Genomic DNA, 112012 nt, shown 5'->3' on the forward strand with positions numbered 1-112012 from the left:
TCATCGAGTACGCCCTGTGGCGCCTGCGCAATAAGGTCGGCTACAGCCGCGTCGCGCACGGCTTCCTGCCGTCGGAGTTCACCCTGTCCGACCTGCGGGAGGCCTACGAGGCCATCCTCGGCAGGCACCTCGACCCCGCCAATTTCCGACGACAGGTGGAGGCCGCCGGAAACCTCATCCCCACCGACCGCTTCCGCACGGGCAGCCACCGGCCCGCCCGCCTCTACCGCGACAACACCGACGTCGAGCTGGCCGCGCGCGGCCCCCTCGGACCCGCAGAAACGAGCATCCGATGAGCATCACCTTCCTCCCCGCCCCCGGCGCCCGTCCGCTCGACGGCTCCGTCGATCACGCCATCCAGGACATCGTCGCCGGGCGGTCGACCGATGCCACGTGCACGACCGATCTCGCTGCCGGCCCGTGGGACTTCGACGTCCGCCCCGGCTACGGCCCAGGGTCGTCGATGGGCGACGTCATCCCCACCGGCTCCCCGCGGCAGGGCGAGCTCCCGGTCGAGTACCGCGAGGCCTCGGAGGAGGAGCTGGATGCCCGCATCCGCACGGCGAAGCAGGTGCTCGGCGACCGGGTCGTCGTGCTCGGGCACTTCTACCAGCGCGAGGAGGTCGTGCGTCACGCCGACTACGTGGGCGACTCGTTCCAGCTCGCCACGGCCGCGAAGGGCCGGCCCGATGCCGAGGCCATCGTCTTCTGCGGCGTGCACTTCATGGCCGAGACGGCCGACCTGCTGTCCGGGCCGGAGCAGGCCGTGGTCCTGCCCAACCTGGCTGCCGGATGCTCCATGGCCGACATGGCCGACATCGACCAGGTCGAGGAGTGCTGGGAACAGCTCGCCGATGCGCTCGGCCCCCTCGACGTCGTCGACGACGACGGTCTGCTGCCGGTGATCCCCGTCACGTACATGAACTCCTCCGCGGCGATCAAGGGGTTCGTCGGTCGGCACGGCGGCATCGTGTGCACGTCGTCGAATGCGCAGACCGTTCTGGAGTGGGCGTTCGCGCGGGGACGTCGCGTGCTCTTCTTCCCCGACCAGCACCTCGGACGCAACACCGCCAAGGCCATGGGAGTGCCGCTCGACCGCATGCCGATGTGGAACCCTCGGCGTGCCTGGGGCGGATCGTCGCCCGACGCGCTCGTCGACGCGCGCGTCATCCTCTGGCACGGATTCTGCTCGGTGCACCGCCGGTTCACGGTCGGGCAGATCGAGCAGGCCCGCACTGAGCACCCGGGCGTGCGCGTCATCGTGCACCCCGAGTGCCCGATGGAGGTGGTCGATGCGGCTGACGAGGCCGGATCGACCGATTACATCCGTCGGGCCATCGACGCCGCGACCGAACCCACGACGTTCGCGATCGGCACGGAGATCAACCTCGTGAAGCGGCTGGCCGCGCAGTACCCGCAGCACGAGATCTTCTGCCTCGACCCCGTGGTGTGCCCGTGCTCGACGATGTACCGCATCCACCCCGGCTACCTCGCCTGGGTGCTCGAGGAGCTGGTCGCCGGTCGCACACCGAACCGCATCACCGTGCCCGCGGACGTCGCGGACCCCGCGCGGGTGTCGCTCGAGCGCATGCTCGCTGCGAAGCCCCCGGCACCGGTCGAGCGATGAAGATCGTCGTCGCCGGCACCGGCATCGCGGGGCTCACCGCGGCGCTGCACGCGCACGAGCGCGGGTATGACGTCACGGTCGTCACGAAGGGCGCCTTCGGCGACGGATGCACGCGGTACGCGCAAGGCGGCATCGCGGGAGTCCGCGGACCGGGCGATTCCGCCGCGCAGCACGCCGCCGACACGATCGCCGCCGGTGCCGGTCTCGCCGACGCCGCTGCGGTGGACGCGCTCGTGGACGGCGCCGACGCCGCCCTCGCCGACCTCGTCGCCCGGGGCGTCGCCTTCGACCGGGATGCTGCGGGGCGGCTGCGCCGAGGCCGGGAGGCCGCTCATCGCCATGCGCGCATCGCACACGCGGGTGGCGATGCGACGGGTGCCGAGATCTCGCGCGCCCTGACCGACGCCGTCCGCCGCGCGGGCATCCGGGTCGTGGAGAACGCGATGCTCGTCGACCTCTGCGTGGATGCCGGGGCGGTACGCGGCGCCCGCTTGCTGCGCGACGGTCGGGACGACGACGTGGCCGCCGACGCCGTGGTGCTCGCGACGGGCGGTGCCGGTCGGCTCTACGCCCGCACCACGAATCCGGACGGGACCACGGGCGACGGCATCGCCGCCGCCCTGCGCGCGGGCGCCCGGGTCTCCGACCTCGAGTTCGTGCAGTTCCACCCGACGGTGCTCGCGGGCGGAGACCCGTTCCTCCTCTCGGAGGCCGTGCGCGGCGAGGGTGCGACGCTGCTCGACGCGGCCGGCCGACGGTTCTGCCTCGACGTGCATCCCGACGGCGAACTCGCCCCCCGCGACGTCGTCGCGCAGGCGATCGCCCGGCAGTGCGCACTGCAGGGGGCGCCCGTGCTGCTCGACGCGACGATGCTCGGGGCGGCGACCCTCGCCCGCCGCTTCCCGACGATCGACCGCGTCACGCGCGAGCGGGGCTTCGACTGGTCGCGCGAGCCGCTGCCCGTGACCCCGGCCGCGCACTACCTCATGGGGGGTGTCGACACAGATCTCGACGGTCGCACGTCGCTGCCCGGCCTCTTCGCCGCCGGCGAGGTCGCCCGCACCGGCGTGCACGGCGCGAACCGTCTCGCCTCCAACTCCCTCCTCGAAGGCGCCGTATTCGGGGCGCGGGTCGCGCGCGCCGTGACCGAGCCGTGGCCCGAGGCCGCGCCCCTGACGAATGCCGTCCCCGGGAACGCCGCCCCCGCTCACCCGCCGCTCCGCACCGCCGCGGCGCCTCCCGCCTTCTCCCGCGCCGCCCTGCAGGAGCTCATGAGCGCGCACGTCGGCCTGCTCCGCAGCGATGCCGGCCTCGCCCACGCCCGGTGGATGCTGCATGTCTGGTCCACCTCCCCGTTCCCGCTCGACGCCCTCGCCGACCACGAGAACGCGAACATGCTCCTGGTCGCCCAGGCGACCGCCCGCGCCGCCGCAGCGCGCACCGAGTCCGTCGGCGCCCACGTGCGCGAACCCGCCCTGATCGGAGTCTGATGCTCACCACCGCCACCATCCACCGCGTCGTGGGAGCCGCCCTCGAGGAAGACGCCCCGTGGGGCGATCTCACGAGCGAGGCGCTCATCCCCGCAGATGCCGCGGCCACCGCCGACCTCGTCGCGCGCGAGGCCGGTGTGCTGAGCGGAGGCAGCGTGTTCAGCGCCGCCTTCACCCTCACCGACCCGGGGGTCGCCGTCGACGTCCACGTCGGCGACGGCGATGAGTTCGCGCCCGGCGACGTGCTCGCCTCGGTCTCGGGGCCGGCGCGCAGCATTCTGACCGCGGAACGCGTGGCGCTCAACTTCACGCAGCGTATGAGCGGCATCGCGACCCTCACCGCGGCCTACGTGCGCGCGGTCGCCGGGTCGGGAGCGCGCATCGCGGACACGCGAAAGACGACTCCCGGCCTCCGCCCCTTCGAGCGCCACGCCGTCGTCTCCGGCGGAGGCAGCAACCACCGCTTCTCCCTCTCCGACGCCGTCATGGCGAAGGACAATCACCTCGCCGTCCTGACGCGCACCGGCGTCGACACGGCGACGGCACTGCGCGCGGCGATCGCGCGCCTGCCGCACACCGCCCACGTCGTGGTCGAGGTCGACCGCCTCGACCAGATCCCCGCCGTGCTCGACGGCGGTGCGCACACCGTGCTGCTCGACAACTTCTCGCTCGACGACCTGCGCACAGGCGTCGCCCTGATCGGCGACCGGGCGACGGTCGAGGCCTCGGGCGGCGTCGACCTCGACACCGTCGGCGCGATCGCGGCGACCGGCGTCGACGTCATCTCGGTCGGCGCACTCACCCACTCCGCCCGCGCCCTCGACCTCGGACTCGACCTGCGGATCGGCTGACGGTGCTCTACCTCGACCACGCCGCCACCTCGCCCGTGCGCCCGGAGGTGCGCGCCGCCATGGAGCCGTTCCTGACAGCGGCGTTCGGCAACCCGTCGAGCCGTCACACGGCGGGCGAGGCCGCGGCGCGCGCCCTCGACGATGCACGCCGACGGGTCGCCCGGGTGCTCGGCATGCGCGCGGGCGACGTCGTGTTCACCAGCGGCGGCACCGAGGCCAACAACCTCGCCGTCAAGGGCATCGTGCTCGCGGCCCGGGAGCGCGGCGCGCGGCACGTGGTCGTCTCGCCGATCGAACACGAATCCATCCTCGAGTCCGTCGAGTTCCTACGGCGCTTCCACGGCGTCGAGGTCGCGGTTCTGCCGGTCGATCGTCGCGGCCGCATCGCACCGCAGTCGGTGGCCGACGCGGTGCGCGACGACACCGCCCTCGTGAGCTTCGGGCACGCCAACAACGAGATCGGGAACGTTCAAGATGCCCCGGCGCTGATCGCCGCCGCCCATGCCGCCGGGACCGTTGTGCACCTCGACGCCGTGCAGTCCGCAGGCTGGTTGCCGCTCGCCGGCCTCGACGCCGACGCCGTCTCGATCGCCGGTCACAAGCTCGGGGCACCGAAAGGCATCGGCGTCCTCGCCGTGCGCGGACGCGTGCCGCTCGAGCCGTTGCTCCACGGCGGAGGACAGGAGCGCGGTCGACGCTCCGGTACCGAGAACGTCGCGGGCGCCGTGGCCCTCGCCACCGCCCTCGAACTCGCCGAGGCCGAGCGCGATGAGACGAGCGCCCGCGTCGGGGCGGCCACGGGGCGCTTCATCGATGCGGTACTCGGCGCGGTGGCCCGGGCCGAGCTCACGGGGGATCCGGTGCACCGGCTTCCTGCCACCGCGAGCTTCACCTTCGCCGGCACGAGCGGCGAGGCGGTGCTGCTCGAACTCGAGCGCCGCGGCGTGATCTCCTCGAGCGGCTCGGCGTGCGCGGCCGGCAGCGACGAGCCGTCGCCCGTGCTCGTCGCCTGCGGTATCGACCCGGCCGTCGCCCACACCTCCGTGCGCTTCACGTTCGGTCGTGAGGTGCTTCCCGACGATGCGCCCGAGAGACTCGCCGCGCTCGTCGGGGAGTCCGTGCGCGCGGTCGCCTCCTGATTCGACGCCCCGGCGACGGTCTGCGGGGAACCCGGTCCTAGAATCGCAGGGTGAGCGCCCCCGACCCCCTCGTGACGATGATCGTGCCGGGGCGCGACGTGGCGGCGTTCGCCCCGGCCGCCATCGCATCGCTGCGGGCGCAGACCGAGCCCGGATGGCGAGCGATCCTCGTGGATGACGGATCGGTCGACGCGACCTCCGACATCTTCCTGGCCGCCGCGGCCGACGACCCCCGGTTCCAGGTGGTGCGCCACGAGCGAGCAGCAGGGCTGGGCGCGGCGCGCAACGCGGGTCTCGAACGCGTCGACACGCCGCTCCTGGGGTTCCTCGACGCCGACGACGAGCTCACCCCGAACGCGCTCGCCCGCATGACCGGCACGCTGCGCGAGACGGGGAGCGACTTCGTCGCCGGCGCGTACGTGCGGTCCCGCCTGCAGGGAGACTCCTATGTCGCCGGTCGCGTGCAGCCCTGGGTGGCCGCCGCGACGGCGCCCGAGCGTCGGCGCACGACGCTGGAGGAGCATCCGGATGCCTCCGCCAACATCGTCGCGTGGTCGAAGCTCAGCCGCACCGCGTTCTGGAACGACCTGCGATTCCCCGAAGGCGTCGCCTACGAGGATCAGGTCGTCGCGCAACTCATGTACACCCGTGCGCACGCGTTCGACGTCATCCCCGACGTCGTCGTGAAGTGGCGACTGCGTGCCGACGGCACATCGATCACGCAGGGCAAGGCACGGGTGGAGGTGCTCGTCGACTACCTCGCGGCGCTGCGCGGCGGCATCGCCGTTCTCCGCGACGCCGGGGCGCACGCCGCGGTCGCCGCGCGCCTGTCGCTGATCCTGACGATGGACCTTCCGTCGTTGCACGAGATCGCCGCCGAGCATCCCGACCCCGCCTACGCGGCCGCACTCGACGCCTTCGTCGCCGACCTCCGGACGCTTCCCGAGTACGCCGACGCCCGCCCCGACCCCTCGCTCACCGCCGGTCTCGCCTGGTGATCCGGCGCGGCGCGACACCGCGCCTCACCTGCACCCGGCACCGATCCCGCCCCGCCGCCCCGCCTGTTCGGCGCAGAACCCTCGGAGACTCATGAACACCTACCTCGACAGTCTGTTCTCGCTGCAGGGGCGCACGGCGCTCGTCACGGGAGGCAGCTCCGGCATCGGCCGGGGGATCGCCACCGCGCTCGCGAGCGCCGGTGCATCCACCGTCATCCTCGCGCGCGGAGAGGATCGGGTGTCATCGACGGTCGACGAGATCCGGTCCGCCGGCGGCACCGCAACCGGGGTCGTCGGCGACCTCGGCAGCCGCTCCGGCATCCACGCGGCGGCGGAGGCCGCAGCCGCCGCCTTCGGCGAACCTGACATCGTCGTGCACTCGGCCGGCATCAACATCCGTCCGCCGATGGCGGAGATCACCGAGGAGGACTGGGACGCGACCATGACGGTGAACGCCCTGGCGCCGTTCCTGCTCGGGCGCCGCTTCGCCCCGGGCATGGCGGAGCGGGGCTACGGCCGGCTGATCCACATCAGCTCGCAGCAGGCGCACCGCGCCTTCGCCTCCAGCGGGGTCTACGGCGCATCGAAGGGAGCCGTGGAATCGCTCATGCGGTCCGAGGCGGAGGCATGGGGAGGCACCGGCGTCACCAGCAACACCCTCGTACCGGGCTTCGTGCTCACGCCCCTCAACGCCCGACTGCAGAAGGATCCGGCGGTGGTGGCGGGTCTCGCCGCCCGAACCATGATCGGTCGCAACGGCCTGCCGGAGGACTTCGCAGGCGCCGCCGTGTTCCTGGCGGGGCCCGGGTCGTCGTACGTCACGGGTCATTCGCTGTGCGTCGACGGAGGACTCTCGGCCCACTGAGTGCGCGAACGGTCACCGAACGGGACGGTCTCCCCCGTCCTCGGCGCGCGGGCCGGGGATCACACCGAGAGATGCCGTCAGCACATCCGCCGGATCCGTCGAGACGGCATCGTCGGGCGCACGGTCGGCGCGACGCTCGGGAAGCGCGGCATCCACTCCGCCGGTGACGCGCTGCTCGACCACGGCCTCGGTCACGAGCACGCGAGACGCGGCGACCTGCTGCGCCGCGAGCTCGGCGTAGAGACCTCCGCGATCGAGCAGTTCGGCGTGGGTGCCGGACTCGACGATCCGCCCCGCCTCGAGCACGTGGATGACATCGGCACCCATGACGGTCGAGAGCCGGTGCGCGATCGAGATCGTGGTGCGCCCCTTCGCCGCCTCGTCGAGCGCCTCCTGCACGACGCGCTCCGAGACGGTGTCGAGCGCCGAGGTCGCCTCGTCGAGCAGCAGCACCGGCGGATCCTTGAGCAGCACGCGGGCGATCGCGATGCGCTGCTTCTCACCGCCCGAGAGGCGGTAACCGCGCTCGCCCACGACGGTGTCGTAGCCCTTCTCGAACCCCGCGATGATGTGGTGGATGTTCGCCGCCGTGCACGCCTGCACGAGCTCGGACTCGGTCGCATCCGGCTTGGCGTACAGCAGGTTCTCGCGGATCGTCGCGTGGAAGAGGTACGTCTCCTGCGAGACGATGCCGACGTCGTCGATGATCGAGTCCTGCGCGAGCGTGCGCACGTCAGCGCCGGCGAAGAGCACGGCACCGCCCGCGGCCTCGTACAGGCGGGGAGCGAGGTAGAGCACCGTCGTCTTTCCGGCGCCCGAAGGTCCCACGAACGCGACGTGCGCGCCGGGCTCCGCGACGAACGAGACGCCGTCGAGCGTGGGCCGGGCGTCGTCCGCGGCATCCGGATACCGGAAGACGACGTCGCGGAACTCCACCCGCCCGCGCGGCCCCGGGGCGGCGTCGACCCGGATCGCGTCGGGCGCGTCCTGGATCTCCGGCACCAGGTCGAGGTACTCGAAGATGCGGGCGAAGAGCGCCGACGAGGTCTGCAGGTCGAGCGACACGCGCATCAGACCCATGAGCGGCTGCAGCAGCCGCGCCTGCACGGTCGTGAAAGCGACGACCGTGCCCGCGGTGATCGCGCCGCTGCCGCCGGCGATGAGGTAGCCGGAGACGAGGTAGATCACGGCAGGGACGCTCGCCATGATCACCTGCACCACGGCGAAGAAGCCCTGGCCGCTCATGGCCCGGCGCACCTGCAGCACGACCTGATTGCGGTTCTCGGCCTGGTAGCGCTGCGATTCGGTGCGCTGCCGGTTGAAGGCCTTCGAGAGGAGCATGCCCGAGACGCTCAGCGTCTCCTGCGTGATCGAGGTCAGCTCCGACAGCGACTCCTGCGTCTCGCCGGCGATCCGGGCGCGCACCTGCCCGACCTTGCGCTGCACCACCACCAGGAAGGGCATGAGGACGACAGCGATCAGGGTGAGGCGCCAGTCGATGAGGATCATGGCGACGAGCGAGGCGACCACGGTGACGGTGTTGCCCAGGATGCTCGTGACGGTGTTGGTGAGCACGCCGGACACCCCGCCCACGTCGTTCTGCAGGCGCGACTGGATGACGCCGGTCTTGGTGCGGGTGAAGAAGCCCAGCTCCATCGCCTGCAGGTGCTCGAACAGTCGCACGCGCAGATCGCCGGTCACGCTGTTGCCGACGGTGGAGGTCAGCCACGTCTGCACCACACCGAGTGCCGCTGAGCCGAGGAAGAGCGCGATCATGGCTCCGACGAGCCACCCGAGCAGACGGAGATCGGGGCCGCCGCCCTCCGTGGGGAACAGTGCGTCGTCGAACACCCGCTGCACGATCAGCGGCGGAATCACCGCGACGCCGGCACCGACCACCACGAGGATGCCGGTGAGGAGAATGCGCCACCGATAGGGACGGAACAGCGCGATCACGCGCCGCCCCAGGCCGTCGATGCGCGGCGCCTCCGCGTTCAGGCGCTTCTGCGCCTCTTCGTCGACTCCGCGAAAACCGCCGGGGTGCCGTCCGCCCATACTCATCCCGTCAGCGTATCCAGGCCCGGGGACACCGAGGGTCGGGAGCATCCGTCGATCGGATATCCCCGACTCGGGAATGGAATGTCGGATGCTGTGGTTACGCTGAATGGCCTGACTGGTCCTCGCGCACTCGCGCACTCTCCTCTTCTCGTGCCCTGGAGGCCGTATGTCCGCCGTCGACACCGGGTCGATCCCGACCCGAACCACCGCCGACGGAGCGATCGCCCGCTCCGACATGCGCGTCATCTGGCTGCTGCTGGTCGCCGCGTTCGTGGCGATCCTCAACGAGACCACCATGGGCATCGCGATCCCGCACCTCAATGAGGATCTGGGTATCCCGCCCGAGCTCGGCCAGTGGCTGACCAGCGCCTTCATGCTGACGATGGCCGTCGTCATCCCCACCACCGGGTTCATCCTGCAGCGCTTCACCACGCGTCAGGTGTTCATCTCGGCGATGATCTCGTTCTCGCTCGGCACGCTCGTGTCGCTCGTGGCCCCCGGCTTCGCGGTGCTGCTGGTCGGCCGCGTCATCCAGGCGGTCGGCACGGGCATCATGATGCCCCTGCTCATGACCACGATCATGAACGTCGTGCCCCCGCAGTCGCGCGGGCGCATGATGGGTCGCGTCGGCATGGTGATCTCGCTCGCCCCCGCCACCGGTCCCGTGCTGGCCGGCGCGGTGCTCGAGGTCGCCAACTGGCGCGCCCTCTTCGCGATCATCCTTCCGATCGCCCTCGTGGCCCTCGGCATGGGAGCGCGCTGGATGACGAACCTCGGCGAGACCCGCCGCATGCCCCTCGACGTGCTCTCCATCCCGCTCGCGGCGCTCGGCTTCGGCGGGGTGGTCTTCGGCATCAGCCAGTTGGGCGGCGAGGGCGCCAGCTCCGGTCCCGCCGCGGGAGCCATCGCCCTGGCCGTCGGCGTCGTCTCGCTCGCGCTCTTCGTCTGGCGTCAGCTGGTGCTGCAGCGGGCCGACGACGCGCTCCTCGACCTGCGCGTGTTCCGTTCGACGAACTTCACCCTCTCGGTGATCATCATGTCGATCCTCGCGCTGTCGATGTTCGGCACGCTCACCCTCCTCCCCCAGTATCTTCAGAACGTCGTCGGCCTCGAGTCGTTCAGCGCCGGTCTGATCCTGCTTCCCGGTTCGATCATGATGGGTCTGCTCGGCCCGGTCATGGGGCGCATCTACGACGCACGCGGTACCCGTCCGCTCCTCATTCCGGGCACGATCCTCGTGTCGGCCGCCCTGTTCTTCTACTCCACGGTGGGCGAGCAGACGCAGTGGTGGGTGCTCGTGATCGTGCAGGCCGTGATGTCGGTGGGCCTCGCCATGTCGTTCACGCCGCTGTTCTCGGCCTCGCTCGGCTCGCTGGAGCGACCGCTGTACTCGCACGGCTCCGCGGTGCTCAACACCATGCAGCAGGTGGCCGGCGCCGCGGGCGTCGCGGTTCTGCTCGTCACCTACTCGGCGATCCTGCACACGGGCGAGGCCGAGGGGCTGTCGACCGCGGTCGCGGGTGCGCCGGGTGCCCGCATGGCGTTCCTGATCGCCGCGATCATCTCTCTCGCCGCGGTGGCCCTGAGCCCGTTCGTGCGGAAGCCGGCCGAGGCGGCCGGCGGTTTCCACGGCGGTCACTGACCTCGCGGCAGCAGGCGGCGGCGCCTGTCGACTTACGGCTTCTTCGAAGCGGGCAGACGGCAGACGCCGCCGCTGCAGTATCCGGCGGACTGGTCGTCGGTGTCGCCGCGAAGAAGGTCGAGGGTACCGGGCAACGGTCGGAGCCCGCGGGGCGCCTCCGGCTCACTGGTGTGTGCCTGCTGATCGGTCATCCCTCGATCGTACGCCTGTCGCACGGCACGGGCGTCGCTCCCGCACCAGCGTCCGTGTACGCCGCGAGAGGGGGTGTCGCCGCCCGTCCCGCGGGCGTAGCGTTCGCAGTGACGCCGGGCCGCCTCCCTCGTCGCGCCCGACGCGTCGACCAAGGAGCGCACCATGATCATCACTCCCCCGGATGCGGCATCCGTCTCGGGTCGCGCCGCCGAGATGTACGCGGCCGACATCGCTGACGACGGCTTCGTCTTCGCGCATACGCAGGCGATGGCCGTCAACCCCGAGGCGTACGCGGCGTTCGAAGAGCTCGTGCACGCCGTGGTCCCCTCGATCGGAGTGCGGGTCTACGAGGCGGCGACCCTCGGTGCCGCGCGAGCGATCGGCTCGACGCACTGCCTGCTCGCGCACGCGCGACGCGCCCTCCGCGCCGGGGTGGTCGACGAGGCCGGCCTCGCGGCGTTCGCGGCGCACGACGACCGCGGGTTCGGAGCGGCCGAGCAGGCGGTGATCCTGTTCGCCGAACGCCTGTCGACGTCGCCGCGATCGATGACGGATGCGGATTCCGAGGCCCTGCGCGCCCACGGCTTCTCCGACCGCCAGATCGTCGACATCGCCCTCGCCGCGGCGGCCCGCAACCTGTTGAGCCGCACGCTGCAGTCCCTCGCCGTTCCGGTCGACGCGACGCCCGGGCTGCCCCCGGGGATCGCCGCCGCGCTGATCCGCCTCGCGGGCGAGGCCGACGGGGCGGGTGCTGAGCGCGCCGGCCAGCAAGACCCCGCCTGACCGACAGCGGATCGACAGCCATGTCCCCCTACGGTGGAGGAATGCTGAAGAGATCGATCGCCCGGGCGTTCTGGGCCGTCAGCCGCTGGACCCTGGTGGGTCAGCGCGCCGTGCCGACCCGTCCGACGATCCTCATCGGCGCCCCGCACACCTCGAATTGGGACTTCGTTCTCATGCTGGGCATCGCGTGGCGTCTCGGCATCGACGTGCACTGGCTCGGCAAGAAGAGCCTGTTCCGGGGCTGGCGCGGTCCGGTGATGCGTGCACTGGGCGGCGTGGCCGTCGACCGCGACGACCCGGGCCGCGTGGTCGCAGAGGTCGTCGGTCAGGTGCACTCCGGCGAAGTCTTCGGCCTCGTCATCACGCCGGACGGCACACGCGGCGGCAACGACTACTGGAAGTCGGGCTTCTACCGCATCTCCCGGGAGACGGGGATGCCGCTGACGCTCGGATTCGTCGATCGCACGACGATGACCACCGGTCTGGGGCCGACGATCGAGACGGCGGGCGTGCGGCCGGAGCGACGCACCGAGCCCCGTCTGCGCGACGAGGACCCGGCGTCCGACGGTCAGTCGACCTCTTCGACCTGAGTCCGCGCGTATTCGAGGTCCTCGGCCGACAGCTCCTCTCGCATACCGACGACCGCGCCGGTGATCTCGCGGATCTCCTCGCGCACGTCGTCACCGAGATGCGGCGCCTTCTCGAGCAGTTCGTGGCGCGCGTCGACCGACAGATGCGGCCACCAGTCGTGGATGGGCGGAAGGGTCATGAGAACGTCTCCTGGGGTCGGGGCGGGTCGGCTGGACAGGTGTGGCGGCGCGCATCAGACTGAGCGCATGAGTGTGGAGATGGCCGACGCGGGGCACGACGACCGCGCCGATGGACGCGACGAGACCCCGAACGAACGGGCGGATCGCAACTGGGACGAGCTGCTGCAGGAGCTGCGCGTGATGCAGACCGGAACGCAGATCCTCACCGGCTTCCTGCTGGCGGTCGCCTTCCAGCCGCGGTTCACCGACATGGACGAGCTGCAGCGCGACGTGTACGTCGTGCTCGTCGCTCTCGCCGCGATCGCGACGATCCTGGCTTTGGCTCCGGTCGGTATGCACCGCGCATTCTTCGGCCGTCGACGCAAGCCCGACCTCGTGCGCATCGCGGCGCGCATCGTGCGCATCGACCTCATCGTCATCGGCGCTCTGACGATCGGCGTCACGACGCTCATCGTCGACTTCACGGTCGACCGGACCGCCGGCTTGATCGCGCTCGTCGCGTCGCTGGTGATGGTGGTGGCGCTCTGGCTGGTGCTCCCGCACGTGACCCGTGGCGCAGCCCGGCCGGGACCTGTCCCGAAGGACTGATCCCGGCCGGGCAATCGCGCGTCGCTCCCCGTACGCACGATCATGCGGGTGCTCGTCTCAGCTCCCCGCAGGCTCCCGGTTCTCGGCGCTCACCATCCAGGCGAACTGCTCGAGGCGCTCGATGATCGCATGCAGCAGGTCGGCCGACGTCGGATCCTCCTCGTCGACCGCGTCGTGCACATCGCGCAGCGTGCCGACCGTGGCCTCGAGTCGCTCGGTGACGAGGTCGATGGTGTCGGTCGTCGAGACCTCGCCCGAGGGAAACTCGGGCAGCGTGGTGCTCGCGGCGATGGTGTCGCTGCGTCCGTCCGGCACGGCGTGCAGCGCGCGCATCCGCTCGGCGATCGTGTCGCTGAAGGTGCGGGCCTCGTCGATGATCTCGTCGAGCTGACGGTGCGTATCGCGGAAGTTGCGTCCGACGACGTTCCAATGCGCCTGCTTGCCCTGCAGCGCGAGCTCGAGCAGATCGACGAGAACGGCCTGCAGGTTGCCGGCGAGTTCGGGCGATGCCGTGAAGCCCTTCTCGGCGTTCTGGGGCCGGGTGGTCTTGGCGCCCGCCTTCGCGGCAGCACCCTTCGATCCGGTGGTCTTCGACGTGGTCTTGGTTGCCATAGTGATGTCCTCCTGACATCGACGGTAACGATGCTCCGGCCCCGGATTCGAGGGGGTTGACATGCCCACCCTCGACCCCCGAACGTGTGACCGGAAGGAGAACGATGACCCCCTCTGATACCCCCGACCGTCCCGCGATCGACATCGCGCCCCTCAGCGAGGACGACGCCGGCGAGGTGCTGACGATCCAGCGCGCAGCCTTCGTCTCGGAGGCGCAGATCTACGGCAGCGCCGACATGCCCCCGCTCACTCAGACGCTCGACGAGATGCGCGCAGAGCTGCGGATGGGCGCGGGCCTCGGTGCCCGCATCGACGGGCGCCTGGTCGGGGCGATCCGGTTCCGCGAGGACGGCGATCTGCTGCTCATCGGACGCATCGCGATCGCGCCCGACATGCAGGGCGAAGGGATCGGTCGCGCTCTGCTCGAGGCCGCCGAGGAGCGCTCCTCGGCGACGACGGCGGAGCTCTTCACCGGCAGCCTGAGCGAGGCGAACATCCGCCTGTACACCAGTTGCGGTTACGAGGAGAGCGAGCGCGTGCCCGACGGCGACGGCACCGCGCAGGTGTTCCTGAGAAAGCTGTTGGCCAGGTGAGAGGTTCCTCCGAGGCGGCGCGTCGGGGTTGCTCCCCGCGTGCCGCTTCGGAATCGTAGCCGGGACATGCCGCGACCGCGTCATGCCTCGAACGGAAGGAGAGTCTTGTGCTCACCCTCACCGACAACGCCTCCGCGATCGTCACGACCCTCGTGAGTCGCCAGAGCGAAACCCCGGATGCCGGTCTGCGCATCCACTCCACCGAGGCCCAGGGCCCGAGCGGAGAGGCACGTCTCGCCGTGCTCGTCACGAACGATCCCGAACCGCAGGACCAGGTCGTCGAGGTGTCGGGCACGCGCCTGTTCCTCGATGAGACGGCTGCGGCCGCGCTCGACGACAAGGTGCTCGACGCCGGCGTCGACGACGCGGGGGCTGTGTCCTTCGCCGTCTCGGCTCAGGTCGCCTGACGCGGATTTCCGGATGCCGCGGCCCGTCTCGGGTCGCGGCATCCGTGCGTTCGGGTGGGGATCAGTCCCAGTCGAGGTAGTCCTCGATGGCCCACGACGTGGCGCCCATGTGGGTGAACGGGAAGAGGTAGCCCCCGCCGTCGACGCGTACGACGCTGACCCGGTCGGGCGCGGCCTCCTGCAGCCGCTCGCCGTTCTCGACGGGGGCGATGGGATCTTCCGTGCCCTGCACGACGAGCACCGGCAGGCCTTCCGCGAGCGGCGCGGGGGCCTCCCAGGCCGCCGCCTGGAGGGCATCGACCTCGGCATCGCGCGACGGGGCGGGCAACGCGGCGAGCGCCTCGGCCGAGGGGCCGGTCTCGTCGACGCCGAGCAGCAGCACGCCGTTGACACGGTCGTGATGGTCGAGCGCGACGACGCGCGCCACGGCCCCACCGAAGGCGTGTCCGCCGACCCAGGCGTCCGAGATCGAGAGGTGGCTCATCACGTCGACCACGTCCTGAGCGAGGTCGTGCATCGTCACCGCCTGGTCGGACGGGCGGCGCGAGCCGACGCTGACCACGCGGAAGTCCTCCTCCGACACCGAGTGCGAGAGCAGCTCGAGGTAGGTGACGTTCAGACCGTGGCCGGCGATGAGGATGAGAGCGGGTCCGTCACCTTCCACGGTGTAGGGGATCGCGCGTCCGTCGGGCTCGAAAGTCTGAATGTCAGCCATGGTTCGGCAGTCTCCTTGAGGTGAGGTGGGCCTCACCCAGCGTACCCAACCGTGCGAGGGGAGCCCTCCGAACCGGACCGTCCCCATCCATGCGCCACGCGTGCGAGGACACCGACGAGCTCACGAGAGACCACCTCGAGCTGGCTGCGGCTGCCGATGATCGGCCGTGGATACGGGGATGCCGGGTCCGGTACTTCTCGTCCCGACGCGAGCCGGATGTCGCGCGCAACGCTGTGAAGCAGTTCGGCGTCGCCAGCCGCGCTCTCGCCGTCGAATACCGTTAGGCGGCACTCCAGTGCGTTGAGGCCGCGCCCGAGCTGCACCGCCAGACTGCACCGAGTCCCCGAGTCCGAGACCACGTCCACGGTGAAGGAGCGGTGCCGGCCGCGCGGGAACGTCGAGCCGTTGCGGGCCGTGGCTCCCGCGGCTCGAAAGGCGTCGAGGAACTCCTCCACTGCGAGGGGCGCGTACCCTCCTGCGCCGCTCGCAAGCGAGTCCGTCGCGTACCCGCCGCTCGCCTCGGCGGACCATTCGCGGTGCGCATCGCACCACCGGTACCAGTCGTCGGCGAAATCGGTCCGAGCGAGTTCCGTGGCCAGCGGCGACAGGCGGGGGGGACGGCATAGGCCATCCTGCCCGAGACTCCGCCTTCTCGTCGCGACCTCGCGATGTCGATGACGCGATCCTGCGCCCTACTCGCGCGGGGCGCGGTCACGGGGTGGCAGGGGCCTGCTCAGAGCGTCGTGAGGTCTCCGTTGTCGTCCTGATGGACGAGCACCATGAAGTCGACGACGAGCTGCGCGACCCGACCCTCGGCATCCGTTCCCCAGTACACGGGGTAGCTGCCGTCGCCGTACCCGGAGTCGACGGCGATGCCGGCGTCGTCGTCACCGAGCGGAAGCTCGGCGGCTGCCGGCCTCTGCGCGGCCGCGAACTCGTCGAAGACCGATGACTTCGCGCGTCGCGACATCTCGGCGTAGGCGGGGTAGTCGACGATGCACACGCATCCGGCGTCCACCCCGATCACGTGACCGCTTCCGGGAATGGAGGCCGGATGCCACGCGACCGGCTCGACGTCGGAGAAGAGCACGCGTACCGCGGCGTTGCGCCCGAAGCTGACGACGCGCTCGACCGCGTACGCTCCAGGCGGCACGGTCCGGGCGAGTGGCCACGCGCTGTTGTTGTCGTACCCGAAGTCGACCACCGAGAGGACGCCCGAACGGGTGCGGAGGGTGCCGACCCGCTCGACTCGGGCTTCCGAACTCTCGCCGTGTCGTGGGTGCACGACGGCACGTTCGATGAACATCCTCCGCTCGTCGAGCCGTGCCTGGGCCTCGGGCATCTCGGCGAAAGGTGCATCCGGTGCGCAGTCCTCGATCCTCTCCGCGGCGGCGCTCTGGTCGAGGTACGGTTCCGTCGGGTCGCCATGGTGCGAGGCGATCGCGGCGATCCGCCACTCCCCCACCTGCTCGCGCAGGGCGTACTCGTGGAACGTCTCCAGCGGCGAACTCGATCGCGTCAGGACGTACACGGTATCGCCGACCATCTCGGATCGGACGAGCGTCTCGACGTCAGGACCGTATTTCGCCGGACGACTGAACGACGTCGCGAGGTCGGAGGCGGAGGTGTCGACGAAGTGCGCTCGGGTCGTCTCCGTCATCAGGGAGCGCCACAGCTCGAACGCCTTTCCCGGGTGGTTCGGGTCGCGCTCCTCGAACGCCGGTGCGGCGATCCGCCACTGCGCATCGAACTCGACCATGAAATCCCGCACCCGCTGTTCGGCCGCGCGCAATGCCTCTGGTTCCGACATGGCGCCCACCTTATCCGGCGGCGTGCCCCGCGACGCGCCTCTCTGCGTCACTCCTCGGTCTCTTCGTCGATGTAGGCGGTGCCGCGCAGTTCGCATCCCAGTGTCGCCAACCCCGCCAGCAGCTCGGCCGCCATCACGAACCCGCCCTGCTCGCTGTCCGAAGTTCCCGACCACCACATGACGAGTTTCGCGTCACGACGCAGCTCGGCGATGGCATCCGCTCGTGGCAGCAACCGCTCGACGAGCGCCTCAACGGTGCGCACGGCGCCCTCGATCCTGCCCGTGCCGCGCTCGCGTGTCGAGAGCACCGCGCGTCGTCAGACGAGAACGAGGGCGGCGGCCGCGGCGAGCGCACCGACGACGATCACCGCCAGTGCCGGGCCGATGAGCACCTCCACCGCACTGATCGAACCGGGAACGCGCCGACGCGCCTGAGCCGCGCTCAGCGCTTCCTCGATCACGATGATCGGCACGCCACGCGAGCGCAGCGCAGCCACGACCTGATCGTCGGGCGCCGAGAACGCATCGATCACGCCGGATTCCCCTCGGAGCACGACGCGACGCACGAGCGGCCCGGAGATCCTCGAGGGCAGGATGAGGCCGGCGAGGACCACGACCTCGCGGACAGCAGCGACGTCGACGACCCGTCGGCCGAAGACGCGCCGGATCAGGAGCCCGTCACCGCCGACGCGCGCCTCCACGAACCGCGGGAAGAACAACAGCGCAGAGACGAGCAGCACCGCCGCCACGACCGTCAGCGCAACAGGGAGGCCGCTCGCCGGAGCGAATCCACCGGCAACGTGCCAGGCGATTCCCGCCCAGGTCGCGCAGACGACCGTCGCGCACAGCGTGCTGGCGAGGAAGACGCGAGCCGCGGTGATCGACATCGTGTCCCTCCGGGCGACGCGACGAGCCCATCGTCAGTTGTTGAAGCGGAACTCCACGACGTCGCCATCCTGCATGACGTAGTCCTTGCCCTCGAGGCGCGCCTTGCCTTTCGCACGGGCCTCGACCACCGAACCGGTGGCGACGAGGTCGTCGAACGAGACGATCTCGGCCTTGATGAAGCCCTTCTCGAAGTCGGTGTGGATGACGCCGGCGGCCTGCGGCGCCTTGGCGCCCTTCGGGATGGTCCAGGCGCGTGCTTCCTTCGGCCCGGCCGTGAGGTAGGTCTGCAGGCCGAGGGTGTCGAAGCCGATGCGGGCGAGCTGGTCGAGGCCCGACTCGTCCTGGCCGGTCGCGGCGAGCAACTCGGCGGCATCCTCCGGGTCGAGGTCGATGAGCTCCGACTCGATCTTCGCGTCGAGGAAGATCGCCTGCGCCGGCGCGACGAGGGCCGCGAGCTCGGCCTTGCGCGCGTCGTCGGTGAGCACGGCCTCGTCGACGTTGAAGACGAAGATCACGGGCTTCACGGTGAGCAGTCCCAGCTCGCGGATCGGCGAGAGGTCGAGGCCGCTCGTCGAGAGCAGCACCCCGCGCTCGAGCGCATCCTTCGCGGCGTTCGCGGCTTCGAGCACCGACGGATCGATCTTCTTGCCGCGCACCTCCTTCTCGTAGCGCGAGATCGCCTTCTCGACGGTCTGGAGGTCGGCGAGCATGAGCTCAGCGTTGATGGTCTCCATGTCGGATGCCGGGTTCACGGCCCCGTCGACGTGCACGACGTCGTCATCGGCGAAGCCGCGAACGACCTGCGCGATCGCGTCGGCCTCGCGGATGTTCGCGAGGAACTGATTGCCGAGGCCCTCGCCCTCGCTCGCGCCGCGCACGATACCGGCGATGTCGACGAACGACACGGTCGCCGGGAGGATGCGCTCGCTGCCGAAGATCTCGGCCAGCTTGTCGAGCCGCGAGTCGGGGAGGCTCACGACGCCGACGTTGGGCTCGATCGTCGCGAACGGGTAGTTCGCCGCGAGCACGTCGTTCTTGGTCAGAGCGTTGAAGAGGGTGGACTTGCCGACGTTGGGCAGGCCGACGATGCCGATAGTGAGAGCCACGGGGGTCGAGTCTACCGGGCGGGCGGGGCCGCGATCCCCGGGGCCGCATCCCCGATCGATCCGGATGCGATGTCGATCGGCACGGCGCGGAGACTCGGCTGCCCGCAGCAGCCGTCTCTGCAGACATCGACGTCGCCCTCACCGGTGAGCGCCGAGACCGGAACGGCACAGCAGCCGTCGCCTTTCCACGCCTCGACACCCTCTCGGATCGCGAACGCGGCGATCACCAGCGCGGCCACCGAATCCGCCCACGCCCAGCCGAACAGGCTGTTGAGGAGCAGACCGACGAGCAGAGCCGCCGAGAGATACGTGCAGATGAGCGTCTGCTTCGAATCGGCGACCGCGGAGGCTGAGCCGAGCTCACGGCCGGTGCGGCGCTCGAACCAGCTGAGGAAGGGCATCACGAGAAGACTCAGTGCGGCGATCGCGATCCCGACCGGTGAGTGCGCAGGATCACGGACACCCCATAGGGAGAGCACGGCATCCACACCCACATACGTGGCCAGAGCGAAGAACGACACGGCGATCACGCGCAGAGCGACCTTCTCGCGCTTCTCCGGCTTCGGGGATGCGAATTGCCACGCGACCGCCGCCGCCGAGAGCACCTCGACGATCGAGTCCAATCCGAACCCGATGAGCGCCGCGGATGATGCGACGCCGCCCGCGATGAGAGCGACGGCCGCCTCGATGACGTTCCAGACGATCGTGATCGCAACCACGATCCGGATGCGGCGGCGCAGCACGTCACGACGCTCGGGCGCGAGCATGACCGCGGTCACCGGGACTCCCCTGCGTCGCAGCAGCCGTCGACCGAGCACGCCGGATCAGCACACGGCGCGCTCTCGTCGACGGCCAACGTCACCGAGACGAGCGCGGAGAGCGCCGCCGACAGATGCGGGTCTGCAATCTCGTAGCGGGTCTGCCGCCCCTCGGGCTCGGCGACGACGATGCCGCAATCGCGTAGACAGGCCAAGTGGTTCGAGACGTTCGAGCGCGTCAGTTCGAGTCCCCGCGACAGTACCGCCGGGTAGCTGGGACCATCCACCAGCGTGAGGAGAATCCGCGAACGGGTCGGGTCGGCCATCGCTCGTCCGAGCCTGGTCATGACGTCGACACGGGAAGCAATGGTCAGCATCCGATGACTATACAGTGCATGCTGACCCTTTTGAATCTCATGCGCAGTTTCGGACCGTGCGATGCCCCCTGAAGCGGCGCGCCGCCACGTGGGAGTGACCGCTTCAGGTGAGAGTGGGAACGTGCCCCTGGACTTCACCGCGATCGATTTCGAGACCGCGAACTCCAGCCCCGCCTCCGCCTGCGCGGTGGGTCTGGTCCGCGTCCGCGACGGAGTGGTCGTGGCGACGGCGGGGTGGCTGATCCAGCCTCCGCCCGGTCACGACGAGTTCCAGGAATGGAACGTGCGCATCCACGGGATCCGCCCCGAGCACGTGCGAACGGCGGCCCGCTGGGTCGATCAGTTCGAGCGTCTGTGCGCATTCGCGGGTGCCGACGTGCTCGTGGCGCACAACGCCGGATTCGACCTCAACGTGCTGCGTCGTGCCGCCGAGGCGACCGGCGGCGTCTGCCCGCCGTACCAGTCGCTGTGCAGCCTGCAGGTGGCCCGCAAGACCTACCAGCTCGATTCCTACCGTCTGCCGAAGGCCGCGGAGGCCGCCGGGTTCGAGGAGTTCGCGCATCATGATGCGCTCGCCGATGCGCGTGCGTGCGCGCAGATCGTGATCGACTCCGCCCGTCGCGCCGGCGCGTCGGATGTGCACACCCTCGCCGAGGTGCTCGGTCTGCGTCTCGGCGGACGCGTCGCCCCAGCGGCGACGGTCGCCCCGGTCGTGGCCGAGTTGTCGGTGGCCTGATCCTCCCCGCGGGTCTCCCCCGAATGTCGGAGGCCCCGGCCATCATGGCCCCATGGATGCTCCGCTGATCGTTCTCCTCCTGCTCGCCGCGCTCTGCGCGGGTGGCGCCGTCGGCTGGGCACTGCGCGCGGGACGGGGTGCGGCCGCGCTGGCGCGCGCCGAAGCCGAACTCGAAGCCGTGCGGGACGACCGGGATCGCCAGTACGACCTCTATCGCGACGCCGTCGAGCACGCGCGCATCGAGCAGCGGGCCGATGCGCAGCGCGTGCAGCAGCAGAACGCGGTGCTCACTGCTCTCGCGCCGGTGCGTGAGAGCCTGCAGCAGATGCAGCAGAAGGTCTCGGCCATCGAACAGGAGCGCCACGCGCAGTTCGGCTCGCTGGCCGAACAGCTGCGTCGCGCGCAGGAGTCCGACGAGGCGCTGCGGGCCACGACCGAGTCCCTCGCCGGCGCGCTGCGTTCGACGGCCACCCGCGGAGTCTGGGGAGAGACGCAGCTGCGGCGCGTCGTCGAGGCGGCCGGGCTCACACGCCACGTCGACTTCGACCTGCAGACCACGATCTCGTCCGACCGCGGTCAGGGTCGCCCCGACATGGTGATCCGGCTCGCCGGTGGCGCGTCCATCGCCGTCGACGCCAAGGTGCCGCTCGACGCGTACCTCGAGGCCTCGGCGCTGCCCGCGGGAGACGCGCACGAGGCGCAGCGCCGCGGACACATGCAGAAGCATGTGAAGGCGCTTCGCGCCCACATCGACGCGCTCGCCAAGAAGGCCTACTGGTCGGGGCTCGACGCGAGTCCCGAGTTCGTGATCTGCTTCCTTCCGAGCGAGTCGCTCCTCGCCGCGGCCATCGATGAAGACCCGACGCTGCTCGACTACGCGTTCGGTCGACGGGTGGCCCTCGCCTCCCCCGTCAATCTCTGGGCGGTCCTCAAGACGGTCGCCTACACGTGGACGCAGCAAGAGGTGTCGACCGAAGCCCGCGCCCTCCTCGCCCTCGGCACCCAGCTGTACGACCGCCTCGGGACGCTGGCGGGGCACGCCGACGATCTGCGACGCGCCCTGGAGCGCACGGTCGACAGCTACAACCGCTTCGCGGGTTCGCTCGAGAGCCGCGTGCTCGTCACGGCCCGCCAGTTCCCTGGTATCGACGCCTCGACGCTCGACGCGGCACCGCAGCGCATCACCGCTCCCTCGCGTCGCTTCACCGCCGAGGAGCTGGTCGACGGCACGCTCGATACGGAGCAGGAGATCCGGGCGGAATTGGGCGACGTGCGCGTCCGGCTGCACGACGGCACGAACTCGTCCGCCGACGACCGCGAGCGTGAGGACGCGGACGAACCGCAACGTCGGAGCGTCGAGGAAGCGTGACCTTCAGGCGGCGCCGGAAGTCAGACGACGCAGGACGGGTGACGCCGAGAATACGACGACGTAGGACGGGGCGACGCCGAGAATACGACGACGCGGCATCGGGGGCGACGCGGGACCGGGGTGACGACGGGATCCGCGCGATGCGGAAACCGGGCGACGCAGGACCGGGCGACGCGGGAACCGGGCGAAGCGGGATCGGGGCGACGCCGCCGTCAGGCGACGCCGGGAACGCCGCTGAGGAGCAGGATCACGAGACCGCTGGTGGCGAGGAACGCACCGATCATCCACCAGGGGCTCAGCTCGTGCCCCTCGGGACGCCGCTTGCGCAGCAGCACGTCGGCACGACGGGCGGGATCGACCACGGGCTGAGTCGATGCGACCGCCGGCGTCGATGCCGCGATGCTCGCCTCGGCCTCGGCGGCGCTCACCCGAAGGATGCGTCCGGTGTTCGTGGTGACGATCTTCGTCGGTACTGCTTTCGAGCTGCTCGTCTGCGACGCGGTCATGTGTTCGCCCTCCTCTGCCTGCGGTGCCCATCGGCTCCGTCATCGGCGACAAACCCAGTGACAAGTCTGACACGCTCCGCGAGGAAACGCAGGATCACCGCCGCCGGACGGATACCGGGACGGTAACGATCCGAGACGACTCACACCGGCGGCGTCGACTCAGCGCGAACGCCTCACAGCCACTTCGAGACGAGGTGCTCCGACGCGATGCGTCGCAGCGTGCCCGAGGCACCGCGCAGCACGACGCTCTCGGTGTACACGTATCCCCGCTCCCGTCGCACCCCCGCGACGAGCTGCCCGTCCGTGACGCCCGTGGCGACGAAGATCGTGTTCTTGCCCTTCACGAGGTCGTCGGCCTCGTACACCCGGTCCATGTCGAGACCCGCGTCGATCCCGCGCTGGCGCTCGTCGTCGTCCCGCGGCCAGAGGCGCCCCTGGATGTGACCGCCGAGCGCCTTGATCGCGCAGGCCGTCACGATGCCCTCCGGGCTCCCCCCGATCCCCACGCACATGTCGGTGCGCGCGTCGTGGCGAGCGGCGTTGATACCGCCCGCGACGTCGCCGTCGCTCATGAGACGCGTGCCGGCACCGGCGTCACGGATTTCCTGGATGAGCTGCTCGTGACGCGGACGATTCAGCACCGAGACCACGATCTCGTCGACGGGCTTCTCGAGGGCACCCGCGAGGCGACGGATGTTCTCGCCGATGGGAAGGCGGATGTCGACGACGCCGACGCCCGCGGGGCCGGTGACGAGTTTGTCCATGTAGAACACGCTCGACGCGTCGAGCATGCTGCCGCGGTCCGAGACGGCGATCACCGACAGCGCGTTCTGACGGCCGGCGGCCGTCAGCGACGTGCCGTCGATCGGGTCGACGGCGATGTCGCACTCCGGACCCCGGCCCGTTCCGACGACCTCGCCGTTGAACAGCATCGGGGCGTTGTCCTTCTCGCCCTCGCCGATCACCACGCGCCCCTGGAAGTCGACCGTGCCGAGGAAGGCCCGCATCGCATCGACGGCGGCGCCGTCGGCCGCCTCCTTTGCCCCGCGACCGATGAACGGCACGGCGCGGATCGCGGCGGCCTCAGTGGCCCTCACCAGCTCCATCGCGAGGTTGCGGTCGGGACGCAGCGGGCTCAGATCAGCAGTCAGACTCACCATGGGGTCAGCCTATCCAGCGACCCGGCGCAGAACGCGGCGTTTCACCCTCCGGACGAGCGAAGGAATCGCGTTTCTTAACGATCGGGTAGGACGATCGTGCGCGAAGCGCCTCCGCGCACCGGGCATCCGCCGCCGCGCCCGGCTAGAGTGACAGCTGTCCCAGGCTTCATCTACCGCAGGAGATCTCATGCCCGTCGCCACCCCGGACCAGTACGCCGAAATGCTCGACCGCGCGAAGGCGGGCGGCTTCGCGTACCCGGCCTTCAACGTCTCGAGCTCGCAGACCATCAACGCGGTGCTCCAGGGACTAACCGAGGCAGGCTCCGACGGCATCATCCAGGTCACCACCGGCGGCGCCGACTACTTCGCCGGCCACACGGTCAAGGGCCGTGCCACCGGCGCACTCGCCTTCGCGCGCTATGCCACCGAGGTCGCCAAGAACTACCCGGTCACCGTGGCCCTGCACACCGACCACTGCCCCAAGGACGCCCTCGCCGGCTTCGTCGAGCCGCTGATCGCCGCGTCCGAAGAAGAGGTCAAGGCCGGTCGCAACCCCATCTTCCAGTCGCACATGTGGGACGGCTCTGCGGTGCCGCTCGCCGAGAACATCGAGATCGCGAAGGACCTGCTCCCCCGCATGAAGGCGATCAACGCGATCCTCGAGGTCGAGATCGGCGTCGTCGGCGGCGAGGAGGACGGTGTGCAGCACGAGGGCTCGAACGAGGCCCTCTACACGACCTTCGCCGACGTCGACCAGGCCGTGCAGGCGCTCGGCCTCGGCGAGCAGGGCCGCTACATCGCAGCCCTCACCTTCGGCAACGTGCACGGCGTCTACAAGCCCGGCGGCGTGAAGCTGCGCCCCGAGCTGCTGGGCGAGATCCAGGCCGAGGTGCAGGCGAAGTACAACACCGCCGCGAAGCCGCTCGACCTCGTCTTCCACGGCGGTTCGGGATCGACCGACGAGGAGATCGCCACGGCGGTCGCCAACGGTGTGATCAAGATGAACATCGACACCGACACGCAGTACGCGTACACGCGGGCGATCGCCGACTACATGTTCAAGAACTACGACGGCGTGCTCAAGGTCGACGGCGAGGTCGGCAACAAGAAGCTGTACGACCCGCGGGCCTGGGGCAAGATCGCCGAGACGGCGATGGCGGCCCGTGTCGTCGAGGCCACGCGCCAGCTGGGCTCGTACGGCCAGTCGAAGAGCTGACCGCTCCGCCAGATGCAGAAGGGCGCCTCCCTCGCGGGAGACGCCCTTCTGCGTTCTCGGAGACGGAGACGGTCAGGAGGTGGCGTCGAGGAACGCCACGAAAGCCGGATCCCCCATCATGGGAACCGCGAGGCACATCGAGACGACGGCTCCGGTGACCACGGCGCCGACGACGGGGATCCACCAGGCGATGCGGCCTCGCCGCAGCCGGCGCACGGCGAGCACGGCGGTGAGCACCCAGCCGGCGACGAGCACGACGGCGGCGATGGTGCCCCACAGACGACCCTGGGCGTAGTTCGTGAACTCCCCCTCAATGCCCAGCACCGACATCGCCTGGTTCATGACAGCGGTGAGATCGAGATAGCTGATCGCCGTCACCACGACGTTCACGAGCCCGTACGCGAGGAGGGCGATCGTGACCAGCCGATCGACGGGATGCCGTCGCGCGGGTGCTTGGTCGGCCCGGGCCCTGTCGCCGGAGGTCGGCTGGGCGGCTGCCCTGGCGCTGTTCGGGCCCGCGGGATGCGCTCCTACGGCGGGAACGGCGTCGACGACGACCTGGTCGAGGGGCGGGAGCCCGGCAGCGCGTCGCTGCTCCTCGGGGGTGGCGAGTTCGCCGTAACGCGGACGCTGATCGGTCATGCCGTCATGCTATCCGCCGCACCTTCGGCCCGTTCCCAGCGGGAGACGGGGTTCTTCTCGACCCGGCCGAGGCGGGTCGTCGGTGCTCAGGCGCCGGAGGCGCGCCCGCCGAGGGCCCGGGCGTCGCGCTGCCCCGCCGCATCCTGACGCAGCTCCTTCGGCAGCGAGAACATGAGGTCCTCCTCGGCCGTCTTGACCTCTTCGACGTCGCGGTAGCCGGCGTCGCCGATGCGCTCCAGCACCTCGCGCACGAGCACCTCGGGCACCGAGGCGCCACTGGTCACGCCGACCGTCTCGACGCCGTCGAGCCACTCCTGCTGGATCTCCTCGGCATAGTCGACGCGGTATGCGGCCTTCGCGCCGTATTCGAGCGCGACCTCGACGAGACGCACGCTGTTCGACGAGTTCGCCGACCCGACCACGATCACGAGATCCGCATCCCGAGCGACCTTCTTGATCGCGACCTGACGGTTCTGGGTGGCGTAGCAGATGTCGTCGGACGGCGGGTTGTGCAGTTCGGGGAAGCGGGTACGCAGCCTGTTGACGGTCTCCATGGTCTCGTCGACCGAGAGCGTGGTCTGCGACAGCCACACGACCTTGCTCGGATCTTTCACGACCACCGTGTCGGCTTCGTCCGGCGAGTTCACAACAGTGACGTGCTCGGGCGCCTCGCCCGCGGTGCCCTCGACCTCTTCGTGACCATCGTGCCCGATGAGCAGGATCTCGAAGTCGTCGCGGGCGAAGCGCACCGCCTCGCGGTGCACCTTGGTCACGAGGGGGCAGGTCGCGTCGATCGCGTGGAGGCCGCGGTCGGAGGCCGCGTTCACGACAGCCGGTGACACGCCGTGGGCGCTGAAGACGACGTGGGCCCCCTCGGGCACTTCGTCGACCTCGTCGACGAAGATCGCTCCCTTGTCTTCGAGCTCGGTCACGACGTGGATGTTGTGCACGATCTGCTTGCGCACGTACACCGGGGCGCCGTAGCGCTCGAGCGCCTTCTCGACGGCCACGACGGCGCGGTCCACACCCGCGCAGTATCCGCGCGGCGCGGCCAGCAGCACGCGCTTGGGTCCGGCCACCGGGTTATCCTGAAGCCGCCCTGCCGCCGCGCGTACTCGCGGAAGGCGGGGAACGGGGAGATGAACGGCAGTCGAGGTCACCCTTCGATTCTACCGGCGTCCACCCTGGGAAGGCCGGGAATGGGCTTCCGAACGACGACCAGGGAACGAGGGCGCATGACGGTCTTCCAGGCCACGACCGCGGCGGGCGAGACGCCGCCGGCGGACGCCGTCGCCCCGCGCGACTCGACGGCGGATGCCCCGACCTCCGTCGCCCGTCTCAACGCCACCATCCGCGACTTCGTCGCGCGCTGGAACACCGTATGGGTGGAGGGCGAGATCACATCGTGGAACGTGCGGGCGGGCAACGTCTTCGCCCGGCTGAAGGACGTACAGTCCGACGCGCAGATCTCCCTCCGCATCTGGTCGAGCGTGCGAGGTCGCATCCCCGCCGATCTCGGCATCGGCGACCACGTCGTGGCCGCTGTCAAGGCCGACTACTTCGTCAAGTCCGGCGACTTCAGCTTCGCCGTCTCCTTCATGAAGCACGTCGGGCTCGGCGACCAGCTCGAACGGCTCGAGAAGCTCCGCATGCAGCTGCGGCGCGAGGGACTGTTCGATGCCGCGCGCAAGAAGCGCCTGCCCTTCCTCCCCCATGTGATCGGACTCATCACGGGCGAGCGCTCGGACGCCGAGAAGGACGTGCACCGCAACGCCGAGCTGCGCTGGCCGCAGGTGCGCTTCCGTACCGAGTACGCGGCGGTGCAGGGCGACCGGTGCGTGCCCGAGACGCTGGCCGCGCTCGCACGCCTCGACGCCGACCCGGAGGTCGACGTCATCGTCATCGCGCGCGGCGGCGGCGACCCGCAGACCCTGCTCGGCTTCAGCGACGAGCGTCTGGTGCGCGCCGTGGCCGCGGCATCCACTCCCGTCGTGAGCGCGATCGGTCACGAGAACGACCACCCGCTGCTCGACGACGTGGCCGACCTGCGCGCCTCGACGCCCACCGACGCCGCCAAGCGCGTCGTGCCAGATGTGGGCGAACAGCGCGCCCTGATCGGCCAGCTCCGCTCGCGGGCGGTGTCGCGCCTGACGCAGCGCCTCTCGCACGACATCGCACAGCTCGAGCAGCTGCGCTCCCGCCCCGTGCTGCGGGCTCCCGATCACATCGTCGACGCCCGCACGCAGGAGCTGTGGCTGCTGCAGTCGCGCGGGCGCGACACCCTGGCCCGGCGGCTGGACGAGGCGCATCGACGAACCGGCGAGCTGCGGGCATCGCTGCGCGCCCTGTCGCCAGCGGCCACCCTCGCCCGCGGCTACGCCATCGCGCACCTCGACGGTGGAGTGATCCTGCGCGATGCGGCGGACGCCCCGGCCGGCACGGCGCTGACGATCACCGTCGACCGCGGGTCCGTCGCGGCCCACTCCGACGGCGAGGTCTCGGAGGCCGATTGAGCCCTGCGCGCGCTGCCACCGCCGCTCACCGAAGAGGAGGGCACGACGTAGGATGGAGGAGTGAGCGCGCTGAACGATACCCCTGTCGAGACGCTGTCGTTCGAGGCCGCCCGAGATGAGCTCGTGACGGTCGTCGCCGAGCTCGAGCAAGGCGCTCCGACCCTCGAGCAGTCCCTCGCACTCTGGGAGCGTGGCGAGGCCCTGGCCGCCCGCTGCGAGGAGTGGCTCCTGGGTGCGAAGCGCCGCCTCGACGCGGCCCGCGCCGCCGCCGACTCCGGGGACGCCTCGTGAGCAAGGCACCGAAGCCGGCCCCGATCGTCGCCGAACTCGGGCGCCCCGAGACCCCGGCCGAGACCGCCGCGCGCAAGGCGGCGTCGAGCAAGGCGTACCGCTCCAGCCAGACCGTCCGTGGTCTCGTCGCGGCGCTGCTCGCAACCCTCGCGATCGTGGCGGTCATCGTCTTCGCGGTGCCGCGCGGCGAGCCGGCATCCGAGAAGACCGTCGACCTGCCGGCCATCGCCGCCGACGTGGAATCGACCATGCAGAGCCCGGTGATCGTGCCCGAGCTCGGTGACTTCTGGCGCGTGAACGCCGCCGCGCTCGAGAGCGGCGCACCGGTGGTGTGGGACATCACGCTGGCACCAGACGCCCAGGACGAGCGCGGGTTCATCCGCGTCGCGCAGGCCTTCGATGCGGATGAAGGCTGGGCCCCGCAGCGCCTCGGCGGCAGTGCACCGACCGACACCACCACCATCGACGGCATCGAGTGGGACGTGTTCACACCCGGGTCAACCACCGCCGACCAGAACATCTCGTACGCGCTCGGCACCCAGGCCGGCGACGACTACGTGCTGCTGTACGGCTCGCGATCGGCCGACTCGACCGCTGAGCTCGCCGCTTCTCTCGTCCCTCAGATCCGCGAACTCTCGGAGGCCCCATGACGACCACGCTGACCCCCGCCGACGCCTGGAAGCAGATGCAGGACGGCAATCGCCGATTCGTCGCCGACGAGCCGCGTCACCCCAATCAGGACGTGGCTCGGCGCAAAGACCTGGCCGCCGCGCAGAACCCCGTCGCGACGCTCTTCGGATGCTCGGACTCGCGTCTCGCCGCCGAGATCATCTTCGACCTCGGCCTCGGCGACCTCTTCGTGGTGCGCAACGCCGGCCAGGTCATCGGCGAGTCGATCGTTGCGAGCCTGGAGTACGCGGTGGCCGTGCTGAACGTGCCGCTCATCGTCGTGCTCGCGCACGACTCGTGCGGAGCCGTGCGCGCCGCGATCGACGGCACCGCCATCGACGCCGCCCCCGTCCCGCCGCACATCTGGAAGCTGATCGCGCCGATCGTTCCCGCCGCCCGCAAGGTGCTGGCCGAGTCGGGCGGCACCACGGTCGCCGAGATCGACGCCGAACTGGTCGGGCGCGAGCACCTGCGCAACACCGTCGCCGACCTGCTGCAGTCGTCCGAGATCATCAGCAACGCCGTCGCCGAAGGCCGACTCGGCATCGTCGGCGCCAACTACCGTCTGGCCGAGGGCACGGCTGTGCCCGTCATCACCGTGGGGATCGACCCCGAAACGCAGGAGGCATCGGAATGACCGACACCGAGTACCGCATCGAGCACGACACCATGGGCGAGGTGCGCGTGCCCGTGAACGCGCTCTACGGGGCGCAGACCCAGCGCGCCGTCGAGAACTTCCCGATCTCGGGCAAGGGGCTGGAGTCGACGCAGATCGCAGCCCTCGCGCGCATCAAGAAGGCCGCGGCGCTCGCGAACAAGGAGCTCGGCACGCTCGACGGCGCCATCGCGGACGCCATCGCACAGGCCGCCGATCAGGTCGCGTCCGGCGCCCACGACGGCGAGTTCCCGGTCGACACCTACCAGACCGGCTCAGGCACCTCGTCGAACATGAACATGAACGAGGTGCTCGCGACGCTCGCGACGCGCATCCTCGGCGCGAACGTGCACCCCAACGACCACGTCAACGCCTCGCAGTCGTCGAATGACGTCTTCCCCACGTCGGTGCACATCGCCGTGACCCAGGCGCTGATCGACACCCTCATCCCCGCACTCGACCACCTCGCGGTCGCACTGGAGGCCAAGGCGGAGCTGTGGAAGGACGCCGTCAAGTCGGGTCGCACGCACCTCATGGATGCCACGCCCGTCACCCTCGGCCAGGAGTTCGGCGGCTACGCCCGCCAGATGCGCCTCGGCATCGAGCGCGTGCAGTCGGCTCTCCCCCGCGTCGCCGAGGTGCCGCTGGGCGGAACCGCCACCGGCACCGGCATCAACACCCCGCTCGGCTTCCCGCAGAAGGTCATCGCGCTCCTCGCGGCCGAGACCGAGCTGCCGATCACCGAGGCGAAGGACCACTTCGAGGCTCAGGCCAACCGCGACGGCCTCGTCGAGGCATCCGGAGCGCTCCGCACGATCGCGGTCTCGCTCACCAAGATCAACAACGACCTGCGGTGGATGGGCTCCGGTCCCAACACCGGTCTCGGCGAGCTGCACATCCCCGACCTGCAGCCGGGATCGTCGATCATGCCCGGCAAGGTGAACCCGGTCGTCCCCGAGGCCGTGCTCATGGTGTGCGCGCGCGTCATCGGCAACGACGCGACGGTCGCGTGGGCCGGAGCATCCGGTTCGTTCGAGCTGAACGTCGCCATCCCGGTGATGGGCACCGCCCTGCTCGAGTCGATCCGCCTGCTCTCGAACGCGTCGCGCGTGCTCGCCGACAAGACCATCGACGGCCTGCAGGCCAACCTCGATCGCGCGGCCGCGTTCGCGGGCATGAGCCCCTCGATCGTCACGCCGCTGAACAAGCTGATCGGCTACGAGGCGGCCGCGAAGATCGCCAAGCACGCCGTCGCGAAGGGCATCACGGTGCGTGACGCGGTGATCGACCTGGGCTACGTCGAGCGGGGCGACCTGACGCTCGAGCAGCTCGACGAGAAGCTCGACCTGCTCTCGATGACTCACCCGGGCTGAGCCCGAACCACCCAACTCCCGTCGCACTTTCTGTCGCCTGGCACGGTTCCAAGCGACAGAAAGTGCGACGGGAGTGTTCGTGGAGAAGGGCTAGCTGAGTTCGCCGCCCTCGAGCAGCTCGGTCACCAGCGCGGCGATCGCGGAGCGCTCGGAGCGCGTCAGCGTCACGTGGCCGAACAGGCCGTGACCCTTGAGCGTCTCGATGACGCTCGCGATACCGTCGTGCCGGCCGACCCGCAGGTTGTCGCGCTGACCGACGTCATGCGTCAGCACGACGCGCGAGTTCTGCCCCATGCGGCTCAACACCGTCAGCAGGACGTTGCGTTCGAGCGACTGCGCCTCGTCGACGATCACGAAGGCGTCATGCAGCGAGCGCCCGCGGATGTGCGTCAGCGGCAGCACCTCCAGCAGACCGCGCTCGACGACCTCCTCCATGACGTTGCCCGAGACGACCGAACCCAGGGTGTCGAAGACCGCCTGCCCCCACGGCCCCATCTTCTCGCCCTGGTCGCCGGGCAGGTACCCGAGCTCCTGCCCGCCCACCGCGAAAAGCGGGCGGAACACGATGATCTTCTTCTGCTGCTGCCGCTCGAGCACGGCCTCGAGACCCGCGCACAATGCGAGCGCCGACTTGCCCGTGCCTGCGCGACCGCCGAGCGACACGATGCCGACATCGGGATCGGTGAGCAGGTCGATCGCGATGCGCTGCTCGGCCGAGCGACCGTGCAGACCGAACACGTCGCGGTCACCGCGCACCAGGCGGTACTCGCCGTCGCCGGTGACCCTGCCCAGAGCCGACCCGCGCTCGGAGTGGATGATGAGGCCCGTGTTCACCGGGAGGCCGCGCGCCTCCTCGCTGATGCCGACCTCGCTCTCGTACAGGTCGCTCATGTCGTCGCCCGAGAGGTCGAGCACGGCGATGCCGTTCCAGCCCGAGTCGACGGCCTGCTCCGCCAGGTACTCCTCGGCGCGCAGGCCCAGCGAGGCCGCCTTCACGCGCATCGGCAGGTCCTTCGAGACGATCGTCACGTCCTGGCCGTCCTGCGCCAGGTGCATGGCGACCGAGAGGATGCGGCTGTCGTTGTCGCTGAGCCGGATGCCTGCCGGCAGCACCGACATGTCGGTGTTCGCCAGCTCCACCCGGAGGGTGCCGCCCTCCCCCACCTGTACGGGGAAGTCGAGGCGCCCGTGCTCGACGCGCAGGTCGTCGAGGTGGCGGAGCGCCTGACGCGCGAAGTAGCCGATCTCCGGGTCGTGGCGCTTGCCCTCGAGCTCGGTGATGACGACGACCGGGAGCACGACCGAATGCTCCGCGAATCGGAAGAACGCCTGCGGATCGCTCAGCAGCACGGACGTGTCGAGCACGTAGGTGCGGAGATCCTGCGCGGGATCTGCTGAACTGGCTCGCCTCGTCGTCTGACGGGTGGACTGCTGGTGCGCTGTACGTGTGGTCACGACCCACTCCCGACCCGGGGAATCCCGGCTATGCGAACGAGTCGACCAGGGGGTCACGAGTCGTGTGCCTGTGGCCGACCCGATCGGGCGCCATGCCCGATGAGATGAAGGTACGACTCCCCACCGACATCCGGCCCGTTCGACACGCCAGCGTTTCGTGACGAATCGATGAACGCGGCGTTGCCTCGCCGTGTCAGCGACCGAAGCGGCGGTCGCGGTCGGCGTAGTCGCGGACCGCACGGAGGAAGTCGACCTCGCGCAGGTCGGGGCCGAGGGCCTCGACGAAGTAGAACTCGCTGTGGGCGCTCTGCCACAGCAGGAAGTCGCTGAGACGCTGTTCGCCGCTCGTGCGGATCACGAGATCCGGATCGGGCTGCCCGCCGGTGTACAGGTGCTCGCCGATCATCTCGGGCGTGAGGTGGGCGGCCAGATCCTCCATGGTCCCCCCGGACGCCTCGTGCTTCACCAGGATGCTCCGCACGGCGTCGACGATCTCGTTGCGCCCGCCGTAGGCGACGGCGAGGTTCACGTGCAGGCCCGTGTGGTCGCGGGTGCGCTCCTCGGCGTCGGAGAGGACGCGGGCCAGCTCGGGCGGCAGAAGGTCGGCCCTGCCCACGTGCTTCACACGCCAGTTGCCCTCGCGCGAGAGCCCGTCGGCGAGGTCGGCGATGATCTCGATCAGGTCGGCGAGCTCCGCCGCGTCGCGTTTGCGCAGGTTGTCGCTGGAGAGCAGGTACAGCGACACGACGCCCACTCCGAGCTCATCGCACCACCCGAGGAACTCGCGCATCTTGACGGCACCCGCCCGGTGCCCGTGGGCCGCGGTGGCGAAGCCGAGCTGACGCGCCCACCGGCGATTGCCGTCGATCATCATGGCGATGTGGTGCGGCACGGACGCCGGGTCGAGACGACGGCGCAGCCGGTTGCTGTAGAGCCGGTAGAGCGGCCCTCGCCCCTGGTTCTCCCGTGACATCACCGTCCTACGCTACCCTGTCGGCCGCGGGAGCGAGAGGAGGGGGCGCCGGGGATATGTACGGCCAGGGGAATGCCCCGGCGCTTAGAGTGAGCGGGTGAGCACTCCCGAAGACTCCGCCCCCGATCTGCCCCAGCTGCCGCTGCTCGAGGCGGCAGCCGTCGACGCCGCCGTCGAGGTGAGGCCGACCTGGCGCGGATGGATCCACGCGGGCACATTCCCGGTCGCGATCGCCGCCGGGATCGTGCTGATCGTGCTGGCCCAGGGCGCCCCGGCGAAATGGGCGTCGGCCGTGTTCATGGCGAGCTCGCTCCTGCTGTTCGGCAATTCCGCGGTCTACCACCGCTTCGACTGGAGCCCCCGGGTCAAGGTCGTGCTCAAGCGCATCGACCACGCGAACATCCTGCTCCTCATCGCCGGCACCTACACCCCGATCGCCACGCTGGCCCTTCCCCCCGAGAAAGGCGTGCTGTTGCTCTGCCTGGTGTGGGGCGGGGCGATCCTCGGCATCCTCTTCCGGGTGTTCTGGATCCATGCCCCCCGGTGGCTCTATGTCGCCCTCTACCTGCTGTTGGGCTGGGCCGCGGTCATGTACCTCGGCGACCTGCTGCAGGCGAGCGTCGCCATGATGGTGCTGGTCATCGTCGGCGGTCTGCTCTACACCGGAGGGGCGATCGTCTACGCGCTCAAGCGTCCCAACCCGTGGCCGGGGCACTTCGGCTTCCACGAGATCTTCCACGTGTGCACGGTGCTGGCGTTCCTGTGCCACTGGGCGGCGTGCCTGCTCATCGCGCTCGAGCCGCTCTCACCGTCGCTCGGCATCCCCGGCTGACCCCTGCAACCGCGAAGCGGTCTCTGCGCCGCGGTTCAGCGGGTGCGCGGGTCGTCGTCGCGCGGGTCGTCGTCGCCCTCGTCGGCGACCGGCAGATCGGCGTCGGTCTCGGTGGCCCGGTCGGCGGCCCTTGCGGCCTCTTCGGCGTCGAGCTCGTCGCGCACTTCTTCGCGATAGCGCACGCGGCGGATGCGGCGGTTCATGTCCCAGATCAGGAGGATCACGGCGATCAGCACCACCACGATGGCGGCGAATCCCACGAAGCCGGGGGTGACGGCCTCCGGGTCGACGGTCATCGAGGGGGTCGGCATCGGGGTCGCGGAGAGAGCGAACATGAATCGGCCTTTCGTACGCAGGTCGCATAACCTGGTATCACCAGCCTAACGATCGGAAGACCCGCACCGTGACGACCCCCGAGCAGCTCGCCGACCGCTACGGCCGCACCCGCACGCGGAGGACGCCGTGGATCATCGCCGCGGCCGTCGCCCTCGTGCTCGTCGCCGTCTACGCGTGGGGCATCGTGGCGCAGTCGATGAACTCCGTCGACGCCGACGATCTGGGCTTCACGCTCGTCGACGAGCACAGCGTCGACGTGCGGTTCCAGCTCACCGGCGTGCAGGGGAAGGACGTCGTCTGCGTCGTGGAGGCCCTCGACGAGGAGTTCGGCGTCGTGGGCTGGAAGGTCGTCGAACTGCCGGCGGGCGAGGGGCACACCCAGGCGCACGCGACCAGGGTGCCGACCGTCGGCGAGGCCACGACAGGTTTGGTCAACAGCTGCTGGGTCGCCTAGACTCGACCCCGACAGACGACGCCCTGGCAGAGTGCCGGGGCGTCTTGGCATATCCCCGCCGCGTGCGGCCGATACCGAACGAAGGAGCTTCGTCATGTCCACGGATGCTCAGGTCCCCTTCCTCACGCAGGAGGCGTACGACCGGCTGGTCGCCGAGCTCGAGCACCTCTCCACGACGGGTCGCGACGAGATCGCGAAGCGCATCGAAGCCGCCCGCGAAGAGGGAGACCTCAAGGAGAACGGCGGCTACCACGCCGCGAAGGACGAGCAGGGCAAGCAGGAGGCGCGCATCCGCACGCTCGAGAACCTGCTGAAGACCGCGAAGGTCGGCGAGGCCCCCGCGAGCCGCGGCGTCGTCGAGCCCGGAACGGTCGTGACCGCCATCGTCGCCGGCGGCGAGGAGGTCTTCCTGCTCGGCAGCCGTGAGATCGCGGTGGGCAGCGACCTCGACGTCTACAGCGAGGCCAGCCCGCTCGGTACGGCGATCCTCGGCCTGAAGGTGGGCGAGAAGGCCTCGTACGAGGCGCCCAACGGCCGCTCGATCTCGGTCGAGATCGTCAAGGTCGAGACCTACACCGGCTGACGTCGCCCCGACGACAGCGCCCCTCCACCGTCCGGCGGAGGGGCGCTGTCGCGTGCACGGCTCAGTCGGCGACCACGATGGGGCTGAACCCTTCGCGGCGCAGCGTGTCGAGAGTGAGCGCGGAGTGCTCGGGGCCCCGTGTCTCGACGCTGAGTTCGAGGATGACGTCGCTGATCTGCAGACCGTGCCCGTGGCGCGTGTGCATCGCCTCGATGACGTTCGCCCCCGCCTCGGCGATGAGCTCCGACACCCGAGCGAGCTGCCCGGGGCGGTCGGGCAGCGGGATGCGCACCGTGAGGTAGCGCCCGGACGCGGCGAGGCCGTGCGAGACGACGCGCTGCAGGAGCAGGGGGTCGATGTTGCCGCCGGACAGCACGGCCATGGTGGTGCCCGTCGCCCGGACCTTGCCCGCCAGGATCGCCGCGACCCCGGCCGCGCCGGCCGGTTCGACGACGACCTTCGCCTGCTCGAGCAGGATGAGCATGGCGCGCGCCAGGTCGTCGTCCGACACGGTCACCACCTCGTCGACGAGGTCCTTGATGATGTCGAACGGGATCGCGCCGGGGCGGGCCACGAGGATGCCGTCGGCGATGGTCGGCCGTGTCTCGATGTCGACCGGGCTTCCCGCGACGAGCGACGGCGGCACGGCGGCGGCGTTCTCGGCCTGCACCCCGACGATCCGCACGTCGCGGCCGAGCTCGGCGGCGCGGGCCTTGACGGCGGCGGCGACGCCGGCGATCAGCCCTCCCCCGCCGATGCTCAACACGATGGTTTCGACATCGGGGGCGTCGTCGAGCAGTTCGAGCCCCAAAGTGCCCTGACCGATCACGACGTCGCGATGGTCGAACGGCGGGATGAGCACCGCTCCCGTGCGCTCCGAGAACTCGGCGGCGAGACGCAGCGAGGTGGCCACCGTCTCGCCCTCGAGCACGACCTCGGCGCCGTAGCCGCGGGTCGCCAGGAGCTTGGGCACCGGCACACCGAGGGGCATGAAGATGGTCGCCGGGATGCCGAGCGACTGCGCGGCGAGCGCGACGCCCTGCGCGTGGTTCCCGGCGGAGGCTGCAACGACCCCTCGCGCACGCTCGGAGGCGCTGAGCTTCGACAGGCGATACGCGGCGCCGCGGATCTTGAACGATCCGGTGCGCTGCAGGTTCTCCATCTTCAGCAGCACCGGTACGCCCAGGATGTCGGAGAGCGCCCGGGAGGGCAGCGTCGGCGTGTGGGAGATCACCTCAGCCAGACTCTGAGCAGCGTGCTCGAACTCGGTCAGACTGGGGACTGCGGTCATCGATTCCTCCGTCGGGGCTGGCGCGGTACGGTGCTCCAGATCAGGTCGGCGTCCGGTGGCGCGCCGGTGCGCCAGGAACCCGAGCTGATGGTCACGGCCACGACGTTCACGAACGCCGCGAGAGGCACGGCGAACAGCGCGCCGGGGATGCCGCCGATCATCGATCCGCCGGCCACGACGAGCACGACCGCGAGCGGATGCACCTTGACCGCGGAGCCCATGAGGATCGGCTGCAGCACGTGCCCCTCGAGCTGCTGCACGCCGAGCACGACAGCGAGCATGGCCAGCGCGATCCACGGGCCGTTGTAGACCAGGGCGAGCAGCACGGCGATCGCACCGGTGACCACGGCGCCGACGATCGGCACGAACGAGCCGAGGAAGACCAGCACCGCGACGGGGAGGGCGAGCGGTACGCCGAGCAGAGCCGCGCCGACGCCGATGCCCACGGCGTCGATCGCTGCGACGAGCAGCTGGGTGCGCGCGTAGTTCACGATCGTCGCCCAGCCGTTGCGGGCCGCGCCGTCGGCCGCCGGGCGGGCCGCCTTCGGGAAGAGGCGGAGAGTCCATCGCCAGATCCCGGCGCCGTCGGCCAAGAGGCAGATGAGGATGAAGAGCGACAGCACGGCTCCGGTGACGACGTGCGCCGCCGTCGTGCCGACCGCGAGCGCGCCGTTGAGCACGAGCTGCGCCTGCTCGTTGACGAGCGCGAAGCCCTGGTCGATGTAGCCCTGGATCTGCGCCTCGGACAGGTGCAGCGGGCCGTCGAGGAGGAACTGGCGGAACTGCTCGACGGCCGCCCCGGTGCGCTCCTGCACGTCGGGAAGCTGCGCGCGGATCTGCCAGACGACGAGCCAGAGCAGCGTGGTGACGATCGCGATCGTGCCGAGGATCGAAACGGCGACGGCGAGCCAGCGGGGCACGCGGTGGCGGATCATCCACCCGAACGCGGGCCAGAGCAGCGCGGTGATGAGGATGCCGACGAGCAGCGGGATGACGAGCAGCTTGAGCTCGATCACGACCCAGATGAATCCGGCCACCACGGCGGCGATCAGAAGCAGACGCCAGGCGTATCCGGCCGTCACGCGGAGCGGCAGGGGGATGCGGTCATCGGCCTCGGTCGTCACCGTGCGATCGGTGCTCACCGGGCGCGGACGGAGCAGATCCCTCCACCGCGGTCGCTGATCGTCGCTCATCGCCCAAGTCTACGGCGCGCCCGTATGCCCCCATGCGCATCTTTCCGCGGACGGCGATGTCTGAGACCCCCGCTACGCTGGCCCCCGTGACCGAGACGTACAGCGCCGCGCAGGCGCGCCGCATGGCCCTCGCGGCACAGGGCTTCACCCGTGCACGACCCGCTGCGGTCGCGCCCCGCCACGTGCACCGGGTGATGGATCGCCTCGGCGTGCTGCAGATCGACTCGGTCAACGTCTTCGCTCGATCGCACTACATGCCGCTGTTCTCGCGGCTCGGCGCCTACGACCCCGCACTCCTCGAGCGGATGTTCCACGCCCGCACGACGCGCTACATCGAATACCTCGCCCACGAGGCGACATTCGTCCCGGTCGAGGACTGGCCCCTCTGGCGGTTCCGCATGGACGACTACCGACGCCGGTGGGAGAAACCCGACTCCTGGGCGACGCAGAACCGGCGCACGCTCGACTGGGTGCGCGACGAGCTGTCCGCCCGCGGCCCGCTGCGCCCCGTCGATCTCCGCGACGACGCGCCTCGGGAACGCGGCACGTGGTGGGACTGGGACGACGCGAAACTCGCGCTCGAGCACCTCTGGCGCACCGGCGATGTCGCGATCAGCGGACGCCGCGGGTTCGAGCGCATCTACGCCCTCGCCGAGCAGGTGATCCCTGCACCCCTGCACGACCGGGCGGTGCCCCGGCAGGAGGCGATCCGCGAGCTGATCCGTCGCGCGGCTCGCTCCTCGGGCATCGCGACTGCCGCCGACCTCGCCGACTACTACCGCATCCGCGATCGGCCGACGATCACCGCGGCGCTCGCGGACCTGGTCGACGCCGGCGAGATCGTGCCCGCGCGCGTGCGCGGCTGGGAGCGCGGGGGCCGTCCGCTCGCCGCGTGGCGTCACCGCGACGCCGTCCTGCCGAGATCCGTGCGCACGGCCGCCCTGCTGACGCCGTTCGACCCCGTGGTGTGGTTCCGCGACCGCGCGCTGCGCGCGTTCGACCTCGACTACCGGATCGAGATCTACGTGCCCGCGCACAAGCGCCGCTACGGCTACTACTCGCTTCCCGTGCTCGTCGGTGATCGCATCGTGGCCAGAGTCGACCTGCGGGCGGATCGCGCCTCGTCGACCCTGCAGGTGCAGTCAGCGTGGTGGGAGCCGCAGGGGCGCCGTGACGACGCCGAGAGCATCGCGGTCGAACTCGTCCGTGCCGCCACCTGGCAGGGGCTCGAGCACGTCTCGGTCTCGGGGTGGGGCGACGCTTCCGACGCCGTGCGCGGTGCCCTGGGAGCCGACGGGCGCGCGGTGCTGCGGCACGTGCATCCCCGCGAGCTGACCGGCTGACACGACGGGGGCGCGGCCGGACGGCCGCGTCAGAACTGGACGCGCGGGGGCTCGGAGATGGCGCCGCTGTCGGCGACTTCGAAGAACTCGCGCTCGGTGAACCCGAGGCCCTTCGCGAAGAGGTTGTTGGGGAACACCTTGATCTTGGTGTTCAGCTCGCGCACACCGCCGTTGTAGAACCGGCGGGCGGCCTGAATCTTGTCTTCGGTGTCGACCAGCGACTGCTGCAGCTGGAGGAAGTTCGTCGACGCCTGCAGCTGCGGGTACGCCTCCGCGACCGCGAACAGGCTCCGCAGGGCCTGCTGCAGGTGCCCTTCGGCGATTCCGGCCGCACCGGGGCCGCCCGCAGAGAGCGTCTCGGCCCGCGCCCGGGTGACGTTCTCGAACACCGCCTTCTCGTGCGACGCGTATCCCTTGACCGTCTCGATGAGATTCGGGATGAGGTCGGCCCGCCGCTTCAGCTGGACCGTGATGCCGCTCCATGCCTCATCGACGCGGACGTTCAACTGCACGAGGGAGTTGTAGGTCGCCCACAGGTAGATCCCGACAAGCAGGATCACACCGACGATGATCAGTACCGGCACGAGCCATTCCATCAGAGGCCCACCCTTCCTCGTGTTTGTCTCATCCTATCCACCGCTCCTGCACGCCGACTGGGCGTGCGGGACGGCCTCGCCGCGGCCGCGTTCACGCGCCGAGCACGCGATCGAGATACGCGTTGCGGAACATCCGCGATGGGTCGAACCTCTCGCGCACCCCGAGGAAATCGTCGAACCGGGGGTACGCGTCGCGCAGCTCGGCCGCACCCAGGGTGTGCAGCTTGCCCCAATGAGGCCTGCCGCCGTGCGCCCGCATGATGCGCTCGACAGCCCCGAAGTACTCGGTCGGGTCGGCGCGCCAGTACCGATGCACCGCGATGTACCCGGTGTCGCGGCCGTGCGCGGTCGAGAGCCAGCGGTCGTCGGCGGCCGTGAAGCGCACCTCGATCGGGAACTCGATGCGCCACCGACGACGTCGGATCAGGTCCTGCACCTCGCGGAACGCCGGCACGACCTCGCCGGCCGGCAGCGCGTACTCCATCTCGCGGAAGCGCACGGTGCGCCGCTGCGTGAGCACCCGATGCGAGAGGTCGGTGTACGCGCGGTCACCCGTGAGCTTCACGGCGAGGCGGCTGAACGGCGGGGTGACGGCCGGGGCGACCCGTCCCGCCGCGCAGACCGCCCGGTAGACCCCGTTCGACAGCAGCGATTCGTCGATCCACCGCCCCACGGTCGGCAGCGGCGAGCGGGGGGCGGATTCCGGCAGGCGGGTCTGCCGCTTGGTGAGGGCGACCTCGGTGTGCGGGAACCAGTAGAACTCGAAGTGGTCGGAGTCGGACGCCCGATCGTCGAGCGTGTCGAGCACCTCATCGAGCGGGAGGGGCTCGTCGACGGCATCGAGCACGAAGGCGGGAACGCACTGCAGGGTGACGTCGACCAGGATGCCGAGCGCGCCGAGCCCAAGGGCCACCGCCGGAAGGAGCTCGGCGTCGTGCTGCTCGTCGATCCGCACCATCTCCCCGGTCGCGGTCACGAGAGTCACGCCCACCACCTGCGTCGCGAGGCCCCCGAACCGCGCGCCCGTGCCGTGGGTGCCGGTGGAGATCGCGCCGGCGATGGACTGGCGGTCGATGTCGCCGAGGTTCTCCATCGCGAGGCCGTACGGGGCGAGCAGAGCGGGGATGCGATGCAGCCGGGTGCCGGCCAGCAGCGTCACGCGCCCGCTGCCGGCGTCGGCGTCGACCACCCCCTGCAGGTCGTCGAGTTCGAGGAGCACGCCGGGCGCGATCGCGATGCCGGTGAAACTGTGTCCGGCGCCCACCGCCTTCAGCGGCAGTCCCTGCGCCGCGGCCGCCTGCACGGCGCGCTGCACGCCTTCGCGCGTGCGCGGTCGCTCGACGCGCAACGGACGCACGGACGCCGATCGTGCCCAGTTCTGCCAGGTTCCCCCGATACGCGTCACAGGAACCCCTTCCCCTCGCCGCGGTACGTCGGCAGCTCGTCGATGACCTCGTCGCCGGAGACGACGTGGTACCGGTCGATGCGTTCGGCGGGCTCCCCGCTCTTCGCGTGCCGGAACCAGACGCGGTCTCCCACCCCCACGCGCGCGGCATTCGGGCCCTGCAACGGCGTCTGCACCTCCCCCGCGGCTTCCCGCGGCAGCGTGCGCAGGCCGTCCGGCCAGACCGGCCGGGGCTGACGTGACGCGACGGCGGGCCCGGACGCGATCCACCCGCCACCGAGCACCGTCACGATGTCGGCAGCCGGGCGCCGCACCACGTCGAAGGCGAACGCGGCCGCCGGCGCCGGTCGGAATGACCGGTATCCGTCGAAGAGGTGCCCGCCGAGCAGTCCGCTGCCGGCGCTCGCCTCGGTCAGCGACTCGTCGGTGGCGGTGAACTCGAGCGACCCGGTTCCGCCGCCGTTCAGGAACTCGAGCGGTGCCACGGCCGTGACCGCCGCCACGACGAGGGCACGCCGTTCGCGGAGCTCCTTGCGTGATCGCGCCTGCACGAGGCGGATGAGCGGAGCATCGGCGCCCGCGGCGTCGCCCTGCCCGGCGATCTGCGCGTCGTACATCTGGAGGCCGACGAGCCGGAACCCCGGGCGCGAGACCACATCGCGCGCGAATGCGGCGACCTCGCCCGCCGTGAAGAGCGCGGAGCGGCGCACCCCGATGTGGCCGAGGAGGGCCGAGCGCCACGAGGCGTCGACATCGATCGCGACCCGGATCTCGGGGCGCTGACCGGGGCCGGCGACGCTGTCGATGAGGTCGAGGTGGACGGGGTCGTCGACCATGAGCGTGATGCGTCGTGCCGCACGATCGTCGGAGACCAGGTCGGCGAGCGCCGCGCGATCGACGGTCGGGTAGCCGAGCACGATGTCGTCGTGGGTCTCGGCGAGCCACAGCGCCTCTCGCAGCGTGAACGCCAGGATGCCGCGGTAGCCGGGGAGCGCGAGCACCGCATCGAGCACTCCCCGCACGCGCACCGACTTCGAGGCCACCCGGATGGGCAGGCCGCCCGCACGCACCAGCAGGTCGAGGGCGTTGTGCCGCAGCGCCTCGCGGTCGATCACCCCGACGGGGGCCGGCAGGTCGCCCGTCGCAGCCGACAGCCGCGACCAGTACCGCGCAGGGTCATCCCACTCGGGGGCGACGGCCGCCGCGCGCGGGCTCAGATCGGCTGTGAGGTCGAGCACTCCCCCACCCTACGGCGTCCGACACCCGGGGTCACGGGTGCCGACACCCGATCGCACGTGTCGGGCTCCATTAGGCTGGCCCGGCGGCCCCCGTAGCCCAATGGCAGAGGCAGGCGACTTAAAATCGCTTCAGTCTGGGTTCGAGTCCCAGCGGGGGCACTCCACCGCCCACCTCCGCCGCACCGGAACGGTGCCGAGGCGATCAGCGACCGAAGAGATCGCGGATGTCGGGGAGACCGAGGTCGCCCAGCTTCTCACCCCATCCGCTCGCCGTCTCCCCGAGACCGCTCACCGCGTCACCCGCGGAGCCGAGCACGCCCTCCGCGGATCCCGCGATGCCCTCGACGTCGAACCCGCCCGCCAGCGCCTCCAGGTCGATCCCCTCGGCCAGAGCCGTGAAGTCGACGCCCATGCCGGCCGCTTGCTCGAGAAGCGTCCCTCCGACGGTGCTGAGCACGGCACCGCCGGCCACGGCTCCGAGCACCCCCAGGGCGGCTCCCCCGGCGAGCCCTGCCGCGCTCCCGCGCCCCGAGCGCACCCGCGAGAGCAGCTCGCGCATACGGCCCGGGGCGGCGGCCTCCGCGCGCCCGGCCGACCGCGCCAGGTGCGCCGGGGAGGCTGAGACCGGCCGCTCGTGCGGGGGCAGCTCGGCGCGCATCCGCTCCTCGACCTGGGTGCGCTGGGCGGGCGTCAGCCGCTCGAAGGCCTCTCGGTGGATCTGCTCCACCTGATGCGGCTCCGCCGTGCGCAGAAGGTAGTCGTAGCGGGCGATCGCCGCGCGGTCGGCGTCCGTGCCGGCGGCGCTCCCTCCCGCCGCCCCACGGCGCGGGGCCTGGCCGACCCCAGCGGCGGGCGGCGGCGTGTACGGGTCGTGCGGGCGTGCGCCCGGAGCGGGTGAGGGCGAGCGATGCTCGGCGGTCCGCGATCCGGCGGGGCGTCGATCGCGGTCCGAGCCGTCGAGGTCGAGGGCCTGAGCGGCCATGCCGAGGAGGCGGGTGAGCTTTCCCATGGTGGTCGTTCCTTCGTGTCGTTCACGACGACCGGGATCCGTCACGGGTGCGAGGGGGCCACAGTCGTCCGCGAATGCGGGCGCCAGGTCTCCTCCACCCTTGCGGGCCGATGGGCCGGGACACCGGAGGTGTCCGTCATGACGACGCCATCGCAGACGGGAGTACTCCCCTTGCACCACCGACGCTATCGAGCGCATCTATGAATCGCCTGCGCGCGCATCCGCACCTCCCCGCCGCGGTGCCGGAAGACGGCGAACGCCCCCGGCTCCGGAGAGGCGGGGGCGTTCGACGAACCGATTACTTCGCGGCGGCGGGCTCGGCGGACTTCTCTGCCGGAGCATCCGACTTCTTCGCCGGAGCGGACTTCGCCGGGTCCTTCGCGGCCGGGGCCGCAGCGGGCGATGCGTCGACGGCCGGACGCGGACGCGCCGCGAATTCCTCGAAGACGTAGCGCGGGTTCTGCACCGTCTGCAGGTTGACGAGGTCGCGACCCAGCCACAGGTTGTTCCACCAGCCCCACAGCACGCGCCACTTGCGCTCCCACGTCGGCATGGCCAGACCGTGGTAGCCGCGGTGGGCGAGCCACGCGATGAAGCCCTTGAGCGCGATCTTTCCCGACTGGAAGACGCCGTTGTAGAGACCGAGGCCGGCGACCGCACCGAGGTTCTTGTGGAAGTAGTCGCGCGGCTCCTCGCCGCGGAGGACGGCCACGAGGTTCTTCGCGAGCAGCTTCGCCTGACGCACGGCGTGCTGGGCGTTCGGCACGCAGTAGCCGCCCACGCCACCCCCCGAGAGGTCGGGGACGGCCGAGACGTCGCCGGCCGCCCAGGCGCCCTCGACGATGTTCTCCGCCGTACCGACGCGCAGGTCGGCACGGGTCTGGATGCGGCCGCGCTCCTCGACCGGCAGGTCGCCGCCGCGGACGACGGTCGGGTTCGCCATGACGCCGGCGGTCCAGACGATGAGGTCGGTCGGGATGACCTCGCCCGTCGAGAGCTCGACGTTGCCGTCGATCGCTCCGGTGAGCTGCGTCTCGAGGTGCACGTTCGCTCCGCGCTTGGCCAGGTCCTTCAGCACCCACTCGCTCGTCGGCAGCGACACCTCGGGCATGATGCGGCCCATCGCCTCGATGAGGTGGAAGTGCGTGTCGTCGAACGTCAGCGTCGGGTACTTCGACACCAGCGAGGAGGCGAGCGAGCGCAGCTCGGCGAACACCTCGATGCCGGCGAAGCCGCCGCCGACCACGACGACTGTGAGGAGACGGTCGCGGGCGGGGCCGGCGGGGAGCGTGGCCGCCTTGTCGAAGTTCGACATGAGGCGGTCGCGGATCGCGACGGCCTCCTCGATCGTCTTGAGACCGATCGCGTTGTCGGCGATGCCCGGGATCGGGAACGTGCGCGAGACGGCGCCGGCGGTGACGACGATCTGGTCGTACGCGAACTCGTACGCGTCGCCGGACGGCGGGGTGATCGTCGCGACCTTGCGCGCGTGGTCGATGTTCGTGACCTTCGCGGGGATGATGTTCGTGCGCTTCAGGTGCCGGCGGTGGGCGACCACCGAGTGGCGGGCCTCGATCGAGCCGGCGGCCACCTCCGGAAGGAAGGGCTGGTACGTCATGTAGGGCAGCGGGTCGACCATCGTGACCTCGGCCTCGCCCTTACGCAGGTGCTTCTCGAGCTTCCACGCGGTGTAGAAGCCTGCATAGCCTCCACCGACGATCAGAATCTTGGGCACAGTGCTGTTCTGAGGCACAGGGGGAAACTCCTCGGGAGTCAGGAATGTGGCGTACGTCGAACGCGCGCCGATCGGATGCGCCGGGCAGCTGCGGTGACGCCAAGCGCTACCAGGATACCAGGGACCGTGAGGGCGACGAGCGGCAGGGTACCGTAGCGCAGTGAATCGGCGCTGGGAAGCAGCGGGGAACCGGCCTCGGTCGGCGCATCCGCGTCCGGGAGCGGCGGCACCTCGACGGGCGCAGCTGTCGGCTCGGGCTCCGGCTGCCCCGGGTCTGCGCGACGGTACAGACGCACCCACTCCTCGAGGTCGCCCATCGGGTTCTCGGCCACCGGAAGCAGGTTCGCCGAGACCGCGGCCTGCGCATCGATGAGTCCGTAACCGTAGAGCGGATCGGGCGTGCGCTCCACCCCCGGCACCGGGATGGCGGTCTTGATGATGCGATTGATGACGTCGTTCGCCGTGATGTCGGGGTGGGCGGAGCGGATGAGCGCGGCGATGCCCGCGACGATGGGGGCCGCCCCGCTCGTGCCGCTCCACGAGGCGAGCTTTCCGTCGGCCGAGATCCCGAGCAGCCCCTCACTGGGGGCCGAGATGCCGATCGTGATGCCCTGGGTCGAGGCTTCGACGCTCGCGGTACCGGTCTGGTCGACACCGCCGACGGTCAGCACGCCGGGAATCGTCGCGGGGGCGCCGATGATGCTCGTGCCGCTGCCCCGGTTGCCCGCGGCGACGACCACGACGACATCGTGCTCGAAGGCGTAGAGGAACGCGTCGTCCCAACTCGGATCCCAGTCGAGGGTGTTCGTGGTGAACGAGAGATTGATGACGTCGGCGCCGTGGTCGACGGCCCACCGCATGGCCTCGGCGACCTGCTCGGTGAACGGCACGGCTGCGGCGGCTCCGAAGCCCACCGAGATCGAGAGCAGATCGGCCTCCGGGGCGACACCGATCATGCCGGTGCCGTCGGCGGCGCCGCGCCCCGCGGCGAGCGAGGCCACCCACGATCCGTGATTGCCGTCGACCGCGCCCAGCGGGGTGCGACCGTCGGGCGACCCGGCCCCCGACACGTCGGTGCCGCCCACGACGGCGTCGCCGAAGGTCTGCGGCACGTCGCCGATGCCGGTGTCGATGATCGCGATGCGCACGCCCTCGCCGCGAGTGGTCTGCCAGGCCTCGCGCACGCGGGCGCCGTCGAGCCAGTACTCCGACGCGCGCACCGGGTCGCTGGGATCGTCGGGCACGGGACCCGTGCTCGGATCGGGTGCCGGCGTCGCGGTCGCCCCCATCAGCAGCACGGACACTGCGACCACCGCGATGGCGGCGGCGCTGCGCAGCGTCCGGCGGCGGGTCACGCCGACGGACCCGTCTCCCCGCGCAGAGCGGCACCGGGGTCGTCGCAGCGGCACACGTCGGGCGACCACGTCGAGCGGGCCAGGGCCTCGTCACCGATCGGGTTGACACCCGGGCCGGCGGCCAGGGCATGCCCGGCGAGGGCGTGCAGGCACTTGACGCGGGTCGGCATGCCTCCGGCCGAGATGCCGTCGATCTCGTCGACCGCGCCGAACTGCCCACGGTCGGCGAGGTAGGCCTCGTGCGCCGCGCGGTAGGCGAGGGCGACATCCTCGTCGGCGAGCATCGCAGCGAGCTCGGGCATGACGTGCGTGGCCTCGAGCGTGGACATCGCGGCGGTCGCGGCGGGATGCGTCAGGTAGTAGAAGGTCGGGAACGGCGTGCCGTCCGGCAGGCGCGGAGTCGTCGAGATCACGGTCGGGTTTCCGCAGGCGCATCGGGCGGCGATGCCGACGACGCCGCGGACGGGGCGTCCGAGCTGCGTGGAGACGACGGCGAGCTCGGCGTCGGTGGGTGCGGGGAACGGCGGGGTGGTCACCCATCCAGCGTAATGGGAGGGCGCTGCGAGGACGCGTCGAGCGTGCGGTCAGGGAGCGACTGCGGCCGTGTCGCTGAGGCCGCTCGAGACCAGGGTGCGCAGCAGTTGCGGCATCCAGTCGGCCGCGCGCTCCTCGAGCGTGTCGCTGACCGGCTCCTGCTCGCGCGGGAGGGCCACGGGGTCGAGGTCGTCGTCGACGAGGTAGACGACCTCGCCGGGTTTGACGTAGTAGAGCCGCTCGCGGGCCTGCGTGGTGATGTACGCCGGATCCTGCCAGCGATCGCGCTCGCGTTCGAGCTCGTCGATACGATCCTCACCCACCTGCACGGACGCCTCGAGGGCGGCGATCTTCTGCCGCTGATCGATGAACGTGCCGATCGTCGGCACGAGGACCCAGGCACCGAGCACGACGAGCGACAGCATGATGACCGAGAATGCCGACAGCCGGATGCCGGAGGCCCATTCGCGCACATCGACACGGGGCTGCGTCCGCGCGCCCCGCGCCGCGCGCGGCGGCCGCGTCGGACGAGCCGCCGGGGTCGTCTTCGCGGTGCCCGCAGACGCCGAAGGAGGAGCCGGTCGTCGTACCACGGCTCCTCCTTCGTCGATGTCTCTGCGCGGGTATCAGCCCTGGTAGCGCGGGAACGCGGAGCGCCCGGCGAAGACCGCCGCGTCGCCCAGCTCCTCTTCGATGCGCAGAAGCTGATTGTACTTCGCGACGCGCTCGCTGCGCGCAGGCGCACCCGCCTTGATCTGGCCGGCGTTCGTCGCGACGACGAGGTCGGCGATCGTGGTGTCCTCGGTCTCGCCCGAGCGGTGCGACAGCATGGCGGTGTAACCCGAGCGCTGCGCGAGGCTGACCGCGTCGAACGTCTCGGTGAGCGTGCCGATCTGGTTGACCTTCACCAGCAGCGAGTTCGCGACGCCGCGACGGATGCCGTCGGCCAGACGGGCGGGGTTCGTGACGAACAGGTCGTCGCCGACGAGCTGCACCTTCGAGCCGAGCGCCTCGGTGAGGTGCTTCCAGTTGTCCCAGTCGTCCTCGGCGAGGGCATCCTCGATCGTGACGATCGGGAAGTCGTTCACCAGGCCGACGTAGTACTCGGTGAGCGCCTCGGCGTCCCAGTCCTTGTTGTCGAGGCGGTAGACGCCGTCGTTGAAGAACTCGGTCGCCGCGACGTCGAGGCCGAGGGCGATGTCGCGGCCCGGGGTGAATCCGGCCTTCTCGATCGCCTTGACGAGGAAGTCGAGACCCTCGCGGTTGCTGGGCAGGTCGGGGGCGAAGCCGCCCTCGTCGCCGAGGCCCGTGGCGTAGCCGGCGGCCTTCAGCTCGCTGCGCAGCACGTGGTAGGTCTCGACACCCCAGCGCAGCGACTCGGAGTACGACTCGGCACCGATCGGCGCGAGGAAGAACTCCTGCATGTCGATGCCGTTGTCGGCGTGCTCGCCGCCGTTGATGACGTTGAACAGCGGGACGGGCAGCACGTGCGCGTTCGGTCCGCCGAGGTAGCGGAAGAGCGGCAGGTCGGCGGAGTCGGCCGCCGCCTTCGCGACCGCCAGGCTCACGCCGAGGATGGCGTTGGCGCCGACGCGCTTCTTGTTCTCGGTGCCGTCGACCTCGACGAGGATCTCGTCGACGATGCGCTGCTCGCTCGCCTCGACGCCCTCGAGCGCCGGACCCAGCTCGTCGATGACGGCCTCGACGGCCTTGAGCACGCCCTTGCCGCCGTAACGGGCCTTGTCGCCGTCGCGGAGCTCGTACGCCTCGAACGCACCCGTGGACGCCCCGGACGGGACGGCCGCGCGCTGCACGATTCCGTCGTCGAGGAGGACCTCCACCTCGACGGTCGGGTTTCCGCGCGAGTCGAGAATCTCGCGTGCGCCTACAGCCTCGATCAGTGCCACTGATGTGCTCCTTGCTCAGGGTGAAAAGTGTGTGGAGCGTCGTCGATCCGTCGCCCAGTCTAGCCCGCCGCTCTCCCGCCGCCAGGGGCGGCGCGACGCCGCGACCCCGACGCGACCGGCCTCAGACGACGAGGGCGACGGCGATCCCGTCCCACCCCTTCGCACCGACCGTCTGCAGGGCGGTGGCGTCGAAGCGCGAGTCCTCGCCGAGCATCCGCAGACCTTCGCGGGTGCCGACGACCTTGGGATCGGTCGAGTCGTCGCGCACGATCTCGCCGTCGCGGCCGATGTTGTCGACGACCACGACGGTGCCGGGATGCCCGAGCCGCGCCGCCCAGTCGAGGTAGACGGTGTTCGACTCCTTGTCGGCGTCGATGAACACGAGGTCGAACCCGCCCACCAGCGTCGGCAGCACATCGGCGCCGCGTCCGATGCGGATGTCGACGCGCTCTCCCACGCCTGCGGCGTCGATGCTCGACCGGGCCACCGCGGCGTTGTCGGCCTCGGCCTCGATCGTGACGACCCGCCCCTCGGGGCCGACCGCGCGCGCGAGCCAGATGGTCGAGTAGCCGCCGAGCGTGCCGATCTCGAGCACTCGCCGCGCGCCGCTCATGCGCACGAGCAGGTTCAGCAGCTTGCCGCCCACCGGCGCGACCTCGATCTCGGGGAGTCCCGCACGGCGCTGTGCATCGAGAGCGCTCTCGAGGTCGGGGTCGGCGCCCACGAGCGTGTCGGCGAGGTAGGCGTCGGCGGCGGACCAGGCGGAGGGTGTCGATTCCATCTGCTCAGCCAAGCCGCCGCCGCGCGCCGCCGTCAAGAGGGTCGACGACGCCCCGTCGACCGGTCCACCGCGACCGCGAGCGCGGCCGCCGCGGTCTCGGCGTCGTCGACCGTGACGACGAAGCGCCGGCCGCCGACCCGCGTCACTTCGAGCGCCTCGCCCGCGCGGAGCACGACCCCCGACCGGCCGCCCGCGGCGTACCGCATGCCCCACCCGCCGAACTCCGCGAACGGGTCGACGTCGATGCGGCGCACCGACGCGATGTCCGAGGCGGGGATGTCGACGCGCGGCCATCCGGCGGCGGATCGCACCCGCAGTCCCCCGGGGCCGACGCGCACGCGGAACGACGTGGTGAGCAGGAGAGTGGCGAGCACGAGCACCACGCAGGCGGCCATGGTGACGACGGCGACGACCGAGACGCCACTCGCGGCCATGACCGCGGCGAGCGCGGTCACCACCAGGGCCGATCCGCCGAGGACGGCCAGTCCCGCTCGGGCGATCGTCGCGCGGCCGATCCACACCACGCGTTCGGAATCGCTGGTCGGCAGCGGCGTCGCGTCGGCCGGGCGAGTCCCGTCGCTGCGGGGGGCGCGGGGCTGCAGGAACCAGCCGACGACCGCGCCGACGACGAGGAGTGCGAGGCCGAGGATCGTCGCCCCGCCGATGCCCGGGGCGTCGGCCGCATCGCTCAGCCCTCGCTGCGACCCGACCATCGCGAGCGTGGTGGTGACGATCAGTGCCGCGAGGCCGAGGTTCGTCGCGCCCAGGGCGCGAGACGTCGACGACCATTCCGCGGCCCAGCCGTTCGCCGGTGGAGCCGTACGGCTGCTGGCCGGGAGGCGGTGCGCGAACCACGCGAGCGCGGCGAACGCGACGATCATCGCGGCGATGCCGGCGAGGATCGCGAGCGGCGTCCACCGTGGTCCGAATCCGTCCGGCGTCTCTCCGCTCCAGTGGATGGCGGAGGGTTCGGGCAGCTCGGGCAGCCAGAGCGCGACGATCACCATGGCCACCGCGATCGCGGCGAGCGGGATCACGAGTCCGATCCAGACGAAGGCGATGCGGGCTCGGCGGACGGCAGGGGTCATGGTGTCATCTCCTTGACGAGGGCGGCGAGGGTGGCGGGGGTGACGCCGAGGGCGTCGGCGCGGGCGACGAGCGCCCGGATGTCATGCGCAAGGTCGCTGAGCGGACCGGCGGAGGCCGAGACGACCGCTCCGCGACCCCGACGCAGATCGATCAGGCCCTCATCGCGCAGGCGCTGGTAGGCGTGCAGCACGGTGTGCAGATTGATGTCGAGGGTTTCGGCGACCTCTCGCGCCGACGGGAGCCGATCGCCGGGGGCGAGAGCGCCCGAGACGATGTCGGTGCGGACCGACGCGGCGACCTGTTCGAACAGCGGCGTGCCGCTCGCCATGTCTATGCGGATCAGCATGGGACCTCCTTGTTGCAGTAATTCTATGTCAAATAGAACAAGTGGAACAAATCGCGCGCGATGTCGGCACGCGCTACCGAACGTTCACCCGCCGGTGCGACGATGGTCGGATGCCGCTCGCCCGCCGTCTGCGTCTCGCCGATGCCGTCTCCATCGGCCTCGGCTCGATGATCGGGGCCGGTGTCTTCTCGGTCTGGGGTCCCGCGCTCGATGTCGCCGGGAGCGGACTGCTGATCGCGCTCGCGATCGCCGCCCTCGTCGCCTACTGCAACGCCACCGCGTCAGCGCAGCTGGCCGCGGTGCACCCCGTGGCGGGCGGCACCTACGCCTACGCCCGGGCGGAGATCGGGCCGTGGTGGGGCTTCGTGGCCGGCTGGGGCTTCGTGATCGGCAAGATCGCCAGCTGCGCGGCCATGGCGATGACCTTCGCCGCCTACGCCACCCCGGACGGATGGACGACTCCCGTCGCCGTCGCCGCGGTGGTCGCCCTCGTCACCGTCAACTGCTTCGGAATCACCCGCACGGCGCTCGTCACCCGCATCCTGGTGACGGTCTCGTTGCTGGGCCTCGCGGCGGTCGTGGCGGTCGGCCTCGGCGGAGCCCCGTCGTCGTCGCCTCTTCCCCTTCCCGACGCCACCGCCTACGGCGTGCTGCAGGGCGCCGGGCTGCTGTTCTTCGCCTTCGCCGGCTACGCCCGCATCGCCACGATGGGCGAGGAGGTCGTCGACCCGGCCCGCACGATCCCTCGCGCGATCGCGCTGGCTCTCGGCGGGGCCGTCGCCGTGTACGCCGCGGTCGCCGTCACCGTGCTCCTCGTTCTCGGAGCGGATGCCGTGGGCAGCTCTGCACCTCTGGCCGACGTGGTGGCGGCGGTCGGGTGGGAACCGCTGACACCTCTCGTGCGGATCGCAGCCGCGACGGCGTCGCTCGGTGCCCTGCTCGCCCTGCTCACCGGCATCGGCCGCACGACGCTGGCGATGGCGCGCGGACGCGACCTGCCCGATCTCCTCGCCCGCGTCGACGAGCGGTGGCAGGTGCCTCGTCGCGCCGAGATTGTGATCGGAGCGGTCGTCATCGCGATCGTGCTCGTCGCCGACCTGCGGGACGCGATCGGATTCTCGTCGTTCGGGGTGCTCATCTACTACCTCGTCGCGAACGCCGCGGCGTTCCGGCAGACCGGACCTGCCCGACGGTACCCCCGCGCGCTCCAGGTGGTCGGCGCTCTCGGCTGCCTCGTGCTGGTGAACACCCTCCCCGTGCTCGCGTCTCTCGTCGGCACGGGCGTGCTGCTCGTCGGCGTCGGCTACCGGCTCGTGCTGCTGCGATCGCGACGCGGTCGCGCCCCCGTCTCGGGCTGAGCGTCGGACCGCGCGCTCGTACCGGCGGCAGCGGCGCAGACGGCCGGCAGCAGCGCCTCGGCGGTGCGGCGATAGCCGAGCGCGCTGGGGTGGAACCGGTCGAGGCTGAACATGCGGTCGGGCTCGTCGGAGAACATCGGACCCACCGTGCGTCGAAGGTCGACGGGCACCGCACCCGCCTCGATCGCCGCGATGCGCTGCGCATCGGCGAGGCGGCGAGAGAGTCCCGCGACGATCCGCCGCAGCGGCTGGGGCACGGGCCGGAGCGCGCCCAGGTCGGGGCAAGTGCCGACCACCACCTCCGCGCCGCGCGAACGGAGCTCGCGGATCGCAGAAGCGAGATGCCGCACCGAGGTGGTCACCGGCAGCCGATGCGTGACGTCGTTCCCGCCCACGACGATCACCGCGACGTGCGGGCGGTACTCCCGGGGCAGGTGCCGCAGCTGCGCATCGAGGTCGGGCGACTCCGATCCGACCACCGCGACCGTGCGCAGGCGCACCGGGCGCCCGGTGCGCAGCGCCGCCCCCTTGGCGATCCGCCCGCCCAGAGTCTCCTTGCGGCGCGCCGCCCCGAGCCCCGCGGCGAGCGAGTCGCCGAGCAGCACGAGGTCGACCGGATCTCCGCCCTGCGATCGACGCCAGACGCGGTCGGCGTCGATCGACTGCTCCCCCAGCGGTTTACCGATGCGCCGACGGGCGATCGCCGCCTGACGCGCGAGCAGCGCCCGGAGCGCCCACACGGCGGCGGCCCCGGCCACCGGGATGCCGACGAGGAGCGAGATCCGCGAGCCACGCATACCTCGATTCGAGCGGTCCGACGTGAACGCGACGTGAACGTGCGCCGCGGGGCGGCACGTCGTCGCGCATCGCAGGACGCGTCGACTCAGGACAGCGGCTTGCGCTCCAGCTCGGTGACGCCGGCCGAGACGGTCGCGAACGACGTGAACCCGTCGGCGGCCGCACGCTCGAGCAGCGCCTTGAGGTTCTTGGTGCGCCGTTCGAGTCGCACCCGCGCGCCGGTCGCGATGAGAGCGGTCTTGTGCGCGAGCAACTCGACCACGGGCACATCGGCATCGTGCACGAGGACGACCGCCTCGGCGGCCTCGTCGTCGCCGGCGGTGACGAGGTCGACCAGGCGTTCGAAGCCGAGCGAGAAGCCGACCGCCGGCACCTGCTGACCGAGGAACCGACCGATCATGCCGTCGTACCGCCCGCCGCCACCCAGCGAATAGCCGACCGACGGGTGCGCGAGCTCGAAGATGGTGCCGGTGTAGTAGCCCATGCCGCGCACGAGGAATGGGTCGAACACGAGCGGCACGACCTCGCTGCCGCGGCCCACCGCGACGGCGACGCCGATGCCGACGAGGTGCGCCACGATGTCGTCCGGTGCGCCGTCCGGCAGGGCCGAACGCACCTGCTCCTCTCCGAACGGCACCCTGTCGGCGGACGCCTCGCGACGCAGGAACGCCTCGAAGGCGTCGACCGCGGTCGGCGTCGCGGACCGGTCGCGCAGCTCGGCCGCAACCCCGTCTGCGCCGATCTTGTCGAGCTTGTCGATCGTGATGAGCACGCCGGGGCGCTCCTCGTCCGAGAAACCGAAGCTGCCGAGCATCCAGTCCAGCACCCGGCGGTCGTTGATCCGCACCGAGGCGTCTTCGAGTCCGAGCGCGTCGACCGCATCGAGCGAGGCGACGAGCAGTTCGGCCTCGGCGCGAGACGAGTCGTCGCCCATGATGTCGATGTCGCACTGCACGAACTGCCGGTAGCGCCCCTTCTGCGGACGCTCGGCGCGCCAGACCGCGCCGATCTGGATCGCGCGGAAGACCGTCGGCAGCTGCGCCCGATTGCTCGCGTAGAAGCGGGCCAAGGGCACCGTCAGGTCGTAGCGCAGACCGAGGTCGGACAGCGCGGCCGGGTCGTCGGCGGCCTCGCGGATGGCGTCGGCGTCGAGCCCGCGGCGCAGCACGTTGTACGCCAGCTTCTCGTTGTCGCCGCCGATCCCGGCATGCAGGCGCGCGTACTCCTCGAGCACCGGCGTCTCGATCTCATCGAAGCCGTGCGCGCGATAGCGCTCGCGGATGACGGAGAGCACGCGCTCGCGGCGGGCCTTGTCGGCGGGGAGGATGTCGCGCATTCCGCGCGGCGGGTTCACGGTAGCCACCCCTCCATCTTTCCAGGTCGTCCGGGCGGCTCCGCGCAGGTCATCCCTCGGCGGAGCGTACCTCCGCCTCGAGCAGCCGGAGTCGCTCGCGGAGCGCGCGCTCCGCGTCCCACCCCTCCGCGCGGGCACGGCCGACCAGGGCGAGAAGGGCGTCGCCGAGCTCCTCCTCGGTCGTCGGCCCGACCGCGGCCGGGGTCTCGACCCCGACCCCGGCGGCGCGCCCGGCGACCTTCTGCGCCAGGGCGAGAGCGGGCATGCCGCGCGGGATGCCGTCGAGCGCACTCGTGCGCGTGCGCTTCTCCGCCGCCTTCGCGGCGTTCCAGTGCACGAGCACCTCCTCGGGCGTGGCAGCGATCTCGCCCGCGAACACATGCGGATGCCGTCGCACCATTTTCTCGGTGAGGGTCGCCGCGACGTCGTCGATGTCGAAGGGATCATCGGGGTCCTGCGCGGCGATCGCGGCGTGGAACAGCACCTGCCAGAGCAGGTCGCCCAGCTCCTCGCGCAGGTCGGCTCGCGCTCCCGCCTCGACGGCGTCGATCACCTCATGAGACTCCTCGATGAGGTACGGCACGAGGTCGCGATGGGTGATGCGCTGCGACCACACGCAGCGATCCCGCACCTGACGCATCGTCTCGGCGGCGGCGCGCAGCGGATCGGCGATCGCGCGGGGATCGGCCTCGGCAGGTGCGGGCGACATCTGCGGCTCGAGGTGCTCGGGAGGGATGCTCATGAGGACTCCTCGGAGGGGGAACGGCGGAGGGCGGGGTCGGCTACGGATCCTGCACGTCGTCGGTACGCGCGTGCACGTGACGACACCACGACACCCGCGACCACGAGCGAGATGAGCGAGCCCACGAGCACGCCGAGGATGGCCTGGTCGCGCAGGGCGGGGGTGTCGCCGAACGCGAGGTTGGCCAGCAGCAGCGAGACGGTGAACCCGATGCCGCCGAGGGCTCCGGCCGCCAGCAGGTCGGCGAAGGGCATCGCGGGGGCGGTGCCCCGGGGTCGGATGCGCAGGGCGAGCCACCCGAAGAGGGAGATGCCGATGATCTTGCCCACCGGCAGCGCGACCACGATGCCCCAGAAAGCCGGCGAGAGCGCGGTCGGCGAGACGGCGGGGATCACGACGAACGCGGCTACGAACGCGAACAGCGGAAGGATGCCGCCGTTCACCACCGGCTCGAGCGCGTGCCGCGACCGCTCGGCGGGCGTCGGCGCCATCACGAGCCCCAGGACGACACCGGCGATCGTGGCGTGAATGCCGGACAGGGCGACGAGCCCCCAGCACACCGCACCGACGACGATCATGGCGACGGCGATCGCGACGTGGCCGCGGGCGCCCAGGCGTCGCGAGAGGAACCAGAACAGAGCGACCGCGACGACGGCGCCGGCGAGCATCCCCCACTGCAGATCGCCGGCGAAGAGCACGGCGATGAAGACGATGCCGATGATGTCGTCGAGGATCGCGAGAGCGAGCAGGAAGACGCGCACGGCCGAGGGGAGCCCCCGCCCGAACATGGCGAGCACGCCGAGGGCGAAGGCGATGTCGGTGGCCGTCGGGATCGGCCACCCCGCGGCCGTCTCCCCTCGACCGGCGATCAGCAGGTACACGACGATCGGCACGAGAACGCCGCCCGCCGCGGCGATCGCCGGTTGCACGGCCTTGCGGAACGAATCGAGCTCACCGTGCGTGAGCTCATGGCGCAGCTCGATCGCGACGACGAAGAAGAACACGGCGAGCAGGCCATCCGACACCCAGTGCTCGACGGAGAGATCGAGCCCCGTGCCCGGGACCGCCAGGTGCACGTCGAGGACGGCGGCGATCGCGTCATGGGTCGGCAGGTTCGCCAGCAGCAGCCCGAGGCCGGCGGCGACGAGCAGCAGCACCGCCGGGAACTGCTGGCCGCGGAGGGGGTTCGTCGAGATGCGCATCGCTCTCATGGTAGGCGCGGGGTCGCCGTCGGGGTCGCATACCGTCATGCGTTCGGAGCACCCCTTCCGGGCGGGATACTCTCGACGGGTGACTCCCGAAAGCGCCTTCATCGAGCCCACGAACACCGAAGCCATCCGCGTCATCGGACGCTTCGAGGCGGGTCAGGGCATACCCGACGCGATGCGGTCGGACGTGCGCATGCTCGGGGCGCTGCTCGGTCAGGTTCTGCGCGAAGCCGGCGGCGACGACCTGTTCGACGACGTCGAGCGCCTGCGTCTGGCGACGATCCAGGCGTACGAGGATTCGACCTCCGACGCGTTCGCCCGCGCCACCGCGATCGCCGAGTCGTTCACCATCGCACGCGCCGACGAGGTCGCCCGCGCGTTCACCTGCTACTTCCACCTGGTGAACCTCGCCGAGGAGCACCAGCGCGTGCGAGTGCTGCGCGAGCGCGCCGGCCAGCCCGGCCGGGAGGACGCCGCCGACACGGTCGCGAGCGCCTACGCGCGCCTGCGCGGCGAGGTCGGCGACGACGAGGCCCTCCGTCGGCTTCAGGGCCTGCGGTTCCATCCGGTCTTCACCGCGCACCCCACAGAGGCCCGCCGGCGCGCCGTCTCATCGAGCATCCGCCGCCTGTCCGACCTGTTGACGCAGCACGATGTCGCGAGCGCCGACGGCGCCGAGCAGCGACGCGCCCGTCGTCGCATGCTCGAAGAGATCGACACGCTGTGGCGCACCGCTCCGCTGCGTGCCGAGAAGCCGTCGCCGACCGACGAGGTGCGCACCGTGATGGGCATCTTCGACGAGACCCTCTTCACCACCGTGCCGCACGTGTACCGCCGCATCGACGATGCCCTGCGCGGTGAGGAATCGGGGGCCAGCGCCCCGGTCGTGCCCGCATTCGTGCGCGTCGGCTCCTGGGTGGGCGGCGACCGCGACGGCAACCCTTTCGTCACCGCCGCCGTCACCCGCGAGGCCTCCCAGATCGCCGCCGACCATGTGCTGCGCGGTCTGGAGCGGGCCCTCGACCGCATCGGCCGCACCCTGACCCTCGACGCCGACAGCACCCCGCCGAGCGTCGAGGTGCGCGCGCTCTGGGATGCGTTCGCGAGTTCCGACCCGCACGTCGCGTCGGAGCTGGCCACCCGCTCCCCCGACGAACCGCACCGCCGCGTGCTTCTGCTGCTCGCGCATCGCGTCGCCGCGACCCGCCGGGGCGACGAGCAGGGCTACGCGCGCCCCGAGGACCTGCTCGCCGACCTTCGGGCCGTGCAGGAATCGCTGCGTGCCGCCGGCGCCCGCCGGCACGCCTTCGGCGGGGTGCAGCACCTCATCTGGCAGGTCGAGACGTACGGCTTCCACCTCACCGAGCTCGAGGTGCGCCAGCACTCGCAGGTGCACGCGAAGGCGCTCGCCGAGCTCGAAGCCGGCGTCCCCCTCAGCGCGCAGACCGAGGAGGTACTCGAGGTCTTCCGCGCCGTCGCCGACATCCAGCGCGACCGGGGGCTGCGGGCTGCGGGCCGCTACGTCGTCTCTTTCACGCAGTCGGCGACCGACCTCGCCAACGTGCACGCTCTCGCCCGGCACGCGCTCGGCGACGACGCCCCCGTGCTCGACGTCGTGCCGCTGTTCGAGACGTTCGCCGACCTGCAGGCCGCCCCGGGCATCCTCGCCGAGGTCGTGACGTTCCCCGAGTTCCGGGCTCGCATGGCCGCGACCGGCAACCGCCTCGAGGTCATGCTCGGCTACTCCGACTCGTCGAAGGACGTCGGCCCGGTCGCCGCGAACCTCGCGCTGTACGAGGCGCAGGAGAAGATCGCGCAGTGGGCGAAGGACGCCGGCATCGAGCTGACGCTCTTCCACGGCCGCGGCGGCGCGCTCGGTCGTGGCGGCGGACCGGCGAACTCCGCGATCCTCGCCCAGCCGCCGCACTCGGTCGACGGCCGCTTCAAGCTCACCGAGCAGGGCGAGGTCATCTTCGCCCGATACGGCGAGCCCGCGATCGCGATGCGCCACATCGACCAGGTGGCGGCCGCGACCCTGCTCGCGTCGTCGCCCACGGTCGAGGAGCGCACGAGCAGCGCCGCCCGCCGATACGCCGAGGTCGCCGCGGTCATGGACCGCGCGTCGCGCGACCGCTTCTTCTCGCTCGTGAAGGCCGACGGGTTCGCGCCGTGGTTCGCGACGGTCACGCCGATGGAGGAGATCGGCCTCCTCGCCCTCGGGTCGCGCCCCGCGCGTCGTGGGCTGTCGGTCGAGTCGCTCGAAGATCTGCGGGCCATCCCGTGGGTGTTCGCCTGGACCCAGGCCCGCATCAACCTCGCCGGATGGTTCGGCCTCGGAACCGCCCTCGACGCGGTCGGTGACGAGGCGCTGCTCATCGAGGCGTACCGCGAGTGGCCGCTGCTGCGCACGATGATCGACAACGTCGCCATGAGCCTCGCGAAGACCGACGAGCGCATCGCCCGCGAATACCTGGCGCTCGGCGACCGCGACGACCTCGCCGCGCTCGTGCTCGACGAACTCGTCCTCACCCGCGAATGGGTCGTGCGCCTCACCGGCGGCGAGGGCCTGCTCGAGAACAAGCCCGTGCTGCAGCGCGCCGTGCAGCTGCGCAGCCCGTACGTCGACGCCCTCTCGCTGCTGCAGCTCCGGGCGCTCCGCGCACTCCGTGCGGGCGACGCGCAGGCGACGGGATCGGGCGCCGACGCCGAGCAGCAGCGCCTGCTGCTGCTGTCGGTCAGCGGCGTCGCCGCCGGCCTGCAGAACACCGGGTGAGCGCGTCAAGGACCGGCACCGACCGGGTTCGCCGCCCGTCCCGGGCGACGCGAACCCGGCCGCTAGAGTGAGATCTTCCGCCTGATCCGGCGCAGCCTCACGCGACACGATCGCCGCACCACAGTCCCCCACCCAGAGAGTTCCCCGCGTGACCGCAACGTCCTCCGCATCCTTCCACCCCCTCGACGCCGCCGTGCAGCCGGTCTTCGACACCGTGCTCTCCCGCAGCCCGCACGAGCCCGAGTTCCACCAGGCCGTGCACGAGGTGCTCCACTCCATCGCTCCGGTGCTCGACGCCCACCCCGAGTACGTCGACGGAGGCATCCTCGAGCGGCTCGTCGAGCCGGAGCGTCAGATCCTCTTCCGCGTGCCGTGGGTCGACGACGCCGGGAAGCTGCACGTCAACCGCGGCTACCGCATCCAGTTCTCGTCGGTCCTCGGACCGTACAAGGGCGGACTGCGTTTCCACCCGTCGGTGAACCTCTCGATCATCAAGTTCCTGGGGTTCGAGCAGATCTTCAAGAACGCCCTCACCGGCCAGGGCATCGGCGGCGGCAAGGGCGGATCGGACTTCGACCCGCACGGCCGCTCGAACGCCGAGGTGATGCGGTTCTGCCAGTCGTTCATGAACGAGCTGTACCGCCACCTCGGCGAGCACACCGACGTGCCCGCGGGTGACATCGGCGTGGGCGGCCGCGAGATCGGCTACCTGTTCGGCCAGTACCGCAAGGTCACCAACCGTCACGAGTCCGGCATGTTCACCGGCAAGGGAACGGGCTGGGGTGGCGCCGAAGTGCGCACCGAGGCCACCGGGTACGGCGCGGTCTTCTTCGCGCAGGAGATGCTGGCGGTCAAGAACGACTCGTTCGACGGCAAGCGCGTCGGCATCTCGGGCTCGGGCAACGTCGCCATCTACGCAATCCAGAAGGCCACGCAGCTGGGCGCGCGGCCCGTGACAGCCTCCGACTCGTCGGGGTACGTCGTCGACGACGCGGGGATCGACGTCGACCTGCTGCGCCAGATCAAGGAGGTCGAGCGCGGCCGCATCGTCGAGTACGCCAACCGGCGTCCGGGCGCACGCTTCGTCGAGGGCGGCCGCGTGTGGGAGGTGCCGGTCGACATCGCCGTGCCCTCCGCGACGCAGAACGAGGTGACCCTCGCCGATGCCGAGGCCCTCATCGCGAACGGTGTGCGTGCCGTGTCGGAGGGCGCGAACATGCCCTGCGTGCCCGAGGCGGTCGAGGCCTTCCAGAAGGCGGGAGTGCTGTTCGCCCCCGGTAAGGCCGCGAACGCCGGCGGCGTCGCGACCTCGGCGCTCGAGATGAGCCAGAACGCGTCCCGCCAGCGATGGACTTTCGGCGACAGCGAGAACAAGCTGCGCGAGATCATGGGCGACATCCACCGCGCGTCGTTCGACGCGGCTGATCGCTACGGCGTCGCCGGAGACTACGTCGCGGGCGCGAACATCGCGGGCTTCGAGCGCGTCGCCGCGGCCATGCTGGCCCAGGGCGTCATCTGACCGCTGCGGGCCGAGCGGGGCTCCGAACATCGGATGCCCCGCGCCACTGCACATACGAAGGCCGCCTCCCGATCCGGGGAGGCGGCCTTCGGCTTTCTGAGCGCGGCTTCCGACCGATGGAGGCAATCGCGACGTTCACCGAGCGGATGAAGCCGAGTAAGCAGCAAGGTACTCCGACCCGAGTCGCAACCGCGCGTAGCCGTCAATCGTCTCGAGCGCGGCCAGCACGGCATCTCGCGTCCCGCACAACGTCAGTTTCCGACCAAGGACTCTCGACACCGTCGCATCACCGCCCAGTTCGATATGAAAACCCCAGTTTCCGCGCCCATAATCGTCGTAAGATCCGCGGATTGCGAATGCGTCGTACAGCACGAAACCGAGCTCGAATTCCGACTTCTTGCGCACCTGCGTCGCTGCAGGAAGGTGAGCGTCGATCAGATCGAGGACGTCGTCCGCAGTCAGGTCATCGTGTGGCATCGTCACTCCTTGGCACCATCGCCCAAGTTACCGTTCACCTCATCACGGGAGGTGAAGCAGTTGCCCAGCTTTCCGACCGCGGACTCCGTCAGTTCGTTGCTGCCCGGGAGATTGGAGAGGACCGAACGGCGCAGACGCCACGAGGGGCGTCCTCCGTCACTGGAGGACGCCCCTCGTCCGTCACCGAGTCCGCGAGCGCGGCTCCGGGAGTCTCAGTCCTTCGCCTGCGCCGTCCGGCGCAACCACCCGATCACCAGCGTCGCGAGGAACAGCACAATCCCCAGCACGGCGAGCCAGAGGAGGCCCTTGACCACGAAGCCGAAGACGGCGAGGCCGGCCCAGACGATGAGCAGGATGATGAGGAGGATCCACATGTCCCTCAGCATCCCCCGCTTCCGTCCGACCCGCACCCGGGTTGACGGCATCCGATCCGCCCGCTACCGCGACGGGCGGATGCCGCTCACTCCGCGGCGACCGGGACGGGCTCCGGGAAGATCGCGGTGAAGAGCTGCTCGACCCAGGCCAGCAGCTCGGCGTCGGGCAGAGGCTCCAGCCCCACGCCGACCGCTGCAGGGACCGTCGGCATCGGCACGACGAGCGCCTCTCCCCCGGCCACGAGCTTCGCCTTCGGGTAGAGGCGCTGCAGCCGCACCTTGATGGAGTCCTCGAGCCGCGCCGGGGCGATCCGCAGGTTCGACCCCATGACCACGACGTCGGCAAGCCCCGCGCGGGCCGCGCGACGGCGCAAGCGCGCGATCGCGATGAGCCCCTCCACCTCTTCGGGCGGCGTGCCGTAACGGTCGGTCAGCTCGTCGATGACGAGGTCGATCGCCTCGTCCTTCGCGGTCGCGACCGAGGCCGCCGACAGCTTCTGATAGGCCTCGAGGCGCAGCCGCTCACTGTCGATGTAGTGCTCGGGGATGCGCGCGTCGAGCGGCAGCTCGAGCCGCAGCTCCTGGCCCGCGTCGACCTCCTCTCCGCGGAACGTCGCGACGGCCTCGCCGATCATGCGCAGATAGAGGTCGAACCCCACGCCCGCGATGTGACCGGCCTGCTCGCCGCCGAGCAGGTTGCCGGCGCCGCGCAGCTCGAGGTCTTTCAGGGCGACCTGCATGCCCGACCCCAGGTCGTTGTTCACGGCGATGGTCTGCAGGCGATCCGCGGCCGTCTCGCTGAGCGGCTTGAGGTCGTCGTAGAGGAAGTAGGCGTAGGCCCGCTCGCGCCCGCGACCCACACGACCACGCAGCTGGTGCAGCTGACTGAGGCCGTACTTGTCGGCACGGTCGATGATGATCGTGTTCGCGTTCGAGATGTCGAGGCCCGTCTCGATGATCGTGGTCGACACGAGCACGTCGAACTTTCGCTCCCAGAAGTCGTCGACGACCTGCTCCAGCGCGTGCTCGCCCATCTGGCCGTGCGCGACGGCGATCCGAGCTTCGGGCACCAGCTCGGCGAGCTGCGCGGCGACGCGCTGAATGGACTGCACCCGGTTGTGCACGAAGAACACCTGGCCCTCGCGCAGGATCTCGCGGCGGATCGCGGCGGCGATCTGCTTGTCGCTCCGCGGTCCGACGAACGACAGGATCGGGTGCCGGTCCTCGGGCGGGGTCGCCAGGGTCGACATCTCGCGGATGCCGGTGACCGCCATCTCCAGCGTGCGCGGGATGGGAGTGGCGCTCATGGCGAGGATGTCGACGTTCGTCTTGAGCTTCTTCAGCGCATCCTTGTGCTCGACGCCGAAGCGCTGCTCCTCGTCGATGATGAGCAGACCGAGGTCTTTGAACATCACCTGGTCGGTGAGGATGCGGTGCGTGCCGATGACCATGTCGACGGTGCCGTCGAGGAGGCCCTGCAGCGTGAGCTTCGCCTCCTTGTCGGTCTGGAAGCGCGAGAGCGGTCGCACCTTCACGGGGAACCCGGCGAAGCGCTCGGTGAACGTCTCGAGGTGCTGCTTGACGAGCAGGGTGGTCGGCACGAGCATCGCGACCTGCTTGCCGTCCTGAATGGCCTTGAAGGCGGCGCGCACGGCCACCTCGGTCTTGCCGAAGCCCACATCGCCGGACAGCAGCCGATCCATGGGGATGGGCCGCTCCATGTCGGCCTTGATCTCGTCGATCGTCTGCAGCTGGTCGGCGGTCTCGGCGAACGGGAACGCCTCCTCCAGCTCGCGCTGCCACGGGGTGTCGGGTCCGAACGCGTGACCCTTGGCACTCATGCGGGCCGAGTACAGCTTGACGAGTTCGACGGCGATGTCGCGCACGGCCTTGCGCGCCTTGCCCTTCGCCTGCGCCCAGTCGCTGCCGCCCATCTTCGACAGCGTCGGCCCCTCGCCGCCGACGTACTTCGACAGCAGGTCAAGCTGGTCGGTGGGCACGAACAGCTTGTCGCCGGGGTATCCGCGCTTCGACGGCGCGTACTCGAGCACGAGGTAGTCGCGGGTCGACTTCGTGGCGTTGCGACCGCCGGTCGACACCTCGCGCTTCGTCATCTCGACGAACCGCCCGATGCCGTGCGTGTTGTGCACGACGAAGTCGCCGGGCTTGAGCTGCAGCGGATCGACGACGTTCTTGCGCCGCGACGCGAGCTTCTTGACCACGCGCTGGTCGCCGCCGATCGTGCGCCCGTAGAACTCGTTGTCGGTGAGCACGGCGAGCTTCGCCTCGGCGATCTGGAACCCGGCCTCGACCGATCCGGTCACGAGGGTGGCGACACCCGGCTCGGGGGCGTCGTTGAGTTCGGGCAGCACCCTCGCGGCGATGCCGCGGTCGGCGAGCACATCGCGCGCACGGTCGACGAGGCCGGAGCCCGCCGCCAGCACGACGACGCGCCAGCCCTCCGACACCCGCTGGCCGACGAACGAGATGGCGCCGTCGACGTTGCCGTGGAACGACGGGATGACAGCCGCGTCGAGGTTGGCGGCCTCGGTGTCATCCTCTCCGAGGCCGGCGCCGAACGGGCTCAGCCGCCACCACACGCCGCCGCGGTCGCGCACGACCTCGCGCAGCCGGGCGATCGTCAGGAAGTCGCCCGCGCCGAGATCGATCGGGGCGGATGCCCCCGACGTCGCGGCGCTCCACGCCGCGTCGAGGAACTCCCGGTTCGTCTCGCCGAGCGTGATGGCGCGGGCGCTCGATCGCTCGGGGTCGACGACGGCCGTGGCACTGCCCGCGGGAAGGTACTCCGCAAGCGTGACGAGCGGCCCGGAGACCGCCGGCAGCAGCGACTCCATACCCTCGACGGGGATGCCCTCTGCCATCTTCTCGAGCATCCCGGCGATCGCCGGGAACTGGCCGATGAGGGCCCGCGCACGGTCGCGCACCGCGTCGGTGAGCAGCAGCTCACGGCTCGGCGGCAGGTCGACAGACGGGATGTCGCCGGGCAGCGAGCGCTGATCGGCGACCGAGAAAGCCCGGATCTGATCGACCTCGTCGCCGAAGAACTCGACGCGGAACGGGTGATCGGAGGTGGGCGGGAAGACGTCGAGGATGCCGCCGCGCACCGCGAACTCGCCGCGGCGCGACACCATGTCGACGCGCGAATAGGCACGTTCGACGAGCAGGGCGGCGACGGTGTCGAGCTCGTGTCCTCGGCCTCCGACGGTCAGCTCGAGCGGATCGATCTCGCCGAGATTGCCGGCGATCGGCTGCAGCGCGGCCCGCACCGACGCGACGACGACCAGCGGATGCTCGCCCTCCCACTCGCGGATGCGGCGGAGGGTCTGCAGCCGCACGCCGACCGTGTCGGGGCTCGGGCTCAGCCGCTCGTGGGGCAACGTCTCCCACGCGGGGAAGGTGAGCACCTCGGCGTCGGGGATGTAGGCCTGGAGCGCCTGACCGAGACTCTCGGCCCGGCGTCCCGTGGGGACGACCGCGAGGAGGGCGCGCGGATGCCCCGCGGCATGCCTCTTCTCGAGGAGGCCCGCGAGCGTCGGGGCGTCGAGCCCGTCGACCATGCCCAGATCGGCGTCGGTGTGCGCCCAGCCGAGCGCATCGCGGTACAGAGACGCCTCTTCCAAGGCGCGCAGAATCCCCGGAACAGTCACCGGACAAGCCTACTTCCCCCCTCCGACACCGGCTCCGCGCCCCGTCATCCGGTGCGGGATCGAAATGGCACGCCCGCAGGCCGTTTCCCGTGCGATTTCGATCCCGCAGCCGGTGGGGCCGCGCGGGGCCGACGGCTCGCACACCACGTGGATCGCGCACGCCGGAGAGGAGCTGGTCGCATCGATCGGACTGCACCACATCACCGAGCATCCGGCGGGCGGTCATGCCGAGCTGGGCTTCTGGGTCGCCGACCCCGCCCGCGGCCGAGGCTACGTCGTGGAGGCGCCGCGCGAAGTCATCGACTGGGGGTTCACCGAGCGGGGACTCGCGCGACTAACCTGGCGCGCCGTGGTCGGCAACGTCGCGTCCGCTCGGGCCGCCCGCGCACTCGGGTTCCGCTACGAGGGGCTGATGCGGCAGGGATTGACCAGCCCTCGCGGGCGCGACGACGGGTGGGTGGCCGGTCTGCTGGCCTCCGATGACCGGGCGCCCGCGGCGTGGCCCGTTCTCTGACGCTCCCGCGGGTGACGGCGTCGGATGCGGGTGGCAGGATGTTCGCATGCCCGAGATGCCGGAGGTGCAGGGGCTCGTCGACTTCCTCGGCGAGCGCGCGGTCGGACGCACGATCGTCCGAACGACCGTCGCGGCGATCGCCGCGCTGAAGACGTACGACCCGCCGAACACGGCGCTGCACGGCGCCGAGATCACGTCCGCGACGCGCCGGGGAAAGTTCGTCGTGCTCTCGTGCGGTGCCGAGCTGCATCTCGTGTTCCACCTGGCGAAGGCGGGCTGGCTGCGCTGGTACGAGACGCTCCCCGCGACGATCATCAAGCCGGGCAAGACCCCGATCGCGCTGCGGGTCGCGCTCGACGACGACAGCGGCTTCGACCTCACCGAGGCGGGGTCGAAGAAGTCGCTCGCCGTGTACGTGGTGCGCGATCCCGACGAGGTGCCCGGCATTGCCCGGCTGGGCCCCGACCCGCTCGACGACGCCTTCACGCGCGCGACGTTCGGCGGCCTGCTCGCCGGCAAACGCACCCAGATCAAGGGCCTGCTGCGCGATCAGGCCGTCATCGCGGGGATCGGCAACGCATACTCCGACGAGATCCTGCACGCCGCGCGCATGTCGCCGTACGCGATCGCCGCGACGCTCGACGACGACGAGGTGGACCGCCTGTTCGCCGCGATGCAGACCACCCTGCGCGAGGCCGTGGCCGCGGCATCGGGAAAACCGCCGGCCGATCTGAAAGACGCCAAGCGCCGCGGCATGCAGGTGCACGCCCGCCGCGGCGAGACGTGCCCGGTCTGCGGCGACACCGTGCGCAGCGTGTTCTTCGCCGATCGCTCGCTCGAGTACTGCGCGACCTGCCAGACCGGCGGCAAGGTGCTCGCCGACCGCCGGCTGTCCCGCCTGCTGAAGTAGCGACGCTCAGCGGCCGGGCGGAGCGGCGACCGATGCGCGTTCGACGTAGCGCGTGCGCAGGGTGTGCACCTGCGGCGCCGGGGACTCGCCGTCGATCGCCGCGAACAGCACGTCGGCGGCGCGCGTGCCGAGAGCGAGCGTGGGCTGCTCGATCATCGTCAGCGGCGGCTCCATCACCGCAGCCCACGAGCTGTCGTCGAAGCCGATCAGCGAGATGTCGTCGGCGACGCGCAGCCCCGCCGAGCGCAGGGCCCGCAGCGACCCGGTGACCGCGTCGTTCTCGGTGCAGAACAGCGCGGTGGGCGGGTGCTCGAGGGCCAGCATGCGGGTGACCTCGGCCTCGGCGTTCTCCTCGGTCTTGCGCCCCACCATCACGAGGTCGGCGTCGAAGAGGAGCCCCGCGTCGTCGAGGGCGTCGAGGTACCCCTGCAGGCGCTGCGCATCGGTCCACAGGTTGCGGGCCGCGACGTCGGTGAGTTCCCGGCGACGCTGCGGCCGCTCTTCCAGAGGCGGCCCCCACACGAAACCGATCCGGCGGTGGCCGGCAGCGACCAGCTTCGCGACCGCGTCTCGCGCCGCCGCGCGGTTGTCGATCACGACCGTGTCGAGCAGCAGCCCCGTCACCGCGCGGTCGACGAGCACGACCGGGATGCCGCGGTCGCGGGCCTGCTGGATGTGCGCCGCCGAGCCGACGTCGAGCGCGGCCGAGGCCACGACGATGCCGTCGACGCGCTTGTCGATGAGGACGTCGGTCGCCGCGATCTCCTCAGCGAGATCCTCGTGCGTGCTGAGCACGAGCGTCTCGAAGCCCCGGGCGCGGGACGCGTCGGAGATGCCGCGCACCACCCCGCCGAAGAACGGGTTGGCGATGTCGGCGACGATCACCCCCAGCGTCTGCGTGACGCCCGTCGACATACTGCGGGCCAGGGCGTTGGCCCGATATCCGAGCCGCTCGGCGGCGGCGAGCACCCTCTCGCGCAGTTCGGGGCTGACGTAGCCGTAACCGCCGAGCGTGCGGGCCGCGGTCGAGCGACCGACCCCGGCGGCCGCCGCGACCTCGGAGATGGTCGGGGGGACGGAGTGTTCGGATGCCATCGCCCTCGACCCTCTCCTCATCACGGATTCACCACATGTTAGCGGGGGCGACTTCCCCCGCCGGGCGTCCACGCCCGAAGGCCCCTTCGACGAAGCACTGCTCGCGGGCGGACGCGGCCCCCGCATGCAGCGCGGAGCGGAGGGCGTCTTCGGAGGCGGGAGCATCCCGCCGCCATCCCGACGCATGGAGCGCGACGAGGAACCCGGCGAGGAACGCGTCGCCGCATCCCATGGTGTCGACGAGCGCATCGTCGGCGACGCGCTCGGCCGGGGCCAGGCATCGCACGGTGCCGTCGGTGACCAGCGCCGAGTCGGTGCCGCGGGTGGCGACGGCCAGCCCCGCGCCGCGTGCGATCGCGTCGTCGAGCAGGGCGAACGCGTCGGCGTCCGTCATCCCCGAACACGAGAACAGCACGAGATCGGCGAAGGGCGCCACCCGGTCCAGATAGGCGCCGTCGCGGAACTCGTCCTCGCTCGACGCGTCGAAGCTCACCAGCACCCCGAGCGACCGCAGCCGCGGGAGCTCGTCCTCCGTGCGGGAGTAGACGCTGGTGTGCACGACGTCGAACGACGCCGCATAGGTGTCGCGCCCGTCGGCGAGATCGATCGGATGCTCGACGGTCACCCCTCCCCCGTTCCAGCCGAGGAACACGCGGTCGCCGTCGATCACACGGAGCGACGACACCCCCGACCCCCCGCCGCGCACCACGCAACGGGGAGTCGGGACGCCGGCGTCCTCGATCGATGCGCGCAGGAACGCGCCGAGCTCGTCGTCGCCGAACACGCCGAGGTACTCGGCGTGCGCGCCGAGACGACGGGCGTAGACGGCCACGTTCACCGCGTTCCCACCCGGATACTCGATCCGCCGGTCGAGGAAGCGGTCGACGATGTTGTCGCCGAAGCCCAGCACACGCATCACGGGATCCTTCTCGTCTCAGTAGTCCATGACGCGGTAGTAGCGACGCAGGTCGAGCGAGTGGTCGCGCACGCGCTCGAGGTGCTTGCTCACCCGCCCCATCACCGTGTCGAGCACGATCGGTGCGATGAGGGCGCGGTTCTCGGGGCTGAAGCCCTCGAGCGCGTACTCGCGGGTGTCGAAGACCGACACGTCCTCCGAGATGCGCTCGGCGAACGCCTGCGCGCGGTCGGTGAGGGGGCGCGTGCGGTCCTCGCCCTGGAAGATGATGACCGCGGTGTCCTTCTCGAGCAGCTCGAGCGAGCCGTGGAAGAACTCGGCGCTGTGCACGCGGGTCGTCCGCAGCCACTGCATCTCCTCGAGGATGCACATCGAGTACAGGTACGTGAACGACCAGAGCGGTCCACCCCCGATGAGGAAGTAGTAGTCGGTGTCCTTGTGCGCGTCGGCGAACGCCGCGGCCGCGGGCTCGGCCTGCTCGGCGGCGGCGACGAGCGCGTCGGGAAGGTGCACGAGTTCGTCGGCGAGGGAGGGGTAGCCGTCGAATTCGCCGCGTGTGTGCAGCAGGCGTCCGATCAGCAGCAGCAGCTGCATGTCGAACGGCCAGGTCTTCGGCTCGGAGGTCAGCGAGTGGTGGGCGCCGGTCGCGATGGGCGAGTCGGCGTGCCCGGTGAAGGAGATCGTCGTGGCGCCGGCCGCGGTGACGTACTCCATCGCGCGGATCACGTCTTCCGTCGTGCCCGTGACCGACGTGAACACGGCGGCGGTGCGCTCGCCCAGCAGGGCGTCGCCGGCGACGACGAGTTCGGCGGCGATCGCCGAGCGCACCGGCAGGGTGGAGCGTTCGCGCGCCATCAGCTCGTAGGGCCACATCTGGCTGTACGTGCCCCCGGCGCCGACCAGGAGCACGTTGTCGATCCCCTTCGCGAGCAGCTGATCGACCAGCTCCTCGATCTGCGGTCGCAACGCCACCGCGCTCGCGATCTGCGTGCGGAAGGCGTCCTCGTCGAACTTGAGCATCATCGATCCTTTCGTGCGGGCGTCATTGCACCCACGGAATGTGGTACCGGTATCAGGTAGGCGACATGCTGACACATCCGGGAACCTCCGGTCAACCACCGCGAAATCAGGCCGCACGACACGGCGCGAAGATTTTCTGAGGGAGCACTGGTACCGGTACCAGCTTTTCGCTACACTCGCTCGACAAGGCACGCACCGACATTCCAACGGCGGATCGGTGTCCGCGGCACCGCGGACCGCACCGCCCTGCAGAGAGGCAGACCATGCGCACCACACGCCCCCTCCCGATCGCCGCCGCCGCGGTCGCAGCATCCGCCGTGCTGCTCGCGGGCTGCGCCGGAGGTTCCCCCGCCCCGGCGGCGGACATCACCGCCGACCCCGTCTACGCGGGCAAGCTGTCGATCCTCACGAAGTTCGGCGGAGAGCCCCTCCAGGCCTACTTCGAGGAGATCGCCGCCGCGTACGAGGAGGAGCACCCCGACGTCGAGGTCGAACTCATCCAGGAGACCGATCAGTCGGTCAAGGACAAGACCAAGACCCTCACCGCGTCCGGCGCCCTCCCCGACATCTACTTCACGTGGACCGGCGACTGGGCGCAGAACTTCATCGACGGCGGACTCGCGGCCGACCTCAGCGAGGTGATCGCGCCCGGCACCGAGTGGGGCGACCGCTTCGGCGAGGCATCGCTCTCGGCGTTCCAGAGCGACGGCAAGTACTACGGCATCCCGCTCTACAACAACGGCAAGTTCATGGGCTACAGCAAGAGCGCCTTCGCGGCCGCCGGCATCGAGGTTCCCACCACCTTCGACGAGCTCATCGCGTCGTGCGAGCCCCTCCGGGCCGCCGGGTACGAGCCCATCGCCTTCGGCAACAAGGACGGGTGGCCGGCGCTGCACTACCTGCAGCAGCTGTTCGCGTACAACGTGCCCTCCGACGTGCTTAAGGCCGACTTCGACCCCGAGACCGCCGAGTGGACCGACCCGGGCTACGTCGAGTCGCTCGAACAGCTGCAGACGCTGGTGAACGACTGCACCGACACCGGCAACGGCACCAACGGGGTGCTCTACACCACGGCGCAGGAGGCGCTGGCCGGCGGCCGTGCGGCGATGTACTACCAAGAGGTGCTCGAGTTCGACACCGTGACGGTCGAGGGAGCGACGCTGACCACCGACGACTTCGGCATCTTCCCGCTGCCCGTCCCCGACGGCGCCGCGGGCGACCCCGAGGGCATCGAAGGCGCCCCGGAGGGCTACCTGATCAACGCGCGCTCGCCCCAGGCGGCCCTCGCGGTCGACTTCATGAAGTTCGCCACCGAGCCCGCGCACGCCGAGATGCTCTCGGCCCTCCCCTACGGACAGCCCAGCGCGGTCGTCGGCGCCGTGACCGAGCAGACGTCGAGCCGCGCCGTGTTCGAGGGCATCACCCAGGTGAACGAGGCGTCCCAGCTCGTCGGCTGGCTCGACACCGTCACCGCGCCAGAGGTCGCCGACGCGTGGCTCGCCGGCGGCGAGGCCGTCATCAGCGGCAGCACCAGCCCCGAGGAAGTGCTCGAGAGTGTCCGAGCAGCGAACGACTCCGCTCGCTGAGGCGCCGTCGGGGGCGGGCCTGCGCCTGCCCCCGACGGTCACCGAGGCCATCATCGCGCCGGGACGCGGCCGGCGCCCGGCCGGACGCGCCGTGCGGGGACGCGCCGCGCGCCTGGCATCGCTCGCCTGGGTGGTGCCCGCCGTCGTCGTGCTCGGCGTGTTCGTCTACCTGCCGCTCATGCAGAACCTCGCGTTCTCGACGCAGGAATGGGACATCTACTCCGGCACCTCGGAGTTCGTCGGGTTGGAGAACTACGAGAAGCTCTTCGGCGACCCGGTGTTCTGGTCGGCACTCGGCAACAACCTGCTCTACGCCGTGCTCTCGATCGTCTTCCAGGTGTGCGGAGCCCTCGTGCTCGCGGCCATGATCGAGAGCCTCCGCAGCACCCGCTGGCGCAAGGCGCTCCGCGCCATCTACTTCGTGCCGTCGGCGATCTCGCTCACGGTTGCCGGCCTGCTGTTCTACTTCATCTACGAGCCGAACCTCGGCATGCTCAACCACCTGCTGTCGGCGATCGGACTGGATGCCCTCGTGCAGCCGTGGCTCGGGCAGGAATCGACGGCCATGGTCGCGATCATCGCGATGAGCCAGTGGCAGGGCTTCGGCTACTCGACGCTGCTGTTCGCCGTCGCCATCCAGCGCGTGCCCGGCGAACTGTACGAGGCGGCAGCGCTGGACGGCATCGGTCCGGTCCGCCGGTTTTTCCACGTCACCGTGCCGCTCGTGCGCGAGATGACGGGGCTCATGATCATCGTCACCGTCTCGGGTGCCTTCCAGGTCTTCAACGAGGTCATGGTCATGACGAGCGGCGGCCCGAACAACTCGACCCAGGTGCTGTCGACGTGGCTGTACCGCAGCGGGTTCGTGCGCAACGACTTCGGGTACGCCGCCGCGATCGCCACCGTGATCTTCGTCGTGACCCTCGTCATCGCCGTCGCACAGCTCTGGTACACCCGACGCAAGAAGGTGGAGTTCTGATGAGTCGCACCGGGTTCCTCGCGGTCATCGGCCGCGTCTTCCTCTGGTCGTTCCTACTCGCGCTCGTGGTGGTGGTCGCCTACCCGCTGCTGTGGATGGTCATGAACGGCTTCAAGACCAACGCCGAGCTGTTCGGCAACCCGTTCGCGCTGCCCCTCCAGCTCGACTGGGAGAACTACGCCGACGCCTGGAACCGTGGCGTCAGCGACTACCTCATGGCGAGCGTGCTGGTGACGGTCACCTCGACGATCGCGACGGTGTTCATCAGCGCCTGGGCGGCGTTCGGCCTCACCCGGGTGCGGATGCCCTTCGGCCGCACCGCGTCGTTCGTCATCCTCGGCGGGCTCATGCTCGCCCCGGCGGTCGCACTCGTACCGCTCGTGCGCATGTTCCAGGCGATGGGGCTGTACAACACGTTCTGGGCGCTGCTGATCCTGTACACGGCCTTCCGCATCCCGTTCACGACCTTCCTCATCCGCGCGTACATGGTCGATCTGCCTCGCGAGGTCGACGAGGCGGCCGAGATGGACGGCGCGAGCCGATGGACGACGTTCTGGCGCATCACCCTGCCCATGTGCAAGCCGATCATCATCTCCACCGTCATCCTGCACGTGCTCTTCGCCTGGAACGAGTACCTGTTCGCGATGGTGTTCACCAGTGGCACCGGCGTGCAGACGCTGCCCGTCGGGCTCACCAGCCTCATGAGCAAGCACGGCACCGACTACCCGGTGGTGTTCGCCGGGATGGTGATGGCCGCGCTGCCCGTGATCGTGCTGTTCTTCGCGAGCCAGCGGTACTTCATCAAGGGCCTGTCGGAGGGGATCGGCAAGTGACGGCCCCGCTGATCGACCGGATCTGCGGGTCGAACTTCTCGTATCAGCACCACGCGCTCGACCGGTGCCTCGACGACATGGCCGAGCTCGGTCGCACGCGAATCGAGCTGTGGGGCGTCGCCCCGCACGCGCACGTGCCGCGGATGAGCGATGCGGATGCCCGGAGCATCCGCATCGCGGCGGCCGCCCGGGGTCTCGACGTCGCGTGCTTCACCCCCGAGCAGGTGGCATACCCCGTGAACATCGCAGCCGCCGATGACGATCTGCGTGCGCAGAGCATCGACACGTTCCGTCGAGCTGCGCAGCTGGCCGTCGAACTCGGCGCCCCGATGCTGTTCCTCACCTCCGGGCGCGGCCGCGAGGACGAGCCGAGGGACGACGCGTGGCGGCGTGCGGCGGATGCCCTCGGCGAAATCACCGCGTACGCCGCGTCGCTCGGACTCTCCTGCGTGCTCGAGCCCCTGCAGCGGGTGGAGTCGAACCTGGTCACGCGTGCGGTCGACGCCGCGCGGATGCTCGACGAGGTGTCGGCGGCGAACCTCGGCGTCGCCCTCGACACGGTGGCCGCCGCCGCGGCGGGCGACTCGATCGACGACTACTTCGCGCACCTCGGCGAGCGCGTACGGCACGTGCACCTCATCGACGGCTCGCCCACCGGGCACCTGCGTGGGGAGACGGCGACCTGCCGTTGGGTGAGATCGTGGGCTCGCTCGGCGCTCACGGGTACGAGGGCCTCGCCACGGTCGAGCTGTTCGGCGACGGCCACTACGCCCTCGACCCCCGCCGGCCGCTCGAACGCTCGCTGCGCGCGATCTCGGCGGCGAGCGCGCTCACCGTCGACGCGGAATGAAATCCGGCCGGACGCGTTGACTACACTCAGAACATCAACGTGCTCCGGGGTCGGTGGGAATCCGAACCGGCGGTGACAGTCCGCGAGCGCCGAGGGAGACCTCGGGGCCGATCCGGTGGAATTCCGGGACCGACGGTGATGCGGGAGAAATCCCGCTAGTCCGGAAGGGAGGCAGCACGGGACGCGTCCGCGCGCGCCTTCCTGCACCCCGGAGCCTCACAGGAGGACGACGGATGCCAGTGAACGAGACCGAGCAGCGGGCCATGCGCCGCGCGCTCGACCTCGCCGGACGAGGACCCCGGGGCGTGAACCCGCAGGTGGGCGCCGTCATCCTCTCCCCTGCGGGCGAGGTGATCGCCGAGGGCTGGCACCACGGAGCCGGTACGCCGCACGCGGAGGTCGACGCGCTGTCCACACTCGCCCCCGGCGCGGCGCGAGGCGCCACCGCCGTGGTGACCCTCGAACCCTGCAACCACACGGGTCGCACCGGCCCGTGCGCCGTCGCGCTCATCGAGGCGGGCGTCGCCCGCGTGGTCTACGCCCTCGACGACCCGGGCGCGGTGTCGGGCGGCGGCGCCGATCGGCTGCGCGCCGCCGGTGTCGAGGTCGAGTCCGGCGAGCAGGCCGCGGCCGCGCACGAGCTCATCGCGGGTTGGCTCACCGCGCAGCGACTCGGTCGCCCCCACGTCACGGTGAAGTGGGCGCAGAGCCTCGACGGCCGTGCGGCGGCCGACGACGGGTCGAGCAGGTGGATCACCGGCCCCGACGCCCGCGCCGACGTGCACCGCCGCCGCGCAGCATCCGACGCCATCGTCGTGGGCACCGGCACCGTGCTCGCCGACGACCCCGCCCTCACCGCCCGCGACGGCGATGCGCTCCACCCCCGCCAGCCCGTGCCGGTGGTGATCGGGACGACCGAGACCCCCGCGGACGCGGCGGTGCGACGGCATCCGCATCCGCCGTTGTTCTACGCCACGCACGACCTCGACGCGGTGCTCGCCGACTTGCACTCCCGGGGCATCCAGAGCGTGTTCGTCGAGGGCGGCCCGACCCTCGCGAGTGCGTTCATCGCGGCGGGCCTCGCCGACCGGGTGCTCGCCTACATCGCCCCCGTGCTGCTCGGCGGCCGCCGCCTCTCTCTCGGCGACATCGGCGTCGGCAGCATGACCGACGCCCGCCGCCTGACGATCGACGAATGGATGCCGCTCGGCGCCGACCTGCTCGCGATCGCACACCCCTCCGCCCCCATCGAAGGAGCCGACTGATGTTCACCGGAATCATCGAGGAGATCGGCGAGATCACCGCCATCGCGCCCGCGGGCGACGGGTGGCGTCTCACCGTGCGCGCCCCGAAGGCCGCCGCCGACGCCGTGCACGGCGAGTCGATCGCCGTGTCGGGCGTGTGCCTCACCGTGGTGGGCTCCACCCCCGACACGTTCGACGCCGATGTGATGAAGCAGACCCTCGACGTCGCCGCGCTCGGCACCGCGACCGTGGGCACCCGCGTCAACATCGAGAAGGCGATGCCGGTCGGCGCGCGACTCGGCGGCCACATCGTGCAAGGTCATGTGGACGGTGTCGGCGAGGTGCGCGAGGTGCGTCCCGGCGCCCAGTGGAGCGTGCTGCGCATCTCCCTCCCCGCCGATCTCGCGCCCCTCGTCGTCGACAAGGGGTCGATCTCGGTCGACGGCACCTCGCTGACGGTGAGCGCGGTGAGCGACCCGGCAGACGCCGCCCCCTGGTTCGAGGTGTCGCTCATCCCCGAGACCCTCGCCGCCACGACCCTCGGCGCACGCGCGGTCGGCGACCGTGTGAACCTCGAGACCGACATCCTCGCCCGTCACGTCGAGCGCCTGCTCGCCTTCCGGGCCGCACCGGAAGGAGGCTCGCGATGAGCCTTTCCACGATCGCCGACGCCCTCGACGCCCTGCGCGCGGGCCGCCCCGTGCTCGTCGCCGATGACGAGAACCGCGAGAACGAGGGCGACGTAATCCTCTCGGCCGAACTTGCCACCCCCGAGTGGGTGGCGTGGACCGTGCGGTGGTCGTCGGGGTTCATCTGCGCACCCATGCCCGCCGACCTCGCCGACGGCCTCAACCTCCCGCCGATGGTGGCGGCCAACGAAGACGCCCGCTCGACCGCATACACCGTGAGCGTCGACGCCGCCGAGGGCGTCACGACGGGCATCAGCGCACACGACCGCGCGCACACCCTCAACGTCCTGGCCGACCCCTCGTCGACGCCCACCAGCATCATCCGCCCCGGCCACGTCCTACCGCTGCGCGCGGTCGACGGCGGAGTGCGCGAGCGCAACGGACACACCGAGGCCGCCGTCGACCTGATGCGCCTCGCCGGCCTGCAGCCCGTCGGCGCGATCGCCGAGGTCGTCGCCGAAGACGGCAGCATGATGCGCATGCCCGGCTTGCTCGAACTCGGGGCGCGCGACGGGGTGCCCGTCATCACCATCGAGCAGCTCATCGACCACCTGAACCAGGTCGACCCGCGGGGCGACGCAGGTCCGGTGCGCAACCGTCGCGTGAGCCTCCGCGCCGACGCGACCGTGCCCACGTCGCACGGCACCTTCCGGTTCCTCGCCTACAAGGACCGCGTCTCGGGCACCGACCACATCGCGGTCGTCGCGGGAGAGCCCGGCGAGACCGCGCTCGTGCGCGTGCACTCCGAGTGCCTCACCGGCGAGGCCTTCGGGTCGCTCAAGTGCGAGTGCGGGCCGCAGCTCGACGCCGCACTGCAGGCGATCGAGAAGGACGGCGGCATCGTCATCTACATGCGCGGACACGAGGGCCGCGGTATCGGCCTCATCAACAAGCTGCGGGCGTACAGCCTGCAGGAGGAGGGCCTCGACACGGTCGACGCCAACCTCGCGCTGGGTCTACCCGCCGACGCCCGCGAATACGCCGCCGCAGCCGGCATCTTGTCGGATCTGGGCGTGTCGAAGGTGCGCCTGCTGACCAACAACGTCGACAAGGTGAACCAGTTGCGGGCGCTCGGCCTCGACGTCGTCGAGCAGGTGCCCCTGATCGTCGGCGTCGGCCCCAACAACCACCAGTATCTCGAGACCAAGCGTGACCGCATGGGTCACATCATCGGCGAGGACGAGCTGAAGGCCGCCCTCGCAGAAGGAAAGGACGACGCATGAGCGGCGCAGGAGCACCGAAGACCGGGAACATCGACGGCCGGGGTCTGGACGTCGTCATCGTCGCCGGCACCTGGCACGACACCATCACCGACGGTCTGATCGCCGGTGCCGTGCGCGTGCTCGACGAGGCGCAGGCATCGCACCGCCTGGTGCGCGTGCCCGGGTCGTTCGAGCTCGCCGTCGCCGCCCAGACGGCCTTCGCGGGCGGGGCGGATGCCGTGGTCGCGCTCGGCGTGATCATCCGCGGGGGCACCCCGCACTTCGAGTACGTGTCGGCCGCGACGACCGACGGCCTCACGCGCGTGTCGCTCGACGCAGGCAAGCCCGTCGGATTCGGCGTGCTCACCCTCGACGACGAGCAGCAGGGCCTCGACCGCGCGGGGCTTGCGGGTTCGAAGGAGGACAAGGGGGCCGAGGCGGCCGATGCGGCGCTGCGCACGGCGCGCGTGATCGCCGATCTGCGCGGCTGAGGCGAGCCTTCCCTCACTGGCGACCGTGCCGGGCCGACTCGTAGCGTGAGGGTCATGGAGACCCTGCGCCACGTCGTCGTGTTCGTCCACCTGATCGGCTTCGCCGTGCTCTTTGGCGCGTGGGCGGTGCAGGCCTTCGGCGGGAAGCGCGAATTCACGCGCCTCATGACGATCGGCATGACCATCGCCGCGGTCGCCGGGCTGGCGCTGGCCGCCCCGTGGGGTGTCTCGTACGAGCTGAACTACGTCAAGATCGGCGTGAAGCTCGTGATCCTGCTCGTGATCGGCGCGCTGCTCGGTATCGGCGGGGCGCGCCAGAAGCGCGGAGCATCCGTCCCCGACGCCATGTTCTGGCTCGTCGGGCTGCTCACCGCCGCGAACGCGGCGATCGCGGTCATCTGGCGCTGACCCTCCGACCACACGCCGGCCTCTTCGTACGCCCTCACCGGTAATGCGCGTCCAGGGAACTCCCAGGAAGGCGTAGACTCCCGCGGGTGCCCTGGTATACCAGGGCGGCTATCGAAGGAGCCCCATGAGTACCACCACAGCGCCGGCGAATCCGCGCTCGCGTGTCATCACCGCGAGCCTGGTCGGCACGACGATCGAGTTCTACGACTTCTACGCGTACGCCACGGCGGCCGTGCTCGTGTTCCCGATCCTGTTCTTCCCGACGGGCAACGACACCACCTCCCTCCTCGCCTCGTTCGGCGTGTTCGGGGCCGCCATGGTCGCCCGTCCGATCGGCGCGATCGTCTTCGGCCACTTCGGCGACAAGTACGGCCGCAAGGCGACCCTCGTCGCGTCGCTGCTGACGATGGGCATCGCGACATTCCTCATCGGCGTGCTGCCGACCTATCAGCAGATCAACTGGTGGGCCGCGCTGCTGCTGCTCGTGATGCGTCTCGCCCAGGGCTTCGCGCTCGGCGGCGAGTGGTCCGGCGCCGCGCTCGTCGCGACCGAGAACGCGCCGAAGGGCAAGCGGGCCTGGTACGGCACCTTCCCGCAGCTCGGCGCACCGCTCGGCTTCATCATCGCCAACTTCCTCTTCCTCAGCATCAACTGGCTGCTCCCCCACCCCGAGAACCCCGCGCAGCGCTCCGAGGCGTTCCTCGAGTGGGGCTGGCGCATCCCGTTCCTCTTCTCGGCCGTCATGGTCATCATCGGCCTGTGGGTGCGCCTCAAGCTCGTCGAGTCCGACACCTTCAAAAAGGCCGAGTCGACCGGCGCGATCCGCAAGCTGCCGCTCGGCACCGTCTTCCGTCACCACTGGAAGCAGCTCATCCTCGGCACGTTCATCATGCTGGCGACGTACGTGCTGTTCTACCTGATGACGAACTTCACGCTGACCTACGGCACCAAGCCGGCGTCGCTCGAGACGGCATCCGCCGCTGCCCAGGCCGCCGCCGAGGCCGCCGGGACGGCCTTCGACCCGGCGAAGTTCGCCGCCCAGTTCTACCCGGGCCTCGGCTTCGGCTACACCGACCTCGTGCTCATGCAGATCATCGGCGTCGTCTTCTTCGGCATCTTCACGCTGCTGTCGGGCCCGATCGCCGACGCCATCGGCCGCCGCAAGCTGCTGATGTGGGTGACCGGCCTCATCATCGTGTTCGGCCTGTCGTTCAACCTCTTCCTGCTGCCGACCCTCGACCCGAAGTTCAGCGGCGCGCTGACGCAGGCGTTCCTCGTGTTCGGGTTCATGCTCATGGGTGCGACGTTCGGCCCGATGGGCGCACTGCTGCCCGAACTGTTCCCGACGAACGTGCGCTACACGGGGTCGGCGATCTCGTACAACGTCTCGTCGATCCTCGGCGCGGCCGTCGCACCGCTCATCGCGGTGTGGCTGTGGCAGCTCGGCGGCGGTGAGCCCTGGCTGGTCGGTCTCTACCTCTCGGCGATGGGAGTGCTGACCTTCATCGCGTTGCTGCTCTCGCCCGAGACGAAGGACCACGACTACGAGTCCGACCTGGGTGTCGCCGCGGCGCCCCAGCCCTGACCCCTCTCGAACAGCCGCTCCCGTCGCACTTTCTGTCGCTGCCTGCTCCGGCAGGCGACAGAAAGTGCGACGGGAGCGTTCGTGTGTGTGTGGGGGGGGAATCAGTAGGCGGCCAGGACGCGGCGGGCGGGGGCGTCGAGGGTCATCGTGCCGCCGTACGGGACGATCCACTGCGGACGCGTGTGCCCGAACGGCGGGCCCACCACCACGACCCCGTCGGGGTTGTAGCGGGCCACCTGCTCGATCACCGCATCGCGCTGCGCGTCGCGGAGGGCCTGCGCTTCGGACGGCGACGGATGCACCTCAAAATCGCTCACGGGCGGCCGCGCGACCACGACGCCCGCCACGGCCGAGAGGATGCCGCGCTCCCCCAGGCCCCGCATCCAGCGCTTCACCCAGCTCGCCGACGGCCGCTCCTCGCTGGTCTCGACGAGCAGGATCGCGCCCTGCAGGTCGGCGACGGACGGCAGCCGGTCGGCGAGCGCCAGCTGGTCGAGCACCTCGAGGCATCCGCCCCAGGTGCGGCCGGAGACGACCTTCTGCGGTCCGGCCCAGCTCCACGGCACCACGGGCGAGCGTTCCCCGTACTCCGACAGGGCCCGGGGGTCGTCCCACCGGCGTCCGACGTCCTCCGACTCGCCCGGCTCGGTGATCTCGAGCGTCGCGCGGTCGAGCAGTGCGGCGCGCAGCGATCGCAGGTGCACGTCGTCGACCGCCGGGCCCGGTCCGAGATGCACGGCGGTCGACCCGCCGTAGTACCCGGGGATGCCGAGGCCCCAGAGCCAGTTGAGGATGTTCGTGTTGTCGCTGTACCCGAGGAACGGCTTGGGGTCGGCGAGCGCGAGAGTCGGATCGAGATGCGGCACGACGAGCACCTGGTCGTCGCCGCCGATCGTCGCGACGATGGCGCGGATGCTCGGATCGGCGAACGCGGCGTTCACGTCGGCGGCGCGGTCCTCGGGCGAGGCGTCGAGGCGGCGTGTGGTCGGGAACTCCACGGGCACCAGGCCGGTGAGGTCGGAGAAGCGCCGCAATGCCTGCTCGTGCAGCGCGGGCGCGACGGCCGGGGCGGCGAATGCGGGCGAGAGCACGGCGACGCGGTCGCCGGGGCGGAGCGGAGGGGTCGACAGCATCCCTCCAGTCTGTCGCAGCACGCGCGTCAACACGTATTGACTTCCTGAGGGCTCGTCACCTAACGTTGACGATCGAGAGGAGAACGCCATGAGCATCCGCACCGCCATCGCCACCGACCCCGAGGGTGAGCCGATCGCCGAACTGCACCGCCTGACCGGGCTGCGCCGCGAGCTCGCGCGGGCCGAAGAGGCGCAGGTGCGCCGCGCGCGCCTCGCCGGGTACTCGTGGCAGGCCATCGCCGGCGCCCTCGGAGTCTCGAAGCAGGCCGCGCACCGGCGCTTCGGACGCGCCTGAACGATCACCGCCCCCCTCTGCACGAAGTACGGTCGTAGTACCCCTTTTCTCCAGAACGAGGTCTCTCATGTCTCGGACGGCGACCGAACGCCGACGCGGACGCGGCGCGCAGCACGACGGCCCGCGCGCCACCTTCCGCCAGCTCCTCCCCTTCCTCTTCGAGCACAAGCGCACCCTCGTGGTGGTGGCGGTGCTCAGCGTCTTCGGCGCCGCGACCTCGCTCGTGCAGCCGCTGCTGGTGGGCCAGGTCATCGAGGCGGTGCAGTCGGGAGGCACCCTGGGCATCCTGGTGTGGCTGCTGATCGGCTTCGTGATCGTGTCATCGGTCATCTCGGGCTTCCAGCACTACCTCCTGCAGCGCACGGGAACGGCCGTGGTGCTCTCCAGCCGACGCAAGCTGATCGCGCGCATCCTGCACCTGCCGACCTCGGAGTTCGACGCGCGCCGCACCGGCGACCTCGTGTCGCGGGTCGGCACCGACACGACGCTGCTCTACGCCGTGCTCACCCAGGGTCTCGCGGATGCCGTGGGCAGCGCGGTGCTCTTCGTCGGCGCCCTCGTCGCGATGCTCGTGATCGACCCGGTGCTGCTGCTGCTCATCGCGGTCGTGATCGGCGTCTCGGTGGTGGTCGTGGTCGCCCTCAGCGGGCGCATCCGCACCGCGTCGACCGCACAGCAGCAGAAGGTCGGCGAGCTCGCGTCCGGCGTCGAGCGCGCCGTGGGTTCGATCCGCACGATCCGCGCGTCCGGTGCGACCGAGCGTGAGACCGCCGCCGTCTCGCAGACCGCCGACGAGGCGTACGGCATCGGCGTGCGCATCGCGAAGATCTCGTCGCTCGTCGTGCCCGTCGCGGGCATCGCGCTGCAGCTGTCGCTGATCGTGGTGCTCGGGGTCGGCGGGTTCCGGGTGGCAGCCGGGGCGCTGTCGATCGCCTCGCTGATCGCGTTCATCATGTTCCTCTTCCTGCTCGTGATGCCGCTCGCGACCACCTTCGGCGCCATCACCTCCGTGAACCAGGCGCTCGGAGCCCTAGGCCGCATCCAGGAGGTGCTCGATCTGCCGACCGAGACCCAGGACGACGCCCGCATCGCCGCCGATCTCCCCCGCACCGGCGCCGACCCTGACGCCGCGGCGCTGGAGTTCCGCGACGTGCACTTCCGCTACCCCGACAACGTCGTCGCCGCACGCGAGGCGGCTGCGCGCGCGGCGCGCGAACTGCTCGAGGACGCCCACCTCGAACGGCCCGAGACGGCCGGAGGCGGCGCGGCGACCGACGGTCCCACCTCCGCCGAGGTGCTGCGCGGGGTGTCGTTCACGGTGCCGCACGGCGCGCGGGTCGCGCTGGTCGGCCCCAGCGGGGCGGGCAAGAGCACGATCCTCGCGCTCGTCGAGCGCTTCTACGACCCCACCGGCGGGTCCATCCGGGTGAACGGGCACGACGCCCGCACCTACCCGCGCGACGAACTGCGCGCGCACTTCGGCTACGTCGAGCAGGACGCCCCGACCCTCGCCGGCACCCTCGCCGACAACCTGCGGCTCGCCTCACCCTCGGCGTCCGACGCGGACTGCGAGCGCGTGCTGCGCGCGGTCAACCTCGGCGACGTGCTCGAACGCTCCCCTCTGGGACTTCAGTCACCGGTGGGCGAAGACGGGGTGATGCTCTCGGGCGGCGAGCGTCAGCGACTCGCGATCGCGCGCGCCCTGCTCACCGACGCCCCCATCCTGCTGCTCGACGAGTCGACGTCGTCGCTCGACGGCGTCAACGAGCAGCGCATGCGCGAGGCGATCGATGCCGTCTCGACCGACCGAACGCTCGTCGTGATCGCCCACCGTCTCTCGACCGTCGTCGACAGCGACCTGATCGTCGTGCTGCAGGACGGCGAGGTCGTCGGTCAGGGCACCCATGCTGAACTGGTCGAGTCGACGCCGCTGTATCGCGACCTCGCGCGTCACCAGCTGCTGGCCTGACACCCGCATCGTCGGGCGGACGTGCCGCGACGGCGGGATACCGGAGACCACTCAGCCATGGGTTCGTCTCCGACATCCCGCCGTCGCGGGTGGGGGCCCGCAGGCCCGAGACGACGACTCCCCCGAATCGACGCCTGGTCTGGTGCCGCGCGACCGCGCGACCGTGTCTCAGTTCCGCGAGAGCCGGTAGCGCAGCGAGGCGAGTTCGGTGCGCAGCGCCGCCGGCAGCCGCTCGCCGAAGGTGTCGTAGAACTCCTCGGTCAGGTCGGCCTCGGTGGCCCAGGCCGCCGGGTCGACCGAGAACAGCTCGTCGAGATCGGCCGGCGCGATGTCGAGGGCGTCGAGGTCGAGGTCATCGACCCGCGGAAGGCGGCCGATGGGGCTGTCGACGGCGGGAACCTCGCCGGCCACGCGGCGGATGATCCAGTCGATCACGCGGGCGTTCTCACCGAATCCCGGCCAGAGGAAGCGTCCGTCGTCGCCCCGGCGGAACCAGTTGACCTGGAAGATGCGCGGGGCGCGGTCGAAGCGCAGGCCGCGCCCGACCTTCAGCCAGTGCGCGAAGTAGTCGGCCATGTTGTACCCGCAGAACGGCAGCATGGCGAACGGGTCGCGACGCAGCTCGCCGACGGTTCCCTCGGCGGCAGCGGTGCGCTCGGACGAGATGTTCGAGCCGAGGAACACCCCGTGGGTCCAGTCGGTCGCCTCGACGACGAGCGGGACGTTGGTGGCGCGGCGACCGCCGAACAGGATGACGTCGAGCGGCACCGCCTCCTCCCAGTCCTCGGCGATCTGGGGGCACTGCGCCGCCGACACGGTGAAGCGCGAGTTGGGATGCGCGGCCGGACGACCGGAGTCGGGCGTCCAGGGGTTCCCCTCCCAGTCGATCAGCTCGGCGGGCGCCTGGTCGGTGAGCCCCTCCCACCACACGTCGCCGTCGGGGCGCAGCGCGACGTTCGTGAAGATCGTGTTGCCCCACAGCGTCTCGACGGCGGTGACGTTGGTCGACTCGCCCGTGCCCGGTGCTACCCCGAAGAACCCGGCCTCGGGGTTGATCGCCCACAGGCGGCCGTCGTCGCCGGGGCGGATCCAGGCGATGTCGTCGCCGAGCGTCTCGACGCGCCAGCCCGGAATGGTCGGGCGCATCATCGCCAGGTTCGTCTTGCCGCACGCCGACGGGAACGCCGCCGCCACGTGGAACGCGCGGCCCTGGGGATCGATGACGCGGATGAGCAGCATGTGCTCGGCGAGCCAGCCCTCGTCTCGAGCGATCACCGAGGCGATGCGCAGCGCGAAGCACTTCTTGGCGAGGATGGCGTTCCCGCCGTAGCCCGACCCGTACGAGAAGACCTCGAGCGTGTCGGGGAAGTGCACGATGTACTTCTCGTCGTTGCACGGCCACTGGACGTCGGGCTGCCCCGGCGCCAGCGGAGCACCGACCGAGTGCACCGTGCGCACCCACTCCGCGCCCTCTGCGATCCGGCGCGTGACGGCGTCGCCGACCCGGGTCATGATCCCGATCGAGGCCACCGCGTAGGCGCTGTCGGTGATCTGCACACCGATGTGCGAGAGGGGGCCGCCGACGGCGCCCATCGAGAAGGGCACGACGTACATGGTGCGGCCGCGCATCGAGCCGGCGAAGACCTCGCGCATCTTCTCGCGCATCTCGGCGGGCGGCGCCCAGTTGTTCGTGGGGCCGGCGTCGTCTTCACGCTCGGAGGCGATGAAGGTGCGTCCTTCGGTGCGCGCCACGTCGGCGGGGTGGGAGCGGGCGAGGTACGACCCGGGGCGCCACTCGGGGTTGAGCCGGATGAGCTTGCCCTCGTCGACGAGAGCCCGCAGCAGCCGATCGTTCTCGGCCCGCGAGCCGTCGACCCAGTGCACCGCGTCGGGCTGGGTCAGGCGGGCGACCTCGTCGACCCAGGCCACCAGGTCGGCCATCGCAGGGGTGTCGTACTGCGGCACGGCGCCGAACTCGCGGGCGGGGGCGACGGGGGCGGTGCGCGGGGTGAAGACGTCGGCGATGGCCATCTCTGCTCCTTGGTTCGGGGGCGATGAGACCATCCTCCGTGCGGATCGGGGCGAATTTCGCCCCAAACCGCCTGTAAGAAACACGTTTCTTTCGGCTATCCTCAAGGAATGGCGTCCTCCGGCATCCACCTCGCGACTCTCGGCCACCGCATCCGCCACCGTCGACAGGCACAGGGGCTGACCCTCGATGAGCTGGGCGCCCTCGTCGGCGTAGCGGGCTCGCAGCTCAGTCTCATCGAGAACGGCAAGCGGGAGCCGAAGCTCTCGCTGCTGCAGGCGATCGCCCAGGCGACGGGCACCGAGGTCACCGACCTGATCTCGGACGAGCCGCCGAACCGCCGGGCCGCCCTCGAGATCGAGCTCGATCGCGCCCAGGCCAGCCCCGTCTTCCGCCAGCTCGGCATCCCGCCCGTGCGGGTGACGAAGGGCACCAGCGACGAGACCATCGAGTCGATCCTCGGCCTGCATCGCGAACTGCAGCGTCGGGAGCGCGAGGCCATCGCGACGCCCGAGGAGGCGCGTCGCGCGAACACCGAGCTGCGCCTGCGCATGCGGGCGCAGAACAACTACCTGCCCGAGATCGAGAAGCTCGCGGAGAAGCAGCTGCGCGCCGCCGGCCATGTGCAGGGCGCGCTCAGCCACCGGACGGTGAGCATCATGGCCGAGAAGCTCGGCTTCGAACTGATCTACGTGAACGATCTGCCGCACTCGACGCGGTCGGTCACCGACCTCGAGAACGGTCGCATCTACCTTCCCCCGGCCTCGATCCCCGGCGGCCACGGCTTGCGGTCCATGGCGCTCCAGGCCATGGCGCATCGACTGCTCGGCCACACGCCGCCCACCGACTACGCCGACTTCCTGCAGCAACGACTCGAGATCAACTACTTCGGCGCGTGCTGCCTCATGCCCGAGACCGCGTCGGTCGCTTTCCTGCAGCAGGCCAAGAAGGATCGCAACCTCGCCGTCGAGGATTTCCGCGACGCCTTCGGCGTGACCCACGAGGCCGCGGGCATGCGCATGACCAATCTGCTCACCCAGCACATGGGCATGCCTCTGCACTTCCTGCGGGTCGACTCCGACGGCGCGATCATGCGGGTGTACGAGAACGACGACCTGCCCCTGCCGATGGACGTGACCGGCTCGGTGGAGGGGCAGCGGGTGTGCCGCAAGTTCCAGGCGCGCGCGGCGTTCGGTCAGCAGAACCGCACGGTGGAGCACCACCAGTACACCGACACCCCGTCGGGGACGTTCTGGTGCTCGACGCAGACCGGGTCGTCGGCCGACGGCGAGTTCTCGATCACCGTGGGCGTGCCCTTCGACGACGCGCGCTGGTGGCGCGGGCGCGAGACGACCGACCGCGCCGTGTCGACCTGTCCAGACGAGTCGTGCTGCCGGCGCCCGTCCGCCGAGCTCGCCGAGCGCTGGCACGGCAAGTCGTGGCCGAGCGCACGGGTGCACACCTACATGTTCTCGCCGCTCCCCCGGGGCGCGTTCCCCGGGGTCGACGACAACGAGGTGTACGAGTTCCTCGGGCGCCACGCGGCCGAGTAGGCCCGCCGGATCTCCGGCTCCGGAGGCCGGCCGGACCTCAGCTCAGCGCGGTGATGGCATCGCGCAGGATGCCGTCGTTCGACGCCAGCGCCGCAGAAGCCGCGGCCGCATCCGCACCGGTGGCGAGCATGAGCACGGCCAGCTTGACCGAACCGTCGGCGGCGGCGAGCGCGCGACCGGCCTCGTCGGTGCCGACGCCGGCCAGTTGCGAGACCGTGCGCACCGACCGGGCGTGCAGCTTCTCGTTCGTGGCGAGCAGATCGACCATGACACCGCGATACGTCTTGCCGAGCTTGATCATCGACAGCGTCGTGAGCATGTTGACGACGAGTTTCTGCGCGGTCCCGGACTTCAGGCGGGTCGAGCCCGAGATGAACTCCGGCCCCGTGACGACCTCGATCGCGATGTCGGCCGCGCTGCCGATGGCCGAGCGCGGGTTCGACGCGATCGCCACCGTGAGCGCCCCGACGCTGCGCGCATAGGCGAGCCCGCCCAGCACGTACGGGGTGCGGCCGGAGGCCGAGATCCCGACGACCGTGTCGGACTCGGTGAGCCCGAGCTCGCCGAGGGAGGTCGGCGCGGCATCGGCGTCGTCCTCCGCGTTCTCGACTGCCGAGCGGATGGCCGTCTCGCCGCCGGCGATGATGCCGACCACGAGCGACGGGTCGGTGCCGAACGTCGGCGGGCACTCGCTGGCGTCGAGCACGCCGATGCGCCCCGCGGTGCCGGCGCCGATGTAGATGAGGCGCCCGCCGCGGCGGAACCGCTCGGTGATGCCGTCGACGGCCGCGGCGATCGACGGAGCCTGGGCCGCGACGGCACCGGCGACGCGCGCGTCCTCGGCGTTCATGCGCGCCACCAGCTCGGGCGTGGACAGCAGATCGAGGTCGCCGCGTTCGGTGGTGGCCGCCTCGGTGTCGAGCTTCGACAGCTCCTCGATCAGGGCGGTCAGTCGGGTGTCGTCATTCGGCACGGTGCACGAACCTTTCGTGTGGGAGATCGCGACGGGAGGCGAGCAGCAGCGCCCCGTCGATGGCGTCGCCGATGCGCGGACGCGTGCGGCGTCCGACGGCGGCGAGCGCGTCGGTCAGCCGGGTGCGGAACCAGGCGTGGTCGGTGAGGCCGCCGTGGAGCACCACGTCGGGGGCGGATACCGAGGCGGCGAGCGCCGTGGCGGTCAGCAGCCGGACGGCCTCGTCGGCGATCGCGCGTGCGGCCTCGTCGCCCTGTGCCGCGGCGTCGAGGGCGAGCGGGGCGAGGGTCGCGAGGCGCCGGGCGAGCGCGTCCCCCTGCGAGAGCCAGGGGATGACATCGGATGCCTCCCCCACCGCCGTCCGGACGGCATCGGTGAGCGCCGTGGCCGGCCCGAGCCCGTCGTCGGCGCGCAGCACGGCGCGCAGCACCTCGCGTCCCAGCCACGATCCACTGCCGAGGTCTCCGAGCTCGGGCCCCCAGCCGTCGACGAGGCGCACGCCGTCGTCGTCGGTACCGAGCGCGGCGGCGCCGGTGCCCGCGATGAGCAGCACGCCCGGGGCGCCGTCGAGCGCGCCGGCGTGGGCGGTGACCACGTCGGAGGCGACGACCGCGGGCATGCCGAGGCGCCCCGCGAGAAGGTCGGCGAGTCGCTGGGCGGCGGCGGGGGCGGCCCACGCCCCCGCCGCTCCGACGCCGATGCCCGCGATTCCCGCGGCAGCGGCGGCAGGCACCTCGGCGAGCACGGTCTCGATCGCGGCCAACGCGGCGTCGACCCCGCCTGCGGCGGCGAGACCCGGTGCGCCTGTACCCTCATGTGCAGGCTGCCGCGCGGGATCCGCGACGACGAGCCGGCATCGCGTCTTGCCGAGGTCGACGGCGAAGCGGCGCGGGGAATCGGTCATAAAAATAGTCTACGACTATGACCGACTACATGAAAGAATTGTTCATCACGAGAGAGGCTCCCGCATGAGCATCCAGACGACGATCGCCGCGTCGGTCGACACGTTGCCGCCGTCACTCGCGCGCATCGCTCGCGCGGTCGCCGACACCCCCACCCAGGTCATCGACAGCACCATCACCGAGCTGGCCGCGTCGTGCGAGACCTCCGTGGCCTCGGTGGTGCGGTTCTGCCGAGCGATCGGGGTGGCCGGGTACGCCGAGCTGCGGCGGGCACTCGCTGCCGAACTCGGACGCGAGTCGGTGAACTTCGGCGCCCACAGCGGCTTCGGCGCCGAGATCGCCGCCGACGACTCCCTGCGCGACGCGGCCGGCAAGCTCGCCGCCCTCGAACGGCTCGCCATCGAGGAGACGGTGGAGCGCCTCGACTTCGACGCGCTCGCAGCCTCGGCCGAGGCGATCGAGGCGGCCGGGCGCATCCTCCTCTTCGGCATCGGCGCGAGCCGCCTCGCCGCCTCCGACCTCGGGCACAAGCTGCTCCGCATCGGGCACAACGCGATCGCCCTCGACGACGCCCACGAAGCCGCCGCCGCCGCATCGCTCCGCGTCTCCCCCACCGTCGCGATCGGATTCTCTCACTCCGGCACCACCCCCGAGGCCGTGCACTTCCTCCGCTCGGCGCGCGAGAGCGGCGCCACCACGATCGGTGTCACCGGAGCAGCCACCTCGCCCCTCGCCCGCGCCGCCGATCACGCCCTCCTCACCCACGCGCGCGAGTCGCGGTTCCGCGCCGGAGCCATGGTGAGCCGCATCGCGCAGCTCGCCCTCGTCGACTGCCTCTTCATCGGCGCCGCTCAGCTGCGCCGTGACGTCGCGGTCGACGCCCTCGAGCGCAGCGCCGCCGCGACGCGGGCACTGCGCGGCGAATGACGCCGAGGTGCCCCGCGGCTAGCCTGGTCGAGTGACCCAGACCCTGAACGCCCGCGCCGTCCTGCTCGACATGGACGGCACCCTGGTCGACTCCACCGCCGTGGTCGAACGGCTGTGGCTCGCTTGGGCCGCCCCGCACGACCTCGACCGCGACACGGTGCTGCAGACGATTCACGGGCGCCAGGGGCATCAGAGCATGTCGATCCTGCTGCCCGAGCGCGACCACGACATCAACCTCCGCGAGAACGCCCAGATGCTGGCGAACGAGAGTGCCGACGTCGACGGCGTGGTCGAGATCGCGGGAGCCGCCGGCCTGCTCGCCGCTCTCGCGCCGCACCCGCACGCGATCGTGACGTCGGCCGACGTCGCCCTCATGACGGCGCGCATGGGAGCCGCCGGCCTCACAGTGCCCGCACTCGCCATCACCGCCGAGAGCGTGTCGGCATCGAAACCCGACCCCGAGGGGTTCCTGCGCGCGGCGTCGGAACTCGGTGTCGCACCGGGCGACTGCGTCGTCTTCGAGGACTCCGCTGCCGGCATCCAGGCGGCGAAGGCCGCCGGCATGCGCGTGGTCGGGGTCGGTCCGCACGCCCCCGCCCATCAGCCCGACGTGCTCGTCGACGACCTCTCGGCCGTGGCGGTCGCCGCCACCGACGACGGTTTCACCCTGACGTTCGCCTGAGTCGTCGAGGGGCATCTGCCGCCTCTCGGGTCGGAGCGATGCGTCAGCGCAGCCGCAGGCCGTCGAGAGCGACCGCGAGCACGTCGCGCGCGAGCGCCTCGGCGTCCTCCGCACCTCCCGGCCGGTACCACTCGACCACCGAGTTCACCATGCCGAACAGCAAACGCGTGGCGACCGACGCATCGACGTCGGCGCGCACCGTGCCCTGCTCCTGCCCTTCCCGCACGAGGGCCGTGACCGCCTGGTCGAACGCGCGCCGACGGCCGAGCGCGCGTCGCTCGACCTCGCTGTTGCCGCGCACCCGCAGCAGCAGCGTCACCGCCGGCAGCTGGGCCACGAGCACCGACACCGCACCGCGCAGCACCGTCGCGAGTCGCTCGGCGGGCGGCGCGGTCCGCGCGCTCACCAGCACGCCCTCGAGACCGTCGAGCGCCTCGCCGACCGCCGTCTCGAGGATCTGCTCCTTCGACGAGAAGTGGTGGTAGATCGCGGCCTTCGACAGCCCGAGACGCGCGGCGAGCGCCGCGACCGAGGTGGCGTCGTACCCCGCGTCGTTGAACACCGCCACCGCGGCGTCGAGCAGCGAGCGCCGGTCGTACCCCGGCCGTCCGCGCCGAACCGGCTCCGCGGCCCCGGCCGGATCGGATGCTGCGCCCATCGCCCCAGTCTGGCACGCGGCCGTCGCGCGCTACCGCTCGACGTCCTCGAAGATGAGCGTCGTGCGGGTCGACCGGATCGACGGGATGGCCTGGATGTCTTCAAGCACGATGCGCCGCAGATCGCGGGCGTCCCGCGCGCGCACGAGCAGGATGACGTCGAAGTCGCCGCCGACCAGCGCCATGTGCTCGACCTCGCGGATCGCCCGCAACCGCTCCTGCACCGCCTGCCAACTCGCCTGCTCGATGGCGAGCATCACGTACGCGCTCGCGTGATGCCCGAGGGCGGCGGGGTCGGTGCGCACCGTGAACCCGGTGATGACCCCGGCATCCGAGAGGCGGCGGATGCGCGCATGCGCGCCCGCGCGCGAGATGTGTACGGCATCCGCGATCGCGGTCATCGACGCCCGCGCGTCTCGACGCAACTCGTCGAGGATGGCGTGGTCGATGTCGTCGAGCATCGTCATGGCACTCCTTCGTCCCGCCTCCGATCCTGACACTTCGAGCGCGCTGCGGGCAAGAACCCGCCAAACGTCCACGTTCTCCCTCGGATGCTTGGACGAGTGCAGGCTTGGCGCGCACACTGTGTGCATCGGGTTCGGCGAGGAAGGCGACCAGATGCACGACATGCTCCCCCGCGACGAGGCGGTGCGGCTCATCGACCAGGACGGCGTCTTCGCGCCGGACGGCGAGTACCCCCTGCCCGACGCCTCCGTGCTGCGCGAGGCGTACCGGCGCCTCGTGGCGGCGCGACGGTTCAACGACCAGGCCAGTGCGCTCGTGCGGCAGGGCCGCCTGGCGGTCTACCCCTCGTCGCACGGGCAGGAGGCCTGCCAGGTCGCGGCGGCGATGGTGCTCGACGGCGACGCCGACTGGCTGTTCCCGACCTACCGCGACGCCGTCGCGATCGTAGGCCGCGGGGTGCCGCCCGCCGAGACGCTCGTGCTGCTGCGCGGCGACTGGCACTCGGGGTACGACGTGCGCGCGCATCGGGTCGCTCCCCAGGCGACGCCGCTCGCCACTCAACTGCTGCACGCCGTCGGTCTCGCGTACGCCGCGCGCCGACGCGGCGAGGACACCGTGGTGCTCGCCCTCTGCGGCGACGGCGCGACGAGCGAGGGCGACTTCCACGAGGCGATGAACTTCGCGGCCGTGTTCCACCTGCCCGTGGTGTTCTTCGTGCAGAACAACGGCTTCGCGATCAGCGTGCCGCTCGCCCGGCAGACCGCCGCCCCGTCCCTCGCGCACAAAGCGGTCGGCTACGGCATGCCGGGGCAGCGCGTCGACGGCAACGACCCCGCGGCCGTGCTCTCGGTGCTCGGTGCCGCGGTCGCCCGCGCGCGCTCGGGTGGCGGCCCGTCGCTCGTCGAGGCGCACACGTATCGCATGCAGGCTCACACGAACGCCGACGACGACACCCGCTACCGCGAGAGGGACGAGGTGCGGGCCTGGGCCGACCTCGATCCGCTGCGACGCCTGCGTGCGTACCTCGTCACGACCGGCGAGCTCGACGCCGAAACCGAGACGCGCCTGGCCGACGAGGCCGAGGCGATGGCCGCGGCGCTGCGCGATGCCATGAACGAGGACGCCGCGGTCGACCCCGACGACCTGTTCCGCCACGTGACCGCGCACCCCTCCCCCCAGCGCGAGGAGCAGCGCGCGCTGCTGCGCGACGAACTCGCACGCGCCGCGTCGGCGACCGCGGCACCTGCCCCGGACGGAGCATCCAGATGACCATCGCCCCCGACGACGTGCGCCTCGACGGCCGGGCCGCACCCACCGAAACCCTCACCATGGCCGCGGCGCTGAACCGGGCCCTCGCCGATGCGATCGCCGACGACCCCGACGTGGTGGTGTTCGGCGAGGACGTGGGTGCGCTCGGCGGAGTGTTCCGCATCACCGACGGACTCACCGCGCGTTTCGGCGAGGACCGCTGCTTCGACACGCCCCTCGCCGAGTCGGGGATCGTCGGCACGGCGGTGGGGATGGCGATGAACGGCATGCGTCCGGTGGTCGAGATGCAGTTCGACGCCTTCGCCCTGCCCGCGTTCGAGCAGATCGTCAGCCATGTCGCGAAGATGGGCAACCGCACGCGGGGCGCGGTGCGCCTGCCGATCGTCATCCGCATCCCGTACGGCGGCGGCATCGGCGGGGTGGAGCACCACTGCGACTCGTCGGAGGCGTACTACGCCCACACCCCGGGCCTCACCGTCGTCAGCCCGTCGACGCCGCAGGACGCGTACACCATGCTGCGTGCTGCCATCGCCTCGCCCGACCCCGTCGTGTTCCTCGAGCCCAAGAAGCTGTACTGGGCGAAGGGCGAGGTCGATACCTCGGCGCCCGGCGACCTGTCGTCGGCGCGGGTCGTTCGGCCCGGCGACGACGTCACGCTGATCGCCTACGGCGCCGCCGTGAGCCTCGCCCTGGAGACGGCCGAGGCCGCCGCGGCCGAAGGACGCAGCGTGGGAGTCGTCGACGTGCGATCGCTGTCGCCCTTCGACGACGAGACCGTCATGGCCGCGGTCCGCGCGACCGGGCGGGCCGTCGTGATCGCCGAGGCCCCCGGCTATGCGAGCGTCGCCTCCGAGATCCAGTCGCGGGTGTTCGAGCGCTGCTTCGAATACCTCGAGGCTCCGGTGCGCAAAGTCACGGGCTTCGACACCCCATACGCTCCGCCCAAGCTGGAGCACTGGTACCTGCCCGACGTCGACCGCGTGCTCGACGCGATCGACACGCTGCACTGGGAGGACGAGTCATGAGCACCCTCACCGCGCGCGTCTTCGCTCTGCCCGACCTCGGCGAGGGCCTGACCGAGGCCGGTCTCGTGCAGTGGCTCGTCGCGGTCGGCGACCGAGTGGCGGTCGACCAGGCGATCGCCGAGGTCGAGACCGCGAAGAGCGTCGTGGAACTCCCGTCGCCGTTCGCCGGTGTCGTCACCGCCCTGCACGGCGAGGCGGGCGACACCCTCATCGTCGGCGCCCCCGTGCTGGAGGTGGCCGAGGAGGGTGGGGCGTTCGAGGAGCATCGCACGGAGGAGCGGGCGGGATCGGGCAACGTGCTCATCGGCTACGGCACGACCGAGCGCTCGCACGCCGGTCGACGGCGTGCGCGGCGGGGCACGGTCGGCACCGCGTCGGCCGGGCCGATCACCCCTGCCGCACCGTCTGCACCGGCTGCACCGGCTGCACCGGCCGCACCGACTGCACCGACGGCATCGGCCACGTCGGCCGCACCGGCCACCCCGGCCGCACCGGCCACCTCGCCTCCCGTCGGTCGCGCTGCCCCCGTCGCCGTGCGCTCCCCGCTCGTGCGCCGGCTCGCCCGCGACCTGGGCGTCGACGTACGCCTCATCGTCCCGACGGGACCCGATGGCGCTGTGACCCGCGCCGACGTGCTCCGTGCCGCCGTGGAGCAGGCGGTCGATGCTCCGGCCTACCCCGCATCGTCGGAGCGCCCATCGTCCGACGCCGGATCCGCCGGTGAGCGGATCGACGGCCTCGTCGTCGCACGACGCGAACCCCTCTCTCCTCTGCGCAAGGCGGCGAGCGCACGGCTCGGCCGCAGCCGCTCCGAGATCCCCGAGGCGACGGTCTGGGTCGACGTCGACGCGACGCGGCTGTGGGATCTGCGCACCGAGATCGCGGCGAGCGGCGAGCGCGCCCCGTCGCTCACCGCTCTGCTGGCACGATTCGTGCTGCTCGCGTTGGAGGAGCATCCGGTGCTGGCCTCGCGGCTGACCCCCGACGGCGCCGAACTCGTGTCGTTCGAGGGCGTGAACCTCGGCGTCGCCGTCGACACCGACCGCGGACTGATGGTGCCGGTGATCCCGCGCGCGCACACCCTCTCGGTCACCGGCCTCGACGAGGCGCTGCGCGAGGTCGCCGACACGGCGCGCTCGGGACGGGTGCCTGCGGAGCGCCTCTCGGGCTCGACCTTCACGTTCAACAACTACGGCGCGCTCGGGGTCGACGGGTCCGCCGCGATCATCAACCATCCCGATGTCGCGATCCTGGGCATCGGTCGACTCCTCGAACGCCCCTGGGTCGTCGACGGGCAGCTCGTCGCGCGCCGCATCGCGCAGCTGTCGCTCGTGTTCGACCACCGGGTGTGCGACGGCGGGTACGCGGCGAGCTTCCTGCGGCGACTGGTCGCCCTCATCGAGCAGCCCCTGCGGGCGTACGGGCGGGTGTGACATGACCGAGGCCTTCCTCGTCGGCGGCGTCCGCACCCCCATCGGTCGATACGGCGGCGCGCTCGCGAGCGTGCGACCCGACGACCTGGCCGCCCTGGTCGTGCGCGCGGCCGTCGAGCGCGCGCACGTTCCCGTCCACGCCGTCGAGGAGGTGATCCTCGGCGCCGCGAATCAGGCCGGGGAGGACAACCGCAACGTCGCCCGTATGGCCGCGCTGCTGGCGGGTCTTCCCGACGAGGTGCCCGGCATCACCGTGAACCGGTTGTGCGCCTCGGGGATGTCGGCGATCGCGATGGCGGCGCAGGCGATCCGTGCGGGAGACGCGGAGCTGATGGTGGCCGGCGGGGTCGAGTCGATGACCCGCGCGCCCTGGGTGCAGGCGAAGCCGGATCGCGCCTGGGGCAGACCCGGAGCGGCGTTCGACACCTCGATCGGGTGGCGCTTCACGAACCCCCGCCTCGCCGCCCGGGACAAGGCGACCCTGACGATGCCCGAGACCGCCGAGGAGGTCGCCCGCCGAGACGGGATCGCCCGGGAGGACGCGGATGCGTTCGCGCTCCGCAGCCAGCAACGGGCCGCGGCCGCCATCGACGCGGGCCGTTTCGACGATGAGATCGTGCCCGTGCCCACGGCGTCGGGTGAGGTGCGGGTCGACGAGGGGCCGCGTCGCGACACGAACGCCACGGCCCTCGCCGCCCTGCGACCGGTCGTGGCGGGCGGCGAGGTCGTGACCGCCGGGAACTCCAGTGCGCTGAACGACGGCGCATCCGCGGTGATCGTCGCGAGCGGCGAGGCGGTGCGCCGTTACGGTCTCACCCCTCGGGCCCGCATCGTCACCGCGACATCTGCAGCCCTCGCGCCCGAGATCATGGGGTTGGGCCCCGTGCCCGCGACGCAGCGCGCGTTGCAGCGCACGGGTCTCGACGTCTCGGCGCTCGGAGCCGTCGAGCTGAACGAAGCCTTCGCCACGCAGTCTCTCGCCAGCATGCGCCGGCTCGACCTCGACCCCGAGACGGTGAACCGCGACGGCGGAGCGATCGCGCTCGGGCATCCGCTCGGGTCCAGCGGATGCCGCATCGTCGTCACGCTGCTCGGACGCATGGAGCGCGAAGGAGCGGGTCTGGGACTCGCGACGATGTGCGTGGGCGTCGGTCAGGGCACCGCGATGATCCTGGAGCGGGTGGCATGAGCGGGCCGCTCCTCGTCGACGTCCGACCCGATCGGGTGGTCGCGACGCTGAACCGCCCCGAGAAGCGCAACGCGATCGACCTCGACACCGTCGAGGCGCTGCACGCGCTGTGCGCCGAGCTCGAGACCGAGCCCCGCACGCTCATCCTCACCGGCGCGGGCGGTCATTTCGCCGCCGGTGCCGACATCGCGCAGCTCGCCGAGCGGCGCGCCGACGACGCGCGCCGCTCGATCAACCAGGCCGCGTTCACACGGATCGCCGAGCTGCCCATGCCGGTCATCGCCGCGCTCGACGGGTACACCCTCGGCGGCGGGGCCGAGCTGGCGTACGCGGCCGACATCCGCATCGCGACCGGCTCGCTGCGCATCGGCAACCCGGAGCCCGGCCTCGGCATCATCGCCGCTGCCGGGGCGACGTGGCGGCTGCCCGCGATCGTCGGGGCGGCGCGTGCCGCCGACCTGCTGCTCACGGGGCGCACCCTCGGCGCCGAGGAGGCGCTGACCTGGGGGCTGATCTCTGCGGTCCACCCCGTCGAGCAGTTGCTGCCCGAGGCGCACGCGCTCGCCGACCGCATCGCCGCGAACGACGTGCGCGCGACCCGGCACACGAAGACCGCGCTGCGGGCACCGCGCGACGCCCATCCCCGCATCGACGACGAGCTGCAGGCCGAACTGTTCGAGAGCCCCGAGAAGGAGCGTCGCATGGCGGCCTTCCTCGCGCGTCGGGGGCGGGCATGAGCGCGCCGTCCCGCGTGGGCGTGCTCGGCGGCGGACGCATGGGAGCGGGCATCGCCCACGCCTTCCTGCTCGCGGGCTCCGACGTGACGGTCGTCGAGCGCGATGCGCAGAGCGCCGATGCCGCCGGGCGACGCGTCGACGAGAGCATCCGCCGGTCGATCGAACGCGGCACCCTGTCGCCGGACGCCGACCCGGCTGCGCGCCTGACGATCACCACCGACCTGACGCTGTTCGCCGACGCCGACCTCGTGGTCGAGGCCGTACCCGAGGACCGCGCCCTCAAGGAGGAGGCGCTGGCGCGCGTCGAGGCCGAGATCGCGACGGACGCCGTGCTCGCCACGAACACCTCGTCGATCTCGGTCGACCAGCTCGCCGCCGCGCTCGAGCATCCCGCCCGGGTGCTGGGCCTGCACTTCTTCAACCCCGTGCCCGCCTCGTCGCTGGTGGAGGTGGTGCGCGGCACGCTCACGGCGGATGCCGTGGTCGACTGCGCCGGCGAATGGGTGGCCGCCCTCGGCAAGACGCCGATCGTCGTCGCCGACTCCCCCGGGTTCGCCTCGTCGCGCCTCGGCGTCGCGCTCGGTCTGGAGGCGATCCGGATGCTCGAGGAGGGGGTGGCGTCGGCCGCCGACATCGACGCCGCGATGACCCTGGGCTACCGGCATCCGGTCGGCCCGCTGCGCACCACCGACCTCGTCGGACTCGATGTGCGGCTCGGCATCGCCGAGGAGTTGGAGCGCGAGCTCGGCGACCGCTTCGCCCCGCCCGAGCTGTTGCGCCGCCTGGTGGCCGAGGGCCGCCTCGGACGTAAGAGCGGTCGGGGTTTCTACGACTGGACCGAGGAGACGACATGACCGAGTACCTTCCGAGCTTCGTCGAGGGATCGTGGTGGACCCCCCCTCCCGGCACGCGGGGCACCGACGTGCGCGACGCCTCGACCGGCGAGGTCGTCGCGACCGTCGCGACCGACGGCCTCGATCTGGCGAGCGCCCTCGAGCACGCCCGCACCGTCGGGCAGGCGAGTCTCGCCGCCCTGACGTTCCACCAGCGCGCCGTGCTGCTCAAGAAGTTCGCGCTCGCCCTCACCGAGCGCAAGGACGAGCTGTACGCCGTCTCGGCGCGCACGGGGGCCACCCGGGCCGATTCGTGGGTCGACATCGACGGCGGCATCGGCGTGCTCTTCTCGTATTCCGGCAAGGGCCGGCGGGAGCTGCCGAACAGCACCGTGCACGTCGACGGGCCGGTCGAGCCGCTGTCGAAGGACGGTTCGTTCCTCGGCCGTCACGTGTACACCACGCTCCCCGGCGTAGCCGTGCAGATCAACGCGTTCAACTTCCCCGTCTGGGGCGCGCTCGAAAAGCTCGCCCCCGCGTTCCTCGCCGGCATGCCGACGCTCATCAAGCCCGCGACCCCGACGGGGTACCTCACAGAGGCGATGGTGCGCATCCTCGTCGAATCGGACCTCGTACCGACCGGCGCTCTGCAGCTGGTCAGCGGCAGCGTCCCCGGGCTGCTCGACGCGCTGCGCCTCGGCGACCTCGTGGGGTTCACGGGCAGTGCGTCGACCGCCGAGTCGCTGCGTCGTCACCCGGCGGTGCAGACCGGCGGCGTGCGATTCACGGCCGAGACCGACTCGATCAACGCCTCGGTGCTCGGCACCGACGCCGGGCCCGGGACGCCCGAGTTCGACGCGTACGTGCGGCAGCTCGTGACCGAGATGACCGCGAAGGCCGGGCAGAAGTGCACCGCGATCCGCCGGGCGATCGTGCCCGCCGCCGCGGCTGACGCCGTGGTCGACGCCGTGCGCGCCCGCCTCGACGCGAAGACGGTGCTCGGCGACCCGCGCGCCGAGGGCGTCACGATGGGACCGCTTGCCTCGCTCGCGCAGCGCGATGAGGTGCTGCGGCAGGTGCGGGCGCTGCAGGATGCGGGCGGACGCGTCGTGGTCGGATCGACGGAGCAGCCCGCCGTGCTCCGCGCCGACGGCACCACCGGTCGCGCCGACGACGGCGCCTTCGTGGCTCCCCTCCTGTTGCGATTCGACGACGCCGCCGCCGCAGCCGTGCACACCGTCGAGGCGTTCGGCCCCGTCGCTTCTCTGCTCACCTACGGGTCGACGGCGGAGGCCGCCGACCTCGTCTCCCGCGGCGGCGGGTCGCTTGTCACCAGCGTCGCGACCCACGATCCCGCCCAGGCCGTGGAGCTCGCGCGGCGGATCGCGCCGTACAACGGCCGGATGCTCGTGCTCGACCGAGACGACGCCCGCTCCTCGACCGGGCACGGGTCTCCGCTGCCGAACCTCGTGCACGGCGGACCGGGGCGCGCCGGGGGCGGCGAGGAGCTCGGCGGCATCCGGGCCGTGCTGCACCACATGCAGCGCACGGCGGTGCAGGGTTCGCCCGAGATGCTGACGGCCCTGACGGGGGTGTGGCACGCCGGTGCCTCGGCCCGCAGCGACGGGCCGCACCCGTTCCGCAAGTCGCTCGCCGAGCTGCGGATCGGCGACCAGGTCGAGTCCGAGACGCGCACCGTGACCCTCGACGACATCGAGACCTTCGCCCGGTTCACGGGCGACACGTTCTACGCGCACATGGACGAGGAGGCCGCCGCGGCCAACCCCTTCTTCCCCGGGCGCGTGGCGCACGGATATCTGCTGGTGTCGTGGGCGGCCGGCCTGTTCGTCGACCCGGCACCCGGTCCCGTGCTCGCCAACTACGGTCTGGAGGACCTGCGGTTCGTCACCCCGGTGTCGCCCGGCGATGAGATCCGCGTCACCCTCACGGCGAAGCGCATCACGCCCCGCGAGACCGACGAGTACGGCGAGGTGCGCTGGGACGCCGTGATCCGCAATCAGCGCGACGAGGTCGTCGCCACCTACGACGTGCTGACACTCGTCAGCAAGGCGCCGATCGTCGCTCCCGTCCTCGCGTGACGGCCGCCTGCCGTCCTCCCGCTCTCAGCCGAAGGTCAGGGGCCGCCGCAGGGTCGTGTCCTCGACCATGATGCCGATGATCGCGGCGGCCGGGTCGGCGGCGTCGCGATCGGCCCGGAAGCGCAGCAGGCGGCCGTCGCGCGTCGCGATGTCGTAGAAGTCCTCGCCCGACGCCACCACGTGGGTCGTCGTCCCTCCCGGGTAGGCGGCGCGGGCCTCGTCGACGAGCGAGCCGACGCGCACCTCTCCCGCCGCCGGCAGCGCGGCACCGTCGTGCGCCGTGCCGTCGTGGCTGTACTCGGCGCCCGCGATCACCGCCGCCACCGTCGCGCCGTCGGGCGACGGCTGCACGAACACCGTCGACACCCCGTCGTCGGCAACGGCCTTCCACGTGCCGCCCTCGAACTCCGGCTCGATGATGTCGGCCGCCGACACAGCGGCGAGCGCCTGCTTCATGTCGTCGCCGATGCGCACCGGGCCGATGCCTCCGGTCGTGATGCGCCACTCGCTCCACGGGGCCGCGGGATCGGCGGTCTGCTCCGGCTCCGGGGTCGCCGGAGGTTCGGCGGTGAGCTTCTCGATGAGCGCGGTACGGGCCTCCACGGCGCGGTCCCGCAGCAGCGCGGCCGCGGCCGCCGGGTCGAAGGTGGGCTCACCCTCGAACGGCTGAAAGGCCGTGACCAGCACGTTGCCGACCTGCGCGAAGGCCACGAGCATCCGCACGTCGTACTGCTCGTCGCCCCCGTCGACGACACCGGCCAGCGCGCGGACCCCGTCGACCTCGTCGGCCGTCGCCGTGGTGAACGTCGTCGGGCCGTCGAACTCGAACTGACCGCATTGCGCGGCGGCCGAGAGCAGCTGGTCCATGCGTCCGGCGGCCTGCTCCTCGGCGCCGAACTGCAGCACCTGCTGTGCTCCGCGCAGCGGCGCGACCGGCGTCGACCACGTCGACGTGCGCGCGGCGACGCTCCACAGCGACTGCTCGACCATCGGCGCCCAGCAGATCGCGGGGACCGGGTCGGGTCCCCCGCCGTCCGAGATCTGCTCGAGCTCGGGGAGCAGGTCGCTGGCATTGGATGCCCCGGGGAACGTCGCCGCGACCTCGTCGGCCGTGAGGGCGAAGGCGTCGAGCTCGTCGCCGACGAACAGGAGCGGCCCGGCGTAGGGCTCGGGCGTCGCGGCAGCCGACGTCGGTGCCGCGGAAGGAGACGGAGAGGGCGATGACGGCGGCGTGCAGCCCACGATCGTGAGCAGGGCAGCCAGGGTGACAGCGCTCGCGGCGACCAACGCACGACGGCGAGACATGGAATCCTCCGATCTGCGCGCGCGAGCGATCCGCGCACGCCCCCCACGAGCGACTCTAGAACGCGGAATACCGCGAGACCGGACGATCGGCGAAGTCGCAATCGGAACGATACGGAGGCGGCTCAGGGCGCGAGGGCGTCACCCACCCGCCGTCGCGTCTCGCGTCGTCGCCTCGCGCGCGCGGTCGGCCGTCGGAGCGGCCAGCGCGGCCTCGGCGCGCCGCCGACATTCCGCGCCGTCGACCGCGGCCAGCGCCCGGGCCACCCGACCCAGCGACCGCGGACCCATCGAAAGCGAGGTCACGCCGAGGCCGACGAGCACCGGGGCGAGCGCCGCGTCGGCCGCCGCCTCTCCGCACACGCCGACCGGCCGTCCCGTCGCCCGACCGGCGTCGCCGACGAGGCCGATCAGGCGCAGCACCGCGGGCTGCCAGGGGTCGGTCAGGTCGGCGAGGTCGCCGAGCATCCGGTCCGCGGCGAGGGTGTACTGGGCCAGGTCGTTCGTGCCGAGGCTCACGAAGTCGACGACCTCGCACAGCTCCCGGGCCATCAGGGCGGCAGCGGGCGTCTCGATCATGACGCCCACCCTCTCGATGCCCGCCGCGCGGGCCCGCGTCGCGAACTGCTCGGCCTCGTCGACCGTGGCCACCATCGGCGCCATGACCTCGAGGTGCGCGTGCTCGGCCGCGGCCGCGAGGGCGAGCGCACGCAACTGGTCGTCGAGCAGGGCGGGCGAACGACGGGCGATGCGCAACCCGCGCACGCCCAGCGCCGGGTTCTCCTCGTGGTCGGCGTTCGCGAACGGCAACGGCTTGTCGCTGCCGGCATCCAGCGTGCGGGCCACCACCCGCCGCCCGGCGAAGGGCGCCAGCACGCCGCGATAGGCGATGACCTGCTCCTCGATCGACGGAGCCTCACTGCGCCCGAGGAAGCAGAATTCGGTGCGGAACAGCCCGATGCCGTCGGCCCCCGCCGTGGCAGCGCCGAGCGCGTCCGCCGCGCCACCCACGTTCGCGAGCAGAGCGATCGACGTACCGTCCGAGAGCGCACCGCCGCCGCCGTAGTCAACGACGACCGCAGCCGCGCGGGCCGCCTCGATGTGTTCCACCACGGGGTCGACCTCGACCGTGCCGTGCTCGCCGTCGACGAGCACCGTCGCGCCCTCCGGGATGCGCAGAGCGCCCTCCGCCGCCACGACCGCCGGCAACCCCAGCGACCGGGCGATGATGGCGGTGTGCGAGGTGGGCCCGCCCTGCTCGGTGACGAGCGCGACGCACGCCCCGCCGCTGAGCGACGCCGTGTCGGCGGGTGAGAGATCGACGGCGACGAGCACGAAGGGCGCAGAACGATCGGGCACGCCGGGCATCTCGACGCCGGTGAGCTCGGCGACCAGCCGGTCGCGCACGTCGCGGATGTCGGCGACGCGCTCGGCCGTGCGCCCTCCGACGGCGTCGAGCGCCTGCTCGTGACCGCGCATCACGTCCCAGACGGCGCGCGCGGCCGAACGCCCCTGCGTGCGCACGATGCTCGCCGCGTCGGCCCGGAGCGCGGGATCGGATGCCATGGCGCGCGTGGCCTCGAGGATGCTGCGGGCCTCGCCCGTCGCGACCTCGGCTCGCGCGCGCAACCGCTCGGCGACGGCGGCGACGGCGCGCTCGAGCGCCTCGACCTCCGCGGCTCGGTCGGCGGGAGCCGCGGCGCCGGTGTCGTCCGGCTCGGCGACGGCGGGGACGAGGCGCACGACGGGGCCGGCAGCCGCGCCCGGGCTGACCCCGCGTCCGCGCAGCACCGTGCCCGCCGGAAGAGGATCGCGGTCGGCGTCGCCCGCGCTGTCGGGCACGTCTCGCGCCGGCGGTTCTCCCGCACCGGAGGCGGGTGGCTCGGCCGTGGCCACGCGAGCAGCAGGGCCATCGGCGGTGGAACCCGCCCTCGACCGATCCGCGGCCGGGGCATCATCGACGCCCTCGCCGAAGCCGTCGTCGAAGAGCGCGGCGATGCGGTCGAGCGCCGGCGCGGCATCCGCCCCTCGGGCGACCAGCTCGACCTCGTCGCCCTGCCGCGCGCCGAGGGCGAGCAGGCGGATGAGGCTCGACGCGGAGGCCGCAGGACCGTCCGGCAGACGCCGCAGGTCGACGGCCGCGCCCGCGGCGGCCTCGGCGATCAGCGCCGCGGGTCGCGCGTGCACCCCCTGCGGGTTGCGCACCCGCACCACGCGTCGCTCCCCGGTCGACGACCCCTCCGCCGCGCCGGCGTCGGCATCCGTCCTTGCGTCGACCTCCGCCTCGCCATCAGCAGCCGCTCCGGCACCATCGGCACCCGCACCTGCGCCACCCGTGCCCGCGGGAGCGAGCTGCCCCGACTTGGCGGCGAGCGCATCCGTCGCCTCGGCGACCACGTCCTCGAGCGCGGATCCGGCGGCGGCCGATACGACGGCGGCGAGCAGTCCCTCGACGAACGGCGCGGGCACCAGGCGCACGGCGACGTCGCTCGCCCGCAGTTCGAGGGCGAGTTCGGCGCTCAGCACGGCCGAGCCCAGGTCCATGAGCACGAGCACGCCGTCGCAGTCCGCGGCGAGCTCGTCGATCGCCGCGGACACGGCGACCGCGTCGGTTCCGAGGATGGGAGTCCCGTCCTCCTCGACACCGGCTCCGGCGGCGACCCGGACGGGCACCCGGCCCCCCGGCACCATCTGCCGAGCGAGCTCCAGGGCCGCCTCGCCCAGTCGTGCACTGTGCGAGACCGCGACGATGCCGATCATCAGCCCTCGGCGATCGCCGCGTCGAGGCTCTCGAACAGCAGCGCGGTCGAGGCCGCCCCGGGGTCGAGGTGTCCGGCGCTCCGTTCCCCGAGATAGCTCGCCCGGCCTTTGCGCGCGACGAGCGGCAGGGTCGCGTCGCGCCCGGTGGCGGCGGCCACCGCGGCGTTCTTCGCTGCTTCGGCGAGATCGCCGCCGCCGGCCAGCGCCGCATCGAACGCGTCGACCGCGGGAGACATCGCGTCCAGCAGCGTCTTGTCGCCCGCTTCGGCCTTCCCCCGGGCGACGATCCCCTCGAGCCCCGCGCGCAGCGCAGCCGCGAGGGCCGGAGCGTCGAGCTCCTGCACCGCTCCGGCTGCCATCCCCATCCGCAGGAAGAACGTGCCGTAGAGCGGGCCGCTCGCACCGCCCACCGAGCTCACGAGCGTCATTCCGACCGTCTTCAGCAGGTCGTCGGCCGCGGCGGGCGCGCTCGATCCGAGCTTCTCCGCCACCGCCGACATGCCGCGCGCCATGTTGGCCCCGTGGTCGGCATCGCCGATGGCCGAGTCGAGGTCGGTGAGCCATTCCCGCTTCTCGGCCACGGCGGCTCCGAAGCGCGTGATCCAGTCGTGCAGCCGGGCCGTGTCGAGGGTCTCCGCGGCCATCAGGCGCCCCAGCGCAGACCGGGGGTCACGACCGGCGCGTCCCATAGCCGCAGCAATTCGTCGTCGGCCTTCAACACGGTCAGCGAGCAGCCCGCCATGTCGAGCGAGGTGATGTAGTCGCCCACGAGGGTGCGGGCGATCTGCACGCCGGCCCGTTCGAGCAGCGCTGCGACCTCGCCGTACATGAGGTACAGCTCGATGAGGGGTGTCGCGCCCATACCGTTGAGCATCACGATCGCCGGGCCGGCGGCGTCGAGGTCGGCGAGGATCGGCTCGACGAGCTGGCGCGCGATCTCCGATGCCGGCGCCAGCGGCTCGCGATGGCGACCGGGTTCGCCGTGGATGCCGATGCCGATCTCCATCTGGTCGTCGGGGAGCTCGAAGGTGGGCTTGCCCGCCGCGGGCACGGTGCAGCTGGTCAGCGCCATGCCCATCGACCGCCCCTGGCCGTTGATGCGCTGGGCGAGGGCGACGACCGCCGCCAGATCCTGCCCCTCCTCGGCGGCCGCGCCGACGAGCTTCTCGAGCAGCACGGTGAGCCCGACTCCGCGGCGACCGGCGGTGTACAGGGAGTCCTGCACGGCCACGTCGTCGTCGACCACCACGGTGCCGACCTCGATGCCCTCCATGGCGGCGAGCTCCGCCGCCATCTCGAAGTTGAGCACGTCGCCGGTGTAGTTCTTCACGATGTGCAGCACGCCCGCCCCGCGGTCGACCGCCTTGGTCGCGGCCTGCACCCGGTCGGGCGTCGGCGAGGTGAACACCTCGCCCGCCACGGCGGCGTCGAGCATCCCGACTCCCACGTATCCGCCGTGCAGCGGCTCGTGGCCGGAGCCGCCGCCCGACACGATCGCGACCTTGCCCTGCGCCTTGGGTTCGGCCCGGGTGATCACGTGCGTCTCGAGGTCGACGGCCAGCTCGGGATGCGCCGCCGCGACGCCCTTGAGCGATTCGACGAGCACGTCCTCCGGGGCGTTGATCAGCTTCTTCATCCTGCGATCTCCTTCGATCTGTCGCCAGGACCGGACGAGCGCCGTCGGTCTCGACTGCTGCGAACACGGGAAAGCTCTCCGTCACTGACGAATATGCTCGGGCCGCCTCGCGATGTCAACGTGCCCGTTGTCCTCCGAGCGCCGCCGTGGCAGAATTACCTAACGATCGGTCAGTAAAGATGCGGGCCGACGGGAGGCGAACACATGACCGGAGCGACAGTCCCGACCATCGCGAACGACGGGCGCACCGACGAGGAGCACCTGTTCGAAGAGCTCCTCGCGAACGAGCAGCGCATCGAACCCCGCGACTGGATGCCCGAGGCGTACCGCAAGACGCTCATCCGGCAGATCTCGCAGCACGCGCACTCCGAGATCATCGGCATGCAGCCCGAGGGGAACTGGATCACGCGCGCGCCCAGCCTGCATCGCAAGGCCATCCTCATGGCCAAGGTGCAGGACGAGGCGGGGCACGGCCTCTATCTCTATTCGGCGGCGCAGACCCTCGGCATCACGCGCGACGAGATGACGAAGCAGCTCATCGACGGCAAGGCCAAGTACTCGTCGATCTTCAACTACCCGACCCCCACCTGGGCCGACATGGGAGCGATCGGGTGGCTCGTCGACGGCGCGGCCATCTGCAACCAGGTGCCCCTGTGCCGCGCCTCGTACGGCCCCTACGGCCGTGCGATGGTGCGCATCTGCAAGGAGGAGTCGTTTCATCAGCGCCAGGGGTTCGAGATCCTCCTCACCCTCATGCGCGGCACCGACGAGCAGCGCGCGATGGCGCAGGATGCGGTCGACCGCTGGTACTGGCCCAGCCTGGCCATGTTCGGCCCGCCCGACGACCTCTCCCCGAACTCGGCGCAGTCGATGGCGTGGAAGATCAAGCGCTTCTCGAACGACGAGCTGCGCCAGCGGTTCGTGCAGATGCTCGTGCCGCAGGCCGAGATCCTCGGGGTGACGCTGCCCGACCCCGACCTGCGCCTCGACGACAGCACCGGTCGCTACGAGATGGGCGAGATCGACTGGGATGCGTTCTTCGAGGTGCTGCGCGGCAACGGCCCGTGCAACGCCGAGCGGCTCGAACGTCGCCGCACCGCGCACGAAGACGGGGCCTGGGTGCGGGAGGCGGCCGCCGCGTACGCCCGCACACAGGCCCAGCGCGCCGAACGGGCGGTGGCGTGATGGCGGCCCCCGGCACGGATGCCCGAGAGACCTGGCCCCTCTGGGAGGTGTTCGTGCGCGCGAACCGCGGCCTCAGCCACGTGCACGTCGGATCGCTGCACGCTCCGGACGCCGAGATGGCGATCCGCAACGCGCGCGACCTGTACACGCGGCGCGGCGAGGGGGTATCGATCTGGGTGGCTCCGTCTGCGGCGATCACGACGAGCGATCCCGACGCGAAGGGCGCGTGGTTCGAGAGCCCCGCGGGCAAGAACTACCGGCACGCTGTGGCGTACACGGCGTCGGAGGGGGTGCCGCACCTGTGATGGACGACTCGCTCGACGACGTTCACGGGGCGGTCTCGGTCGCCGAACTGCACCTGTCCGACGAACTCACCGCCGCCGGCGCGCCCCCGGCCTCGGCGGACGCCGCCGAATACGCCCTGCGCCTCGGCGACGACGCCCTCATCCTCGCGCAGCAGCTCGGCGGCTGGATCTCGCGCGCCCCCGAGCTGGAGGAGGACGTCGCCCTCGCGAACATCGCGCTCGACCTGCTCGGTCACGCGCGGTCGCTGCTGCACCACGCGGGCTCGTTCGACGGGCGCAGCGAAGACGACCTCGCGTACTTCCGCGACGAGCACGAGTTCCGCTGCGCGTGGATCGTCGAGCAGCCGAACGGCGACTTCGCGCAGACCATCGCTCGGCAGTTCGTGGTCGCGACGTACATGGTCGAGCTGTATCAGGCGCTCCGCCGCAGCGACGACGCGACGCTCGCCGCGGTCGCCGAGAAGGCACGCAAAGAGGTCGACTACCACCGGGACCACGCGGTGCAGTGGGTGCTGCGGCTGGCGGGCGGAACCGTCGAGTCGCGGCGACGCATGATCCGCGCGATCGGCGACATCTGGCCGTACGTCGACGAGCTGTTCCGCGACGACGACCTGATCGAGCGACTCGAGGGCACGGCCGTGCGGCCCTCGTCGCTCCGCGCCGGGTTCGACACGGTCGTCTCTGCGGTGTTCACGGAAGCCGAGCTGTCCGTGCCGGAGGTCGCCGCCTCAGCCGCCGGAGGTCGCCGGGGCTCGCACGCCGCGCCGCTCGGGCGCATCCTCGCCGAGATGCAGGTGCTCGCGCGACGGCATCCGGGGGCGACGTGGTGACCGCGACGCAGACGACGGATGCCTGGCGGATCGCCGCCGCCGTCGCCGATCCCGAGGTTCCGGTCCTGACCATCGAGGACCTGGGTGTGCTGCGCGCGGTGGAGGTCGCGGACGGCGCCGTGCGGGTCGACATCACGCCCACGTACAGCGGATGCCCCGCGATGACCACCATCCGCGACGATATCGTGCTCGCGCTCACGGCCGCCGGCTACGAGAGCGTCGAGGTGCGTCTCGTGCTCTCCCCCGCCTGGAGCACCGACTGGATGACGGATGCGGGTCGGCAGAAGCTCAGCGCCTACGGCATCGCCCCGCCGACCGGCCGCTCGCGCGTCGGCACCGGGCCGCTGCGCCTGCCCCTCAGCGTGCGCTGCCCGCAGTGCGGGTCGCTCGACACCCGCGAGGTGTCGCGCTTCGGCTCGACCTCGTGCAAGGCGCTGTTCGAGTGCCGGACCTGCCTCGAGCCCTTCGATCACTTCAAGGTGCACTGATGCTCAGCGATGCTCCATCGCCGCGCGACGAGACCGCGGCGCGCGATGAACCGTCGCCGCGTCGGCGCGCACGCTTCCACGCGCTGCGCGTCGCCGAGGTGCGACCGCTCACCGATGATGCCGTGGAGGTGTCGTTCGCGGTCCCCGACGACCTCGCCGATGAGTTCTCCTATCTCCCCGGTCAGCACGTCGCGCTGCGCACGACGCTGGACGGCGCGGAGGTGCGCCGCTCGTACTCGCTCTGCCGGGCGCCCGAGCACCGCCGAGACGGCACGGCGACCCGGCTCAGCATCGCGGTCAAACGCGACGAGGGCGGTCTGTTCTCGACGTGGGCGCAGACGGGACTCCGCCCGGGATCGACCATCGACGTGATGAGCCCCCAGGGAACCTTCACCTCGTCACTGCCCGACGTCGACGGCCGCCACATCGTCGGCATCGCCGCGGGGTCGGGAATCACCCCGCTCATGGCGCTCGCCCAGTCGGTGCTCGCCCGCTCGGAGACCGCGCGGTTCACACTGCTGTACACGAACCGTTCGTCGTCCGACGTGATGTTCCTCGACGATCTCGCCGATCTCAAAGATCGCCACCCCACCCGTCTGACCCTGCATCACGTGCTGTCCCGCGAACAGCGCACCGCTCCCCTGCTCTCGGGGCGCATCGACGAGACCAAGCTGCGCACCATCCTCACCGCGCTCATCCCGCCCGCGCAGGTCGACGAGTGGTTCCTGTGCGGCCCCCTCGCTCTCGTCGACCTGTGCCGCGAGGTCCTCGGCGATCTGGGGGTCTCGCGCGAGCACATCCGGTTCGAGCTCTTCACGACCGGCGACGAGCCCTCGCGTGCGGCGCGCCCCGTCGAGGTGCGCGCCGGTGAGCGCACGGTACGGGTGGAGGTGACGCTCGACGGCGTCTCGTCGACCGTCGAGAGCCCGGTCGACGCGCACGAGTCGCTGCTCAATGCCGCGCTGCGCGTCCGGCCGGACGCCCCCTTCGCCTGCGCCGGCGGAGTGTGCGGCACCTGCCGCGCGCGGCTCGTGGAGGGCAGCGTGACGATGACCGAGAACTACGCGCTCCAACCCGACGAGATCGAGCGCGGGTTCGTGCTCACCTGCCAGTCCCATCCGACCAGCGACCGCGTGGTCGTCGACTACGACGTCTGAGCGGCCCGGCGAAGGAGCATCCGATGATCGACCTCACCATCGCCGACGACGTCGCGACCGTCGTCCTCGACGCCCCCGCGAAGCGCAACGCCGTCGACGAGCAGGCCCTGCGCGACCTCGACGCCGCCTACGCCGACGCGGAGGCCGCCGGGGTGCGCGCCCTCGTGCTGCGCGGAGAGGGACGCGCGTTCTGCGCGGGCCGGGACATCGCCGGGGTCGACCCGCGCGACGACGACGTCATCGGATTCCTCGGCGGGCTCGTCATGCCCTTGATGCGACGCATGGCGCGGTTCCCCGCCCCCACGTTCGCCGCGGCGCACGGCGCGTGCCTGGGCGTGGGACTCGGACTGCTGATCGCCACCGACGTGGTGTACGTCGCCGAGTCGGCGCGGATCGGCTCGCCGTTCGCCGGCCTCGGCGCGGCCCTCGACTCCGGAGGGCACGCGCTCTTCGTCGAGCGCCTCGGCGCGCACCGCGCTCTCGACCTCGTCTACACCGGTCGCATGATGAGCGGCGTCGAGGCGGTCGCCGCGGGGCTGTTCTCCCGGGTGCTCGCCGACGACGACGTCGTGCCGGCGACCTTCGACGCGGCGCGCGGCGCGGCCACGGGCGCCACGGCCGCGTTCCGCGCGAGCAAGGAGATCGTCGCGCGCATCCGCGATCAGCGTCTCGCCCTGTGGGAGGCGATGGACCTCGAGACCGCCGCCCAGGCCGCGCTGCGCGACACCGAGGACTACCGCGAGGGCTTCACGGCCTTCCAGGAGAAGCGACCGCCGCGGTTCACCGGCCGCTGAACAGGCGTCGCCCGCGGCGTTGTCAACGCTCTGCGCGATGTCGGCGACCGGTGGCATCATCGCCGCATGGACCTCTCCACGCTCGTCCACGCCGCCGAGGCGGTCGCCGCCACCGCATCGCGCCTCACCAAGATCGACGTGCTCGCAGGGCTCCTGCGCTCGGCCGACGCCGACGACGTCCCGGCGCTGGTCGGACTCCTGCTCGCTGCGCCCCGGCAGGGCAGGGTCGGCGTGGGCTGGCGCGGGATCGCCTCGCTCGACGTGGCGCACGCCGAGCAGTCGTCGCTCACGATCGCCGACGTCGACCACGCGCTCACCGACCTCGCCTCGGCTGCCGGAGCAGGGTCGAGCGGCGTGCGGGCCGAGGTGCTGCACGCCCTCGCCGCCCGTTCGACCCCCGCCGAGTGGGACTTCGTGACCCGGTCGATGCTCGGTGAACTGCGCACCGGCGCGCTCGGCGGTGTGCTTCTCGACGCGATCGCGCGCGCCGCCGACCGCGCACCCGACGCCGTGCGCCGGGCCGCGATGCTCTCGGGCGACATCGGCGAGACGGCGCGCATCGCCCTCACCGGCAGCCCCGACGATCTCGACGATGTCGGGCTGCAGGTCGGCCGCCCCGTTCTCCCGATGCTCGCCTCCACGGCGTCCTCCCCGACCGAGGCGCTGGGCACCACCGGCGAGGCATCGGTCGAGTTCAAGCTCGACGGCGCCCGCATCCAGGTGCACCGTCGCGGCGACGAGGTCGGCGTCTACACCCGCAGTCTGGCCGACATCACGCATCGGGTGCCCGAGATCGTCGACGTCGTGCGGGCGCTGCCGGCGGACGATCTCATCCTCGACGGCGAGACGCTCGCGCTCGACGAAGACGGGGGTCCTCGGCCGTTCCAGCAGACCATGTCGCGGTTCGGCGCCGATGCCGCGCGCGAACTGGCTCTGCGC

The 112012-nt window shown here is 71.3% G+C and carries 111 protein-coding genes, 1 tRNA gene and 1 riboswitch (2 of these 113 only partly in view); of the genes, 60 read left to right on the plus strand and 52 right to left on the minus strand.

Annotation, left to right across the window (positions count from 1 at the left end; all coding sequences use genetic code 11):
• From AC3A3J_RS13035 to AC3A3J_RS13065, 7 genes are all read left to right on the plus strand, one after another.
• On the plus strand, positions 1-296 hold the end of the coding sequence (locus tag AC3A3J_RS13035) for an NUDIX hydrolase (protein WP_487672676.1). The gene continues 466 nt to the left of window position 1, outside the view; only the last 296 of its 762 coding nucleotides appear in the window; its start codon lies off the left edge, out of view; its stop codon occupies positions 294-296.
• On the plus strand, positions 293-1627 hold the full coding sequence (nadA, locus tag AC3A3J_RS13040) for a quinolinate synthase NadA (protein ID WP_487672677.1): 1335 nt from the start codon (positions 293-295) through the stop codon (positions 1625-1627). The genes AC3A3J_RS13035 and nadA overlap by 4 nt, the downstream gene beginning before the upstream one ends.
• Positions 1624-3117 (plus strand): L-aspartate oxidase, encoded by a 1494-nt coding sequence (nadB, locus tag AC3A3J_RS13045; protein WP_487672678.1) that lies wholly within the window; start codon positions 1624-1626, stop codon positions 3115-3117. The genes nadA and nadB overlap by 4 nt, the downstream gene beginning before the upstream one ends.
• Entirely contained in the window at positions 3117-3968 is an 852-nt protein-coding gene (gene nadC / locus AC3A3J_RS13050; protein ID WP_487672679.1) for a carboxylating nicotinate-nucleotide diphosphorylase, read from the plus strand. The genes nadB and nadC overlap by 1 nt, the downstream gene beginning before the upstream one ends.
• Before the next feature lie 2 nt (positions 3969-3970).
• Entirely contained in the window at positions 3971-5107 is a 1137-nt protein-coding gene (locus tag AC3A3J_RS13055) for a cysteine desulfurase family protein (RefSeq protein ID WP_487672680.1), read from the plus strand.
• Between the two features lie 50 nt (positions 5108-5157).
• Entirely contained in the window at positions 5158-6105 is a 948-nt protein-coding gene (locus AC3A3J_RS13060; RefSeq protein WP_487672681.1) for a glycosyltransferase family 2 protein, read from the plus strand.
• Between the two features lie 91 nt (positions 6106-6196).
• Positions 6197-6970, plus strand: coding sequence for an SDR family NAD(P)-dependent oxidoreductase (locus AC3A3J_RS13065; protein WP_487672682.1), 774 nt, complete (start codon positions 6197-6199; stop codon positions 6968-6970).
• 12 nt (positions 6971-6982) lie between these two features.
• Here AC3A3J_RS13065 and AC3A3J_RS13070 read toward each other — a convergent pair whose 3' ends face one another.
• Positions 6983-9031: an ABC transporter ATP-binding protein gene (locus AC3A3J_RS13070; RefSeq protein ID WP_487672683.1), complete on the minus strand. Its 2049-nt coding sequence runs from the start codon at positions 9029-9031 to the stop codon at positions 6983-6985.
• Positions 9032-9194: 163 nt separating this feature from the next.
• Between AC3A3J_RS13070 and AC3A3J_RS13075 the strand changes: the two genes are divergently transcribed.
• The gene (locus AC3A3J_RS13075) at positions 9195-10670 is read left to right on the plus strand and encodes an MDR family MFS transporter (RefSeq protein ID WP_487672684.1); all 1476 of its coding nucleotides are present in this window, start codon (positions 9195-9197) and stop codon (positions 10668-10670) included.
• A gap of 32 nt (positions 10671-10702) precedes the next feature.
• On the opposite strand, the gene AC3A3J_RS13080 is transcribed toward AC3A3J_RS13075, so the two are convergent.
• Positions 10703-10861 carry a hypothetical protein gene (locus AC3A3J_RS13080; protein ID WP_487672685.1) on the minus strand — a complete coding sequence of 53 codons (159 nt, stop codon included), beginning with the start codon at positions 10859-10861 and terminating at the stop codon, positions 10703-10705.
• Between the two features lie 163 nt (positions 10862-11024).
• Here AC3A3J_RS13080 and AC3A3J_RS13085 point away from each other — a divergent pair, with 163 nt between their 5' ends.
• Both AC3A3J_RS13085 and AC3A3J_RS13090 read left to right on the plus strand, forming a co-directional pair.
• On the plus strand, positions 11025-11645 hold the full coding sequence (locus AC3A3J_RS13085) for a carboxymuconolactone decarboxylase family protein (RefSeq protein WP_487672686.1): 621 nt from the start codon (positions 11025-11027) through the stop codon (positions 11643-11645).
• A gap of 41 nt (positions 11646-11686) precedes the next feature.
• Positions 11687-12235 carry a 1-acyl-sn-glycerol-3-phosphate acyltransferase gene (locus AC3A3J_RS13090; RefSeq protein WP_487672687.1) on the plus strand — a complete coding sequence of 183 codons (549 nt, stop codon included), beginning with the start codon at positions 11687-11689 and terminating at the stop codon, positions 12233-12235.
• Here the strand turns inward: AC3A3J_RS13090 and AC3A3J_RS13095 are convergent.
• Positions 12214-12414, minus strand: a complete 201-nt coding sequence (locus tag AC3A3J_RS13095; RefSeq protein ID WP_487672688.1) for a hypothetical protein — start codon at positions 12412-12414, stop codon at positions 12214-12216. The two genes, AC3A3J_RS13090 and AC3A3J_RS13095, sit on opposite strands and share 22 nt — an antisense overlap.
• 67 nt (positions 12415-12481) lie before the next feature.
• Here AC3A3J_RS13095 and AC3A3J_RS13100 point away from each other — a divergent pair, with 67 nt between their 5' ends.
• Positions 12482-13003: a DUF6328 family protein gene (locus AC3A3J_RS13100; protein WP_487672689.1), complete on the plus strand. Its 522-nt coding sequence runs from the start codon at positions 12482-12484 to the stop codon at positions 13001-13003.
• A 57-nt stretch (positions 13004-13060) separates the two neighbouring features.
• Here AC3A3J_RS13100 and AC3A3J_RS13105 read toward each other — a convergent pair whose 3' ends face one another.
• Complete coding sequence (locus tag AC3A3J_RS13105) at positions 13061-13615, minus strand: Dps family protein (protein WP_487672690.1); 555 nt, start codon at positions 13613-13615, stop codon at positions 13061-13063.
• Positions 13616-13719: 104 nt separating this feature from the next.
• On the opposite strand from AC3A3J_RS13105, the gene AC3A3J_RS13110 reads away from it, so the two are divergent.
• Together AC3A3J_RS13110 and AC3A3J_RS13115 are read left to right on the plus strand one after the other, a co-directional pair.
• A complete protein-coding gene (locus AC3A3J_RS13110; protein ID WP_487672691.1) occupies positions 13720-14208 on the plus strand; it encodes a GNAT family N-acetyltransferase in 489 nt (162 codons plus the stop codon).
• 107 nt (positions 14209-14315) lie between these two features.
• Positions 14316-14615, plus strand: coding sequence for a Fe-S cluster assembly protein HesB (locus AC3A3J_RS13115; protein WP_314646325.1), 300 nt, complete (start codon positions 14316-14318; stop codon positions 14613-14615).
• Between the two features lie 61 nt (positions 14616-14676).
• Here AC3A3J_RS13115 and AC3A3J_RS13120 read toward each other — a convergent pair whose 3' ends face one another.
• The 7 genes from AC3A3J_RS13120 to cmtR form a co-directional block, all read right to left on the minus strand.
• Positions 14677-15330 (minus strand): alpha/beta fold hydrolase, encoded by a 654-nt coding sequence (locus tag AC3A3J_RS13120; protein ID WP_487672692.1) that lies wholly within the window; start codon positions 15328-15330, stop codon positions 14677-14679.
• 733 nt (positions 15331-16063) lie between these two features.
• The gene (locus AC3A3J_RS13125) at positions 16064-17140 is read right to left on the minus strand and encodes a DUF4241 domain-containing protein (RefSeq protein ID WP_487672693.1); all 1077 of its coding nucleotides are present in this window, start codon (positions 17138-17140) and stop codon (positions 16064-16066) included.
• Between the two features lie 47 nt (positions 17141-17187).
• Positions 17188-17448 (minus strand): hypothetical protein, encoded by a 261-nt coding sequence (locus tag AC3A3J_RS13130; RefSeq protein ID WP_487672694.1) that lies wholly within the window; start codon positions 17446-17448, stop codon positions 17188-17190.
• A 9-nt stretch (positions 17449-17457) separates the two neighbouring features.
• Positions 17458-18027, minus strand: coding sequence for a hypothetical protein (locus AC3A3J_RS13135; protein ID WP_487672695.1), 570 nt, complete (start codon positions 18025-18027; stop codon positions 17458-17460).
• Between the two features lie 33 nt (positions 18028-18060).
• Positions 18061-19134 carry a redox-regulated ATPase YchF gene (ychF, locus tag AC3A3J_RS13140; RefSeq protein ID WP_487672696.1) on the minus strand — a complete coding sequence of 358 codons (1074 nt, stop codon included), beginning with the start codon at positions 19132-19134 and terminating at the stop codon, positions 18061-18063.
• Positions 19135-19145: 11 nt separating this feature from the next.
• Complete coding sequence (locus AC3A3J_RS13145; RefSeq protein WP_487673113.1) at positions 19146-19901, minus strand: cation efflux transmembrane domain-containing protein; 756 nt, start codon at positions 19899-19901, stop codon at positions 19146-19148.
• Between the two features lie 8 nt (positions 19902-19909).
• Positions 19910-20269, minus strand: coding sequence for a Cd(II)/Pb(II)-sensing metalloregulatory transcriptional regulator CmtR (gene cmtR / locus AC3A3J_RS13150; RefSeq protein ID WP_487672697.1), 360 nt, complete (start codon positions 20267-20269; stop codon positions 19910-19912).
• A gap of 121 nt (positions 20270-20390) precedes the next feature.
• On the opposite strand from cmtR, the gene AC3A3J_RS13155 reads away from it, so the two are divergent.
• Together AC3A3J_RS13155 and AC3A3J_RS13160 are read left to right on the plus strand one after the other, a co-directional pair.
• Positions 20391-21005 carry a 3'-5' exonuclease gene (locus AC3A3J_RS13155; protein ID WP_487672698.1) on the plus strand — a complete coding sequence of 205 codons (615 nt, stop codon included), beginning with the start codon at positions 20391-20393 and terminating at the stop codon, positions 21003-21005.
• Positions 21006-21057: 52 nt separating this feature from the next.
• The gene (locus AC3A3J_RS13160) at positions 21058-22374 is read left to right on the plus strand and encodes a DNA recombination protein RmuC (protein ID WP_487672699.1); all 1317 of its coding nucleotides are present in this window, start codon (positions 21058-21060) and stop codon (positions 22372-22374) included.
• Positions 22375-22586: 212 nt separating this feature from the next.
• On the opposite strand, the gene AC3A3J_RS13165 is transcribed toward AC3A3J_RS13160, so the two are convergent.
• Both AC3A3J_RS13165 and glpX read right to left on the minus strand, forming a co-directional pair.
• Positions 22587-22880, minus strand: coding sequence for a hypothetical protein (locus AC3A3J_RS13165; RefSeq protein ID WP_487672700.1), 294 nt, complete (start codon positions 22878-22880; stop codon positions 22587-22589).
• Between the two features lie 173 nt (positions 22881-23053).
• Complete coding sequence (gene glpX, locus AC3A3J_RS13170) at positions 23054-24040, minus strand: class II fructose-bisphosphatase (protein WP_487672701.1); 987 nt, start codon at positions 24038-24040, stop codon at positions 23054-23056.
• A 187-nt stretch (positions 24041-24227) separates the two neighbouring features.
• Between glpX and fbaA the strand changes: the two genes are divergently transcribed.
• Positions 24228-25256 (plus strand): class II fructose-bisphosphate aldolase, encoded by a 1029-nt coding sequence (gene fbaA, locus AC3A3J_RS13175; protein WP_487672702.1) that lies wholly within the window; start codon positions 24228-24230, stop codon positions 25254-25256.
• Between the two features lie 72 nt (positions 25257-25328).
• On the opposite strand, the gene AC3A3J_RS13180 is transcribed toward fbaA, so the two are convergent.
• Both AC3A3J_RS13180 and AC3A3J_RS13185 read right to left on the minus strand, forming a co-directional pair.
• The gene (locus tag AC3A3J_RS13180; protein ID WP_487672703.1) at positions 25329-25898 is read right to left on the minus strand and encodes a DUF6264 family protein; all 570 of its coding nucleotides are present in this window, start codon (positions 25896-25898) and stop codon (positions 25329-25331) included.
• Between the two features lie 86 nt (positions 25899-25984).
• The gene (locus AC3A3J_RS13185; protein ID WP_487672704.1) at positions 25985-26977 is read right to left on the minus strand and encodes a 4-hydroxy-3-methylbut-2-enyl diphosphate reductase; all 993 of its coding nucleotides are present in this window, start codon (positions 26975-26977) and stop codon (positions 25985-25987) included.
• 156 nt (positions 26978-27133) lie between these two features.
• On the opposite strand from AC3A3J_RS13185, the gene xseA reads away from it, so the two are divergent.
• From xseA to AC3A3J_RS13210, 5 genes are read left to right on the plus strand one after another with little or no spacing between them, the layout of a single operon-like run.
• A complete protein-coding gene (gene xseA, locus AC3A3J_RS13190; RefSeq protein WP_487672705.1) occupies positions 27134-28411 on the plus strand; it encodes an exodeoxyribonuclease VII large subunit in 1278 nt (425 codons plus the stop codon).
• A gap of 60 nt (positions 28412-28471) precedes the next feature.
• Complete coding sequence (locus AC3A3J_RS13195) at positions 28472-28702, plus strand: exodeoxyribonuclease VII small subunit (protein ID WP_314646294.1); 231 nt, start codon at positions 28472-28474, stop codon at positions 28700-28702.
• Positions 28699-29352, plus strand: coding sequence for a DUF4245 family protein (locus AC3A3J_RS13200; RefSeq protein WP_487672706.1), 654 nt, complete (start codon positions 28699-28701; stop codon positions 29350-29352). The genes AC3A3J_RS13195 and AC3A3J_RS13200 overlap by 4 nt, the downstream gene beginning before the upstream one ends.
• Entirely contained in the window at positions 29349-30008 is a 660-nt protein-coding gene (locus AC3A3J_RS13205; protein WP_487672707.1) for a carbonic anhydrase, read from the plus strand. Before AC3A3J_RS13200 ends, AC3A3J_RS13205 begins: the two co-directional genes overlap by 4 nt.
• Positions 30005-31399: a class II fumarate hydratase gene (locus AC3A3J_RS13210; protein WP_487672708.1), complete on the plus strand. Its 1395-nt coding sequence runs from the start codon at positions 30005-30007 to the stop codon at positions 31397-31399. The genes AC3A3J_RS13205 and AC3A3J_RS13210 overlap by 4 nt, the downstream gene beginning before the upstream one ends.
• 90 nt (positions 31400-31489) lie before the next feature.
• Here the strand turns inward: AC3A3J_RS13210 and phoH2 are convergent, their stop codons facing one another.
• Together phoH2 and AC3A3J_RS13220 are read right to left on the minus strand one after the other, a co-directional pair.
• Positions 31490-32854, minus strand: coding sequence for an RNA 5'-3' helicase PhoH2 (gene phoH2, locus AC3A3J_RS13215; protein ID WP_400190051.1), 1365 nt, complete (start codon positions 32852-32854; stop codon positions 31490-31492).
• Positions 32855-33047: 193 nt separating this feature from the next.
• Positions 33048-33827, minus strand: a complete 780-nt coding sequence (locus AC3A3J_RS13220; protein ID WP_487673114.1) for an isoprenyl transferase — start codon at positions 33825-33827, stop codon at positions 33048-33050.
• Between the two features lie 97 nt (positions 33828-33924).
• Here AC3A3J_RS13220 and trhA point away from each other — a divergent pair, with 97 nt between their 5' ends.
• Positions 33925-34659, plus strand: a complete 735-nt coding sequence (gene trhA, locus AC3A3J_RS13225; protein WP_487672709.1) for a PAQR family membrane homeostasis protein TrhA — start codon at positions 33925-33927, stop codon at positions 34657-34659.
• Positions 34660-34694: 35 nt separating this feature from the next.
• Here the strand turns inward: trhA and AC3A3J_RS13230 are convergent, their stop codons facing one another.
• The gene (locus tag AC3A3J_RS13230; protein WP_487672710.1) at positions 34695-34994 is read right to left on the minus strand and encodes a hypothetical protein; all 300 of its coding nucleotides are present in this window, start codon (positions 34992-34994) and stop codon (positions 34695-34697) included.
• Between the two features lie 68 nt (positions 34995-35062).
• Between AC3A3J_RS13230 and AC3A3J_RS13235 the strand changes: the two genes are divergently transcribed.
• Positions 35063-35449 (plus strand): DUF4307 domain-containing protein, encoded by a 387-nt coding sequence (locus AC3A3J_RS13235; protein WP_487672711.1) that lies wholly within the window; start codon positions 35063-35065, stop codon positions 35447-35449.
• Between the two features lie 94 nt (positions 35450-35543).
• The gene (gene greA, locus AC3A3J_RS13240; RefSeq protein WP_487672712.1) at positions 35544-36032 is read left to right on the plus strand and encodes a transcription elongation factor GreA; all 489 of its coding nucleotides are present in this window, start codon (positions 35544-35546) and stop codon (positions 36030-36032) included.
• A gap of 61 nt (positions 36033-36093) precedes the next feature.
• Here greA and ilvA read toward each other — a convergent pair whose 3' ends face one another.
• Together ilvA and AC3A3J_RS13250 are read right to left on the minus strand one after the other, a co-directional pair.
• The gene (gene ilvA / locus AC3A3J_RS13245; RefSeq protein WP_487672713.1) at positions 36094-37323 is read right to left on the minus strand and encodes a threonine ammonia-lyase; all 1230 of its coding nucleotides are present in this window, start codon (positions 37321-37323) and stop codon (positions 36094-36096) included.
• On the minus strand, positions 37320-38516 hold the full coding sequence (locus AC3A3J_RS13250) for an AI-2E family transporter (protein ID WP_487672714.1): 1197 nt from the start codon (positions 38514-38516) through the stop codon (positions 37320-37322). Before AC3A3J_RS13250 ends, ilvA begins: the two co-directional genes overlap by 4 nt.
• An 86-nt stretch (positions 38517-38602) precedes the next feature.
• On the opposite strand from AC3A3J_RS13250, the gene AC3A3J_RS13255 reads away from it, so the two are divergent.
• Positions 38603-39859 (plus strand): winged helix-turn-helix domain-containing protein, encoded by a 1257-nt coding sequence (locus AC3A3J_RS13255; protein ID WP_487672715.1) that lies wholly within the window; start codon positions 38603-38605, stop codon positions 39857-39859.
• 29 nt (positions 39860-39888) lie between these two features.
• Here the strand turns inward: AC3A3J_RS13255 and AC3A3J_RS13260 are convergent, their stop codons facing one another.
• From AC3A3J_RS13260 to AC3A3J_RS13270, 3 genes are all read right to left on the minus strand, one after another.
• Positions 39889-40455, minus strand: a complete 567-nt coding sequence (locus AC3A3J_RS13260; RefSeq protein ID WP_487672716.1) for a LemA family protein — start codon at positions 40453-40455, stop codon at positions 39889-39891.
• Between the two features lie 91 nt (positions 40456-40546).
• Positions 40547-41860 (minus strand): D-arabinono-1,4-lactone oxidase, encoded by a 1314-nt coding sequence (locus tag AC3A3J_RS13265; protein ID WP_487672717.1) that lies wholly within the window; start codon positions 41858-41860, stop codon positions 40547-40549.
• Positions 41857-43098 carry a type III PLP-dependent enzyme domain-containing protein gene (locus AC3A3J_RS13270; RefSeq protein WP_487672718.1) on the minus strand — a complete coding sequence of 414 codons (1242 nt, stop codon included), beginning with the start codon at positions 43096-43098 and terminating at the stop codon, positions 41857-41859. Before AC3A3J_RS13270 ends, AC3A3J_RS13265 begins: the two co-directional genes overlap by 4 nt.
• A gap of 86 nt (positions 43099-43184) precedes the next feature.
• Between AC3A3J_RS13270 and AC3A3J_RS13275 the strand changes: the two genes are divergently transcribed.
• Positions 43185-43257 (plus strand) — tRNA-Leu (locus AC3A3J_RS13275).
• Positions 43258-43300: 43 nt separating this feature from the next.
• On the opposite strand, the gene AC3A3J_RS13280 is transcribed toward AC3A3J_RS13275, so the two are convergent.
• From AC3A3J_RS13280 to AC3A3J_RS13320, 9 genes are all read right to left on the minus strand, one after another.
• Entirely contained in the window at positions 43301-44107 is an 807-nt protein-coding gene (locus tag AC3A3J_RS13280) for a cation-transporting ATPase (protein ID WP_487672719.1), read from the minus strand.
• Positions 44108-44405: 298 nt separating this feature from the next.
• On the minus strand, positions 44406-45842 hold the full coding sequence (locus AC3A3J_RS13285; RefSeq protein ID WP_487672720.1) for an NAD(P)/FAD-dependent oxidoreductase: 1437 nt from the start codon (positions 45840-45842) through the stop codon (positions 44406-44408).
• Positions 45843-45880: 38 nt separating this feature from the next.
• Positions 45881-47197, minus strand: a complete 1317-nt coding sequence (locus tag AC3A3J_RS13290; RefSeq protein WP_487672721.1) for a S8 family serine peptidase — start codon at positions 47195-47197, stop codon at positions 45881-45883.
• Positions 47194-47733, minus strand: a complete 540-nt coding sequence (locus AC3A3J_RS13295) for a DUF501 domain-containing protein (RefSeq protein WP_487672722.1) — start codon at positions 47731-47733, stop codon at positions 47194-47196. The genes AC3A3J_RS13290 and AC3A3J_RS13295 overlap by 4 nt, the downstream gene beginning before the upstream one ends.
• Before the next feature lie 48 nt (positions 47734-47781).
• Complete coding sequence (locus tag AC3A3J_RS13300) at positions 47782-48204, minus strand: FtsB family cell division protein (RefSeq protein ID WP_314646253.1); 423 nt, start codon at positions 48202-48204, stop codon at positions 47782-47784.
• Between the two features lie 153 nt (positions 48205-48357).
• Positions 48358-49638: a phosphopyruvate hydratase gene (gene eno / locus AC3A3J_RS13305; RefSeq protein WP_487672723.1), complete on the minus strand. Its 1281-nt coding sequence runs from the start codon at positions 49636-49638 to the stop codon at positions 48358-48360.
• Positions 49639-49759: 121 nt separating this feature from the next.
• A complete protein-coding gene (locus AC3A3J_RS13310; RefSeq protein ID WP_487672724.1) occupies positions 49760-50419 on the minus strand; it encodes an O-methyltransferase in 660 nt (219 codons plus the stop codon).
• Between the two features lie 32 nt (positions 50420-50451).
• Positions 50452-51507 carry a DUF1648 domain-containing protein gene (locus tag AC3A3J_RS13315; protein ID WP_487672725.1) on the minus strand — a complete coding sequence of 352 codons (1056 nt, stop codon included), beginning with the start codon at positions 51505-51507 and terminating at the stop codon, positions 50452-50454.
• A complete protein-coding gene (locus tag AC3A3J_RS13320) occupies positions 51504-51854 on the minus strand; it encodes a GntR family transcriptional regulator (protein ID WP_487672726.1) in 351 nt (116 codons plus the stop codon). Before AC3A3J_RS13320 ends, AC3A3J_RS13315 begins: the two co-directional genes overlap by 4 nt.
• A 110-nt stretch (positions 51855-51964) precedes the next feature.
• On the opposite strand from AC3A3J_RS13320, the gene AC3A3J_RS13325 reads away from it, so the two are divergent.
• Positions 51965-53212, plus strand: coding sequence for an APC family permease (locus AC3A3J_RS13325; RefSeq protein ID WP_487672727.1), 1248 nt, complete (start codon positions 51965-51967; stop codon positions 53210-53212).
• On the opposite strand, the gene AC3A3J_RS13330 is transcribed toward AC3A3J_RS13325, so the two are convergent.
• The 4 genes from AC3A3J_RS13330 to nhaA form a co-directional block, all read right to left on the minus strand.
• Positions 53158-54009: an SGNH/GDSL hydrolase family protein gene (locus AC3A3J_RS13330; RefSeq protein WP_487672728.1), complete on the minus strand. Its 852-nt coding sequence runs from the start codon at positions 54007-54009 to the stop codon at positions 53158-53160. The two genes, AC3A3J_RS13325 and AC3A3J_RS13330, sit on opposite strands and share 55 nt — an antisense overlap.
• Positions 54010-54095: 86 nt before the next feature.
• The gene (locus tag AC3A3J_RS13335) at positions 54096-55346 is read right to left on the minus strand and encodes a histidine--tRNA ligase (RefSeq protein ID WP_487673115.1); all 1251 of its coding nucleotides are present in this window, start codon (positions 55344-55346) and stop codon (positions 54096-54098) included.
• 67 nt (positions 55347-55413) lie between these two features.
• Positions 55414-56106, minus strand: coding sequence for a nucleoside triphosphate pyrophosphohydrolase (locus AC3A3J_RS13340; RefSeq protein WP_487672729.1), 693 nt, complete (start codon positions 56104-56106; stop codon positions 55414-55416).
• Positions 56103-57308 carry a Na+/H+ antiporter NhaA gene (gene nhaA / locus AC3A3J_RS13345; protein ID WP_487672730.1) on the minus strand — a complete coding sequence of 402 codons (1206 nt, stop codon included), beginning with the start codon at positions 57306-57308 and terminating at the stop codon, positions 56103-56105. Before nhaA ends, AC3A3J_RS13340 begins: the two co-directional genes overlap by 4 nt.
• A gap of 88 nt (positions 57309-57396) precedes the next feature.
• Between nhaA and AC3A3J_RS13350 the strand changes: the two genes are divergently transcribed.
• Together AC3A3J_RS13350 and gdhA are read left to right on the plus strand one after the other, a co-directional pair.
• Positions 57397-60087 carry a phosphoenolpyruvate carboxylase gene (locus AC3A3J_RS13350; protein ID WP_487672731.1) on the plus strand — a complete coding sequence of 897 codons (2691 nt, stop codon included), beginning with the start codon at positions 57397-57399 and terminating at the stop codon, positions 60085-60087.
• 148 nt (positions 60088-60235) lie between these two features.
• A complete protein-coding gene (gene gdhA, locus AC3A3J_RS13355) occupies positions 60236-61606 on the plus strand; it encodes an NADP-specific glutamate dehydrogenase (protein ID WP_487672732.1) in 1371 nt (456 codons plus the stop codon).
• A 135-nt stretch (positions 61607-61741) separates the two neighbouring features.
• Here the strand turns inward: gdhA and AC3A3J_RS13360 are convergent, their stop codons facing one another.
• From AC3A3J_RS13360 to mfd, 3 genes are all read right to left on the minus strand, one after another.
• Positions 61742-62083 carry a hypothetical protein gene (locus AC3A3J_RS13360; RefSeq protein ID WP_487672733.1) on the minus strand — a complete coding sequence of 114 codons (342 nt, stop codon included), beginning with the start codon at positions 62081-62083 and terminating at the stop codon, positions 61742-61744.
• A gap of 212 nt (positions 62084-62295) precedes the next feature.
• Positions 62296-62457, minus strand: a complete 162-nt coding sequence (locus AC3A3J_RS13365) for a hypothetical protein (protein ID WP_487672734.1) — start codon at positions 62455-62457, stop codon at positions 62296-62298.
• An 86-nt stretch (positions 62458-62543) separates the two neighbouring features.
• Positions 62544-66125 carry a transcription-repair coupling factor gene (gene mfd / locus AC3A3J_RS13370; RefSeq protein WP_487672735.1) on the minus strand — a complete coding sequence of 1194 codons (3582 nt, stop codon included), beginning with the start codon at positions 66123-66125 and terminating at the stop codon, positions 62544-62546.
• A 64-nt stretch (positions 66126-66189) separates the two neighbouring features.
• On the opposite strand from mfd, the gene AC3A3J_RS13375 reads away from it, so the two are divergent.
• The gene (locus AC3A3J_RS13375; RefSeq protein WP_487672736.1) at positions 66190-66639 is read left to right on the plus strand and encodes a GNAT family N-acetyltransferase; all 450 of its coding nucleotides are present in this window, start codon (positions 66190-66192) and stop codon (positions 66637-66639) included.
• 46 nt (positions 66640-66685) lie between these two features.
• Complete coding sequence (locus tag AC3A3J_RS13380; protein WP_487672737.1) at positions 66686-67549, plus strand: Fpg/Nei family DNA glycosylase; 864 nt, start codon at positions 66686-66688, stop codon at positions 67547-67549.
• 6 nt (positions 67550-67555) lie between these two features.
• On the opposite strand, the gene AC3A3J_RS13385 is transcribed toward AC3A3J_RS13380, so the two are convergent.
• Genes AC3A3J_RS13385 through AC3A3J_RS13395 form a run of 3 tightly spaced genes read right to left on the minus strand, consistent with a single transcriptional unit; the run spans position 67556 to position 70583 of the window.
• On the minus strand, positions 67556-68644 hold the full coding sequence (locus AC3A3J_RS13385) for a LacI family DNA-binding transcriptional regulator (protein WP_487672738.1): 1089 nt from the start codon (positions 68642-68644) through the stop codon (positions 67556-67558).
• A 28-nt stretch (positions 68645-68672) separates the two neighbouring features.
• Positions 68673-69560: a PfkB family carbohydrate kinase gene (locus tag AC3A3J_RS13390; protein ID WP_487673116.1), complete on the minus strand. Its 888-nt coding sequence runs from the start codon at positions 69558-69560 to the stop codon at positions 68673-68675.
• Between the two features lie 18 nt (positions 69561-69578).
• Complete coding sequence (locus AC3A3J_RS13395; protein ID WP_487672739.1) at positions 69579-70583, minus strand: SIS domain-containing protein; 1005 nt, start codon at positions 70581-70583, stop codon at positions 69579-69581.
• A 260-nt stretch (positions 70584-70843) separates the two neighbouring features.
• On the opposite strand from AC3A3J_RS13395, the gene AC3A3J_RS13400 reads away from it, so the two are divergent.
• From AC3A3J_RS13400 to AC3A3J_RS13445, 10 genes are all read left to right on the plus strand, one after another.
• The gene (locus AC3A3J_RS13400) at positions 70844-72166 is read left to right on the plus strand and encodes an ABC transporter substrate-binding protein (RefSeq protein WP_487672740.1); all 1323 of its coding nucleotides are present in this window, start codon (positions 70844-70846) and stop codon (positions 72164-72166) included.
• Positions 72135-73145: a carbohydrate ABC transporter permease gene (locus AC3A3J_RS13405; RefSeq protein ID WP_487672741.1), complete on the plus strand. Its 1011-nt coding sequence runs from the start codon at positions 72135-72137 to the stop codon at positions 73143-73145. Before AC3A3J_RS13400 ends, AC3A3J_RS13405 begins: the two co-directional genes overlap by 32 nt.
• Positions 73145-73978: a carbohydrate ABC transporter permease gene (locus AC3A3J_RS13410; RefSeq protein WP_314646220.1), complete on the plus strand. Its 834-nt coding sequence runs from the start codon at positions 73145-73147 to the stop codon at positions 73976-73978. Before AC3A3J_RS13405 ends, AC3A3J_RS13410 begins: the two co-directional genes overlap by 1 nt.
• The gene (locus tag AC3A3J_RS13415; protein ID WP_487672742.1) at positions 73975-74904 is read left to right on the plus strand and encodes a TIM barrel protein; all 930 of its coding nucleotides are present in this window, start codon (positions 73975-73977) and stop codon (positions 74902-74904) included. The genes AC3A3J_RS13410 and AC3A3J_RS13415 overlap by 4 nt, the downstream gene beginning before the upstream one ends.
• A riboswitch (FMN riboswitch) is annotated at positions 74865-75009 on the plus strand. (Overlaps the previous gene by 40 nt.)
• Positions 75010-75061: 52 nt before the next feature.
• Entirely contained in the window at positions 75062-76093 is a 1032-nt protein-coding gene (gene ribD, locus AC3A3J_RS13420; protein WP_487672743.1) for a bifunctional diaminohydroxyphosphoribosylaminopyrimidine deaminase/5-amino-6-(5-phosphoribosylamino)uracil reductase RibD, read from the plus strand.
• Positions 76093-76722 (plus strand): riboflavin synthase, encoded by a 630-nt coding sequence (locus tag AC3A3J_RS13425; RefSeq protein ID WP_487672744.1) that lies wholly within the window; start codon positions 76093-76095, stop codon positions 76720-76722. Before ribD ends, AC3A3J_RS13425 begins: the two co-directional genes overlap by 1 nt.
• Positions 76719-77984, plus strand: coding sequence for a GTP cyclohydrolase II (gene ribA / locus AC3A3J_RS13430; RefSeq protein ID WP_487672745.1), 1266 nt, complete (start codon positions 76719-76721; stop codon positions 77982-77984). The genes AC3A3J_RS13425 and ribA overlap by 4 nt, the downstream gene beginning before the upstream one ends.
• The gene (ribH, locus tag AC3A3J_RS13435; RefSeq protein WP_487672746.1) at positions 77981-78454 is read left to right on the plus strand and encodes a 6,7-dimethyl-8-ribityllumazine synthase; all 474 of its coding nucleotides are present in this window, start codon (positions 77981-77983) and stop codon (positions 78452-78454) included. The genes ribA and ribH overlap by 4 nt, the downstream gene beginning before the upstream one ends.
• 54 nt (positions 78455-78508) lie before the next feature.
• Positions 78509-78862 carry a Fe-S protein gene (locus AC3A3J_RS13440; protein WP_487672747.1) on the plus strand — a complete coding sequence of 118 codons (354 nt, stop codon included), beginning with the start codon at positions 78509-78511 and terminating at the stop codon, positions 78860-78862.
• Between the two features lie 124 nt (positions 78863-78986).
• Positions 78987-80447 (plus strand): MFS transporter, encoded by a 1461-nt coding sequence (locus AC3A3J_RS13445; protein ID WP_487672748.1) that lies wholly within the window; start codon positions 78987-78989, stop codon positions 80445-80447.
• A gap of 101 nt (positions 80448-80548) precedes the next feature.
• Here AC3A3J_RS13445 and AC3A3J_RS13450 read toward each other — a convergent pair whose 3' ends face one another.
• Positions 80549-81580, minus strand: a complete 1032-nt coding sequence (locus AC3A3J_RS13450) for a S66 family peptidase (protein WP_487672749.1) — start codon at positions 81578-81580, stop codon at positions 80549-80551.
• Between the two features lie 88 nt (positions 81581-81668).
• On the opposite strand from AC3A3J_RS13450, the gene AC3A3J_RS13455 reads away from it, so the two are divergent.
• Both AC3A3J_RS13455 and AC3A3J_RS13460 read left to right on the plus strand, forming a co-directional pair.
• Positions 81669-81875, plus strand: coding sequence for an AsnC family protein (locus tag AC3A3J_RS13455; protein WP_487672750.1), 207 nt, complete (start codon positions 81669-81671; stop codon positions 81873-81875).
• Between the two features lie 67 nt (positions 81876-81942).
• Entirely contained in the window at positions 81943-83844 is a 1902-nt protein-coding gene (locus AC3A3J_RS13460) for an ABC transporter ATP-binding protein (protein WP_487672751.1), read from the plus strand.
• A gap of 168 nt (positions 83845-84012) precedes the next feature.
• Here AC3A3J_RS13460 and AC3A3J_RS13465 read toward each other — a convergent pair whose 3' ends face one another.
• Positions 84013-85875: a phosphoenolpyruvate carboxykinase (GTP) gene (locus AC3A3J_RS13465; protein ID WP_487672752.1), complete on the minus strand. Its 1863-nt coding sequence runs from the start codon at positions 85873-85875 to the stop codon at positions 84013-84015.
• 108 nt (positions 85876-85983) lie between these two features.
• Between AC3A3J_RS13465 and AC3A3J_RS13470 the strand changes: the two genes are divergently transcribed.
• Entirely contained in the window at positions 85984-87426 is a 1443-nt protein-coding gene (locus AC3A3J_RS13470) for a helix-turn-helix domain-containing protein (RefSeq protein ID WP_487672753.1), read from the plus strand.
• 37 nt (positions 87427-87463) lie between these two features.
• On the opposite strand, the gene murQ is transcribed toward AC3A3J_RS13470, so the two are convergent.
• Both murQ and AC3A3J_RS13480 read right to left on the minus strand, forming a co-directional pair.
• Complete coding sequence (murQ, locus tag AC3A3J_RS13475) at positions 87464-88399, minus strand: N-acetylmuramic acid 6-phosphate etherase (RefSeq protein ID WP_487672754.1); 936 nt, start codon at positions 88397-88399, stop codon at positions 87464-87466.
• Positions 88389-89303 (minus strand): N-acetylglucosamine kinase, encoded by a 915-nt coding sequence (locus AC3A3J_RS13480; protein WP_487672755.1) that lies wholly within the window; start codon positions 89301-89303, stop codon positions 88389-88391. The genes murQ and AC3A3J_RS13480 overlap by 11 nt, the downstream gene beginning before the upstream one ends.
• 64 nt (positions 89304-89367) lie before the next feature.
• On the opposite strand from AC3A3J_RS13480, the gene AC3A3J_RS13485 reads away from it, so the two are divergent.
• Positions 89368-90228: a MurR/RpiR family transcriptional regulator gene (locus tag AC3A3J_RS13485; RefSeq protein ID WP_487672756.1), complete on the plus strand. Its 861-nt coding sequence runs from the start codon at positions 89368-89370 to the stop codon at positions 90226-90228.
• A 31-nt stretch (positions 90229-90259) separates the two neighbouring features.
• The gene (locus tag AC3A3J_RS13490; RefSeq protein ID WP_487672757.1) at positions 90260-90910 is read left to right on the plus strand and encodes an HAD-IA family hydrolase; all 651 of its coding nucleotides are present in this window, start codon (positions 90260-90262) and stop codon (positions 90908-90910) included.
• Between the two features lie 43 nt (positions 90911-90953).
• On the opposite strand, the gene AC3A3J_RS13495 is transcribed toward AC3A3J_RS13490, so the two are convergent.
• Positions 90954-91568 carry a TetR/AcrR family transcriptional regulator gene (locus AC3A3J_RS13495; protein WP_487672758.1) on the minus strand — a complete coding sequence of 205 codons (615 nt, stop codon included), beginning with the start codon at positions 91566-91568 and terminating at the stop codon, positions 90954-90956.
• A 30-nt stretch (positions 91569-91598) separates the two neighbouring features.
• Positions 91599-92033, minus strand: a complete 435-nt coding sequence (locus tag AC3A3J_RS13500; RefSeq protein WP_487672759.1) for an Lrp/AsnC family transcriptional regulator — start codon at positions 92031-92033, stop codon at positions 91599-91601.
• Between the two features lie 151 nt (positions 92034-92184).
• On the opposite strand from AC3A3J_RS13500, the gene AC3A3J_RS13505 reads away from it, so the two are divergent.
• The 7 genes from AC3A3J_RS13505 to paaZ are packed head-to-tail and all read left to right on the plus strand — an operon-like array spanning position 92185 to position 100616.
• Entirely contained in the window at positions 92185-93300 is a 1116-nt protein-coding gene (locus AC3A3J_RS13505) for a thiamine pyrophosphate-dependent dehydrogenase E1 component subunit alpha (RefSeq protein WP_487672760.1), read from the plus strand.
• On the plus strand, positions 93297-94325 hold the full coding sequence (locus AC3A3J_RS13510) for an alpha-ketoacid dehydrogenase subunit beta (protein ID WP_487672761.1): 1029 nt from the start codon (positions 93297-93299) through the stop codon (positions 94323-94325). The genes AC3A3J_RS13505 and AC3A3J_RS13510 overlap by 4 nt, the downstream gene beginning before the upstream one ends.
• Complete coding sequence (locus AC3A3J_RS13515) at positions 94322-95758, plus strand: dihydrolipoamide acetyltransferase family protein (protein ID WP_487672762.1); 1437 nt, start codon at positions 94322-94324, stop codon at positions 95756-95758. The genes AC3A3J_RS13510 and AC3A3J_RS13515 overlap by 4 nt, the downstream gene beginning before the upstream one ends.
• A 1-nt stretch (position 95759) precedes the next feature.
• Positions 95760-96947: a thiolase family protein gene (locus tag AC3A3J_RS13520; protein WP_487672763.1), complete on the plus strand. Its 1188-nt coding sequence runs from the start codon at positions 95760-95762 to the stop codon at positions 96945-96947.
• The gene (locus tag AC3A3J_RS13525; RefSeq protein ID WP_487672764.1) at positions 96944-97684 is read left to right on the plus strand and encodes an enoyl-CoA hydratase/isomerase family protein; all 741 of its coding nucleotides are present in this window, start codon (positions 96944-96946) and stop codon (positions 97682-97684) included. The genes AC3A3J_RS13520 and AC3A3J_RS13525 overlap by 4 nt, the downstream gene beginning before the upstream one ends.
• A complete protein-coding gene (locus AC3A3J_RS13530; protein WP_487672765.1) occupies positions 97681-98538 on the plus strand; it encodes a 3-hydroxyacyl-CoA dehydrogenase family protein in 858 nt (285 codons plus the stop codon). The genes AC3A3J_RS13525 and AC3A3J_RS13530 overlap by 4 nt, the downstream gene beginning before the upstream one ends.
• Positions 98535-100616: a phenylacetic acid degradation bifunctional protein PaaZ gene (gene paaZ / locus AC3A3J_RS13535; protein ID WP_487672766.1), complete on the plus strand. Its 2082-nt coding sequence runs from the start codon at positions 98535-98537 to the stop codon at positions 100614-100616. Before AC3A3J_RS13530 ends, paaZ begins: the two co-directional genes overlap by 4 nt.
• A 24-nt stretch (positions 100617-100640) precedes the next feature.
• Here the strand turns inward: paaZ and AC3A3J_RS13540 are convergent, their stop codons facing one another.
• From AC3A3J_RS13540 to dhaK, 4 genes are all read right to left on the minus strand, one after another.
• Positions 100641-101921 carry a hypothetical protein gene (locus AC3A3J_RS13540; RefSeq protein ID WP_487672767.1) on the minus strand — a complete coding sequence of 427 codons (1281 nt, stop codon included), beginning with the start codon at positions 101919-101921 and terminating at the stop codon, positions 100641-100643.
• Positions 101922-102059: 138 nt separating this feature from the next.
• The gene (gene ptsP, locus AC3A3J_RS13545) at positions 102060-104678 is read right to left on the minus strand and encodes a phosphoenolpyruvate--protein phosphotransferase (protein WP_487672768.1); all 2619 of its coding nucleotides are present in this window, start codon (positions 104676-104678) and stop codon (positions 102060-102062) included.
• The gene (gene dhaL / locus AC3A3J_RS13550) at positions 104678-105322 is read right to left on the minus strand and encodes a dihydroxyacetone kinase subunit DhaL (RefSeq protein ID WP_487672769.1); all 645 of its coding nucleotides are present in this window, start codon (positions 105320-105322) and stop codon (positions 104678-104680) included. The genes ptsP and dhaL overlap by 1 nt, the downstream gene beginning before the upstream one ends.
• Complete coding sequence (gene dhaK, locus AC3A3J_RS13555; protein ID WP_487672770.1) at positions 105322-106314, minus strand: dihydroxyacetone kinase subunit DhaK; 993 nt, start codon at positions 106312-106314, stop codon at positions 105322-105324. Before dhaK ends, dhaL begins: the two co-directional genes overlap by 1 nt.
• 204 nt (positions 106315-106518) lie before the next feature.
• On the opposite strand from dhaK, the gene paaA reads away from it, so the two are divergent.
• The 7 genes from paaA to AC3A3J_RS13590 form a co-directional block, all read left to right on the plus strand.
• On the plus strand, positions 106519-107499 hold the full coding sequence (gene paaA, locus AC3A3J_RS13560) for a 1,2-phenylacetyl-CoA epoxidase subunit PaaA (protein ID WP_487672771.1): 981 nt from the start codon (positions 106519-106521) through the stop codon (positions 107497-107499).
• Positions 107499-107804, plus strand: coding sequence for a 1,2-phenylacetyl-CoA epoxidase subunit PaaB (gene paaB / locus AC3A3J_RS13565; protein WP_487673117.1), 306 nt, complete (start codon positions 107499-107501; stop codon positions 107802-107804). The genes paaA and paaB overlap by 1 nt, the downstream gene beginning before the upstream one ends.
• On the plus strand, positions 107804-108634 hold the full coding sequence (paaC, locus tag AC3A3J_RS13570) for a 1,2-phenylacetyl-CoA epoxidase subunit PaaC (protein WP_487673118.1): 831 nt from the start codon (positions 107804-107806) through the stop codon (positions 108632-108634). The genes paaB and paaC overlap by 1 nt, the downstream gene beginning before the upstream one ends.
• On the plus strand, positions 108628-109122 hold the full coding sequence (gene paaD / locus AC3A3J_RS13575) for a 1,2-phenylacetyl-CoA epoxidase subunit PaaD (RefSeq protein ID WP_487672772.1): 495 nt from the start codon (positions 108628-108630) through the stop codon (positions 109120-109122). The genes paaC and paaD overlap by 7 nt, the downstream gene beginning before the upstream one ends.
• On the plus strand, positions 109122-110279 hold the full coding sequence (paaE, locus tag AC3A3J_RS13580; protein ID WP_487672773.1) for a 1,2-phenylacetyl-CoA epoxidase subunit PaaE: 1158 nt from the start codon (positions 109122-109124) through the stop codon (positions 110277-110279). The genes paaD and paaE overlap by 1 nt, the downstream gene beginning before the upstream one ends.
• Before the next feature lie 23 nt (positions 110280-110302).
• Positions 110303-111073 (plus strand): enoyl-CoA hydratase/isomerase family protein, encoded by a 771-nt coding sequence (locus AC3A3J_RS13585; protein WP_487672774.1) that lies wholly within the window; start codon positions 110303-110305, stop codon positions 111071-111073.
• A gap of 66 nt (positions 111074-111139) precedes the next feature.
• Positions 111140-112012, plus strand: partial view of an ATP-dependent DNA ligase gene (locus AC3A3J_RS13590; protein ID WP_487672775.1) — the 5' portion only. Its footprint extends 651 nt past the window's final position; 873 of the gene's 1524 nt are visible here — the first part of the coding sequence; its start codon is at positions 111140-111142; the stop codon falls past the right edge of the window.

It is taken from the genome of Microbacterium sp. Soil_N32, assembly GCF_057655505.1.

Bases quoted from the DNA above. Each gene is read 5' to 3' on its own strand.
- AC3A3J_RS13500 (WP_487672759.1), bottom strand. From the start codon at position 92,033: ATGACGATGCTCGACGACATCGACCACGCCATCCTCGACGAGTTGCGT.
- xseA (WP_487672705.1), top strand. From the start codon at position 27,134: ATGACGGTCTTCCAGGCCACGACCGCGGCGGGCGAGACGCCGCCGGCG.
- nadA (WP_487672677.1), top strand. From the start codon at position 293: ATGAGCATCACCTTCCTCCCCGCCCCCGGCGCCCGTCCGCTCGACGGC.
- AC3A3J_RS13485 (WP_487672756.1), top strand. From the start codon at position 89,368: ATGAGCATCCAGACGACGATCGCCGCGTCGGTCGACACGTTGCCGCCG.
- AC3A3J_RS13410 (WP_314646220.1), top strand. From the start codon at position 73,145: ATGAGTCGCACCGGGTTCCTCGCGGTCATCGGCCGCGTCTTCCTCTGG.
- AC3A3J_RS13220 (WP_487673114.1), bottom strand. From the start codon at position 33,827: ATGTCACGGGAGAACCAGGGGCGAGGGCCGCTCTACCGGCTCTACAGC.
- AC3A3J_RS13125 (WP_487672693.1), bottom strand. From the start codon at position 17,140: ATGTCGGAACCAGAGGCATTGCGCGCGGCCGAACAGCGGGTGCGGGAT.
- AC3A3J_RS13090 (WP_487672687.1), top strand. From the start codon at position 11,687: ATGCTGAAGAGATCGATCGCCCGGGCGTTCTGGGCCGTCAGCCGCTGG.
- AC3A3J_RS13450 (WP_487672749.1), bottom strand. From the start codon at position 81,580: ATGCTGTCGACCCCTCCGCTCCGCCCCGGCGACCGCGTCGCCGTGCTC.
- AC3A3J_RS13250 (WP_487672714.1), bottom strand. From the start codon at position 38,516: ATGAGCGACGATCAGCGACCGCGGTGGAGGGATCTGCTCCGTCCGCGC.
- AC3A3J_RS13230 (WP_487672710.1), bottom strand. From the start codon at position 34,994: ATGTTCGCTCTCTCCGCGACCCCGATGCCGACCCCCTCGATGACCGTC.
- AC3A3J_RS13310 (WP_487672724.1), bottom strand. From the start codon at position 50,419: ATGGAATCGACACCCTCCGCCTGGTCCGCCGCCGACGCCTACCTCGCC.
- nhaA (WP_487672730.1), bottom strand. From the start codon at position 57,308: ATGCGCATCTCGACGAACCCCCTCCGCGGCCAGCAGTTCCCGGCGGTG.
- AC3A3J_RS13510 (WP_487672761.1), top strand. From the start codon at position 93,297: ATGACCATCGCCCCCGACGACGTGCGCCTCGACGGCCGGGCCGCACCC.
- AC3A3J_RS13075 (WP_487672684.1), top strand. From the start codon at position 9,195: ATGTCCGCCGTCGACACCGGGTCGATCCCGACCCGAACCACCGCCGAC.
- fbaA (WP_487672702.1), top strand. From the start codon at position 24,228: ATGCCCGTCGCCACCCCGGACCAGTACGCCGAAATGCTCGACCGCGCG.
- AC3A3J_RS13380 (WP_487672737.1), top strand. From the start codon at position 66,686: ATGCCCGAGATGCCGGAGGTGCAGGGGCTCGTCGACTTCCTCGGCGAG.
- AC3A3J_RS13145 (WP_487673113.1), bottom strand. From the start codon at position 19,901: ATGCTCGCGCCCGAGCGTCGTGACGTGCTGCGCCGCCGCATCCGGATC.
- nadB (WP_487672678.1), top strand. From the start codon at position 1,624: ATGAAGATCGTCGTCGCCGGCACCGGCATCGCGGGGCTCACCGCGGCG.
- AC3A3J_RS13470 (WP_487672753.1), top strand. From the start codon at position 85,984: ATGGCGTCCTCCGGCATCCACCTCGCGACTCTCGGCCACCGCATCCGC.
- AC3A3J_RS13440 (WP_487672747.1), top strand. From the start codon at position 78,509: ATGGAGACCCTGCGCCACGTCGTCGTGTTCGTCCACCTGATCGGCTTC.
- ribH (WP_487672746.1), top strand. From the start codon at position 77,981: ATGAGCGGCGCAGGAGCACCGAAGACCGGGAACATCGACGGCCGGGGT.
- AC3A3J_RS13395 (WP_487672739.1), bottom strand. From the start codon at position 70,583: ATGATGCTCAAGTTCGACGAGGACGCCTTCCGCACGCAGATCGCGAGC.
- AC3A3J_RS13070 (WP_487672683.1), bottom strand. From the start codon at position 9,031: ATGAGTATGGGCGGACGGCACCCCGGCGGTTTTCGCGGAGTCGACGAA.
- AC3A3J_RS13165 (WP_487672700.1), bottom strand. From the start codon at position 22,880: ATGACCGCGTCGCAGACGAGCAGCTCGAAAGCAGTACCGACGAAGATC.
- AC3A3J_RS13315 (WP_487672725.1), bottom strand. From the start codon at position 51,507: ATGACCCCTGCCGTCCGCCGAGCCCGCATCGCCTTCGTCTGGATCGGA.
- AC3A3J_RS13105 (WP_487672690.1), bottom strand. From the start codon at position 13,615: ATGGCAACCAAGACCACGTCGAAGACCACCGGATCGAAGGGTGCTGCC.
- AC3A3J_RS13495 (WP_487672758.1), bottom strand. From the start codon at position 91,568: ATGGGCGCAGCATCCGATCCGGCCGGGGCCGCGGAGCCGGTTCGGCGC.
- AC3A3J_RS13525 (WP_487672764.1), top strand. From the start codon at position 96,944: ATGAGCGGGCCGCTCCTCGTCGACGTCCGACCCGATCGGGTGGTCGCG.
- AC3A3J_RS13515 (WP_487672762.1), top strand. From the start codon at position 94,322: ATGAGCACCCTCACCGCGCGCGTCTTCGCTCTGCCCGACCTCGGCGAG.
- ribD (WP_487672743.1), top strand. From the start codon at position 75,062: ATGCCAGTGAACGAGACCGAGCAGCGGGCCATGCGCCGCGCGCTCGAC.
- AC3A3J_RS13445 (WP_487672748.1), top strand. From the start codon at position 78,987: ATGAGTACCACCACAGCGCCGGCGAATCCGCGCTCGCGTGTCATCACC.
- dhaK (WP_487672770.1), bottom strand. From the start codon at position 106,314: ATGAAGAAGCTGATCAACGCCCCGGAGGACGTGCTCGTCGAATCGCTC.
- AC3A3J_RS13425 (WP_487672744.1), top strand. From the start codon at position 76,093: ATGTTCACCGGAATCATCGAGGAGATCGGCGAGATCACCGCCATCGCG.
- AC3A3J_RS13325 (WP_487672727.1), top strand. From the start codon at position 51,965: ATGCCGCTCGCCCGCCGTCTGCGTCTCGCCGATGCCGTCTCCATCGGC.
- AC3A3J_RS13085 (WP_487672686.1), top strand. From the start codon at position 11,025: ATGATCATCACTCCCCCGGATGCGGCATCCGTCTCGGGTCGCGCCGCC.
- ribA (WP_487672745.1), top strand. From the start codon at position 76,719: ATGAGCCTTTCCACGATCGCCGACGCCCTCGACGCCCTGCGCGCGGGC.
- AC3A3J_RS13540 (WP_487672767.1), bottom strand. From the start codon at position 101,921: ATGTCTCGCCGTCGTGCGTTGGTCGCCGCGAGCGCTGTCACCCTGGCT.
- AC3A3J_RS13505 (WP_487672760.1), top strand. From the start codon at position 92,185: ATGCACGACATGCTCCCCCGCGACGAGGCGGTGCGGCTCATCGACCAG.
- AC3A3J_RS13280 (WP_487672719.1), bottom strand. From the start codon at position 44,107: ATGGGAAAGCTCACCCGCCTCCTCGGCATGGCCGCTCAGGCCCTCGAC.
- AC3A3J_RS13585 (WP_487672774.1), top strand. From the start codon at position 110,303: ATGATCGACCTCACCATCGCCGACGACGTCGCGACCGTCGTCCTCGAC.
- AC3A3J_RS13100 (WP_487672689.1), top strand. From the start codon at position 12,482: ATGAGTGTGGAGATGGCCGACGCGGGGCACGACGACCGCGCCGATGGA.
- AC3A3J_RS13530 (WP_487672765.1), top strand. From the start codon at position 97,681: ATGAGCGCGCCGTCCCGCGTGGGCGTGCTCGGCGGCGGACGCATGGGA.
- AC3A3J_RS13520 (WP_487672763.1), top strand. From the start codon at position 95,760: ATGACCGAGGCCTTCCTCGTCGGCGGCGTCCGCACCCCCATCGGTCGA.
- glpX (WP_487672701.1), bottom strand. From the start codon at position 24,040: ATGGTGAGTCTGACTGCTGATCTGAGCCCGCTGCGTCCCGACCGCAAC.
- AC3A3J_RS13160 (WP_487672699.1), top strand. From the start codon at position 21,058: ATGGATGCTCCGCTGATCGTTCTCCTCCTGCTCGCCGCGCTCTGCGCG.
- AC3A3J_RS13065 (WP_487672682.1), top strand. From the start codon at position 6,197: ATGAACACCTACCTCGACAGTCTGTTCTCGCTGCAGGGGCGCACGGCG.
- paaE (WP_487672773.1), top strand. From the start codon at position 109,122: ATGCTCAGCGATGCTCCATCGCCGCGCGACGAGACCGCGGCGCGCGAT.
- AC3A3J_RS13375 (WP_487672736.1), top strand. From the start codon at position 66,190: ATGGCACGCCCGCAGGCCGTTTCCCGTGCGATTTCGATCCCGCAGCCG.
- AC3A3J_RS13210 (WP_487672708.1), top strand. From the start codon at position 30,005: ATGACCGACACCGAGTACCGCATCGAGCACGACACCATGGGCGAGGTG.
- AC3A3J_RS13260 (WP_487672716.1), bottom strand. From the start codon at position 40,455: ATGGAATGGCTCGTGCCGGTACTGATCATCGTCGGTGTGATCCTGCTT.
- AC3A3J_RS13335 (WP_487673115.1), bottom strand. From the start codon at position 55,346: ATGCGCGACATCCTCCCCGCCGACAAGGCCCGCCGCGAGCGCGTGCTC.
- AC3A3J_RS13385 (WP_487672738.1), bottom strand. From the start codon at position 68,644: ATGGCATCCGAACACTCCGTCCCCCCGACCATCTCCGAGGTCGCGGCG.
- AC3A3J_RS13180 (WP_487672703.1), bottom strand. From the start codon at position 25,898: ATGACCGATCAGCGTCCGCGTTACGGCGAACTCGCCACCCCCGAGGAG.
- AC3A3J_RS13135 (WP_487672695.1), bottom strand. From the start codon at position 18,027: ATGTCGATCACCGCGGCTCGCGTCTTCCTCGCCAGCACGCTGTGCGCG.
- AC3A3J_RS13365 (WP_487672734.1), bottom strand. From the start codon at position 62,457: ATGTGGATCCTCCTCATCATCCTGCTCATCGTCTGGGCCGGCCTCGCC.
- paaC (WP_487673118.1), top strand. From the start codon at position 107,804: ATGGACGACTCGCTCGACGACGTTCACGGGGCGGTCTCGGTCGCCGAA.
- AC3A3J_RS13465 (WP_487672752.1), bottom strand. From the start codon at position 85,875: ATGGCCATCGCCGACGTCTTCACCCCGCGCACCGCCCCCGTCGCCCCC.
- AC3A3J_RS13205 (WP_487672707.1), top strand. From the start codon at position 29,349: ATGACGACCACGCTGACCCCCGCCGACGCCTGGAAGCAGATGCAGGAC.
- dhaL (WP_487672769.1), bottom strand. From the start codon at position 105,322: ATGGCCGCGGAGACCCTCGACACGGCCCGGCTGCACGACTGGATCACG.
- AC3A3J_RS13320 (WP_487672726.1), bottom strand. From the start codon at position 51,854: ATGCTGATCCGCATAGACATGGCGAGCGGCACGCCGCTGTTCGAACAG.
- AC3A3J_RS13340 (WP_487672729.1), bottom strand. From the start codon at position 56,106: ATGAGCATCCCTCCCGAGCACCTCGAGCCGCAGATGTCGCCCGCACCT.
- paaZ (WP_487672766.1), top strand. From the start codon at position 98,535: ATGACCGAGTACCTTCCGAGCTTCGTCGAGGGATCGTGGTGGACCCCC.
- AC3A3J_RS13120 (WP_487672692.1), bottom strand. From the start codon at position 15,330: ATGGCTGACATTCAGACTTTCGAGCCCGACGGACGCGCGATCCCCTAC.
- ilvA (WP_487672713.1), bottom strand. From the start codon at position 37,323: ATGACCGCAGTCCCCAGTCTGACCGAGTTCGAGCACGCTGCTCAGAGT.
- AC3A3J_RS13460 (WP_487672751.1), top strand. From the start codon at position 81,943: ATGTCTCGGACGGCGACCGAACGCCGACGCGGACGCGGCGCGCAGCAC.
- greA (WP_487672712.1), top strand. From the start codon at position 35,544: ATGTCCACGGATGCTCAGGTCCCCTTCCTCACGCAGGAGGCGTACGAC.
- AC3A3J_RS13095 (WP_487672688.1), bottom strand. From the start codon at position 12,414: ATGACCCTTCCGCCCATCCACGACTGGTGGCCGCATCTGTCGGTCGAC.
- AC3A3J_RS13455 (WP_487672750.1), top strand. From the start codon at position 81,669: ATGAGCATCCGCACCGCCATCGCCACCGACCCCGAGGGTGAGCCGATC.
- AC3A3J_RS13330 (WP_487672728.1), bottom strand. From the start codon at position 54,009: ATGCGTGGCTCGCGGATCTCGCTCCTCGTCGGCATCCCGGTGGCCGGG.
- paaB (WP_487673117.1), top strand. From the start codon at position 107,499: ATGGCGGCCCCCGGCACGGATGCCCGAGAGACCTGGCCCCTCTGGGAG.
- AC3A3J_RS13390 (WP_487673116.1), bottom strand. From the start codon at position 69,560: ATGCGTGTGCTGGGCTTCGGCGACAACATCGTCGACCGCTTCCTCGAC.
- AC3A3J_RS13080 (WP_487672685.1), bottom strand. From the start codon at position 10,861: ATGACCGATCAGCAGGCACACACCAGTGAGCCGGAGGCGCCCCGCGGG.
- AC3A3J_RS13400 (WP_487672740.1), top strand. From the start codon at position 70,844: ATGCGCACCACACGCCCCCTCCCGATCGCCGCCGCCGCGGTCGCAGCA.
- AC3A3J_RS13360 (WP_487672733.1), bottom strand. From the start codon at position 62,083: ATGCCACACGATGACCTGACTGCGGACGACGTCCTCGATCTGATCGAC.
- nadC (WP_487672679.1), top strand. From the start codon at position 3,117: ATGCTCACCACCGCCACCATCCACCGCGTCGTGGGAGCCGCCCTCGAG.
- ptsP (WP_487672768.1), bottom strand. From the start codon at position 104,678: ATGATCGGCATCGTCGCGGTCTCGCACAGTGCACGACTGGGCGAGGCG.
- cmtR (WP_487672697.1), bottom strand. From the start codon at position 20,269: ATGCTGACCATTGCTTCCCGTGTCGACGTCATGACCAGGCTCGGACGA.
- AC3A3J_RS13110 (WP_487672691.1), top strand. From the start codon at position 13,720: ATGACCCCCTCTGATACCCCCGACCGTCCCGCGATCGACATCGCGCCC.
- AC3A3J_RS13480 (WP_487672755.1), bottom strand. From the start codon at position 89,303: ATGACCGATTCCCCGCGCCGCTTCGCCGTCGACCTCGGCAAGACGCGA.
- paaA (WP_487672771.1), top strand. From the start codon at position 106,519: ATGACCGGAGCGACAGTCCCGACCATCGCGAACGACGGGCGCACCGAC.